The following is a 94,496-nucleotide window of genomic DNA, read 5'->3' on the forward strand; positions in this document are numbered from 1 at the left end:
CAGAATCATTTCCATTTCTATTTGTTCAAGACTATTTTTTAATCCTATTTTATTAAAAAAATCATTTACAGCACTAGACCTTTTGTCAACATTAATAATTGAAAGTTTGTTACCAAATCTTTCTTTCAATTTTACAATTAAGGTAGAGGCTATTCTCTTGTTTCTATAACCTTTTTGTACTGCAATTTGTTGTATTCTATTATTGTTTGGGTTGTAAATAACATAACCAACCAACTGATTTTTAACATAAGCACCTAAAGAAGCATTAGTTGATATTATTTCGTTCACAACAGGTATAGAATTTTGCCACGTTGGAGAAACGTCCCAAAAAGATTCCATAAGTTGCCAGTTATAGTTTTTTAATTCTTTGATTTCTACGTTTGCATTTGTGTTAGATATCTCAATTTTACCCTTGTAGCACGCTAAATGTCTCTTTGTTTTAAAACCAGATTTCTCATAGGATTTTATTGCTTGTATATTTTTATCAATAACCTCAAGTATTATTCTGTCTATTCCATTTACTATTAAAAGCGGTATAATGTATTGATACATCTGCTTGGTTAATCCTGCACCTCTTTTTTCATGGACTACTCCTGTTCCTCCGTTATAGACCATTTTTTGATTATCTATAATATCAAATCCATGTAAAATAAAAGCAACTAAATTTCCCTTTTCAAAAACACCAACAGATAAACTTAAATCTGTTTTATCGGCTACCATTTTTGATTTCAGTTGTTCTTCGGTAAAATTTAAAGGAATAAAATAGTCAGAAAAAGCTTCATTAAAAACCTGAGTGATTTCTTTTGTACTTATACCTTTTAAAGTTTTGAATTCCATCTTGGTCTTATCACTTTCAATTATATAATACCTAAGCTATTTTTTTACATTGGTAAAGTCTCGTAACTCAATGGCTAATCTAATGCACAAACAAATATTTGTTTATCCGAATTGTCATTAAATTGTTCTTCCTCAAAACTGCCAAACTTGTGTATAATGTTAAAACCACATCTTTCTATGTAAGAATTTAATTCTTGAGGGAAAAACATTCTCATATCTAATTTCTGAATAGAATCAAACGCACCATTAATAAAATAATGCCAATCTATACGATTAACCTGAGTTTTACTCTCATAGTGCATTTTCTCCTTTATTACTATTTCTCTACCATCATTAGTTATATAAGACGAAATCTCTTTTAATTCTTTTCCTCCTTCGGCAATAAATTGAATATTGGGATTAAAACAATCTAGTATAAATAACCCGTCTTCTTTGAGGTGTTGCTTAACCGCATTGAAAGCCTTAAACAAATCTTCGTTTTTATATAAATGATGTATTGAATTAAAAGGAATAAAAATTAAGTCAAATTTCTCTGGTAAGTCTAAAGTTCTCATGTCGGCTTGAATAAAAGGAATTTCCAACCCTTCTTCTAAAGCTTTAGCACTTGCTTGCGTTAGCATTGAAGCCGTAAAATCTACACCAGTAATCTTATAACCTTTCTTCCTAATTGGTAGTGTAAGTCTGCCAGTGCCGCAGCAGAGTTCAAGTATCTTGGCATCCTTATCTTTTGGTAACCAACGTTTGTAAAACTGCAAATCGTCTAGGTTGGTGTTCATTCCATCATAGATATTCGCATCATAAATTAATTTGCCGACTCTATACTTACTGTTCATTTTTGATCTTAATACAATTAAAATATGGCTATACATTTTTATAACCGTTGCCTACCGTGATATTAATATGATTTTACAGGTCTTTTCCACAAATATTATCTAACGGTTTAGTCAATCGTCTAAAGCATTTGCACTAAGATAGCAAATAGGAGAGAACCCATTGTTTAGAGCGACTGAAATTCCGATAGAAATTTACGAGCAATGAACTATGCACGTTACTGTGCTTTCGTTATTTCTTTTACTATTTTTTGAGCCCAAAACTTCATTAATATATTTATAAGTAACCAAATTGGCTCGATTCTATAAGGTGATAAATATCATAGTAATCCTACCGCATATCATCTACCTTTAAATGTTTTATTTCACTGATTTAAATAATAAATTAAATAATTAAGAACTTATGAAAAAACGAGTTATAATTATGGGAGCAGCAGGTCGCGATTTTCACAATTTCAACACCTTTTATCGTGATAACGAAGCCTATAATGTTTTAGCTTTTACCGCAGCTCAAATACCTGATATTTCAGACAGAAAGTATCCGGCAGCCTTAGCAGGAAAACTATATCCTGATGGAATACCAATTTATGAGGAAAAAGATCTTGTTAAATTAATTGAAAAATTACAAATTGATGATGTTGCTTTTTCTTATTCTGATGTTTCTTATGAATTCATTATGCATAAAAGCGCAATCGTTAATGCTGCTGGTGCTAATTTTGTATTATTAGGCACAAAGGACACCTCAATTAAAAGTTATAAGCCTCTAATAAGTGTTTGTGCAACAAGAACAGGATGCGGAAAGAGCCAGACCTCTAGACGATTAATAGAAATATTGATGGAGCACGACCTTAAGGTCGTTGCTATAAGACATCCGATGCCTTACGGCGATCTTGAAAAACAAAAAGTACAACGTTTTGCAACTTTAGAAGACCTTAAAAAACATGACTGTACAATTGAGGAAATGGAGGAATATGAACCTCATGTTGTAAGAGGAAATGTTATATATGCAGGTGTTGATTATGAGGCAATATTGCGTGCTGCTGAAAATGATCCTAATGGTTGTGATGTTGTTGTTTGGGATGGTGGAAACAATGATTTCCCATTTTATCAATCAGATTTTCATATCACCATAACTGACCCACATCGTGCTGGCCATGGTATGACATATTATCCTGGTGAAGTAAATTTAAGAATGTCGGATGCGGTAATTATCAATAAAATAGATACAGCAAAACCAAAGGGCATTACTAAGGTTCGAAAAATCTTGTCTGAGGTAGTTCCTAATGCAATAGTTATTGATGCTGCCTCTCCAGTAAGGGTAGAAGATCCTGAAGTGATTAAAAACAAAAAGGTATTGGTTGTTGAAGATGGGCCAACTTTAACCCACGGCGGAATGAAGATTGGAGCGGGAAGTGTTGCAGCTCTGAAATATGGTGTTGCAGAAATTATAGACCCTCGCCCTTATCTCGTTGGTAAATTAAAGGAAACCTTTGAAATATATCCTGAAATTGGGACCATTTTACCAGCGATGGGATATGGAGAAGAACAACTTAGGGATCTAGAATTAACTATAAATGCTTGTGACTGTGATGCGGTAGTTATTGGTACACCTATAGATCTAAGTCGTATTATCAATATCAATAAGCCTAGCACAAGAGTTTTTTATGACCTACAATCCATTGGAGAGCCGAGTCTTGAGAGTGTTATAGAGGAATTTTTGATTAAAAAAGGAATGAATAAAGAATTGGGTGAATTAGTATAAAAGAAGAGATTAATTGATAAAGAAACAGCACCAATTTGGTGCTGTTTCTTATTTGAAGATATTTTCTAACACAATGTGTTATATGCGTTGTTGTAATTCCTAAATTCTTTAAACATCTGTATCAAAAATGAGATAAGCAATAAATAACAAGAAATAAATAGTCAGATAGAAAAGGTAGAAGTTTCTGAACTTTTTATATTTGAGATTTTCAGGGTAGATATTTCCGAAAAGGCCTTTGATTTCTTTCCAAAAAAGAGGTTTAATGTTTATTAACCAACTATCAGTTTGATAAACGATTTTGCGGAATTTACTTCTGTAATAACTTAATGGTAATCCCCATACCACAAAAAGCAAAAGCCAAATATTTTTAGTGATAAAATCCATTGTCATTTACTTTTTTGGTAACCGTGGAAAAAATGAACTTGTTTTTTGAATGTAATCTCTGTATTGCGGTTTTGTCTTTTTTAAAGTTTTTTCAAGTAAGCTTACTCCTGATATTTTTATAATCAACATAGTCATTACAATAGAGCCTATTATTTGCCAGTAACTTCCTGCTGCAATGCTAAAAATTCCATATGCCCACCACACTGCAGAGTCACCAAAATAATTAGGATGCCTAGTATATTTCCAAAACCCTGTATTTAAGACCTTTCCTTTATTATTAGGATTGCTTTTAAAACGCGCTAACTGAAAATCGCCACCAGCTTCAAAAGTAAATCCAATGAGCCATACTAATATTCCAGAATAATCCAGTACAGTAAGTGTTCCATTACTTGTGCTTAAATTAATGCCCAAAAGCGGTAAAGAAATAATCATAATCAAGGCTCCCTGTAATAAAAAAGTTTGGAAAAAACTTATCCACCAATAATTTTTAGGGCCATAATTTTTTCTGAATTCCTTATATCTAAAATCCTCACCTTTCCCTATGTTTCTATATGCTAGATAGATCGCAAGCCTAAGTCCCCAAATACTAACTAAAATTAGAATCAAAAGTTTTCTTGGGTTTAGTTCTCCAGACATAAATACATAGAACGCATTAACAACTACAAACCCAAAACCCCAAAAAATATCAACAATACTTACATTTTTTATAAAAATACTCCATATCCATAACAGCGTTACAAGAATTAAAATGATTAATGCAGCTTGAGAAAATAGAGTTAGCATTGGTTAGTTTTAGTCATAATATAATACAAAGGTCTCGGCTATGATTTTGTTGCGTTGAAATCAGATTATTTAAAGTTAACTAATTTTTGCAATAGGCGAGTAGTAGCAATGACATAAGCGTAGCGAACTAGCGTTAGCGATTATACACGTTGTTAGCCATTCGTTATTTTACAGGTTTTGATAGTTCGATAATTCGATCGATGGTATTTTTAATGAGTTTTAATTCGTTGTCTTCATTTTCCTCCCATCCTAGAATGTTGTTCAAGTCGATTTCTCTTCGAACGAAAACATTCTCGTACTGAATCGTAGATAGATAGTCTTTTTCAGAACGATCATCTGACATTCCATTGACCCATGATATATGCTCTGCGATTTCCGGATACAGAAAATTCTGAAGCACATAAAGTGCTTGATCTTCTTCCTCCTTATAATCCGCCAGTACGTCCTCCCATGAGACGAGCAGGACTCTTAACTCAGGGTTAGAGATCAGCTCGAAGGAGGAAGTGTTCACCAATGAACGAATCACACCTTGGGTTGGATTGAATGTAGACCATTGTCCCCAACTTCCCATTCCTGCAGAGTATGTGTCCAAGTTTATCGTCTCAGGGTCTATAGGGAATTGAGAAATAGCGAATTGCGTGCTCGCCAATGCACGCTCATGTCTAACAATGACACCTTCGAATTGAGCTTTATTCTTAACGAACTCTTTGTTGAGCGCTTCTAGCAGGAGTTCTTCTTTTTGAGTAGCTATACGTTGTTGATTCCAATTGCTCACCTGTAAGGCGAGTAGGATACCGACCATAACCAAGATTATCTCACCAATGGCATATTTTAAATATTTTCCAGTTTTGTTTTTTTCCATTAGGTCGTAGCGTATTTTTCTAAAAAACTTAATCATAAATCTAATTTAAGCATTTAGTTCGACCGCAAGCGGGTATCTCGCCTAAATGTCTACCAGACATTTAATTTACTATGTAAATCTTGGCGCGATAATATCATTGGTTAGTAGTTGGTTAAAATAGAGCACAATGTTGTTGTGTGGAGTTTTTGTAGATATTTATTTCAATACCTATTCTTTAAATCCGTTTTTTGTAATGATATCTGAATACCAACTATAGGAAATTTCTCCTCGTTCGAAGTATTTCTGTACTTCTTCAATACTACCCTTTTCACCATAATCTATCGTAGACTCTAGTTTACCCTTTTGATCATAGTACTTCCATTTCCCAATCTTAATTCTCCAATCTTTATAGTTACCTTCAGCTTTAAGAATTCCGTTTTCGTAATATTTTTTTATTGGTCCTTCAACAAGATTATTGTTGTAGTATCCAACTTCTTTGTAGTTGCCGTTTTTATAGTAATTAATCCATTTTCCTTGCCCTATTCCATCTACATATTCTTGCCATGACGAATAATTCCCATTGGGATATTTTGCAAATAATACACCTGTATAAGGATTGTCATCTCCTTTTGCGTAATACCTGTAAATTCCACTGGTTCTTTTACCTGTTGCATTTGACATTGAAACTTCTCGTTTAGTCACAGTTTGTGACATCGCTATTGTGTTTTGAGCATACCCACTTATTGTTAAAAAGAAAAGCAATAAAAAGGTAAATGTTTTAGCAAAAAGATTAGAAATTGAAATCATAACAATGTTTTTATATTCTAGTAACATTCACTAATGCTGTTGCTAGAAGTTATTTACTTAATATACACTTAAAATATGTTTTTGGATGAGCAGAGAGTTATGTTAGGTAAAATTCTAAAAATTACACACAAGGGTTTTGTGAATGATTTCGTTGCGTGTTTCAGCAACTAATTTAGCAAACAAAAATGAACGCGAGAAAATTCCGAAGGGATTTTCCAAATAAGCACTTGCCAAAGCAATGAATTATAAACGTTGTTGCCCAAAGTTATTTGAATATTTTCTATAGATAACAGTAATAGGCAGAAAGGAATACTTACCTTATCAAAAAGGAAACCAATCAATGATTACTGAGATAGAAGTAAACAAACCAGAGCCTATTGCAATTAACGAAAAACGAAAAATATATAATCAAGGAACTGAGGTTGAACTTACTATAAAGGCGCTAAAGAAAGGTGAATCGATAATAATCAATGATTTTTATAATGATGGAATATCTCTTCTTCAGGATTTACATAAATATCTGAAACTTAAATTACCTAATAAATCTTTTAAGGAGCAGCAAAAGTATCGCTCAGAATATCATAAACTTTCAAATTTAATTTTATTAGAAATTGTCAATCAAAAACTAAGTGTAAAGAAATCACCTAGCATTGGTTGGTTAGAAAAGTTTTATCCAGATAATAATCATTTTTGTCTCACCTTTCCTCAAGTACAGGGATTGAATAGCTCTTGGCAATGGTATCAAAATGGGATTTCTCTACCAGTACTTCGCAACAAAATAAGTCCTTATTACGGAGTATATTTCCCAACGCGTTTTGAACATTTATTACTTTTTGATAATTGGTTGAAGCGTTATACAGGATCAAAAAAAACAGCAATAGAAATTGGAATTGGTTGTGGAGTATTGACAATGCAATTGATACAACATAATTTCCAAAAAGTCTATGCAACTGATATAAATCCGAATGCAATTGTTGGATTGATTGAGTTTATGGGTTCAACTAAGTTATCCAGGAAGATTGAATTGGACTTTGGGCATCTCTTTGGTAAATGGGAAAAACCGACTGAATTGATTGTGTTTAATCCTCCTTGGCTACCTGAAGATCATGATCTTAATAGTATTGATGAAGCTATTTATTACAATAAGACCTTGTTTACGGATTTTTTTATTGCGGCAAAAAAAAGACTTTTGCCTGAGGGTAAACTTGTATTAATCTTCTCAAATTTGGCTCAAATAACTAATGTTACAACATTACATCCAATAGAAACAGAATTAGTTGAAGGCAATAGGTTTCAATTGGAAAGATGCATTAAAAAAAAGGTGAAAGCTGCTTCTATTAAAACTAAACGAGATCAGCATTGGCGTTCTTCAGAAGAAGTAGAGCTTTGGGTACTAGTGAACATTTGAGTTTTCATGTTACCTAAATAGTTATTAAATGTTGAGTAACGGTCTTGTGTATGGTTTAGCTTCGCTGATTATTTTTACTAGTTCTTTTTTGTATCCGATATTTTTTTAAAATGTCGAACAAAAATCTCCTAGTTTTAATAGTTGTCTTCGCCAGTTCGACGCTTTCAGCATCTCGTGTGTTGCGTGTTTCAGCAACTAATTTAGTAAACAAAAACGAACGCGAGAAAATTCCGAAGGAATTTTCTAAATAAGCAACGACCAAAGCAATTAATTATACACGGTGTTAGCCATCTGGCATTTTCACATTTTCTTATATATTCCGTTTGGAATCAATCTCAACAATTTGGCAATAATCCACCATCTTTTAGTTACGTACCCAACCCCTTTTTTCCGTTTTATAATTCCGAAAATCTGTCGAGAAGCTTTTTCCTTTGTTGCTACCCAAAATTGTCCTTCCCCTTTAGCCATATCCGTATCAACAAATCCTGGTCGAATGTCGGTTACATAAATCGGCTTTTTTGTTTTAGTTGCCTTTTGTCTTAATCCTTCTAAATAATTGATTTGATATGCTTTTGAAGCATTGTAAGCTGGTGCAATTCTGCCACCTCGAATTCCTGCAATCGAGCTAATTGCAACTAAATGTCCGTTTTCTTGTTTTTTAAAGTAATTAAAAGTCCAATCGACAATTTCAGTAAATGCATTGACATTTAACAAGTTTGTTTTATGCTCGGTTTCAAAATCCAAATCTTCATTTAAATCTCCAGTCCCTGAACTCAAAATCAAAAGGTCAAGTCCACCAATTTGGTCAGTCAATTCAGATAGTTTTTTAGAATTATTTTCGGATGTACAGTCAAAAGAACTTATGACATAATTATTAGGATGGCTATTTTTTAATTTTAGTAATTCAGTTTTCCGCCTACCTGTAATTCCAACTATATATCCATTTTGGACAAGAATTTTAGCAAGTTCATTTCCAATTCCAGATGTTGCACCAATTATTATTGCTTTGTTCATTCAGTCTTGCTTGTGATGAGAACACATTTACTTTAAGGACGAGAGTGCGAAAGCCCGTAGTAATTAAAGTTCGCCTTTGGCGAATGTGTTCTCATCGTGTTCGTGTATGGCTCGTGCCGTTTTCAGGTTTGAGTGAGTTACACAAAATTTATATAATTTAAAGATATATAAATTTTAGTGTATTCAGAGGCATGAGTTATACGCGTTGTTGGCACTATGTAACGTTACAATAGTCCTCTTCGCAGAACGTCTTCGAACTTTCCTTGAAGTAATTCTATTAATGTTTTATCCATAAAATCATATTCATCAGGGATGTAAAGGCAAACAATCTTTTTAGTTTCATAGAGTTCAGGATATTTTTTTCTTATTGTGTTTCTGTGATGCTTTTCCATAACCACAATTGAATCAGCCCAATCGAGTAAACTCTCATTGATTTCAATTTTCGCCGAAGGATCTGTACCAGCAGATTGAATTTCGAAACGGTCATCATCTTTATAGATTTCGTGGGCTGTTGCACTTCGCATTCTATTTATGGTACAAACAAATAGTATTTTCTTTTTCATTCAATTTAAATGCGCTCAGTTTTAGCGTCAAGATTGGGAATAGTTATTATTCCCACTATGTTTTTATTTGTTTTTAAGGCGTTCAATTTTTTCTTTAAAATAATCCGCTTTGTTGAGCTCATAGGCCATTTGCGCAAATTTTAAAGCCTTTTTGTTGTCATTATTCTTTTCGTAATAATCTGCCATAGAATCATAGGCATTAGCGCTTTTAGGATAAAATTCTGTGGCAAATTCAAAGTACATTTTAGCACGTTCTGCATTCTCCATATCCATACTCATATAGCCTGACATATTTAGCAATTCTTCCGGATAGGGTGGTACAACATAGCCAAAGTGTTTTTCTAGTTTTTCTGCTCTATATCTTATGATCTTAGTCAGCTCTTCATTAGTGGTTTCAAAAGAATTTATTTTATCTGTATTCTCCATTTGAAACCATTGAAAGGTTGAAATGAAACCATCCCTTACTGATGGAAATTGAATAGTGCCATGCAAATCGTTAGGATAGAACTTCCAATGCAAACTCAACCCATTATCTTGGTTTAGCTCAATTGACTTTCTAAAGGCAATATTAGATCGGGCAAATAAGGTAGCATCAGAGTTGTCGTCCATAACATTATTAATAGTTATGTCTGGGTTTTGCCAATGCAACTGACCATTTAAGGACATAAACAATGACTTACCTTCAAAACTATTGGTAGAAAGAATGTCTTTGGCCTCATTAAGTAATTTCTGATTATCCCAATCTATACTTGGATCTATGGCTATATAGTTAGCAAATAACTCTGGATTATAGAGTAGGGTATAAACCGTAAACAAACCACCATAAGAATGCCCAACCAAGGTTCTGTAATTGGTTACAGGATACGTATTTTCTATATACGGAATAAGTTCACTAGCAATAAACTTAGCAAAATTAGCAGCTTCTCCATTCTCAATACTATAGGGCATGCCATAACTCTCCGTTATTTTGGTAGTTGTGAGATCGCGCGTTCTATTATTAAGGTTTGAAATACCAACTAAAATCATCTCTGGTGTGAAACCTCCACTATAATACCCTAGAAAATTATGAACCGTTGGAAGTAGAAATTCACCATCTAAAATATATGCAACCGGATATTTTATAGTGCTGTTAGCATCGTAATCATCTGGATATTGTACATAAAATATACGCTGTTCATTTAAACTCTCAGAATATATACTATCCTGTTGCGCAGGATTTTGTAGAAATTTTTCGTTCTGTGCTTTTACTAAAGGCTGTAATAGAATAAGTGTTATTACTAATGTAAAGCCTCTTAAATAGTTGTTCATAGTGTCGTTAATTCTTTAACCCTTTTGCTGTACGATCTTCTTTTGCTGGAGGCGGTGTAGCGACCTTTGGATTGGTCTTAACTAATTTCATCACTTCATCAACTACTTTTTCCATTTGTGGATCGCGTCCTTGCATTATTAAATTAGGATCGTCTAGAACAATAAAATCTGGCTTAACACCAACACCTTCATCAAACCATTTTCCACTATTGTAATATAGTCGTGCACCAGGTACTGTAATACCACCACCATCAATGAGGCTATGTCCTGTGGCTGGTCCGACAAGTATTCCTAAGGTACGTTCACCAACAATTGGTCCTGCATCTAGTTCTCTAAAAGCCCACGGAAGACCATCACCTCCAGAACCTGCCCAACCATTTATTAGCATTCCCATTGGACCAGTATTGGTTTTAACCGGGAAGGTATGTGATTTTCCATGACGCCAGTATAAATTATAAATCACTGGCCGTGTCATAAGTTCTAAAAAACGATCGGCAAGTTGTCCGCCACCATTAAAACGTTCATCAATGATAAAACCTTCCTTATCTAATTGGCCATAGTACATCTTTACCAGATCGAGTTGACCACGACCACTGGTGTTTGTCATATAAACATAACCTAGTTTACCACCTGATAGTTTTTCTACCATTAGTCTATTATGTTCAATCCAATCCAAGTATCTCAGATTATTTTCCTGACCAGCAGACAAACATGTAATGATTACTTCCTTTGCATCTTTGGCATTACCTGTTTTACTAACTTTTAAAGCTACAGTCTTACCATTAAGACCCTCGAATACTGCAAATGGTTCTTTGTCTAATGACAGTGTCATACCATTTACGGAATGTATATAATCGCCTTTTGAAACATTAACTCCTGGTCTGTCAAAAGGTGATCTGTTTTCTGCATCCCATGGCGCAGGTTTAACGATACGTTTAATTTTGTAACCTTTAGAGTCCATGTCCCAATCAATACCAAGATATCCTGTACTGACATTGTTAACACGTTCATTGTCTCCACCAAAAGTGTAGGTATGCCCAGCACTTAATTCTGCAGCGAGATTAGATTGTAAAAATGTTATATCCCAACGCGAGCGTGCATCTTCGATTAAGTCACCATATTGTTTTCGCAGTTTGTCCCAATCTACTTGTTGCATGTCTTTATCATAAAAGAAATCCCTATGTCTTCTCCAAGTATCATTAAAAATCTGACGCCATTCTTCTTTTGGGTTGAGTTCCATAACTAAACCGCTTGTTGGTATTGCATCCTTAATTTTTTGACCTTTTTCAGGTTTTATAATGCCAAATTTTGGTCCACTACGCACTAATAGCGCTTTACCATCAGCAATTTTTACAACACCATTAATTTTGCCCATTATAGACTCTTCTTTTCGCTCCTTTAAATCATAATACATAAGTTCTGGATCTCCACCAGTAGAACCAGAATTTGGAAAACGACGATATACCACCTTGCCATCAAATGCCATAAGGTTATTTAAATTGCCTGGTTTTACTGGAAGAATTACCAAGCGACTTTCTAATTCTCCCCAATCAATTTTAATTGATTTTTCCTTACTGTCTTTTTTAGATTCTCCGTTTTTATCTTCTTCTTTTTTATCCTCGTTCTTTTCTTCAGCTTTAAGTTCATCATTTTTAGCCTTTAATAAATAGGCACTGTCGTTACTCAGGTTTATAGCAGCCAATTGTGTTGTATTAGGGTAAATCCAAGTTCCATCTTGCATATCACTGTAGAGTGCATTAAAATTTCTACTTGTTAAAAAGAAAAGGTATATACCATCTGAACTGAAAACCGGACTGCTATCACTATAAAATCCACTGGTAACTTGCTGTTTTTTATTGTTTTCAAGGTCATAAATAAATATAGCTTCATTACCGTTATCCATACCAATAGAATAGGTGATGAATTTAGAATCGTGCGACCAATTTATAGGGAAACTAAAACGACCACCATGTCCATAATTCCATCTGTAGTTATCAGCAACCTTAACTTTACCCGATTCTACTTCAATAATACTAATGTCATTTGTCTCATCAATGAAAGCAATTTTTTTACTATCAGGCGACCAGTTTAGTGAATAGCCAAACCCCTTATTTCGTGATGTTAATTTTTTTGCAGGTTTATCTTCTCGCATCGGTTGAACATAAATTTCATATTCACCCGATTTATCACTCCAGTAGGCAACATAATCACCATTAGGAGACCATGAAGGACTTTGATCAAAAGCGCCAGAGTTTGTTGTAATATTTTCAACAAAACCTTCTTTAGCCGGAACATTAAATAGTTCACCACGAGCTTCAAAAACTATTCGTTTTCCACCAGGAGCTGCAGTCATATTGCTAATCTGCTTTTCGACACTAACACGCCTAGCCATTTCTAAACTGAGATCACTCAACACTAAGACATTGACTTCTCTGGTTTGCTCAGTTGCCAGATCCATAAGGTGCAATGTACCGCCTACTTCAAAAACTAATTCTGATGGTCCAGCAGATAAATAAGTGATATCAAAATCTTTAAAATTAGTAACCCTTTTTATAGCCTCAGTGGTAACATCATAACTCCAGATATTAAGGCGCATATCATCCGCACGATCTGAAAGAAAATAGATCTTGTTGTTGGCCCAGGCTGGTTTGCCGTCGTTCGCCATATTATTGGTGATATTCTTGGCTGAATTTTTTTCAAGATCAAATAAATAAATATCTGATGTTAAACCTCCTCTGTATCTCTTAAATGGATATGTTTCGGTAATTTTTGTGATATAAGCTAAGTGCTTACCGTCATTGGAGTATGTTGCAATTTCTCCATAAGGGATTGCCAATTTTTCTGGCATTCCGCCCGATTTAGGGATAAGATACAATTGGTTTATTCTACCAGAAGGTATGCCTGTCTCCCGTCTTGAGGCAAAAAGTATGGTTTTGCCAGAAGGATGCCAATCTACCATACGATCTGAATGTGAACCATAGGTAAGTCGCAGTGGTACACCACCTGTAGTATTCATTACATATACATCTTGATTTCCTCTATAACTTGCAGTAAATGCAATTTCTTTACCATCAGGTGAGAACTTAGGGTAAGATTCTTCACCAGGAGAGTTGGTTAATTGTAATGCAGTTCCGCCAGATTTATTTACAACCCATATATCACCTCCATAAACAAAGGTGATTTGTGTTTCTGAAACATCTACATAACGCATTAATTTTGCGTTGATTTGGGCGGATAAAATTAGACTGGTAAGCGCAAGAAAACTTGCTAAAATGGTTTTCATTTTGATTGATTTAAAAGATTGATTTATGATAAGAGTAATGTATTTAATTAGTGAATTTTGAATGAAATAATTACTTAAGCTCTAAGATAGTAAATAAAGTAGGATGGTTTATTTGGAAGTTTAATAAAATCTGTAAAAGAGGTATTTTATTTGCTTTATTTCAGTTGTTTACAGCAAAAATAACTCTGTAATTATAAATCATTTCCTTAGGAATATTCTCCATTTCATTAACAGTTGTAATGAACTTATCTATACCACATGCTTCACTTGAAAACCCCTTTTTTATTAATGCCTCTAATCCGCCTTGACTCATAGCAATACCAATTAATTTTTCTTTACTGGCTGGTTCAGATTTGTGAAAATAAGACTCCTTTACATAGTTAAAATAATTGGAGTCTTTAATCCTTTGTAGATGTTCCGTTTTATCCCATCTAATCGCAATTTCTTCATTTAAGTTTTTTGTTAGTTTATCTACTGTCTTGAACAATTCTGTATATGCCATCTCATAATCTGTATTTAAAGATAGTGGCCAGATAACATCATACACTAGAAAAACGCCTTTATCCTTTAACAATCTGTTTACCTCTGAAAAAGTGGATTTTGGTTCCATCCAATGAAGCGATTGAGAACTAGAAACTATATCTATTGTATTGGATTTAAGCGGTATTGCGTGCGAAAATGCCTGATTAAAGGAAATAGTTTGATTTGTATTATGCTTTAATGCAAATTCAATCATTTCTTCACTTGCATCGAATCCATGAATTTTTGTTGCGATTCCATCCCATACAAAAGTTGATATACCAGATCCACAACCTAAATCAACTACACTGAGATTGTTAGAATGCCCTAAATAATTGATGGCAAGTTGAATAATTTCTTTTGGAGGGTAGGGTCTAAATTTGTCATAAGTAGAGATATATGCACTACCTGTAAATCTGTCGGCATTTAATTTTAGATCCATTTTTTAATTATTTTCCTTTAACATCATATTTTCTTTGGAGATCTAACCATTGTTCCTTTTGAATTTCTTTCATTAATCCCACATTAATTTCATCAAAATAAGGATGGTTTTTTGGCAACATAAAACTTTGGTAGTTCTCCTTTAAAGTGAAAGGTAATAGCTTTATTTTTTCATCTAAAGAAAGTCTGTTAATGTAATATTGTAAAATAGTTTTATCGAATAAAAGAACATCATTTTCCTTTTTTGCAATTGCTCTAAGAGCAAGAATAGGTGATGCGTAAGTTTGAGCTACAGGAATATTTTCTTGCATCAAATAATATTCACCACTTGATGCACCTACTGTACTAATTTTTTCTACCAGTCTAATATCTTCAATATTCTTTATATCGGTTTGCAATCCAGAAATAGTTAGAGTAGAAGCGATACCAGCCGTAAAACTTGAAATAATAATTACAGCGGTAAACATCCATATAATGGCGATTGCTTTACCAAGATTAGATTTTGGTGCCTTATCTCCATAACCAACGGTTGTCATTGTTACAGCAGACCACCATAAGCCATCAAAAAGTCCCAGTAAACCAGGTCTAAATTGAAATTTATTATGTTTTCGTTCAACTAGCCAAAGAAAAAAACCAAAAATAAAAATGATTAAAATAAGCAGTAAAATAATTTCTAGAAACTCCAGTGAAAAAATATTACTTATAAAAACTGAAAATGTAGATCGATTTAAATAGGGTATAGCCACTCCAATACTGGAAATTGAAAATGGTTGGGTCATATCAAACTTACCAACTCGCAAATCATTAACGTCCATAGGATTTATAGTGAGATCAATCTCATTATATTCTAGTTTTTTCAAAATACTTATAAAGTCAGAATGTAATTCATACTTAAAGTTAAGATCTGAGGACTTGGCAATGTTTTCCCAAAGTTCAATGCTTAAGCCTTCGTAATCGCCTTCACCTGATGTTATTACAAAAGGTGGATTTTGATATATACCAACAGTGAGGGTATCACTTTTGGTATTTGCCAGAGCATTGTTTGAAACAAACAAAAACAATATAATTATGTAAAAATTTGTATACCTCATTGTTACTTTGTTAATGCTTTGTGTATGGACAAATAAATGAATTGTGCTAATATTCTAAACATTATAAGATCGTTCTTATCAAAATGATTTTTATTTATACTATAAGCACATAATACTACAGGTTGATTGTTCTCTAGAGTGAAAGGAATGAATAATAGCGAGTTGAATCTGTAAACATCCTTTTCTTGTATATACATGGCATGTTCTTTAACAAAATCATTAATTAAGACCTCATTATTGTTTTCCATCGCCCAGCATGTCAAACTTGATTTTGGGTTAAATGGTTTTGCTCTAAAAGTAAAACCACTGCGTTCTTGGTCTGAATATCCTTTGTGTACGATTTCATTTTCTTCTTTAAACGCAATTTCGAAGGCATTAACTTCAGCAGTTTGGGTAACAGCTTTTCCCATGGCATTAATAATATCATTCCATGACGCCTTAAGAGGTATTCCTTTTATAAAAAGTTCTAAGGTTTGTATATTGGTAGAAGCACTCACTAATTGGTCTCCTTTTTCTTCTAATTCCTTTATTTTTTGATTCAGAAGCTCTTCCTTTTTTGCTAATTTTTCATTGGAATATTTCAAAACTGCCTGTAATCTTTTAAAGCGACGCTTTGCATAGACTCTAAAATAGAAACTTATAAAGACTATTACCAATGCAGCTATTGCATAATAAAACCCCTTTTTTGCATACCAAGGTGTATAAATAGACAATTGAACTTCCAATGGATTACTCCATTGATAACCTCCAGGCTGTCTAGCCCTCAATTCTAAAGTATAGTCTCCCGACTCAATCTCGTTCAATATAAGCGCACTACTATTTCCAATAGACTGCCAAATACGTTCTTCTAGCAATATGTCTTTGTCTTCATTTGGAAGTAATCTGTATTGATACTGTACGTTTTTTGCTGGGAATGATAAATTAGTAAATTGAAGTTCAAATTGCTGGCTTTTTTTTATCTCTATAACCGTTTTCAAATTTTCATTTAATTCATTTCCGTTGATTATTACTTTTCTAATTCTCGGTTCGTGAGAATATGGTAAGTCTGATGCTGATATCCTCGAATAGACTAAACCTTCAGGTGTTCCGGCCCAAAGACGCCCTTTTTTATCTGTAGTTATACATCTATAGGCGCTAATCACCGCAGGTAAACCTTCAGATTCTCCCAAGACTGTTGATGTATTTCCTTTATGAAATACTAAGCCTTTGGTTGCGGTAGCCACCCATATATTGCCATTAGAATAATGCGTAACACCTCTTACTTCTTCCTGACCCAAAATATCATTCTTAACTAGCCTGATTTTTTCACCATCGTAATGCAGAAGTCCGTCTGTAGTTGCTAACCAAACAACACCACGATCATCTATAGTTAAATCATGCGCTTCAAAATTAAGCATTGCAGTAAACGGAAGTTCTGGACTGAGGTTGATAAAGCGATCTTTATCTGGGTCATAGCGATATAAGTAACTTTTCTCACCAATACCAACTGCATAGATTTCACCTCGACTACTTTCTTTTAAGGACAAAATTCTACTAGAAAACCCTTTGTTTTCATCATAATATTTTACGTTTCCATTATTGCTTATTTGAGCAATACCGATTATTGGTTTATCAGTAGGTGCTTGGCAAAGCCAAATATTTTTTTTGCTATCTGAATACAGATTAAAAATAGACTCACCACGATCATTGAAATCATACCTTCTTACTATTTTATGGTTGACGAATTTGAGTAATTCAACTTTAGATGTACTGGTTGAAACCCATAGCGTTCCATCATTTTGAGTTGCCACATAGTTAACCTGAAGATTATTATAAATTGGTTTGGCTGTAAAACCATCTTGTTCCGGAGAGATTTCATATAGATTATTTATAGGTGCCCAAGCCTTGCCTTCATCACTTATTGAGATTCCAATAGGATTATTCATTGGTAAATTATCAACGGTTTTAAAAAAACGTTGTTGTAATAACCATAATCCTGATGATGAACTAATCCATAGTTTATCTTTATTACTATTAATATTGGTTGTGATATAGATTTCGTTAATGCGCCCAAAGTCTAATTTTTCAACTCTATGAGCTTCATTGGCTCCATAAATAGTTTCTAATGGACTTTTTAAGTCTTTCATTTTATACAGATTCCCTTTTTTAGTACCCACATAATATTGATTCGTTTTGTCTGAATGTAATGTGGTTATTTGATCATTATCTAGTGCTATTGTTTTAATCAATCTTGGAGTCTCTCCTGAAAGCGTATAAATGTTCACTGATTCATTCCCAATAATGATATGGTTGTTCGTTAAAAGTAAGGCAGTCCCATTTTTGATTTCAAGTTTTTTATCAAAAGTATTAGTAGAAGTGTTTAATTTAAATAAACCATCTAAGGGACTTAAAACCCATATACCATCATTTGAATCTGTTTTTATGTTTAATTTTTGTGATGCTGTGCTGCTAGAAAAAGCATAAGACTCAAATTTACCATCTTTCCATTTGCCGATGGCGTGATTAGATTGACTTAGCCAAATACTTTTATCCTTAGAGATAAATAAGTTGTTAGGGTAGAAGGGAAGATCACTAGTTTTTTGGACAGAGCCTTCCAATAAGGCCTCAATTTTTGGTTCATTGATTAGATTCTCAATTTGGTAGAGACCTTTATCATTGACAAATACAATACTACTATCGTTTAGTTGAAGTTGATTGATGGTTTGACTTTCAGTATGTATACTGTAAAAATCATATCCAATACCATCAAATCTGTAGAGTCCGTTATCACTACCAATCCAGACAAATCCTTCGCTATCTTCTACTACTGTATTTACCTGATCAAATGGTGCTCCAGACGCATTATGATATTGGACATAACCATATTGTTGCGCGGTTAAAATGGAACAAATACCACACAAAAAAAAGAAGAAAATCAGTTGGTTTAATCTTTGAGTCATCCTCTACTAAGATAGCAAAAAAAAGCCCTTATTGTTTCAATAAAGGCTTATTAATTGTGAGTTGTAGAGATAAATTTAGTTGTTCTCTAGTGAATTCAAAATTAGAAATACAACTGCCTGTGTTTTCATCAGACAGTTGCGATTGTTGTGGAGTCGGAGAGATTAGCTCTGCTGTTCTCTAGTAAGTCTAAAGTTGCAAATGCAATTTATTGTCTTTTCAAGACAAACGCTTTCAAACAAAAAATCTGATCAAGTAAACTTGTCAGATTTATTCGTTAAAAACCGCAATTAAATTGCGCTTGATGTGGAGCCGGAGAGAATCGAACTCTCGTCCAAACAAGTAACCAAAGAGCTTTCTACACGTTTAGTTTTTTGTTAATTGTTGGCCATAAGCTGACAAAAAACAGCCTACTTATAGCTTAGCTTCTCAATCTCGAAAGGGCATCAAAGCCTTACCCAATCTTAGTTAATATTTACGATGCCTCTAAATAGAACGCCACTAACCAAGGCTTTCTGGAGACATTTAGCTTGCTCACCTTGTGAGCCTAGGCCAATCTTACTATAATTCAGATTATGCAGCTAAAGCGTAGTTATTCTCGCCGTTTAAAATTTGGTCTAGCCTTTTACGTGTTTCAATGCCATTACACGACGTGCTTACCATTTAATTAATCTCGCTGTCAAAACCAGTCGACCCCAAATGATAATCTAAAAAAGGATGCTCAACGTCACAAAGTTATTTTGAGCGCGGACGAAGTTACAAAAAAAGTTGTGCAACCTCTTAAATCCAGTTATTTTCGTGCAAAAATTATTCCATATCTATTTCCTGACAAATTTGTCAGTTTTTAAAAATTTTAAGTATGAAATTTGCCATCATAAAAGAACGTAAAAATCCACCAGATAGACGTGTTGTTTTTTCACCAGAAACACTTGCAGAAGCAAGGAAACGGTTTCCTGAGGCTGAGTTTGTTATTGAGTCATCAGATATTAGGGTGTTTTCAGATGAGGCATATACAAAACTTGGATTTGAAGTAACAGATGATGTGTCTGATGCAGATGTTATGATTGGTGTAAAAGAAGTACCTGTTGATGCTTTGGTAACTAACAAAGACTACTTTTTCTTTTCTCATACCATTAAAAAACAGCCTTATAACAGGGAATTACTAAAAGCTATTTTAGACAAGAACATACGTTTATATGACCATGAGACCATCGTTGATCCTAATGGCTACAGATTAATTGGCTTTGGGCGTTATGCAGGTTTAGTTGGTGCCTATAATGGTATTAGAGCTTTAGGGATAAGAGATGGACTTTTTAAGTTGCCTAAAGTAGAAACCCTTGCTGATTTACATGAGGTTAAGGAGGTGCTAAATAAGATACAACTCCCAAACATTAAAATATTATTATCTGGTACTGGGAAAGTAGCAAATGGTGCTAGTGAAATTCTTGATCATATGGGTGTTAAGGAAGTCAGTGATGCCTTATACTTAACTTCAGAATTTACCGAACCTGTGTATTGTAGGGTTGATGTTATGGAATACGCAAAAAGAACGGATGGCAAGGTAGGAGATAGGTTAGCTTTTTATAAAGATCCTTCAGGATATGAGAGTAACTTCTTGCCTTATGCCAAATTATCAGATTTCTTTATAGCAGGTCATTTTTATGGTAATAACGCACCATATTTGTTTACAAGAGAAGATGTTAGGCATCCAGATTTTAGAATTAATCTTGTTGCTGATATTTCTTGTGATGTTGATGGACCTGTTGCAAGTACTATAAGATCATCTACCATAGCGGATCCGTTTTATGGATACGATCCCATTTCCGAAACTGAGGTTCCATTTGGTACTGAAGGCACTATAACTGTTATGGCAGTAGATAATTTACCTTGTGAGTTGCCAAAAGATGCCAGTGAAGGTTTCGGTGTAACATTTATAGAACATGTACTTCCTGCATTTTTCAATGATGATGAAAAAGGAATATTGCAAAGAGCAAAACTCACAGAGAATGGTAAACTTACGGAGAGATTCAGCTACCTCCAAGACTTCGTTGATGGTAAGGAATAGCCTTCAAATTTTAAGTTGACCAATATCATTTTGTAATTGGTTTTATTTAGTGACCTTCTAAGCTGTTATAAATTAATAGTATCACTAAATAAACCAAATTATGAATCCTCCATTATTATTTACAGTATTTATTGTTGTATTCCTCTTAGCAGGAATTAGAATTATTTTTGAATATAAACGCGCCTTAAAATTTAGATTTGGGAAGTATGTCGGTACGCTTAGACCTGGATTTAGATGGGTGATTCCTCTTATTGAAACCATACAAATCGTTGATATAAGGGTAATTACAGTTAATATTGTTTCCCAAGAGGTAATGACTGAAGATAACGTGCCATGTAGTATTGATGGTGTGGTCTTTTTTAAGGTCATTGACCCTGAAATGGCAGTTCTAGAAGTTGAAGAATACCAGTTTGCTATATCACAATTGTCGCAAGCCGCTTTAAGAGATGTTTGTGGTAAAGTGGAATTGGATACCATTTTATCTAACCGCGAAGAAATGGGTAAAAACATAAAAGCCATAGTAGAATTGGAAACAAAAGAATGGGGAATTGAGATTATCGATGTTAAGATAAAAGATATTCAGTTACCAGAAAATATGAAGCGAATGATGGCTAATCAAGCTGAAGCAGAACGTTCGCGTCGTGCAAGAATTATTTTGGCTCAAGCTGAAGAACAGGCAGCAGGTGCATTATTACAAGCTGGTAAACAAATTGATAAATCACCATCTGCAATTAAGTTAAGGCTATATCAAACGTTATCTAACATAGCAGCAGAAAAGAACTCAACTATTCTGTTCCCATTCCCTGAAGAGGTATTACCAAGGTTAAATAAGGAGGATTAGTTTTCAATTGGTTTTAGGTAGTAAATCACTTTAAAGATCCAAAAACCAACTAATAAGAATCCACCAAAACCTAAAGTAAATAGCCAAGCGTTAAAATGCTGAAATGGGCTCAGTATAATTCCTATAATATCTGATATTAGATATTGTGGCTGGCTTATTATTTCCCATGAGTTATATCGTAAAAATCTACCAAGATAAACTCCAAAACCGCTTAAAAGGATAATAGAATAGGTTATTGTTTTTATTGGTAGTTTAGGATATCTCTTTGTTAATAGTTTTTGCATGTCTAATATGGAGAGGTAGAAGAGGAGCAAACCAGTAAAGGCAAAAGATAGAATTACAATAATATCTAACCACAATAATGAACTATTCCCTAGTCTTAAATGCATTAAATCTGTAACAATATATGGTGCATTGGGTAAAAATAGAATCCATATTATACACCAAAGAACAAGTTTAAATTTGTTTAAATTTTGTTTGGTATTTAGATATATGGTAATGATATAGGGTATAATTGCTAAGAATACATTCCAAACTAAAAATAGATAGAAAAATGATTTATTTAACTTCACTCTTATCATTAAAGCAATGATGCTAAAACTTAGCGCCATTGTTACTAATGAGAACGATTTAAATTTTGAAAGAATAAGTGTTTTTATTGTTTGCATAATAATGTTCAAAAATTAATACGGTTAATATTCCCAGTGTGTAGGCCAAGAGATCGCCCATTTGAAATGTGCTACCCAATATGAGATTAGCAGTTGGGTTATTTTCTAAGTTAAAGTAGGTTAAGAAATGAACTAATTGGAGCATTTCAATGAGATAAGCAATTAAGAGGACAACCAATGCTGAGACCCAAACTTTCAGATTGGTACATCCTCTAATAATTGCATATAATAAAATAACCACCAAATAATCTCCAAACGTATAGCGTATAAAACCAGTTTTTATAATAAAAGCTATTGCTACTTCCATTAAGAAAAGGGAGTGTGCTAATACGAGGTAATATTTGTTGAATTGAAGTTTCATTTATTTTCTTTTAACCGTTATTCCAGTCTATTTTTCGCGACACAAACATTACTATAGCTAGTATGATAAACAAGCCTATACTGCCAACTAGTAGTGCATAGTTTTCCAATTGAATGATGACATATATAAATGCATATAATGCGGTTAAGGATAAACCAATAAATATTGGAAACTTTAAGGTTTTAAGTATAGATTTTGAGTACAGTGTAATTAACAATACTACGGAGACACCTGCGATTAAATAGGCTTTCAAAAAGTTGCTATGTTCTGAAATAGATACCAAAAGAGTATAGAACATGATTAAGGCAATACCAATCATTAAATATTGAAAGGGATGAATATTTATTTTACTTAAGGTTTGAATAAGGAAGAACAAAAGAAAGGTTAGTCCAATCACTAAAAACCCATATTTAGCAGAACGTTCACTTTTTTGATATTCATCTACCAATACCACAAATTTGGTCCCAAAAGCGAACTGATGAAGATTCGGAAGCTTCTTAAGATATTGTTGGGAGAAGGCTCTATTTACGGAAAGTACTTTCCAATCTACCTTAAAGCCATCTTCGGTAATGCTTCTTGTCTCATCATTTGGTGAATAGTTGCCAATAAAACCAGGATCTGCCCAATTTGATTCCATGGTCATTGTTGTAGTTTTACCAACTGGTATTAGTTTAATTTGTTCGCTGCCGTCGTAAGTAACATTCATGTTGAATTTAAAGGTGTTCTGTAAAAGTGATTTACCTATAAAATTGGTTTCAAGTTCGTCTAATTGATGTGGAGAATTTTCATTGAAATTGGTTTCAAAAGGATAATTATTTCCATTGAGTTGAATGGCCATTTCGGTTTTTATACCCTTTAGGTTGGTTGTCTTAAAAAGCATGGTAGCTTTGTCCCAAATAATATCCTTGCTTTTAATGCCTTTAGTGCTTAAATCAACTGTATTGAATCTGCCATTGAGCTGTATATTGGCTGTGAAGACGGCAGATTCAAAATTACCTAGATACAATGATTTAGAATTGACATTGGCATCTGTTGTTAATTCTTCAGGAAAGATATAGGCGTAATTGATATGTGTTTTGGTTTCTTTTATATAGGATTTTGTTTTTTCATTGAGCTTAGAAATTTCAGTGTAGGTCTTATAAGGAACTTTTAAGATTGGACCGTAAATAATAACATCATTTCCCCATTTAGTATTAATTTCCCTTACCACGTCTTGCTGTCTGTAGGAACGCTCTTCAATTAGAATATTGACGTAGGTTAGCGGTATTAATAAAACCATTATTAAAACACCTACAATGATCATTCTGGCGGTAATTGATGTCTTTAACCAATGGCCGAATTTATTAGTTGGTTGTGCTGTGTTTTTGTTCTCGTTGTTTTCCATGATGTTGATTTGAATATTTAAAAGTACTTTGTATTTCAAAGTAAATACGTAAAAAAAAGTGTTTAGGATGTTTTGATTAATTTTTCTAGTGCTTCAATATGTTTTTTAAATTCTGTTTTACCCAATTTAGTTGCACTGTATCGCGTGTTTGGTTTACGACCAATGAATTGTTTTTCTACCAAAATATATTCAGCTTTTTCTAGTGCTTTGGTATGACTTGCCAAATTACCGTCGGTTGCACCAAGCAATTCCTTCAGCGAATTAAAATCGGCATGTTCGTTAACCATTAATATAGACATTATTCCAAGTCGTATCCTATGGTCAAAAAGCTTATTAATATTTGTTATTATACTCATAAATATTAGCTACCAGCGATAGGAGATCCAAATATACCTACTGCCATTTCTATCCAGATTAGCAAAAGTAAAACTATGACTGTTACTATTAGTACTGTCTTGTACTTTTTTGATTTTACCAGAATAAGTTCTAGTAATATGCCTGTGCCAAATAATAATATTCCAGCAATTATAAAATCTCCAATGTCCCAATTTACCTCCGAGGTAAATTGCATTGCTATTAAAGGGATTGCCAATATTAAAATTGCGATACCCAAAATTAAACCAAAACGTTTATTGATTACCATGATAAATTTATTTAGAATCGTATTTAAAGTGCATCCAGGTGCCATAAACAATATGCATAATACCAAAACCAGCTATCCAAAGCCAGAAACCATAACCTGGATAAAGTGTTGCTATTAAACCAAGAATAATCTCAATATACCCAAGGTATTTTATATTGCCAATACTGTATTTTGAGGCATTGACAAGTGCAAGGCCATAAAATATTAGCATTAGGCCACCTGTTTGACCATATCGACCTTGATTCAGAATTATAATGCAATACAAGCCGCCAACTACAAGCGGAATCAAAAAGTTAAGGAGTAATCTTTGTGAAGAACTATCCCAGATTTTTTCTCCATTCTTTTTTGCTTTTCTGGTAGTAAGGAATATACCTGTGACAATACTCAGAAATGCAACGGCAAATAATATAATCATTGAGGTTCTGAAAACCCATCCGTCTAGTGTGAGGGTGCCGTAGCTATATGTCGTTACCAAATGGTAGGTTATAGCAGCACCAATTAATGCATATACACCTGCCAAAATGCCAGATAAACCACTTAAGGAAATAAAACGAGAAGACTTATTCATTAAGTTTTTAATCTCGCTGATGTCTTTTAAATAATCTTCGTTACTCATAATATTAAAGTACTTTGAAATACAAAGTAAAATAAATTATTTCATTACTACAAATAAATTCTAAGTTATTCTTAAATTTATATTGAACTTAAAATTTATTACTATGGTAGGGCTTGTGTTGACAATTGCAAATATTACTGGAGGTATACTTTTAGGACTTGCTACATTAGATAAGTGGGATGGTGAGAGTAACTTTTTTAATAAAATTGCTAACTCATTAGCACCATTTCAAACTGTTATTGGTGGTGTGTTAGTCATATTGCCATTAATCACATTTTGGAATAACTTAATATTTAATATAGTGAGCATATTAGGTGGTATCTTACTGTTAACCCATGTTTTTGGAAAGGTACCAGCACTAGAAACTACCTTAAGAAAACTTTCTGATCAATTAATGCCATTTAAAGCCATAATTGGTATTGCGCTTCTCGTTATAGGGATTTTGCGAATTTTCTAATTGGTCTTAAAAAATTATTTATTCTAAGACTTCATAAATTGTTACTGGAGTTGTTTTATTTTTAAGTTGTACTGTACCTACCTTATTACATTTAAAAGATTCTTTAACTTTTTTGTAGCAGTCTTCTGAAATGATTATTTGATTTGGTTTAGCTGTGTCCTCTAGTCTTGCTGCAGTATTAACATTGTCTCCAATTACGGTATAGTCTAATCTTTTTAAACTTACTGAACCAATATTACCAGACACCATTTCGCCACTTTTAATACCAATAGATACCTTTGGTATAAAGCCAACATCTTCTCCAATTTCGGTCAAATCGTTTAATTTGTCCCTTACAGCAAGTGCTACATCAATAGCTCTGTCAAGGTGGTATTCTCCTCTGAATACTGCCATAATTGCATCACCAATAAATTTATCTATATAACCTTTCTGATCAATGATTTCTTTAACTATTTCATCAAAATAAGCATTGATCATCTTTACTACTTTATCTGCGGCAGTCGTTTCACTAATACTTGTGAAATCACAAATGTCTATAAACATTACAGTCCCCTCAATGGTTTCATTAGTCATCATAGTAGTCTCAAACTCTTTGTTTCCCATAAAGTTCAATACATTCTCATCTACATACATTTTAAGAATGTTGTTTTCTTTTATTGCTTGTAGCGTTTCCTTGAGATGTCTTGCATGTTCTATGGTTTTTTCCATGGTTATGGTTAAATCCTCAAAATTTATTGGCTTTGTAATAAAATCAAAAGCTCCCCTATTCATGGCTGTTCTAATATTATCCATATCACCATAGGCAGATACAATTACCGACTTTATTAATGGACTCAATTCGCTTAGTTCTGCGAGTAGGGTAAGACCATCCATTTCTGGCATATTTATATCACTTAAAACGATATCTACCTCAGGGTTTTGGTTAATCTTAACTAAAGCATCCTTCCCGTTTATTGCAAATAGGAATTCATATTCCTGTGACCTTATTTTTTTTCGGAATTTCTGTTTTATAAGTACTTCTAAATCCGTTTCGTCATCAACTACTAATATCTTAGCCATTATATATTCTGTATTAGTTTTTCTTTTAATAATTTAAAATCTACTGGTTTAGTAAGGAAATCATCAGCTCCAAGTTCTTTGGCAGTATTATAATTCTCATCATCACCATATGCTGTTACCATCATTACAATAGGAGGAGGTGCTATAAAGTCTTTCTTTATAATCTCTAATAGTTGAAGTCCACTCATTCCTGGCATGTTAATATCGGATAGGATAAGAACAGCTTCATGTTCCATATTTCGAAGTGTTTCTAATGCTTCTTCTCCAGAAAATGCAAATACAAAATTGAGTTCACCTTTTCTAATTTCTTTTCTAAACCGCTGCTGAAAAAGAAGTTGAACATCGTGTTCGTCGTCTACTACTAATATCTTCATGATTTTTTGGTTTTAATAGGTAATGTGATTTTAAATTCTGTAAACTCGCCAGTTTTGGTCTTCACATCTAATTGACCATTATGGGCTTTAATAATATCATAACTCATAGATAAGCCCAAACCAGTGCCTTTACCAGTAGGTTTAGTTGTAAAAAAGGGTTCAAAAATTTTATCTACTACGTTTTTAGGGATTCCATTACCGTTATCTTTTATAGCAATAGTGATGCTGTTTTTGAGTCTTTTCGTAGTTACTGATACCGTTGGCTTATAATCGGAAGAGGCGACAGAAGCATGTTTTTCATTAACCGCATAAAAGGCATTGGTGAATAAATTTAAAATTACTCTTCCAATTTCCTGACTTACAACTTCTATCGCTCCTAGTTTAGGATCAAAATTTGTTTCTAGTGTGGCGTTAAAACTTTTGTCTTTGGCACGTAAGCCATGATAAGCTAATCTTAAGAATTCATCGCTAAGTTTATTGAGGTCCACGTTTTCTTTTTCACCTGAGTTATTTCTACTATGTTGCAGCATTCCTTTTACAATAGCATCTGCACGTTTACCATGATGGTTAATCTTCTCAAGATTTTGTTTAATATCTTTTGAAATGGCTTTGGCTTCCTCAAATTCTCCTTTGTTTAGTTCTTCGTTCATCTCATCAATGAGTTCATTACTCACTTCAGAGAAGTTATTTACAAAGTTGAGCGGATTCTGTATTTCGTGTGCAATACCCGCAGTAAGTTCCCCTAGACTCGCCATTTTCTCTGATTGGATTAATTGTGATTGTGTAGCTTTAAGATCGGATAAGGTGGTTTCTAAAGTATTTTTCTGTTCAATAATAAGTTGGTTCTGAGATTGTAAAAGATTATTCTTTTTGCGAGATCGTTTATAATAGAACAACAATAATCCTAAAATGACCACACTAAATGAAAACAGAATGATATAAATGGTATTCTGTATTTGTTTTTTCTCAATATCAAGTTGCTGTGCTTCAAGCTCCAAATCTTTCTTTTCAATTATATAATCGCTTTCTAATTGTGAGAATTGATTTTCTTTTTCGGCAGTGAAGAGACTGTCTTTAAGAGAATAATATTTTTCTAAAAACTCAGCTTGTTTTTTGTAATCTGGTTTTTTGCCGTACATCGTGGCCAAGTCCTTGTAATCTTGTAACAGTATTTGTTGTGACCCAACGATGTTTGCATAATCTATACTTTTATTGAATGCTTCTTCACCAGATTTATAATCTTGTTTTTGAGCATGGGCTGAGGCAATATTGTTATATAATATACCAAGAGAAAAATCGTTTTTTTCTTCCTCGAAGATATTTAATGCTTGCTTATAAAAGTTAAGGGCAGCATCGGTATTTCCAATATGCTTGTAAGTAAGTCCTAGATTTGTGAGCGCCGCCGCAATAGAGTTTTTGTTTTTTATTTGTTGGGCTATTTTAAGACTCTTTTTTAAGTAAACGATTGCAGAATCGTAGGATTTTCTTTGGTCATATATAACCCCTTTGTGGCTATAAAAATTGCCCAATTGAACACTATCGTTTCCTTTTAAAACCAAATCTTCTGCATAATCTAAATATTGAGCTTGTTTGTCTACATCCTCGTCTGAGATATAAAGATTAGATATGCCCATATAGGTATTAACTAAACGCCAATCATCTTTTAATTTTTCATAAATACGTGCAGCATCGAGGTAGTTTTTTATAGCATTTGGTAATTCTTGTTTAACACTATAGGTATAGCCAATACTGTAAAATAAGTTCGCTAATTGCAAACTATCATTAGAGCGTTTGGCAGCAATTACACCATCATTAAAATAATTTATAGCTTTTTCCTGATTGCTATGCTGATAAAAATAGCCCAATTGTTTATTTGCATAAACTCGAGTACTGTCATGTGTGGCAACTTCTAATTGTTGCAGTAAGTCTTTAACACGATCGTTTTGAGCATAAATTAACCCAACTGAAAAAATAAAAAGTAGGCAAGCAATACCTGTATTTAACTTTCTTTTTATCATAGTTTCTCTTTATTATATTGGCAGTTCAATTTTAAATATTGTGCCTTTTCCTTGATCTGACTTTACCTTTAATTTTCCGCCATGACCCTTGGTAATTATATCATAACTTAAGGATAAGCCCAAACCTGTGCCCTCACCTGTAGGTTTGGTAGTAAAGAAAGGCTGAAATATTTTTTCCTTTACAGACTCTGGCATACCGTTACCATTGTCTTCTACACTAATTTCTACAAAATCTTTTATGCGTTTTGTACTAATAGATACTGTTGGCTTATAACCTTCAATACCTGTTTTTTTCTTTTCATTAACCACATAAAAGGCGTTAGTTAACAGGTTAAGAATAACGCGCCCAACGTCTTGTGGTATTATGTTAATGTTTTGTATAGAATCGTCAAAATCTGTCACCAATTCTGCATTAAAGGATTTGTCCTTAGCACGTAAACCATGATAAGCTAACCGAAGATATTCATCTGCCAATGCATTAATATCGGTAGGTTCTTTTTTATCGCCACTGGCACGACTGTGTTGCAACATACCCTTTACAATACTATCTGCGCGTTGACCATGATGGTTTATTTTATCTAGATTCTGTACCACATCATCCATGATGGCTTTGACTTCTTCCATATCACCTTTCTCCAATTCCTCTATCATTTCTTCTAATAGCTCTTTGCTTACATCAGAGAAATTATTGACAAAGTTTAATGGATTTTGAATTTCGTGGGCAATTCCGGCCGTAAGCTCACCCAAGCTAGCCATTTTCTCAGATTGAATCAATTGTTTTTGAGTAGTACGCAAATTATCTAGTGTATGTTCTAGTCTTTCTTTTTCTTCCGCAAGTTTTGTTGCTTGGGTCTCTTTAGTCTGAAGATCCAAAAACCTAGTATAAGTTTGTTCAAACACTTTACCAAAGCGGGTAAAAATATCATGAGCATCTGGTACTGCCTCATAAGTAATAAACATTACAAAGCCATATTCAAAATAAACAATATGAAAGATTTGGAAGGTTGGCAGATCAATACCCTTTTTTGCAAAATCATCAAATATTTCACCTACAATGGGTAATGTTCTCATAAAGTCGTAATGCTTTACAAGTGCATTACCACCCAACTCAGCGACATAAAATGGTTCTCCTTTGATCATCGGGTCATAAAAATTATATCCCTCACCAATAGTTGGTAAGGAAAACCCTTTTTGAATTTCACCTTCACTACTCATATTGCACCAAGAGCTCTTTTTGGTTTTATCTTCCCAAATACAGTAGCCTGCACTCCATGCTGGTATACCTAATTCTTGTACTTGCAGAAATAGATTATTAGCAGCTTCGGGCAATTCATCACTATGTTGCATTGCCATCGTTCTAGATCTTACTTTTTCAAGTGCAGTTTCAATCTGTGCTTCTCTAGTTTGGGCTTCGGCTTTTTCAAGGTCCATAAAACGGATATAAGCTTGTTCAAAAACTTTAGCAAATCGTTTTAGTATATCTGCATCGCTTTCTGAGGGTACAACTCCAGATAGCGAAGGAATAATAATTGCAGAATTTTTTGACCAGGCAGCCGATAAAGCATGCGTATCAGCTTTAAGTACATACTCTTTATAGTCTTCAGGCATGTTTTTATAATCGCTATTCTCAAAGGCATGTTTAAAAAACTCATTTTTCGCTTCTACGGGAAATTCTTTTGAGAAATAGGCATCGCCTTTTATTTTGGAGTCCCAGGCATCGTTAAAAATAGGATTATCAAAATAAGGCATAAAATAGCGTCCCGAAGTTGAAAAATCATCTACAGCAATCCAATGCACAACATCTTTATTGTATGGGAAGTAGGTGCAAAGAATTACACCTCCTGCATCATATATAACTCCTAATTCTTTTAGTTTTTCTGCTACAACCGCAACCACTTCCTGCAATTCATCTGGCTTGTGCATGGCCAAAGATTGTGAACGAACCTTTTCTAAAGCAGTTTCAATCTGTGCTTCTCTAGCTTGTGCTTCAGCTTTTTGTAAATCTAAGAATCGTGTATAGGTTTGTTCAAAGACTTTTGCAAAACGTGGTAATAAATCAGTGTTTTCTAGATGTTTAAGCGATGAAACAAGGATGTAACCATTTTTAAATGAAGCACCATAATCTATTTCCCAAGGTGGTGGTTCAGGCATAGGTGCGTTTCGTGATTCTAAATCTTTTAGTGTTATTTGTGCCGATGGGAGCTTAAAGATATCCTCAAAATGTTGTTTTATAAAATCACTTGGAATTTCAATTGAAAACAACTCTTTCTTAGCTTTCCACTGATCGTAACGGTATTGATGAATATAATCCAAGCCCACCGGAACTATCATTGGGCTGAGCATACCTCCACCTGGTATACTATGCCATTGTTCAACATGACCTTCATGTTTATCGCAAAAGACAATCCCTGTAGCAAAAAGTTCTTCTCCAAAACTTCTCAATTGATTGAACATTTCTGTGGTTACCTTACCAAAATCTCCACTACTTTGCATACCCATGGATTGTGATCGTATACGTTCTAGAGCCGTTTCAATTTGAGCTTCTCTAGCTTGTGCTTCGGCTTTTTGTAAATCTTCAAAACGTTTATAGGCCAGATCAAAAGCCGCTCCCATTTTGGTTAAAATGGCTTCCATTTCATCTGATGGTGGATTCAATAAATCAATAACTAATTTGCCATTGTTTAGTTTTTTGGCAACATGATAGAGTTGTTTTAATTGAGTGGTTTCGATAAATGCTTCAGTTTCATTGGCAACATCATGTTCACCATGTTCACGAAGCCATGCTAAAATTCTTTTAAATCCATTTGCATCTTGAATTTCTACAAAGTAGTTATCAGGGTTTTCCCAAACACGTTTTGGATATAAATGCGGATCTGTTTTTTTAAGCTTAAAAGTGATATCTAAAGGCGATTGATAGACACCATCTATTTTTTCAAGAGACGATAAATCCCACATTCTAACTTTATCATCACCTTCACTTAAAAAAATAGTTGCTGCAATGACATCTGGAATGTCTAAAGCCATAACTTCTTCTTTAAGTTTGGCAACTACTTCCATAATCTCTTCAGATTTATGCATGGCCAAGGCTTTAGCCCTTACACGCTCTACAGCAAGATTTATCTGTGCTTCTCTTGTTTGTGTTTCGGCTTTCTGTAGGTCCAGAAAACGTGTATAAGTTTGATCAAAAACTCTAGCAAAACGCTTTAAAATAGTTTTTTCTTCTTCAGTGGCTTTATGGGTGCTTGATTTACTGATGCAACCGTATTTGTGATTAGCATCTAGCATTTCGAATTGTTCTAACTGCAATTTTTTCTGAGTATCACCAAAATAAGTACTTGATGTTACATCATCACAGACTTGAAAAAATTGGTTGACTTGTTCTTTTGTCTCAAAAGAAATGCTAGAAAAAGAATTGCCTTCTTTCCAAGATTTTATGCTAGTTTCCTCAAATAGTGCACTTGGCATCTTAAAATGTGTGGGTGTGTCATATAACCCTTCAAGTGGTGAGAACCATACATCAACATAGCCTTCGTCTAAATGGAATATAGTAATCCAAGACTGTACAAATTCAATATTTAATTGCTTAAGTTGTTGAAAATAAACCAATACAACTTCAGAAAGGTCTTCCGTTTTATGCATAGCCATAGAAGCCGATCGCACGCGTTCTAATGCGGCTTCAACTTGAGCTTCTCTAGCTTGTGCTTCGGCTTTTTTAAGATCAAGGAAACGTGTATATGTTTGCTCGAAAACTTTAGTGAAACGTCTGAAAATATCATGGGCATCTGGTACTTGCTCTTTAGTAATGAATAATAAATACCCATATTTAAAATAGACAACATGATCTATTTGATAGGTTGGAAATCCGTTATTAGTTTCTTTTAATTTTAAAAGAACATCTCCAATTACAGGAAGCGTACTCATATATTCGTAATGAGCTACGCATACTTTACCTGAAAATTCTTGTACAAAAAGTGTCTCTCCTTTTTTACCTTTTTCGAAATACTTTTTAAATATTCCAGTTCTAGGAACGGTATAGGTAGGTAAAACACCTTTTTCATTACCGAACCATTCTGTAGATTCATTTTCGCCATAAATATGAAATGCACAGCCCCATGTTTCAATCCCTAAAGCTCTTACCTGCTGATCTAATAAGAATGAAGTCTCTTGTAATTCATCACTATGTTGCATCGCCATAGTACGACTTCGCACTTTTTCTATGGCGAGTTCTATTTGTGTTTCGCGAGCTTGTGCTTCCGTTTTTTGAAGATCTAAAAATCGTTTATGGGCGAGGTCAAAAGCTCCTGCGAAGCGAACCAGTATGTCTAAATCCTCTTTTGGTGGATTTTTTACAATTCCTGGTAGACTATAACCTATTTCACCATGTGTTGTGCGTGCCATGATAAATGTTAATCCTCCTATATGCTTAAGATCATCATGACTTGGTGCTTGTGGATCTATACTTTTAAAATCACCAAGTGCTACCATTTTATCTACATAGTCTATGGATTCTTCTGTAGTAAAAGTATAAACAACAGTTGGTTTATTGCTTTTTTCCCATTTAGCCAATAACGGAATGTCGCCATGTATGTGCCTTGGCAGTGTCATTACAAATCCAATTTTACTTCCATCACCAGAGGTCATTGCTTTTTCATATGTTTCTGGTAACCACATCATATGCCAGAAATAATGTGCCTCGTGACCAAGTTTGATGAACTCATTTCGCATGGTAACGACTATATCGAGTAAGTCCGAGGATGCTTTCATAGCTACAGCTTCTGCTCTAATGCGCTGCAATGATGCCTCAATTTGTAATTCTCTATTGTTATGTTCTAGTTGAAGCGTGCGTTCAGAAACTGCTTTTTGTAACCTTTCATTTTCTGCCTTCAAAGCATCCAGACCAAATGCTTCACCTTCTGCTGCTTTCATATCTGGAAATGAGCCATGTTGATGAAGGACTAACCAGCTATCATCAGTTTTTTCTATAAATGATGATAATCTAAAATGACCATAAAATTCCCAGTCCTTGTTATTTTTTATATACATGTCCAGGAACTCATTAACCATAACATGTTTTTCAAATGTTATAACATCAATATTGCGATTGCGAAGTTCTACTTTGCCTAACAATTGATCTAGAATTGTGTAAGTGTAGTCTAATATTTCTTGTTTATTGCGCCAAATTTCTTCTTTGGTTCCTCCTATGTTGTAATAATCGTCACTAAGATATTGAGACCAAGTTTTAAGGTCTCCTTTGAGATAAATTTTCCAGTAGTTGTCTAACCATTGGTCTAATTCATTAATTAATTTTGTGGTTAACTTCATTGCAATCCTTTAATTTGAACTAGGTTTAATAAAATAAATATCTGCTTCAGATTTATCATTAGGGTTATTGTTCTTTTCAAATAAAGAGGTGAGGTAAGTCTGATTTGATTGGTTATTGCTAAATTTAAGGAAAATACTGATGCTTATAAAAATATATCAGTCAATTTTAAATCAAGTTTTATATAGTTATATCACATGAATCCGGCTGAAGCATATATTCTTAAACAAGAAGAGCCCTATAAATCTATTTTACTACAGCTACAGAGTGTTATTGAGGCTATTGTTCCTAATGCCCAATTGCTTTTTAAATGGCGTATACCTTTTTATTACAATAATGGTATTCCGTTATGCTATCTTAATAAGTCTAAAGACTATGTGGATTTGGCCTTTTGGCATGGTGAAAAACTCGATGAATATAGAGAGTATTTTGTTACAGCAAATCGAAAATCCGTAACATCACTACGCTATAAATCTGTTAAAGACATTGAAGATGAGGTAATTATATATGTTATTACAAAACAGCTTGAAATAAATACCAACCCTTTTAAATTGATATTGGGTTCAAAAAAACCTAAAAAGAATTAATCAATTTTCTTATAGCCACAAGATTTGTTAATAATCCTTCGAGATTATCAAGATGCAACATATTTGCACCATCACTTTTAGCATTAGAAGGGTCAAAGTGGGTTTCGATAAATAAGCCATCAACATTATTTACAACACCTGCTCTTGCAATTGTTTCTATCATTTCTGGACGGCCTCCTGTGACTCCTATTGTTTGATTAGGTTGTTGTAATGAGTGTGTGACATCTAAAACGGTTGGAGCAAACTGACGCATTGTTGGAATTCCTCTAAAATCTACAATCATATCTTGGTAACCAAACATAGTACCTCTATCCGTAATCCATGCATTTTCATTACCGGCATCCTTTACTTTTTGAACCGCATGTTTCATAGCTTCAGGACTCATAAACTGGCCCTTCTTAAGATTAACGACTTTACCTGTTTTCGCGGCAGCAACTACTAAATCAGTTTGTCTGACCAAAAAAGCAGGAATTTGCAACACATCAACATATTCAGCGGCCATTGATGCATCAGATATTTCATGGATGTCGGTTACAGTAGGAATATCAAAAGTTTCAGAGACTTTTCTTAATATTTTAAGTGCCTTTTCGTCACCTATGCCTGTAAAACTATCTATTCGGCTACGATTGGCTTTTTTGAAACTTCCTTTAAAAACATAAGGTATTTCTAATTTGTCAGTTATAGAAACGACTTTTTCGGCTATACGTAAAGCCATGTCTTCTCCTTCAATTGCGCAAGGACCACATAAAAGAAAGAAATTGTTTGAATCTGAATGTTTTATTTTAGGAATTGTTATCAAAGCTATTGACTTAACATATTAAGTCGCAAAGATAATATTTTAATGCCTAAAAAGAGGTTCAATTAAAATTGCTTCTGAATACTATTGCGTATCATCCATAATGCCATAACAAAATTACCTAAGATGATTAGTCCTATACTCGTTAGTACGGATGAAGAAGCTCCAAACCAATTGACTACATTTAAAATATCAAGAATATACGCTAATATCATGTATGAAGACACACATACAAATATGATACCTAAAGAAAAGTTGAGGTTTCGGTTTGGTCTAATAAGTTGCCATAAAAATGGTATACTAAATAATAAAATTGGATAGGCAGAAATCCCCTCAGTTCTGTTAGAATAAGTAAACCAATACAATATAACTGAGATAAAGTATAAATAAGGGATAAAACGAGTGTATTTACTAATTGCTTTCATCTGTTATTAATTATTAGGGTTCAGATGTAAATAGCCAGAAATTAGCGGTTGGTTGTGAAAAGGCTTTTTACTATTAATCAAATGAAGAACGTAAGATACGAACTCAAATTGTTTGAAAATGAAATAATAACATATAATTAACGATTTACACGTATTAAGACGTACCTTTGCACGCTTAAAATCAGCATCAGTTATGACTAAGATTAAAAACATCGCAATTATTGCTCACGTAGACCATGGTAAAACAACCTTGGTAGATAAGATTATGTACCATTGCCAATTGTTTCGTGAGAATGAAAACACAGGTGATTTAATTCTTGATAATAATGATTTAGAACGTGAACGAGGTATTACTATTACATCTAAAAACGTATCAGTTATTTACAAGGATACAAAGATTAATATAATCGATACGCCTGGTCACGCCGATTTTGGTGGTGAAGTAGAGCGTGTTTTAAATATGGCTGATGGTGTTTTACTATTGGTTGATGCTTTTGAAGGACCAATGCCACAAACAAGATTTGTTTTACAAAAGGCTATTGATTTGGGATTAAAACCGTGCGTTGTGATCAATAAGGTTGATAAGGAAAACTGCACGCCAGATGAAGTCCATGAAAAAGTGTTTGATTTAATGTTTGAACTTGGAGCAGAGGAGTGGCAATTGGATTTCCCAACTGTTTATGGGTCTGCTAAGCATAACTGGATGAGTGAAGATTGGCAACAACCAACTGATAATATTGAACCATTGTTAGATATGGTAATTGAGCATATACCAGAACCTAAAATTTCCGAAGGCTCAACACAAATGCTTATTACCTCTTTAGACTTCTCATCTTTTACAGGACGAATAGCTATTGGTAGATTGACTAGAGGTGGCTTAAAAGCAAATCAGCCCATATCATTGGTGAAAAGAGATGGTAGCATTATGAAAAGTAAGATTAAAGAACTACATACGTTTGAAGGATTAGGACGTAAAAAAGTTGACTCAGTTCAGGCAGGAGATATTTGTGCTATTGTTGGTTTAGAAGGCTTTGAGATAGGTGATACAGTTGCAGATTTTGAAAATCCAGAAGGATTAAAAACTATTGCAATTGATGAGCCCACTATGAGTATGCTATTTACTATTAATGATTCTCCATTTTTTGGTAAAGACGGAAAATTTGTAACCTCAAGACATATAAAAGAACGCCTAACTAAAGAACTAGAGAAGAACTTGGCACTAAGAGTTGAAGAAACTGACAGTGCAGATAAGTTTATGGTTTTTGGCCGTGGTGTATTACACTTATCGGTTTTAATCGAAACTATGCGTCGTGAAGGCTATGAGCTTCAAATAGGACAACCGCAGGTTATCATTAAAGAAATTGATGGTGTTAAGTGCGAACCATTTGAGGAAATGACTATAGATTTACCAGAAACAGTTTCAGGAAAAGCCATTGAAATGGTAACCATGCGTAAAGGTGAAATGCTTACCATGGAAGCCAAAGGTGATAGAATGGTGTGTGAATTTATTGTACCATCTCGTGGAATCATAGGTTTAAGAAATCAGCTTTTAACCGCAACTGCTGGTGAAGCTATAATGGCGCATAGATTTACGGAATATAGACCTTTAAAAGGTGGGATTCCAGAACGTCAAAATGGTTCTTTGGTATCCATGGAAAATGGTCAAGCAATTCCATACTCTATTGATAAATTACAAGATCGCGGTAAGTTTTTTATTAATCCAGGAGAAGATATTTATGAAGGTCAAGTCATAGGTGAAAACTCACGTGGAGATGATATGGTAGTTAACGTTACTAAAACTAAAAAATTAAGTAATGTGAGATCTGCTGGTGCAGACGACAAGGCAAAGATTGTACCTGCGATTAAGTTTTCATTAGAAGAGGCCTTAGAATATATTCAGAAAGATGAGTATGTTGAGGTAACACCAAATCATTTAAGACTTCGCAAAGTATTATTGAAAGAAGTAGATCGTAAACGATCAAAGAGTATTTAAGCAACTTATGGAGCTATTTGGCATCACTGGTACTGAATTTGTAGGCTATTTAGCCTCTTTTATGGTATTAATATCATTTACTATGAAAGATGTTAAGAAGTTAAGGCTTGTAAATATGACCGGTTGTGTTTTGTTTATTCTGTATGGGTTTTTAATGCCAAGTATACGAATAGGTCTACCTATTATTATAGCCAATGCGGCAATTTTAACCGTTAATATTTATTATTTGACTATTAATAAAAATTAGAAGTTTTATATTTACAAAAACTAGTTAAATGTATTTTCTTTATTTCGATCCAGGTTTAGGGGCAATGATAATTCAAGCTATTGTGGCTGCGGTTGCAGGAGTGGTTTTGTTTTCAAAAAATTTGATGTATAAAATCAAGGTGTTTTTAGGTATAGCTAAGCCGATGGAAGATGATGTGTTTGATGATATTGATGTTAAAGATTCTGATGTAGACAATACAAAATAAAGTGGATTCTAAAGCACTTCATTCTTCCTCATTTAGAGATCCTTCTGGATATGTTTTTATAGATAATGGCGAAATTAAGAGGGTGATAAACCCTATTTACTTTAAACAATATCGCGCACTTACAGATTCAGGATTTTTTAATAGTTTGATGGAAAATTCTCTATTGATTCCACATAAAGAGTTGTCACATTCAGAGAAGGAAATTATAGTTCAACCAGAACCTATTCCATTTATAACATATCCGTACGAGTGGAGTTTTAATATGTTTAAGGAGGCTGCACTTCTTACACTTAAGATTCAGAAATATGCTTTAGAAAAAGGATTTTCACTCAAAGATGCTTCAGCTTTCAATATTACATTTCATAAAGGAAGTGCAATTTTTATTGACACTCTGAGCTTCGATTTTTATCAAGAAAATGAACCTTGGCGAGCTTATAAGCAATTTATAACTCATTTTTTTGGGCCTCTTGTTTTAGCGCATTATCACGGAGCAGATCAATTAAAGTTAATGAGTAATTTTATTGATGGCATACCTGTTACTTTACTTAGTTCGCTTATTCCCAATAGGACAAAAATAAATCCCACGCTGTACAGTAATATCCATTTATTGGCCAAGCTTGAAGGTAAGCACAGTAAAGATTACAAAGGAGAAACCCAAGTTAAAGGTTTATCAAAAAAAGGATTGCTCAATATTATTGAGAGCTTATATAGCTACATCAAAAATTTAAAGCTTAAGGGACAAACAGAGTGGGCAGATTACTATGACAAGATTAATTATTCTGATGAGGCATTTAAGCACAAATCTGCAATAATTAATAGCTGGATAAATAATTTGAAACCGAAAACACTTATCGATGTTGGTGGAAATGATGGAACCTTTGTTAGATTTATTGATTTTGAAATTGAAGAAAATCTCGTCTGTGATATTGATAATAACGCGGTCGATGTTAACTATCTTAAGTTAAAGAAAAACAAGGAGAAGGATGTATTACCATTTGTGTTAAATGTTTTAAATCCATCACCTGCCATTGGTTTGAATAATAAAGAACGAAGTTCGTTTTTAGAGCGTATTGAACAGTATTCACCTGATGTTACAATGGCTTTAGCTGTGATTCACCATATGTCTTTGTCAGGTAATGTACCGTTTAAAGATTCAGCTAAATTTTTTAGTACATTTTCTAAAACTTTAATTATTGAATTTCCCAAACGAAATGATTCGTGGGTACAGCGCTTATTAAAGGCCAAGGGAGATTTTGAGTCGTATTTTGACTTTTACAACATTGATAATTTTGAAAAATCCTATTCAGAATTCTATGATATTATTGAAAAGCTTGAGGTAAAAAATTCTGAAAGAGTTATGTATTTAATGAAGAATAATGTTGACTAAAATTCAATTAAAAAGAAAAACAAAGCTTAATGCGAATAGAAAATTAATTGTTTTATGTGGTTTAGCATCAGGATTGTACCCTTTAATTTATCTTTATTCATCTAATTTTGCATTAATTTCATCATTGCATCAGTTTGTTGCTTTTTCAGTCATATTTTTAGTTTTACCCACCATCCTATTAGTAAGTCTGTATTATGGAAGTCAGTTTTTTAAAACTGGAAATAACAAAACACTTTTAGTGTTTACTTTCTTGAATTTAAGTATTTGTTGTTGCCTAATGCTTTATGCTACCTACGGATTTAATAAAAAGGTAATTGTCATTTTAATCTTTGTTTCATTCTTATTGGCACTGATTTTTAGTAATTACCTTGATAAAATAGTGAGATTTCAATTTTTGTTAGCTTTTGTTGGTTTATTGTTTCTTATGCCAACATTAATTGGCTGTATGGAATATAAAAATGATTGGTACGCTGACACCACCAAAGCTATTCAACCAGAATTTAAAAAGAAGCCTAACATTTATCTTATTCAACCTGATGGTTATGTGGGTTTTTCTCAAGTAAACCGAGGTTTTTACAACTATAATAATGAAGGGTTTAGAAATTTTTTAGAATCTCAAGATTTTACACTATATCCAAATTTTAGAAGCAACTACTATTCTACATTAAGCTCAAATAGCTCATTATTTACAATGAATCATCATTTTTATGGCTACACTAATTCAGACAAGGAATTATTATTTGCGCGAAATGTCATCGTAGGAGAAAATCCAGTATTGTCTATTCTTAAAAATAATGGTTATACAACCAATTTGATATTAGAAAACGGCTTTTTGCTCGTCAATAGGCCAAGAATAGCTTATGATACTTATAATATCTCACTTGATGAAATTCCAATATTGTCCAACGGTTTTGATATCAATAAGTCTGTTAATGTTAGCTTGCAAGAGTCCATTTCAAAATCGTCGGAACAACCAGAATTTTATTTTATAGAGCGCATATTACCTGGACATATAAGTACTTACAAACCGCATTCTAAAGGTAAAGAGATAGAACGATTAAAATATCTAGAAGAATTGGCAGAAGCTAATAAATGGTTAACTGAAATTGTAAATCTAATAACTAAACAAGATCCTAATAGTTTAGTAATTATTGCGGCAGACCATGGTGGGTTTGTAGGGTACGATTACTCTGCGCAATCTATTGAAACTCCTAATTCAGATGACCATATTCATTCTATGTTTTCTTCATTACTTGCCATAAAATGGCCGGCTGAAAAACCAGATTATAAAGATGAGCTATTAAGTTCAGTTAATTTGTTCAGGTTTTTATTTTCATATTTAAGCGAAGATTCAACAATTTTAAAGACCTTGCAAGACGACAAAAGTTATTTAAAACTTAATGATGATATTAATGATGGTTTGTTTGAAGTATTAAATAAATCAGGGACGGCATTAAAGAAGATAGACCATTAAAACATGTCTAATATGTTATTGAAATGATAAGTAAGCTAAGAAATAAGATAGACGTATTTATCAATAGTAAAAAGGACTACCCTTTGATAACCTTTTTAATTGTAGGACTTACGCCAGTGTTGTTTTATGGTTCAAACAATTATTGGGCAGTAAATTCTTGGTCGCATTTGTTGTTTTTTGTTTCAATCCTTTGTGCAATGGTTTTGATTCCTTTTTTGATATGGATATTTATTTGCAAGAAGACGAATTTTATAAAGAACAACGGTCATAAGGTATTGTTTTGGTTTGTTCTTTTAGCAGTACTCTTTTTTTTAACACATACGTATTTTTTATCCACGCTAAAACGTATATTTCTCTTTGGCTTTGTTGTTGCTTTAGGTTTTTTATTGCCTTTTGATGCCCGAAAACACTACAAAAAAATAATCGTTTTATTAGGAATATTTTCTTGTTTGTCAGTTTTAAGAGTTGCTATAAATACTTATGAGGACCTTAAGGGTGATGCTTGGTTACAACAACCAGACGATATTATAAACTTAAAATTAAAAGCAACACCAAATATTTATTTAATTCAACCTGATGGCTATGTTGCTGAGTCAGTTTTAAAACATTCACCATACGATTCCATTAGTAATTTATATCAATGGTTAAAGGACGCTAAATTTAAGATCTACGATGAATTTAGAAGTAATTATCCAGCGAGTTTAACTTCTAATGCATCCTTATTTGGTATGAAACACCATCGTTTTGGTGATATGCTGTTTCCTGCTATTGAAATGGCAAATGGTAGGGAGGCAATTACTACATCAAATCCATCCATATCTGTTTTAAACAATAATGGTTACACAACTTTTTTTATCGCACAAGACGAATATTTTCAACAAAACAGGAAGCAAGAAAATTATGATTATTTCAATATTTCCAAAGAAGATTTTCCATACATAACCAAGGGCGATAGTGAGGTGAGAAATGTTTTTGATGATTTAAAAAAAGCAATGAGTATAAAATCAGAAAACCCTAAATTTTTCTTTGTAGAGAAGTTATTACCACATCACGTAGGGTTTTATAAAACTGAAGAGTCTATCAAAAAAGAGCGAGATAAATATTTACAACGTATATCTGAAGTCAATCTATGGTTAAAGGAGGTCGTTGATTATATTACAGAAGAAGATGAAAATAGTATTATTATTATTTTAGCAGACCATGGAGGTTGGGTAGGGTTAAAAAGTTTTAACGATTTGTTTTCAAATGAAAGTCCAGCACTAATACACTCTATTTTTTCAAATATTGCTGCCATCAAATGGAATGGCCATTTAAAAGATGGATTTGACAAAGACCTAAAAACTAATGTAAATATGTTCAGAGTTTTGTTTTCGGTATTAAGTGAAGATTCAAAGTATCTAGATTATCTCGAAGATGATTCTAGTTATAATTTAAAATTAAATACCTTAGGACTCAAAAATGTTGTCAAAGCTATTGACGATAACGGTAATGTCGTAATTGTAAAAGAGAGTAACTAATAATAGAAACTAAAATTTTCACACATAATTACTGTAAAAAAATATACCAAAGAAGATGCTACTATCTGGAATAAATTTGTTGAAGAAAGCAATCAGCAAACATTTTTATTTCAAAGGGAGTTTATGGACTATCATAACGATAGGTTCACGGATTATTCATTATTGATTTATAAAGATGAAAAACTGTTAGCTGTCTTACCAGCAAATATTAATAATGATTCTGTTTATTCTCACCAAGGTTTAAGTTACGGTGGTTTAATACATTCAAAAAAAATAAAGACCAAAGATTATATTATAACAATCAAAGCCATATTAAACTTTTTGCAAGACAAAAGGATAAATGATTTAATCATTAAAGAATTACCTTTTATTTATCTAAATAACCAAATAAACAATCCTTTATCTTACATCTGTTTTAAATCTAATGCCAAGCTCGTCAGAACCGATTTGCATTCGGTGATAGATGTTGGTAATGTGTATTTTTCTAGTAGCAGAAAAGAAGGTTATAAACGTGGGATTAAATACAATCTAAAAGTTAAGGAAACGGAAAGTTTTGATTTATTTTGGAAGGAAATATTACAACCGAATCTTCAAACAAAGCACGGTGTAAAACCTGTACATAGCCTCGAAGAAATAACAGCATTGAAACTCGATTTTCCTAAAAATATAAGACAATTCAATGTTTACCATAATAACAAAATTGTTGGCGGTACTACTATATTTGAAAACGAAAATGTTGTCCATTGTCAATATATTTCGGGTAATGCCCAAAAGAATAAATTGGGAAGCTTAGATTATTTACATATTGAGTTGATCAAAACCATTTTTCCTCATAAAAAGTATTTTAGTTTTGGTACGTCAAATACTAATAATGGAAATAATATTAATGAAGGTCTGCAGTTTTGGAAAGAAGGCTTTGGGGCAAAATCTACAACTCAAAGTTTTTACAATATAAAAACAAAGAATCATCAACTCCTTGAAGATATATTTGTATGATTAAGTTTTTAGACCTACATAAAATAAATGACAGATTCAGAGATCAGTTTCATGAAGCATTAAATGAGGATCTTAATGACTCACATTTTATATTAGGAAAAAGCGTCACGAAATTTGAAAATGAGTTTAGTGATTATTGTGGTACGAGGTATTGTATTGGCACAGGTAATGGTTTAGATGCTCTTACTTTAATATTAAAAGGTTACATAGCTTTGGGTCAGTTGAAAGAAGGTGATAAAGTAATTGTGCCTGCGAATACTTTTATAGCGACCATTTTATCAGTAATTCATGCTGGTCTTACACCTGTCTTTGCTGAACCTGATAAGGCTACTTATAATATTTCAGCCGAATCTATTAAATCGGTTTTCAATGATGATATAAAGGCAATAATAGTTGTGCATTTGTATGGTCAACTGGCGGATGTCGATGCTATTAGCAAAGTAATTAAAGACAAGAATGTATTGCTCATTGAGGATGCAGCACAAGCTCATGGAGCTTCTTGTGAAAATGGTAGGGCAGGTAACTTAACTAATGCAGGTGCATTTAGTTTTTATCCAAGTAAAAACCTTGGTGCACTTGGTGATGGTGGAGCGATTGTTACGAATGATCCTGACCTAAATTCGGTAGTAAGGAAATTGTCAAACTATGGAAGTGATATTAAATACGAAAACCAAATTATTGGTTATAACAGTAGATTAGATGGGTTACAAGCCTCTTTTTTATCAATAAAATTACAATCACTCAATAAGGATAACGAGAGGCGACAAGAAATTGCCAGAATGTATTTAAGTGAAATTAAAAATCCAAAAATTCAACTTCCATTTTATAATAATAGTAATAATCATGTGTTTTATGCCTTTGTTGTAGAAGTTGAGGATAGAAACCAACTTATCAAATATTTGGAATCAAATGAAATAGGTTGGTTAATTCATTATCCGAAACCACCGCATAAACAAGAAGCTTTAAAGGTGTATTCAAAATTAAAACTACCAATTACTGAGAAGATCCATCAAAGAGTGATAAGTTTGCCTATAAGTCCCGTAATGACAAATGATGAAGTAAATCGTGTCATTGAAGTTTTAAACACCTATTAATTGAAGAAGTTTTTTGACTATATAAACACAGAGGTCTTAAATAAGGCGGCTAGTCTTAATACGGCAAATATTAGTGTTAAGATTATAGCTGGCATATTAATCTCAAAATTTATTGCTGTTTTTATTGGAGCAGAGGGAATGGCTCTCATAGGAAACTTGAGAAACTTCCTAAGTGCCGTTCAATCCGTCGCCATAGCAGGTTTATATAAAGGTGTTGTTAAGTTTATTGATAAGTTTAAAAATAATTCTATTGAATTAGGCAGAACTTTATCAACTGTTTTTTACTTAGGGTTTTTCTCTTCAATGCTACTGGCATTTCTTATTTATTATAATGCTGAATTCATTAATAGTTTAATATTTCAAGGTAATTATAAATACACTTATGTCATTGAGATTCTTGCAATAGTATTACCATTTTATGCCCTAAACATGTTCGTGTTTGCTATAATGAACGGTTTTTCAAAGTATAAAATACTTTTCATCATTAATATTATTGGTCAGGTGTTAGGCCTATTAGTAACCATTTTATTGATTTGGCAGGATAACATTGATGGTGCATTGGTTGCGGTTGTCATTACACCAGCTTTAAACCTTTTAATTTCAATTGTCGGCGTACTCTATAGAAAGAATTTAATGCATTATATTAAAATAACAGACTTTAGTTTTTCAATACTAAATAATTTAAGTCCATATATGATAATGGCACTAGTTTCATCTATTGCCATACCAATTGTTCTAATTATAATTAGAAATTATTTAATAACTGAAATTGGGTTAAAAGAAGCAGGCTATTGGCAAGCCATGAATCGTGTTTCTGATTATTATTTGATGTTCATCAATTCACTAATGGCGTTATATATTCTACCAAGATTCGCTGAAATAAATTCAAAGAAAGAATTTAGAAAAGAAGTATTTAGTTTTTATAAAACCATAATGCCCATTTTTGGGCTAATGCTTTTAGTTATATACTTAAGCAGGACTTTATTAGTGAGTATGTTATTCACTGAAGACTTTAAACCAGTTGAAGATCTGTTCGGATATCAAATACTGGGTGATTTTATGAGGGTATTATCCATGGTAATTGCTTATCAATTCCTTGCAAAGAAGATGTTTGCTCATTTCCTAATTCTAGAAATATTCCTTTTTATAATTATTTATTTTTCTAGTATATACTTCATAGATATATATGGCTTAAAAGGAGCTGTAATGGGCCATTGTCTCAGTTATTTTATGCATTTTGGAATAATATTACTAATTTTTGGTAGTTCTTTGTTCGGTGTGCTATCGGATGAAGGAATAGAGGATAATTAAATTAGAAATATTGAAACTTCCTGGCTTTATTAAGAATAATATTGTTTTAAAGATAACATCTTTGAATGCAGTTGTGATCTTTATAAGGCTTATTGTCTCCGTTTTTATTCAAAGACTACTAGCTGTTACTGTAGGTGAAGCAGGTATAGCAAATATTGGTCAAATTCGAAACATTATTGCTATGCTTTCAAGTACATCGACGCTTGGAACTTTTAGTGGGTTGGTAAAGTATGTTTCCGAATTAAAGGATAATCGCCCCGAACTCACAAAAGTTTTCTCTACTGCAACAGTTTTTCTTATAATTGGATCGATAATTTCTGCATTAGTGCTATTTATTGGTGCAAATTATTTTACGACCTATGTTTTTGGTACGGTTGAATTTGCATATGTTTTTCAGCTATTAGCAATTATAGTTCCATTTATTGCTCTTAGTAGGATCATAAATGGCGTTGTTAGTGGTTTATCGGATTACAAAAAATATGCTAAGATTGAGCTAATGAGTTATTTATTGGCTTCTGTAGTTTTAGTTTTTGGTCTTTACACTTATAATCTAAATGGTGTCATAATTGCTATTGCAATTGCTCCAATTATTCAATTAATAACACTTCTGATAATTTTTGGTAAAACCTTGAGTCGATATGTGAAATTTAAAAATTTCAAACTCAATTTAGATTATAGAAATAGTCTTTTAGCCTTCACATTAATGTCATTTATTTCGGCATTTCTTATTAATTTCATTGAATTAGAAATAAGGACCATTGTTACAGAGGATATAAATATTAATGAAGCTGGTTATTGGACAGCAATTAACTTTATTTCAAAAAATTATATGGTTTTTGCCACGGGTTTATTTACGCTTTATGTTTTGCCAAGATTTGCCAGTATCTACAATCGATCTGAATTTAATAAGGAGGTATTTAATATTTATAAGACTATACTGCCAATTTTCTTTGCTGGTATGGTGCTGGTATATCTATTGCGTAATTATATAATAGAATTGATCTATCCCAATTTCTTAGGGATGGAACCATTATTTAAGTGGCAACTATTAGGTGATTTTATAAGGTTATGTGCCTTGGTACTTGCATACCAGTTTTTAGCTAAAAAGTTGGTAAAAAGTTTTGTGATAACAGAGTTAATTTCTCTTGTTTTGTTTTACGTACTCACTAAAGTATTTATTGTTACATATGGAACTGAAGGTGTTGTAATTGCTCATTTTATGAGGTATGTAATCTATCTTATTGTAGTAATTATATTCATCCAGATATACTATAAGAAACAATCTAAGATTGATCCTCTATAGCATTAGACCATAATTCAAGATATTGCTTGGCACAATCAATATAATTGTGATGCTCTTCTACAAATTTTCGTCCATTTTTTGAAATCTTTTCAAGTTCATCAGGATTTTCAATTAACCATTTTAATTTAGAAGCTATACTTGATGCATCTGGTAAGGCATTAAGGGCAATGGTATCTGCTTCTACATTATAGTATTCTCTCCATTCTTTTTCGGCCCCTGTAAAGACTACTTTACCTTTTGCCATAGCCTCTAGTGCATTAAATCCTTGGTCATAGGCATAAACTTGATCTAATAATATATGAGCTCTATCAAAGCTTTTTATGTATTCCTTGTATGGAAGATTTCTAGTAACAATAATTTCAGCTTTGTCTTTGAATTTATCTCTGATCAAGTCTAAGGCATCATCAAAAATGTCATTCCCCTTTTTATAATAGTTGTAGGTATTTATTCCATGAAATATAACAACTTTGTCTTTGATTACAGGTTCTGAATATTTCAGTTCAGATGTGTCAATCGCGTGAGGAATCATGCCTAAATATTTATCATAACCAATTAAGGGTAAATGATAGTCTAAATCATTGGAGATAACACCTTTTATATTTTTAAAAATATGTTTGTGTAACTCAATATGCTCATCTGTAATGTAGCTTAAAGCGGGTGAAAAGTCTTTTTTTGCACCTTTGTTTTCAAAGTACGGTGTAAGAATAGAATACCTAAATTTTTTATTATAGGCATATGCTACACTAGGGTAATCAAGGCCACACGAAAGAAGAAAAAGACTTTTGTTCCAATTCTTTAGCCAATCAAATATTTTTTTTTGATCCTCGCGAGTAAAATCAAATGGAGCTTCATTAATAAACTGAACAATATCAAAACCTGAAAGGTCTTGTTTTTTAGATTTAATTTGATGTTTTATGCTCTTTGCAGAAATGTCATATCCAAATAATTTAATGATTAAAGCTCTAAGCTTTTTAAAAGTAAAATTAGTGTAAGGATCTTTGATTTCAATATCTACGTCAACTTTTTTAAAGCCATCTCTCATACTCACAACTATGGCTTCATGGCCGAGTTTTTCAAGCCCTTTTTTAATATTCCATTGAGCTCTATTATATTCTCCAAAAAGTAAAACTTTCATTTAATATCTTTACCATCCAATTAATATGCAAAGTAATCATAAAAAAAGAATATGTATTGTCACTCGTTCATTAAGTGAAGGTGGTGCAGATAGAGTAGCTTCATTGCAATCTATTCTATTAAATAACTTAGGTTATCAAGTATTCATAGTTACTATTTTAAATAGTGTCTCATATCCCTACAAAGGTGAATTATTCAATCTTGGCGCCATTAAAGAGAAGAATGATACCATTTTAGGTAGATTTAATAGGTTACTGTTATTGAGGAAGTTTTTAAAAAGTAAAAAAATAGACATAGTTGTTGATCATAGGGTTAGAAAAAAACCTTTTTCAGAATATATTATATCTGCTCTTGTTTATCCAAAAAAGACCATTTATGTAGTGCACAACCATGCTATAGATTTATATTTCCCACCTTTTAAATGGTTGACAAAACTTGTGTATAAGAAGTCAAAAGCCATAGTATCAGTGTCAGGGAAAATACAAAATTTAATTTTTAAAAAATATGGCTTTAGACATCTAGAAACGATTTATAATCCGGTTGATTTAGACTATATAGACAAACAGAAGATAGAATCGGTTACTATAGAATCACCATATGTTTTTTGGTATGGAAGATTTGAGGATGAACAAAAGAATTTATCACTCTTAGTGGACTCATATAATGATTCAAAATTAAAATCTCAAGGTGTTAAGTTAGTACTTATGGGCAATGGAAAGGATAAAGACAAAATTTTATCTAAAGTAGGGGAATTAGGATTAACAGATACTATAGTTGTTTTACCCTTTTCAAGCAATCCATTTCCGTACATTTTTAACTCAAAATTTACTGTTTTAAGCAGTCGATTTGAAGGATTTCCCATGACGGTTTTAGAGTCATTGGCATGTGGTATACCTGTTGTAAGTGTAAGATATGATAATTATGAGGATGGTGTTTTAAAGCATAAACATAATGGGGTATTAGTTGAGAATCATAATTCAGGAGCATTGGCTAAAGGACTAAATTTACTTGTAGGTGATGAAAAGTTATATCTTAGCTGTTGTGAAAATGCCAGAAAAAGTATTGAATCATTTTCAATGGAAGCTATAGCATTGCAATGGAAAAATTTAATTGAAAAATAAATATGAACTCAACAATAAAAGACATACAAATTATTGAAATACCTAGGGTTCACGATGAAAGAGGTCTTTTAGCTGTTATTGAAGGTGCTACAATCCCTTTTGATATAAAACGTGTTTATTACTTGTATGATGTTCCTTCCGACGCCTTTCGTGGTGGTCATGCACACAAAGAATTGAATCAGCTTATAATACCTCTTTCTGGAAGTTTTGATGTACACTTAAAGGATGGTAGAGATACGGAAATTGTCAATTTAAATAAGCCACATAAAGGGTTGTTAATAGTACCAGGTATTTGGAGGGAAATCGATAATTTTTCTTCTGGCTGTGTCTGTTTAGTTTTGGCATCTGCAAAATATAATGAAGACGATTATATTAGAGATTTTAACGAATTCTTAGCCTTTAAAAAGGCTTAAATACAAGCTGTTTTTAACTAAATAAAGTCTAATTTTATTTAGTAACTTAAGAATAAAAGTTGGTGTCTTTAAAAACAATTTTTGTTTCATATTTAGATTTTTGAAATCAATTATTTTTAAGGTGTCCTTGTAGATTTTTATTTCACCATTAATTTTTGTTCTTAAGGCTAGTCCATATCGTTTTAAATCTAGATAATGACTTAAGCTAGAATTTCCTTTTTCATAGTCTTTGAAAGAACTAAGAAGAATAAATCTTGCGTCATTATCTTCAATTTTACCTAAGCTATTGTCAATAGACTTGTTATATATCATGGTTTGTTTCGGATTAAAAATTATGGGTTCCTTTAATGCAATTCTAATCCACAAGTCTAAATCTTGACTACTCAAATATATTGGATTAAACATGCCATAAGATTCAAACTTTGATTTTGCTATTGAAGAAGCGGAAGTCCAAACAATAGTGTCTTTGAGACTTGCTTCAAAAAAGTCCTTGAGGATAAAAGGAACATTACTTGTTAATTGGATATTTAATTCTGCAGGAGCTATGTAGGTCTGACTATGTTTTATCAGGTAATTATTTGCATAAAGTCCACTTTTAGGGAATGCTTTTATACTTTCGTGTAAACACTCAAGATGATTTGATTTCCAAATATCGTCTGCATCTAAAAATGCAAGGTATTGTCCTTTTGAAAAGGTTGCAGCATTATTTCTAGCTTTGCTTGCACCTTGGTTTTCTTGATGGAATAATCTGATTTTATCAGACTTAAATCCTTCAGCTATTTTCGAACTTTTATCCGTTGAACCATCATTAACAATTACAATTTCATAATCATTAAAATTTTGCTTCAAAGCACTTTCTAAGCAGTCAGCGATGTAGTCTTGTTTGTTATAAAGCGGTATAATTACTGAAAAAAACGGCATTCTACGAATTTGATATTAAATGATTTGCAATAGTTTTGGAAGACACTAAATTTTTATCTGTTATACCACCTTTGAGCATTACTGAATTATAAAGTGAATTTTTAAACCTATCAATTTCTAATTTGTTAGGTGTCTTTGTTAGCGCTATTTGTAATAATTCGCCAACCTCTTCTTTATAATTAATTTTAGTACATACTTTATCATTGTCATAAAATGCATTGCCAAGAACAACTACGGGTTTATATTTAAATATAGCTTCAATACCAACAGTTGAATTGTTAACGACAACAATCGTGGCATTTTCAAGTGCATCGTCCAAGGATGAGAAATTGTCAATTATGATATTATGGTCTTCAATATAGCTATATACTTCTTCATCATATTTTCCAATATAGAGCGGGTGTTCTCTAACTACTAATTTGAGAGAAGTTGGTAGATTCTCTGATAAGTCCTTAATTATTTCCAGATGCGAATTATAAATAGGACTATGATAGATCATGTTAACATCTAGTGGTATTTGCAAGGCAAAAAGAACATAGTCTAATTTGTAAATGTCAATAAGCGATTTATGCCTCGATATTTTCTTTTTATATGTATTGATGTCCGTATGTTTGAGATCCGGAGGGTATAATTTTGACTTTTCAAATAGCTTCATAAATAAAATATCAAAGCCACGATAAAATGGGGATCTTGAATATTTCACCGGTTTTGAATTATCATTAGATTTAGACGGAATCGTATTTTCTACTGAAGAGTTCTTTCTAATACTTAGGTTGGCATTAACACCTTGGTCATCAAAGAATGTTGTATTAAAAGGGCCCTGCTCTATATAAAACACCTTCACCCCTTTTTGCCTAGCCAAGGCAACTGCTATTTCTACACACATTCTTGAATCGCTAATGGATATCAAAAAATCAGGTTTTTGACTTTCAAAAAAGTTGTTGAAAAAATCTATATATGCCAGTGATTGATATTGTAAATCTGTTTTAGAGATATTTTTGTTTAGACCTAAATGAAACTGAATAAATTCGTTATAATTTATACCTTGATAAGTATTACCATCCTTGATTATACTTTGGTAGTATTTCTTTTTAAAGTTTACTTTGATCCATACACTGAAAGAAATAAAACAACTGTATTTAAGTCTTAGTAACGTATATAAAAACCCACTGAAATGAATACTAATGATCTTTAATGAAGAGTTAGTTTTAGATTTTAACTCCTGATTTATATCCAGATAAAATCTAGAAAATTTATCTAAAGTACTTATGCAGATAATCTTCATTATTTAATACAAAAACCTATTATTATTAGATGTACAATGTAACTAAATTATAAATGATTCTCAAAGAGAAGTCTTTTAATGAATTTAACTTAAATTGCATTTTTTATATATGAATGGAAAATTATAGTATACAAGACATTGCTAATCATATTTATAGTAGAATCAATGCTCAAAAAGCTGAGATAAAATTAGCTTATGAAAGTTCAAAAGATGGAATAGGGTTTTTCTACATAGATGACCTTTTACCATTAGAATTGGCCTATAGGTGTTATGAGGTATTTCCAAAAAAGGAAGAAATGCGTTGCTTAAATAGTATAAGAGAGTATAAATATGTTTCTGCACAAATGGATAAGCACAATCCACTATTAGAAAAAGTTATTTATGCTTTTCAATCGGATAAAATAGTAAGTCTTATTGGTGAGATTTGTGGAATAAAAAAGCTCTTTGCGGATAAGAGTTTATATGCTGGTGGTTTATCATTAATGGCTAACAATAATTTTTTAAATCCACATTTAGACAATTCCCATGACGCAGATAGAGAAAGATGGAGAGTACTCAACTTACTTTATTATGTGACGCCAAATTGGAATTTAGAAAATGGAGGTCATTTAGAAGTTTGGCCAAATGGTCCTAAAAATGATCCAGTACTTATTGAAAGTAAATTTAATCGTTTAGCTGTTATGGCCACACACGATACTTCGTGGCATTCGGTAAACAAGGTTGTTTCAGAAGAAGCTGCCAGATGTTGTATTTCAAATTATTATTTTAGTTCAGATCCCTTGAAGAAGACAGATAAATTTCATGTAACTAAATTTCGAGGTAGACCAGAAGAAACTTTAAAGAACATTCTTTTAGATGCAGATGCACAAGTTAGAATGTTAATTAGAAAAATCTTTAAAAAAGGTATACGTAAAAACCCACATGTTTATAATGATAGAAAAGATAATTAACTTTTTCTCTGCACCACTTCAAAGACTTTGTTTTCATCGCATTTAAGCGTTTTACTTGGATATTTTAAAAGTAATGCATAATCATGGGTAGCCATTAAGATAGTATTACCATTTTTATTGATATCCTGTAATACTTCCATAACTTCAATACTGGTTTGAGGATCTAAATTACCAGTAGGTTCATCTGCTAATATCAGTTCTGGGTCATTTAATAATGCTCTTGCAATGGCTATTCGTTGTTGTTCACCACCTGAGAGTTCATGAGGAAACTTAAATCCTTTTGTCTTCATGCCTACTTTGTCCAAAACACTCTCAATGCGGTCTTTTATTTTTTCCTTTTGTTTCCAACCAGTCGCTTTTAAAACAAATTCAAGATTTCCGTTAATCGTTCTATCAGGTAGTAGCTTAAAATCCTGAAAAACAATGCCTAGTTTTCGTCTCAGAAAAGGAATATCCTTTTCTTTCATCGATCTTAAATTAAAGTCAACAACAAAACCATCACCTTCTGTAAGTTCTAAATCTCCATAGAGAGTTTTCATAAAGCTACTTTTTCCACTTCCAGTTTTACCAATAAGATATACAAAATCACCTTTTTGCATTTCAAAATTAACATTGGAAAGGACCATGCTTTCACCTTGGTAAATTGTAGCATCTTTAAGTTGTAAGACCGTGTCGGACATAAATGGCTTGAAATTTGTTTAGTGTAAAAGTATTATTAATAAAATCAATTATCAAGTAAGTTAAAATACATTAACGGCAATTTGATTTTTTTAATATGTCAGTTTAATATTTAATAAGTCAGTTTATAATTATAACAGAATTCTACCGTTATAGGTTTTGTATTAAATTATATTTGATTCATCACAAATTATTAATCAAAAAACGAAATCAATGCTATTATCAATAAGACGACTCTTTATTGTTTTTTTTGCGTTTTCAATATTTGGTTTTGCTCAAAAGTCAGCAATATACACCAGTGATTTACAAGACTATCAAAAGGCATTAACGCTATTTAATAACCAACAATATAAAGCGGCTCAATCATTATTTGACGATATTAAATATACTACAGATGATGCCGTTTTAAAATCGGACTGCACATATTATATAGCCAATTGCGCGGTTAGATTAAATCAACCAAATGCAGATGATTTAATTACTGAATTTGTTGAAGAATATCCAACAAGTACTAAGAAGAATACAGCATTCTTAGATGTAGCAGATTATTATTTTGAAAACTCCAAATTTGCATATGCGCGCAAATGGTACGAGAAAGTAGATGAGTTGAGTATTGCAAGGTCTGAGCGCAATAGATATTATTTTAATTATGGCTATTGCCTTTATTCAACTGGTAGTAGAAAGCAGGCGACAAAATATTTGAATAGAGTTGTAAATTCAAAAGAATATGGTTCACAAGCCAAATACTATATTGGATATATGGCTTATGAAGGTGATGATTACGATACCGCCAATGAATATTTTGATCAGGTAAGTGATAATGAAAAGTACAAGGAGAAACTTTCTTACTATCAAGCCGACTTAAATTTTAAACTAGGGAAGTTCGAAAAAGCCATAGAACTAGCTGAGGTACAATTACCAAATAGCGATGCCAATGAGAAATCAGAATTGTCAAAAATTATTGGTGAGAGTTATTTTAATCTTGAAAAATATACTGAGGCCATACCTTTTCTAAAAGCATATGAAGGTAAAAGAGGAAGATGGACTAATACTGACTATTACCAATTAGGATATGCTTATTACAAGCAAAATGATTTTGAAAGTGCAATTTCAGAATTCAACAAAATTATAGATGGTAATAATTCTGTAGCTCAAAATGCCTATTACCATTTAGGAGAAAGTTATATCAATCAAGACAAAAAACAGGAGGCATTGAATGCTTTTAGAAATGCCTCACAAATGGATTTTGATTTAAAAATACAAGAAGATGCTTGGTTGAATTATGCAAAAATCAGTTATGAAATTGGTAACCCGTACCAATCTGTTCCTCAGGTACTATTTGGTTACTTAGAGAAATATCCAAAGACTGTGTTCAAGGAAGAAATAGAAACGTTACTGATTGATTCTTATATCACCTCAAAAAATTATAAGGAAGCTTTAATACTACTAAAGGGGAAAAACAGTTTTGAAAATAAAGTAGCTTATCAGAAAGTGGCATTTTTTCGTGGAATAGAGTTATATAATGAAACTAAATACAACGAGGCATTAGATATGTTCAACAGTTCATTAAAAGAACCAAGAGATCCTAAATATGTTGCAAAGGCTACATTTTGGAGGGCAGAAACTGAATACAATCTTGCAAATTTTAACGATGCATTAATTGGATTTAAACAATTTGCTGGTATGGATGAGGCATCTTCTTTGCCTGAGAGCGATAATTTGAATTATAATCTGGCATATACTTATTTCAAATTAAAAGACTATAACAAAGCTTCGGAATTTTTCAATGAATATATCAATGGCGGTTTAGAAGATAGATTGAGAAGAAATGATGCCTACTTAAGATTAGGTGACGGTCATTTTGTCTCTAGCAAATATCGAAAGGCCATTAACGCATATGATAAGGCGATTCAAATCAATGAAATTGAAACCGATTATGCCTCCTTTCAAAAGGCGATGAGTCATGGTTATTTAGGAAAAAGCAGTACCAAAATTAATGAGTTGAAGACTTTCATTAATGGCTATCCAAAATCTGCATTGAGAGATGATGCTATGTATGAGTTGGCTAATACCTACGTGAAATCTGGTAATGCAGATGAAGCAATGGCCATGTATGATCAATTGAATTCAGAGTATAAAAGAAGTGCCTTTGCATCTAAGTCACTTTTAAGACAAGGTTTGGTGTACTACAATGCCAGTGATAATGAACGTGCGTTAAATAAATTCAAAAAGGTTGCTAAGGATTTTCCTGGATCTGGTGAAGCAGTACAAGCGGTTTCTACTGCACGTTTAATTTATATTGATTTAGGCAGAGTAGATGAATACGCAAATTGGGTTCGCACTTTAGACTATGTTGAGGTAACAGATGTAGAGTTAGATAATACGATGTATTTGGCTGCTGAGAAACCTTACCTAGAAAATGATACTGATAATGCCATTCGTCAGTTTAATAAGTATTTAAATCAGTTTCCTAATGGAATTCATGCTTTAAAATCTCATTTCTACTTGGCTCAAATGTATTACCAAAAAGACCTATTTGAAAATGCACAACCACATTACGAATATGTCGTGGAAGCCTCAAAAAGTGAATATACGGAGCAGGCTACAGTAAAATTATGTGAGATTTATTTAATCGATTCTAATTGGAGTAGAGCAATACCTGTTTTAGAAACATTAGAAAACGAAGCGGATTATCCTCAGAACAAATTATATGCACAGTCTAATTTAATGAATGCATATTATCAGTTAGATGATTACAATAAAGCTGAAACATATGCCGACAAGGTCTTGACAAATGCTCGATTGGATAATAAAATAAAAAGTGATGCACAACTTATCATCGCCAGATCGGCCATAAAAACAGGAAATGAATCTAAAGCAAAGGATGCTTATGCTCAAGTTCAGAAAAATGCTACTGGTAATGTGGCTGCGGAAGCACTTTATTACAATGCCTATTTTAAACATAAGGAGGGAAGGTTTGAAGCCTCCAACGCAACCATTCAAAAATTAGCTAAGGATTATAGTAGTTATAAATATTACAGCGCAAAAGGTTTGGTTATAATGGCAAAGAACTTTTATGCTCTTGACGATGCTTTTCAAGCTACCTATATTTTGGAAAGTGTAATCTCTAACTTTTCAGAATTTGACGATGTTGTCAATGAGGCAACAATCGAACTCAATAAAATTAAAGCTGAAGAAGCAAAAACAAATTCATCAATCGAGACAGAAGGAAATTAGGAATGTAATTTCTGTTGTAGTCAAATCAAAATTTCAAAAATGAAGATCAAGTTAATAATATTCATATTTTCTCTATCATTTAGTTTTTCAAGTCTCTGTGCCCAAGAGCGTAAAAAAGACACTATTGATGATCAGGTAGTAAATGTGGTTAGACCCTATCAACCAACAATTTCAGATGCGTTTAAAATTAAGGATACACCTAAGCTGAGTGATTCTAACTCAGTTAAGAAAAAAGAGGTTAAGTACAATATATTTTCAATACCTGTTGCGTCTACTTTTACACCTGCTAAAGGAAAGGCCGCTAATGTAGATAAAGCTAAAGCTATTAAGTTGTATGATAATTATGCATCATTAGGTGTTGGCACATATACTACCGTACTTGGTGAAGTATATTTAAATCATGAAATAAATAGTAGCGAAAATGTAGGTGGATATTTCAGTCACCATTCATCACAAGGTGGTATTGAAGATTTGTTATTGGATGATGATTTTGCAAAGACAAGTCTAAATGCTCATTACTCACAAAAGTTACGTGATTTCTCGTGGAAGATAGATGCAGGTTTTGATGTGCAATCTTATAATTGGTATGGGCTACCTCAAAACTTTTTCGGTACGGCTGAAGCAAATACTATTGATCCAGGCCATTCGTTTAGTGGATTTAATATTGGTGGTAAATTAAAATTTGAGGATGCTATCGTTAATGATGGTAGTGTAAGATTCCGTCGATTTACCGATAATCAAGATTCTGGAGAAAATAGATTTATTGCAAAGACCAGTTTTGATGTACCAATCCAAGATGAGCATATTGCCACTGAATTTTACATTGATTATTTAGGTGGTAGTTTTGACAATACCTATACTACTGAAGATGAATTAAGATATGGTAATACAACCTTTGGGTTATCACCTTCATATCAGTTAAACCAAGACGACCTTACGGTTAATCTTGGTGTGAGTTTAGTTTATTTAAATGCTAATGAATTTGATGATAATAAGTTCTTTATCTACCCAAATATTGAAGCATCTTATAGATTAGTAGATGAGATATTAATATCATATGGAGGGATTAAGGGATCTCTGATTCAGAATTCATATTATGATTTTGCCAATGAGAATCCATTTGTATCACCTACATTGTTCGTAGCACCGACAGATCAACGCTATAATGCATTTATTGGTTTAAAGGGAAAATTGTCTAATAATGTAAGTTACAATATTAAGGGTAATTATTTTGCAGAAGAAAATAAGGCTTTGTTCAAAGCCAATGATGCGCAAACATTAGCAACAAGAGATTATCAGTATGGTAATTCTTTTGGTGTAGTTTATGATGATGTCACGACATTTTCGGTTGCTGGTGAATTAAATATTGATGTGAATAGAAACTTCACTTTGGGTGTTAAAGGTGAGTATTTTAATTATAGCACTGATACACAAGCTGAAGCATGGAACTTACCGGATATTACGGGTTCAATTTTTATGGATGTTCAAATTTCAGAAAAGTGGTACGCTGGTGCGAGTGCTTTTTACGTTGGTGAACGTAAAGATCAATTACTATTGGTTGGCACTCTAATTTTCCCAGACCCAACTCCAATAAAATTAGATAGTTATTTTGATGCTAATGCCCATTTAGGTTATAAAATCAATGATCAATTATCAGTTTTTGCAAAGGTGAATAATATTGCAAATCAAGATTATCAGAGGTATTTAAATTTCCCGGTTCAAGGAATTCAGGCATTGGCTGGTGCTACTTATCAATTTGACTTCTAAAGATCAATTAGAAAGTAATACTTTTTGGATTGTCCGCCTTTAAAATCAAAATTGAACAATAAAGAATTTAAAAAACAGGACTTACAAGCAATTGTAAAGTTTTATAATTTTAATTGTGCTAAATAATCAAAATGTTCACCGTCCATTACTTTTGTGCATTTTAGACCAACTTCTGTAGTGGCCAATTTAAGTGTATTAAAGTCTAAATAAAGCCATTTCATTGGTACTTCTTCTTCACCTTTATAGCTGAGGTAATAATGTAGTTCGCCAGGATAACTAGCATTTAAATCAATCCAAGTTCCACCATTTTCATCTTCATACATATAAGAAATATCAGAAGAGTCAATTAGAATTTGTCCATTGGGTTTTAAAAGGGTTTTTAAATGCTTCAAATATTTTGTCAATTGAGATAATTCTTGAAAAATTCCAGTACCATTCATCAATATTAGAATAGTATCAAAGATTTGCGATTCTTCTAGTAGTGGTATTAGTTGAGCATTTTTAACGCCTCGTGTTAAAGCAACTTCAATAGCACCTTTAGAATTGTCAATGGCTTTTACATCAAAGCCTTTTTGTTGTAAATACAAACTATGACTACCAGCACCACAGCCAACATCAAGGATATTTCCCTTACTTAATTGCAGAGCTTTTTGTTCTATTTTTGGCATTTCAACAAATTCTCTAAATAAATAGCGAAGCGGTAGCACATCTTTATCTGAAATATTGGTCCAGGTAATAATATCTTCAGTATACTTCTTATTGAAGTAATCTAACAAAGCTTTTCCGAAAATATCTTTATTTATTTTCATTTCTTAGTTATAGTAATTTAATGGTATAAATTGTATTTTAACATTCAATTTTAATTGTTACATGCAAGACCAAATCGATAAACTTCCAAAACTTGCCAAAGATAAGCATAACGAGAACAAAGCATTTTTTAAGAAGTTAAAGAAGAAACCACCTAAGCAGTTAGACTATTTAATGCAAGAGTTGCACGAAGCAGAATTTGAACATACGGATTGTTTAGAATGTGCTAACTGTTGTAAAACTACAGGACCTTTGTTTACTGATAAGGACATTCAACGAATTGCTGGCCACTTTAAAATGAAGGCGCAAAAGTTTATCGAAGCTTATTTAAGAATTGATGAGGAAAATGACTATGTCTTACAATCGGTTCCATGTGCGTTTTTAGGCGCAGATAATTACTGTTCTATTTATGAGGTTAGACCAAAGGCTTGTAAAGAATTTCCTCATACAGACAGAAAAAAGTTTCAGCAAATTTCTAATCTTACGTTAAAGAACGTGGCTATTTGTCCTGCAGCCTTTAATATTGTTGAAGAAATGAAAAAACGTATTCAAAATTAGTACATTATTATTGGAATAATTTTTGATTTAATGAATGCAAAAAAAGCTATGAAAAAACACTTTACTTTATCCTTGATTTTCATTCTAAGCATATCATATGTATCAGCTCAACAATGGATGAAATCTTTAGATATTGCTCAGAAGTTAGCTCTTGTTCAAAACAAAATGGTTTTAATGGTTTGGGAAGAGTCTACATACTATCAATATCCTGTTGTTGTTAAAAGTGATAGAGGTAGATACCTTGTTATACCAAACCTTTTTTCTGATGAAGAAATTAGTCCATTAATATGGAAGAATTTTGTACCTGTAATCGTAAGTGAAGATGAGTATGCCGATTTATATATGAAAATTAAGGGGAAACGAAAACAAAGCTATATCGATAAGTTTAATGATGACTCTATTAAAATAATGGACATTAATGGCAACATATTAAATGTCAATAGTTTCACAGAAGAGCTTCAAAATATTACCAAAATTATAGAAAGGTATGCACTCAACACTAAGTTTATATCTAATGAACTCACTAACTATTATAAAGAAAAATCTTTTTATTCAGCATATTTTTTAGCATCTAAGTATTTAGATTTAACGCTATATGTGAGGGAAGATACCAGATCTAAAATTATTGATTTGTCTAATATCTATTTAGAAGAAGCAAAACGATTTGTGCAATCTGGGAATTTGGATGGAAGAGAGTCACTTTTATTAAGATGTGAGTTATTGAAGATACAAGAATACTTGCTTTTAAAACGTCCTAAGAAAGTATTGAGGTTACTTAAAAAGCTTGATGAGGGACAAAACGCTGAAAATAATGAAGCCTTTTTAGCCTTTCTTTATTATACAGCACATAAGAGTTTGGGAGATGATGAAGAAGCCGAAATGTGGAAAAGTAAAGTTTCTTCAGTAAATTTGAAAAAAGCAGAAAAAATCATAAATCTAAATATATAAATTATTGGAAACGATAATCAATTATTTTGAAACTATTCCGTCCTCACATAGAAGTATAATTTTAGTTGGAGGGCTAGCATTCTTTTGGATTTTAGAAAGTGGTGTGCCCTTGTTTAAGTTTAAATATAAGAAATGGCAACATGCCGTACCAAATTTATTTTTCACCCTAACCACTATTATTATAAACTTTAGTTTGGCATGGTTACTCTTGGGTACTTCAGATTGGGTGGTTGCAAATAACTATGGTATCCTAAATTTGTTGCCAGAAATGCCATTATGGTCGTATGCATTATTGGGGGTTTTATTACTTGATTTTTTTGGTGCATACTTAGCGCATTATGTTGAGCATAAAGTAAAACCATTGTGGATGGTTCATTTAGTCCATCATACAGATCATAAAGTAGATACAACAACGGCAAATAGACACCATCCTATAGAAAGTGTGATTCGGTTTGCATTTACTTTACTAGGTGTGTTTTTAGTAGGTACTCCTATAGCATTAGTGTTTTTATACCAATCGATGTCTTTGGTATTTACGCAATTTACTCACGCTAATATCAAAATGTCTAAAGAGTTTGACAAATTTTTAAGCTATGTAATAGTATCACCAGATATGCACAAAACGCATCATCATTATAGATTGCCATATACAGATTCTAATTATGGAAATATTTTTAGTATTTGGGATAGGTTGTTCGGTACTTATCTTTATTTAGATAGAGAAAAGTTGGTTTATGGTGTAGATGTTTTTCCAGATGAGGTTAAAAACGGAAACATTAAAGATTTATTAAAACAGCCTTTTCAGAAGTATGAGAAACCTACATTTTCAGCTGATGTTGAGAAGTAATTTTTTTATCATTATTCTCTTTTTGTTTATGAGCTGCACAGCACCACCGAAAATAGATATACAAGGACACAGGGGATGTCGTGGCTTATATCCTGAAAATTCACTGCCAGCATTTAAAAAAGCTATTGATTTGGGTGTAAATACTTTAGAAATGGATATTTCAATTTCTAAGGATAATAGGGTTGTGGTTTCTCACGAACCTTTTATGAATCCTATAATTTGCTTCAACTCTAATGGAGATGAAATACCTGAAGAAGATGCCATGAGTTATAACTTATATGCCATGGATTATGAAGAGATTAAGAAGTATGATTGTGGTACAAAAGTTCATCCTACTTTTCCAGATCAAAAAAATCAAAAGACTTTTAAACCTCTTTTGGGTGATATTTTTGAGCTTGTTGACTCCATGAATGCTGCTGTGAGGTTCAATATCGAGTTAAAATCATTACCAAAACATTATGGCGAGTATACACCCTATCCGAAAGAGTATGTTTCGATTGTTTTGTATGAAATAGAAAAATCAGGTTTTATGTTTGAGGTTAATTTACAATCTTTCGACCTTAATATACTAGAGGAAATAAAAATACAAAGTCCTAAAATGCCGGTTGCCTTGCTCGTAGATGAAGGTGAGAACATAGATGATAAACTCTTGTCATTGACTTATAAACCTGAAATTATTAGCCCACACTATAAACTTTTGACATCTGATATTGTAGCAGAATTCCAATCCGTAGGATATAGGATTATACCATGGACAATTAATGATGCAAAAGACTTGAGAGAAATGATTAGTTTTCAAGTGGACGGTATCATTACTGACTATCCTGATCGATTAATTAAACTGCTCAAAATTTAAAGTTATTAACAGGTTTATTAACAAAATAGACCGTTCTTCTATTTTTTTTGTATTTCGTAGGATTTCTTGTACAATTTGCTGGAATAAAACTATGTTTGGATAGGATTGATTAATTACTGTTGAGTGAACGATAATGTTTAACTTAATAGTTTACTTTGAAAAATTTAATACGGATTTGCATCGTAGTTGTACTCGTTTTTTTATTGAGTTTTACACTTCAGGCTCAAGAACACTACGCTAAACTCGAGAAAAATAGAAATATACAAGCTAAGGATTTAGTTCATGAACTCAATGAAACTAAAGATACCTTAATTCTTAAAAGTGAAAAGAAGATTAACTATTTGTATACCATTAATAAGGATTATACTAGAGAGTTAGAATTTAAGATAAACGATACATCATTTCAACTTCCCTTAAATAAATTATCAGTTGGTAAACATGTTTTGGTGGCTGTTCAATCGCCAAAGCGCATTGTGTTTGTTGTAAGAGTATTAAAGGAAATTCCAAAAACTAAAACAGTACACACTACCGAAAAAAAGATAAGTACTTCTGTACCTGTTAAAGTAGTTGCAGTAGGCAATAATTAATCATGCAAAGGATACAATAGATAAGCTTTTCTAGTTTTATTAAATTGTTCTATACCTTCTTGCCAAGTCACTTTAATTTGAGATTCGCTTAATCCTGCTTCAATTTGTTGCTGTAATTTTGCAGTGCCAGCATGTGTTGTAAAGCTAGCGGTATTAAAGACCTTAGACTTATCTATAGCATTATTATAGGCATCAATAATATACTTAAGGGTAAATTGTCTTTTTGCATGTACTTTAGATAAATCTGTACCATAGCAAAATTCATCTTTGTGCTTAGGGTATTTAGAACCAAAATTTGGTTTTGGAGTATAACTAAACATATAATTTGTCTTGTCTAAAAATGGTGCGCCATAACGTTGAAACTGAAACTCAGTTCCACGACCCGCATTTATATTGGTCCCTTCAAACAAACCTAAACTTGGGTATAAGATTATAGATTGATCGTTTGGTAAATTTGGTGAAGGTCTAATGGGTAAACTATAGCTCCTGTCGTGCGTATAGTTTTCAATTTCTATAATAGTAATATTACATTTCACTCCATTATTTAGCCAACCTTCGCCATTAATCATTTGAGCATATTCTCCAATAGTCATACCATGAACTATAGGAACAGGATGCATACCTAAAAAACTACTGTGTTCTTTTTCTAAAACAGGTCCATCAATGTAATTGCCATTTGGATTAGGACGGTCTAAAATTAATAGGGGAATATTTTGTTCAGCACAAGCTTCCATAACATAGTGTAAGGTAGATATATATGTATAGAACCGTACACCCACATCTTGTATGTCAAAAACCATTATGTCTAAGTCTTCTACCTTTTGTTTTGTAGGTTTTTTATGTTTTCCATGAAGTGAAAAAATAGGTAATTGTGTTTTGGTATCAATGCCATCTTTTACAGCTTCGCCAGCATCAGCAGTACCTCTAAATCCATGCTCTGGTGAGAATACTTTTTTAACATTAATGTTTAATTCTATTAGAGAATCAACAATGTGTTTATAGTTTAAGACATTAAACTTCCGTATCTTTTTTCTAAATATAACCGAAGTCTGATTGGCCACAATACCAACACGTTTTCCTTTGAGTAAAGGTAAGTATTGTTCGGTTTGGTTAGCACCAACAATAATCGGTTTATCAATTAGTTTTATAGTTTTATCATCCTGAACTTGTTTCAGGACTTTATCATTAGAAGAGACATTATTTTTAGTTTCAGAACCGCAAGAAATTGCTACTAAAACAAATAATAAAACTGTATTTTTGATAACCTTAAAACGCATATATAGGTTTGAATTTCGAGTTGTTTATAGCTAAACGTATTATTGGTAATAAAACGTATAAAAGTAGTGTTTCAGCACCAATAATTAAAATTGGTATTGCGGCCATTGCTATCGGCATAATTGTCATGTTAATAGCGATTGCGACTGGTTTTGGCCTGCAACAGAAAATCAGAGATAAGGTTGTTGCCTTTAATGGTCATATTGAAATTACAAATTATGACACTAATGCTTCAGATGAATCTCAGGTACCAATTTCACTTAAACAAGATTTTTATCCTAAGTTTAAAAGTATCGATGGCATTAGTCATGTACAAGGTGTGGCGACAAAATTTGCTGTAATAAGAACTGAAACAGACTTTGAAGGTGTTGTTGTAAAAGGTGTTGGTTCAGATTATAATTGGGAACACTTTAAGGAATTCTTGGTAGGAGGAAGGCTTCCGGATTTTTCTGGTAAGCGTAACGAAGAAATTTTAATATCAGAATACCTTGCAAATCGATTAGGGTTTAAAGTCGGTGATAAGTTTCAAACATTGTTTGGTGATAATCTAAATAAGTTACCCAATATAATGAACTATGAGGTTGTTGGCATATATAATTCGGGTTTTCAAGAATTGGATGAGAAATTTTGCATTGCAGACATTAGACATATACAAAGACTTAATAAATGGGAGACCAATCAAGTGGGTAATTTTGAAGTATTCATAGAAGATTTCAGATTATTGGAGGAGAAAACAAAAGCTGTTTACCAAGAAATTCCGTCTCTACTAAATGCAACAGCTGTGAATCAAAAGTATTATACAGTTTTTGAATGGATTAAGATTTTTGATAATAACACCTATGGTATTATTGTAATTATGATCATCGTGGCAGGGATCAATATGATTACAGCCTTATTAGTTTTAATATTAGAGCGCACAACAATGATTGGTATTTTAAAAGCATTAGGGTCATCTAACTGGAGTATTAGAAAAGTTTTTCTTTATAATGCCTCTTATCTGATTGGACTTGGCTTATTATGGGGAAATCTAATAGGGTTGGGGCTATTATTGGCTCAGAAGTATTTTAAACTTTTCCCTTTAGATCCAGACACCTATTATGTATCTGAAGCTCCTGTTTATTTAAGTTTAGATTATATATTATACCTCAACTTAGGTACGTTTATTGCTTGTTTGCTTATGCTAATGATACCATCAATAATCGTAGCTAAAATATCTCCAATAAAAGCTATTAGATTTGACTAATTGGTAAAATAAAAACATAAGCAAGTTTTAACTTATAACTTCTTACAATTAGCTTAAATTTGCACCGCAAAAGAAAATTATGGATTACGCTGAAAATATATTAGAAACAATTGGTAACACACCTTTAGTGAAGATGAACAAGTTGGTAGAGGATTTGCCATGTATGGTTTTAGCAAAATATGAAACATTTAATCCTGGTAATTCTGTTAAAGATAGAATGGCGTTGCAGATGATAGAAGATGCTGAAGCAGATGGAAGATTAAAACCAGGAGGAACAATAATTGAAGGGACTTCAGGAAATACTGGGATGGGACTCGCCTTAGTAGCCATAGTAAAAGGGTACAAATGTATTTTTGTTATTAGCGATAAGCAGTCTAAAGAAAAAATGGATGTCTTAAGAGCTGTAGGTGCTGAAGTTATCGTTTGCCCAACTGATGTAGAACCAGACGATCCGAGAAGTTATTATTCTGTTTCAGAGCGATTAGGTAGAGAAACACCTAACTCATGGTATGTAAACCAGTATGACAATCCAAGTAACTGCAAAGCGCACTTTAAAACAACTGGTCCAGAAATTTGGGAACAGACTGATGGAAAGGTGACACACTTTGTGGTTGGCGTAGGCACTGGAGGTACAATTTCTGGTGTAGGTAGTTATTTAAAAATGAAGAATCCAAATGTAAAAGTTTGGGGTGTTGACACTTACGGTTCAGTATTTAAGAAATATCATGAAACCGGAATTTTTGATGAAAAGGAAATTTATCCATACGTCACTGAAGGAATAGGTGAAGATATATTACCGGCAAATGTAAATTTTGATATCATAGATGGTTTTACCAAAGTGACTGATAAAGATGCTGCCGTTTATACTCAAAAACTAGCCAAAGAAGAGGGCATGTTTTTAGGTAACTCTGCAGGTGCTGCTATTAAAGGTGTATTGCAGTTAAAAGAACATTTTAAACCAGAGGATGTAGTGGTGGTTCTCTTTCACGACCATGGAAGCCGTTATGTTGGTAAAATGTTTAACGACGACTGGATGCGCAAAATGGGATACATTGAATAACAAATAATTATTCAGTATCGTGAGAATAATCCTTTCTCCAAACCTCCCTTACAATATTGTTCTCACTATTTATATATTCAAGGGTAAGAATTCCATTGTAAATGTTAAACTCAGAGGTTAGTAATTCACCAGTTGAGTTTTCAAAATTCAATTCGTAACTAGGGGTGCTAATAAAGAAATGACCATTTGATTCTGTAACATTGCTCAGAGTATAAAGTCCCATTAAATCTTCAAAATTATTATCTTCTGAAAAAACCAATGACTCTTCTCCAACTTCAAGGGGCAAACCATCATTCAATACACGACCTTCTAATTCCCATTCTCCAATAAAATCGGCAATGGCAGAATATTGAGATCCTTCGTCATCCTTACAACTTGAAAGAACGATTAGAGCTAGAATGAATAAATATATACGATTCATAAGTAAATTTTATTTTAAAGGTATGAATTTCAATAAAAATTGTCAAGAATTTAATTTAATATATTAATTAACAGAGTGTTGCATTAATTATGTTGTAAGAAAAAGTATATAAATGCTTTTTTGTAGAATGTTGAAGGTGAAGTAGTTGTTATAAAAAACACTTAAAAAATTTGGATTTTAGTCAAATTATGGCATATATTCGCTAAAATGCATATTTTATCGATAAAGTGCATTACCCTAAATCTAAAATAATAAACAATGAAAGTAGAGCAACTGTCCCTAACAGATGCGACCTGGCATGATGTGGTACCTACTATAGGTTTAAAAGCAAGTATCTTATTGCTTTTTATTTCACCAACATTCAAAGGAAAAAGAGAATTAATTAAGAACTTAAAAGAGTTACATCCTGATGCTGCAATCATGGGATGTTCAACAGCAGGAGAAATTTCTGGTGTTAACGTAAATGACAGCAGTGTTTCACTAACGGCAATAGAGCTGGAAAAAACGGCACATACACTTGAAACTGTAAAGGTAAAATCTATGGATGACAGTTTCAATGCTGGTGCTGAATTAGCTAACAAACTAAAGTCTAATGGACTAAAGCATGTTTTGGTACTCAGTGATGGACTTAATGTTAACGGTGCGGATTTAGTGGAAGGTTTAAAAAGCATTCTTCCTGAAACAAGTATAACTGGTGGTTTAGCGGGAGATTCTGGAAATTTTAAAGAAACATTCGTTGTAGCCAATGATACTATCGCCAACAAGACTATTGTTGGTATAGGTTTTTATGGAAATAAATTAGAGGTGGGTTTTAACTCCAAAGGCGGATGGGATAGTTTTGGTATTGACAGACTCGTTACCAAGTCAGATAAGAACGTTCTTTATGAACTAGATGGATTACCTGCTTTAGAATTGTACAAGTCATTTTTAGGAGATAATGCAAAAAATTTACCAAGTTCTGGTTTATTGTTCCCTCTAAGTATGAGAGTTAATGATTATGATATACCTGTTGTGCGAACAATTTTGGCTGTTAACGAAGAAGATCAAAGCTTAACCTTTGCAGGCAATATACCCGAAGGATCATATGTACGATTAATGAAAGCCAATATCGATAGACTTATCATTGGAGCAGAAGATTCGGCTAAAGGAGCGAATAAAATATCAAATGAGAATACACAATTGGCAATTTTAATTAGTTGTGTTGGTAGGCGATTTGTCCTAAAGCAACTTGTAGAAGAAGAAGTTGAGGTAGTCCAAGATATTGTTGGATCTAATTCCAAAATTACAGGATTTTATTCCTATGGTGAAATTGCGCCATTTGGCAAATTTTCACCATGTGAATTGCATAACCAAACCATGACTATTACTACATTGTCAGAATGCTAGAAAAAGGCCAACATAGACTTCTAAAACGGCAAATCCGTAAAGCCAACTTCAACGAAGATGAAAAGGAAAAATTCAAGGAATTCTTCGATGCGGTCAATGATGCCTATAATAGTTTTGATGCCGATGTAAAACACATTGAAATTATTCTAGAGCGAAGTTCTAATGAGCTATTTAAATTAAATCAAACATTAAGGTCTAGGGTTGATAATGTAGAGAATGAGTTAGATACCATTGTCAATACAATAGAGGATGTCATATTTAAAACAGATATGCAAGGGAATTTCAAATATTTGAATAAGGCTTGGGAAGATTTGACTGGCATACCGATAAAAGAGGCACTTAATAAAAAGTGCAGAAATAAATTATTTGGTAAAAATGATACAGAAAAAGAACGGATAAAAGGGTTTCTATCAGAGGGAATGAATGACTATTCTGCCCTTTTTGAATATCATAAACCGAATGGAGAAAAATTGTGGATAGATCTAAAGTTAGAACTTATACAAGATTCTGAAGGTAATAATGTAGGTACAATAGGTACAATGATAGATGTTACACAATTAAAGGAAACTGAGATTCAATTAAACGAGGCCAATAAAACTAAAGATGCATTCTTATCGACTATGTCTCATGAGATTAGGACGCCATTAAATGCCGTAATAGGAATGTCAGAGATTCTGTTAATGGAAAAGTTTCTGCCAGAGCAATTTGAAAATTTGCAAGTTCTAAAATATTCAAGTGAACATTTATTAGCCTTAATTAATGATTTGTTGGATTTAAACAGATATAAATCCAATGAAATTAAAATAGTTGAGAAAGATTTCAATTTAACAGAATTTGTTCAAAACATACATCTGCATTTTAAACAGACTGCCATTAAAGAAGAACTTGGATTTGAAATTATAATGGATAGTAACTTGCCAAATGTAATTAAAGGGGATAGCCTTAAACTCTCTCAGGTGCTTAAAAACCTGTTAAGTAATGCCTTTAAATTTACACATGAAGGAGGTATTTCATTTTTTGTTGAGCTCATTGAGAAATTTGAAGAGGAATGCAAAATTCGCTTTATTGTTGAGGATACAGGAATAGGAGTTTCGTACAATAAGCAAAAGGATATTTTTAAAAGTTTTGTGCAAGCCAATGATAATACTTCGATTTTATATGGTGGATCTGGTTTAGGTTTATACATATGTAAGGAAATTCTTAATATTCAAGGGAGTGAATTACATTTACAAAGTCAAAAGGGAGCTGGCTCAGCATTTTGGTTTGATATTTTATTTAAATACTCTGATGAAAAGTCAGTTTCAAAAAAGAGTAACATTGCAAAGACTGATAAAATAGATTTAAAGGTATTGATTGCCGAGGACAACAATCTCAATATTCTATTACTCAAAAAACTGTTATCCAGATGGTCGGTAGATTATGTAATTACTAACGATGGTCAAGAATTATTAGATGTCTACAGTCAAAATGATTTTGATTTAATATTAATGGATCTGCAAATGCCTGTTTTAGATGGTTACGAGACCACAAGAGAAATAAGAAACATCAGTGATGAAACTAAAGCTTCAATTCCAATTATTGCATTAACTGCATTTGCTGAGTCCGAGGTCAGCGCCAAGATTGAACGCTATAAGATGAATGGCTACCTAAGTAAACCATTTGATGTAAACGAACTACATAGGCTACTGAGTTTTTATAGTAAAGAAAAACAAGAAGCTGTTTAGTTTTAGAGCATTTCTTTTACTATTTTCGGGTAATGCAAGAAGAATTCCTTCATTACATTTGGAAGCATAAGGCCTTTACTTCAACTCATTGCAATACTGCGCAAGGAGAGTCTATTTATATAAAGAAATTAGGGCAGCACAATTATAATTCGGGTCCAGATTTTTTTAATGCTCAAATTACAATTGCAGACCAGTTATGGGCAGGTAATGTAGAAATACATATCAAATCCTCAGATTGGTATGTTCATAATCATGAACGCGATAAGGCCTATGATAATGTGATACTTCACGTTGTTTGGGATCATGATGCAGAAATCTTTAGAAAAGATAATTCCGTAATTCCAACTTTGGAATTAAGGCATTATGTTGATGAAACTCTATTAAACAACTATAAGGATTTGATAAAATCAAAATCCTGGATCAATTGTGAGAAAGATTTTAATGAGGTTAACGATTTCATTTTAGATAATTGGTTGGAAAGACTTTATTTTGAAAGGCTTCAAGGAAAATCTAGTACAATACAAGAACTTTTAAAACAATCACATAACGATTGGGAATCCGTACTTTTTAAATTACTGCTAAAAAATTTCGGACTTAAGGTAAACGGCGAACCCATGTTAAGTTTGGCTAACTCTATCGATTATTCAGTAATTAGAAAGGTAAGGTATAATTGTTTGGATATAGAGGCTTTGTTATTCGGTCAAGCAGGATTGTTAGATGTTGATTCTGAAGATTCATATCTTCATGACTTAAAACAGCGCTATATATTTTTAAGACAAAAGTTTCAATTATCAAATAAAGGAGTATTGCCATTGCAATTTTTTAGACTGAGACCATTAAATTTCCCCACAATAAGAATATCTCAAGCTGTTAATCTGTATTTTAAGGAGGATAGCTTGTTTTCAAAATTAATAGCCTTAAGGACAAAAGAAGAAATCTATGACTTATTTGATGTTAGTACGACAGAGTATTGGAAAAGCCATTATACGTTTTTTAAAAAGTCTAAACCAACTAAAAAAACATTGACAAAATCATTTATCGACCTTTTAATTATCAATACGATTATCCCTTTAAAATTTGCATATGCAAATTCTAATGGAAAATTCATTGAAGAAGAATTACTAGAATTGATTAAATCCATAAAATTAGAGCGTAATAGTATTGTAGATAAATTTTTTACTTTAAAAAAGTTTGATAAAGACGCATGTAATTCTCAAGCTTTATTGCAATTAAAACAAGAATATTGTGATAAAAATAAATGCTTAGAGTGCGCTATTGGAAACAGTCTAATCATTAAAAATTAAGTAACTTGCATCTATGAATTTATTTTATGCATTATTGCTTTATTTTCAAAAACGCGGATACTATGTTTGCCAACGTATAGCAGATCGTTTAGGTATAAGAGCAAAGATTGTGAGGACATCATTTATGTACCTAACATTTGTTACCGTAGGATTTGGTTTTGCCTTATATTTGTTTTTGGCTTTTTGGATAAGAATAAAAGATATTATTTACACAAAACGGTCTTCAGTATTTGATTTATAAATATGCATAATCCATTACTTAAACTTTTTAGGTCAAAAATATATACGGCATTACTGCTGTTATTGATATTAATGTTTATAGGTGTAGTCGGCTACAAGTATATCTCAGGATATGAATGGGTTGATGCAGCTTATATGACTGTGATTACTATAACTACCGTAGGCTTTGCCGAAGTAAACCCTTTAGACACAGCATCAAAAATATTTACTATATTTTTAATATTAGCCAGTGTTGTAATAGTGGGTTATGCAATTTCAATTATAACAGAATACATTCTTAGTAAAAATAATCTTGAAGATATAAAACATAGAAAAATGCAAAAGGAAATTGAAGCAATGAAAAACCACATTATTATCTGTGGTTTCGGTCGCAATGGAAAACAAGCTGCCCGTAAGTTGAAAACTTATAATAAGCCTTTTGTGATTATTGAAAAGGATAAAGAAATCATAGAACGTTTGCAAGAAGAAGATATGCCGTACGTTTTTGGTAATGCTAATGAAGATGAAACACTTATAGAAGCTGGTATAGAACGAGCTAGTACATTAATATCTGCATTACCTAGCGATGCCGACAACCTTTTTGTGGTACTTTCTGCGCGCCAAATAAATGGTAAAATGACAATTATTAGTAGAGCTTCCCAAGAGACATCTTACAATAAATTAAAGTTAGCGGGTGCGAACAATGTGATTCTGCCTGATAAAATAGGTGGAGATCATATGGCATCTTTAGTTGTAATACCAGATTTAGTGGAGTTTATTGATAACTTAGGTATTGTTGGAGAAAGAAACATAAATGTTGAAGAAGTAAAAGTGGAGCAACTATATAATGCTGAGAATGTAAAAACTATAAGGCAATTAGATTTGCGTAAAATGACAGGTTGTACTGTAATAGGCTTTAAAGACCCCAATGGTGAATATATAGTTAACCCAGGTGCAGACACCAAGTTAGTCCCTGGTTCTAAAATTGTTGTATTAGGTAGGCCTGAACAAATACAAAGTCTAAATTCTCAATATAATATAGCTTAGAATTTAAGCCCTTTTTAACGTGTGTGGTTTTAAAAATTCGTTTTTTTTTAGCATCTTGTCAGCTTAAAATTACAATAACTAACTAATAACCCTATTTATGAAGAAGTATCTTCTATTAATTTCTGCATTTATATTACCCTTATTAAATTATGCTCAAGAAGCTGAAAAAGGCCTCGACGAAAAAGTAAATGATGCATTTATGCCAATTGCAACTTGGTGGGAAGGATTTATACTTACACCTGTTCCTGTAGCAGGCTATGATATTCCTTTTGTTGTAATTCTGTTGGTATTAGGAGCAACATTTTTCACAATTTATTTTAAGGTACCGAGTATAACCAAATTTCCGCTTGCAGTTAATACGGTAAGAGGTAAATATGATGAAATCGAACAGCATGGAGTTGAAGAAAAAGTCTCAGTAAATATTGTTGATGGTGATTTACCAGATACAATTAGAGATGAAAGTCAAGAAGGTGAAGTAAGTCACTTTCAGGCATTAGCAACTGCTGTTTCAGGCACTGTAGGTTTGGGGAATATTGCTGGTGTTGCCGTTGCAATAGCATTAGGTGGGCCAGGAGCTACATTCTGGATGATAGTTTGTGGACTTATTGGAATGTCTACAAAATTTGTAGAATGTACATTAGGTGTAAAATATAGAGATATAGGCGATGATGGTACAGTTTATGGAGGCCCAATGTATTATTTGTCTAAAGGATTAAAGGAAAGAGGTTTCACTGGTATAGGGAAAGTATTAGGTGCCTTATTCGCAATTTTATGTGTAGGTGCGTCATTTGGAGGCGGTAATGCTTTTCAATCTAATCAAGCTGCTGTTCAGTTAAGTTCGCTTTTTGGATTTGAAGGTGGAAGTACTGGTGTTATTATAGGTATAATTCTCGCAATTTTAGTTGGTATTGTAATTATAGGAGGGATAAAAAGAATTGCCAAGATTACTGAAAAGATTGTTCCATTTATGGCAGGTATATATGTACTTGCATCACTGATAATTATATTCGCAAACTTCTCATACATTGATGAAGCCTTTGGACTTATTCTTGAAGGTGCTTTTACACCAATGGCAGGTCTTGGAGGTTTTCTCGGTGTTTTAATTGTTGGTTTTCAAAGGGCTGCCTTTTCTAATGAAGCAGGAGCAGGATCGGCTGCAATTGCGCACTCAGCTGTAAAGACAAAGTATCCTGCATCGGAAGGTGTAGTTGCCTTGTTAGAACCGTTTATTGATACAGTAGTGATATGTACAATGACGGCATTGGTAATTATCTTTTTTAATATAGATGGTACTAACCTTCAGAGTGTATTCGAGTATGGTGCAGTAAACGGAAGTAATGTTATTTTAAATGGAACCGGAGAGCAATTAGGAGGTGTTGATTTAACGTCTAGAGCATTTGATTCTGTAATTCCAGGATTTTCATATGTACTGACCATAGCGATCGTTTTATTTGCATTTAGTACTATGATATCATGGTCTTATTATGGTCTTCAATCATGGAAATACCTTTTTGGAAAAGGAAAAACTGCAGATATGTTATATAAGGTTTTGTTTTTATTATTCGTTGTAATCGGTGCGGCAGCAACATTAGATGCGGTAATTAAGTTTTCTGATGCAATGATCTTAGCATTGGTTTTTCCTAATATGATTGGTTTATTCTTCTTGTTCCCAAGAGTTCGTGAAGAGATATCCAAATATGTAAAGGCAATTAAAGCAGGTACAGAAGAATAATATTCTTCTTCATAAAATATGATGTCCCATTTCCAGTTTTCAAATCAACAACGAAATGGGATTTTTTTGTTGTTACTCATCATTATAGTACTACAATGTACATATCTGTTTATCGATTTTACCGATAATAGTGAACCTTCACAAAGAGAAAATATAGACGAATTCAGAAAGGAATTAGATTCCTTGCGTACAGTAGAATTAGAAAAAAATAAACCTAAAACTTACCCTTTCAATCCTAATTACATTACAGATTATAAAGGATATACTCTAGGTATGAGTAATGAAGAGATTGATAGATTGCATCAATTTAGATCAAATAATCAATGGATTAATAATGCAGAAGACTTTCAAAAGGTAACTAAGGTTTCAGATTCACTTTTAGCGTTAATTTCACCATTTTTTAAATTTCCAGAATGGGTTACTAATCCAAAATCAAAACCAAGTTACTATAATTCTAATGTGATTAAAACGTATGATCAAAAACAAGATCTTAATGTAGCTACTAGATTACAATTGCAGAAAATATATGGTGTAGGAGAAAAATTATCTGAGCGCATAATTCAATATCGTGATAAATTCAATGGAGGGTTTTATTCTATGATTGAGCTTTCTGAAGTATATGGCTTATCACCAGAGGTTATTGAAAATATCAATAAAGAGTATGCGGTTAAGTCACCAAGAAAGATCATTACATTTAATCTAAACACTGCAAATAGAGATGAGTTGGTTTTAATCAAGTATATAGATTACGAAGTTGCCAATAATATTATTGAAGAAAGAACTTTAAGAGATGGCTTTAAATCTTTAGAAGAATTAACAAAAGTTGAAGATTTTCCAATTAACAAATATGAGATAATTAAGTTATATTTGCACCTTTAAAAAATTGCATATGATGTCTAGCTTATATTTCACGGAAGAGCATAATTTATTTAGAGAAAGTTTAAGAGATTTTTTACAAAAAGAGGTTGTTCCTCATGTTGAAAAATGGGAAGAACAAGGGTTTTTAGATAGATTTATTTGGAAGAAATTTGCTGATATGGGTTACTTTGGTTTAGCTTACCCTGAGGCATATGGAGGATTAGATTTAGACTTGTTCTACACAGTTATTTTACTTGAAGAATTACAAAAAATAAATTCTGGTGGATTTGCAGCAGCAATTTGGGCTCATGTTTATTTGGCGATGACTCATATTAACAAGGAAGGTGACGAGGCAATTAAAGCAAAGTATCTTACAGCTAGTATAACGGGAGATAAAATAGGTTGTCTTTGTATTACAGAACCTTTTGGTGGTAGTGATGTTGCAGGTATGCGTTCAACAGCGGTAAAAAAAGGTGATACGTATATTATTAACGGTTCTAAAACTTTTATTACAAATGGAGTTTACAGTGATTATCTTGTTGTTGCAGCTAAGACAAGTCCAGAACTCGGAAATAAGGGTATAAGTATATTTGTTGTTGATAGAGAGACACCTGGTATTTCAGCTACAAAGTTAGATAAACTTGGCTGGCGAGCATCTGATACTGGAGAGATCGCATTTGATAATGTTGAAATTCCAGCATCTAACTTAATGGGAGAAGAAAATCAAGGATTTGGTTACATTATGCAACACTTTTCGTTAGAACGACTAATAATGGGTGTCAATGCACATGCTAGGGCAGAATATGCTTTGGAGTATGCTAAACAATATATGAGTGAGCGCACTGCATTTGGTAAAACAATTGATAAATTTCAGGCTCTTAGACATACTTATGCAGATTGTGAGACCCAAATGGAAATATGTAAGCAATTCAATTATTATGTGGCCAAAAGATTAGATATGGGAGATTATGTTGTTAAGGAAGCAACCATGTCTAAATTACAATCTACCAAAATGTCGGATGAGGTGATTTATCAATGTCTTCAGTTTTTAGGAGGATATGGTTATATGGAAGAATATCCAATGGCAAGATTAGCTAGGGATAGTAGATTAGGGCCAATTGGTGGTGGTACTTCAGAGATTTTAAAGGAAATCATCGCTAAGATGGTGATTGATAATAAGGATTATAAGCCTGCCACATAGTTTATAATTATTACATTTGAGAAGTTTAATACTCAAGTGAATTATGAATTTATACAACCTACGATATCTTTTTTTTACCATTATCACTTTTTTCTTTTTTCTATCAGGCAGTGCTCAGATAGAATTAAAAAATAAGGTGGTGGATTTCACTTCACTTTTTCCTCTCGAAAACGCAAGTATCTACATTCAAAACACAACTATAGGAACCGTCAGTAACTCAGATGGTAGATTTATATTACTCGTACCTAATGAATTTAAAAAAGATACATTAGTAATCTCCTCTATTGGATTTAAAACCTATAAGGTACAAGTTGATGAATTCGATAATACCCTAGATGTTTTTTTAGAGGAAGATATAGCAACCTTGGATGAGGTTATAGTTTTGGCTGAGCCAAGACCAACTACTGGAAATGGGATTGTTTTAAAGGCTCTTGAAAAACTCGAAATTAATCTCCCAGACTCATCATATATTCAAAAAGGTTTTCTTAGGCATAAGGAGCGTAATAAGGTTGAGTTTAAATGGCTAATTGAAAGTGCAATTACATTATACGATTCAGGATATACCGTATCCACGGACAATCATTTAAAAATAAATGTAGATCAGGTGCGCAAAAGTTATGACTTGCGAGATATAGATAGTATTTTTTCATATGTGTCTTATAGCAATCAAAAAAACAAAGGCCAAAGATTAAAGGTAAATGATGTAAATAGGAATGATCTCAGTACAGATCAATTGGTACAAGCCATAAAATGGAACGATACTAGGGTTAATGGATTACAAAATTTATTTAAGGGTAAATTGAATTTATTCAGAAATTCAAAAAATGAAAATGCGCTCTTTGGAGAAGAGGTTCTACAAAAGCATCAGTTTAAACTCGATACTATTTTAGTCGATAATGATCGTAAGATATACAAAATTAGGATTGATAAAAGTTTTGATTTTGTTGGTTTACAAACTGAAGGAATCTACAATGAGGGGTATATCGCTAGTGGCTGGCTTTATATTTACTATGATAATTATGCTATAAAAAGAGTTGAGTATGAATTAATTGCAGCTTCAGATGCTCAAAAAATCAGAAGTAAAAGACTTTTTGATACACAAGTCAATCATAAATTGATAATTAATTACATGGAGTATGAGGATAAGATGTATCCTAATTATGTGTATTATGAAACGCCAAAATTAGTTACCGTTGGTCTTAAGTCAGATGCAGATATGACGGAAAGCCAGAAAAAACGATATAATAAGAATGAAAGATTTTATTATACGGTGCAAGAAGTTTTATTTTCTGAAATTATCCTAGAAAAGGAAATCGTGAAAATTGAATTACAAAAAGAATGGGACGCTGATATTTTCTCTTCTAAACCATACAATAAGGAGTTTTGGCAAAATTATAATGTCCTTCTAGAAAGTGAAGAGGATGAAAAACTGATACAAGACTTAACTAAAAAAGCATCATTATTTAAAGAATAATTTTGCTTCAGAATTTAAATTTCGTTTTATATTTGCGGCGCAAATTTTAAAAGAGAGGAGGTTAAGACTTATGCTAAAAATACAGGTAAACGAAGGAGAAAATATAGAAAGAGCATTGAAGCGATATAAGCGCAAGTTTGATAAAACGGGTACTAAACGTCAGTTGCAATCTCGTAAACAGTATACAAAACCTTCTGAAGCTCTTAGGAGACAAGTTCAAAAGGCAGAATATATACAAACGTTAAAAGACCAAGAACTGGTATAGTCTATATATATTTTAAGTTAAATCCTGTGTTGCCACAGGATTTTTTGTTTTTATAAAATTAATTGTGTGTAATTGGTTATATTTAATCACCTACTATTTGGTATGAGTTTAAAGGCTTTTTCAGATTATGTGTCACTTGAGAAAAATTATTCTCAACATACGGTATTGGCTTATATAAGAGATATTGAATCACTTCAAGAATTTTTGAAAGAACAATATGAAATTGATGATATCAATGTAGTGCAGTATGGCCTGATAAGACAATGGATTGTTCAATTAGTAAATAATGGAATTAGCAATCGCAGTATTAACAGAAAAGTATCCTCTTTAAATGCATACTACAAGTTTTTGCAAAAAACGCAAGTTATTGATAACAATCCTTTGAAAAAACATAAGGCCCTAAAAGTTGGCAAGAAATTGAATTTACCTTTTTCTCAGCAAGAATTAAAAGAGGTCCTAGATAATTCTATTGTAGTAAATGATTTTGAAAGCGCTAGGGATAAATTAATTGTTGAACTGTTTTATTCTACAGGCATAAGAAGAATAGAACTTGTGAATATTAAGATGTCAGACATCAATTTTTCTCAAAAACAATTAAAAGTATTGGGCAAGCGAAATAAAGAACGCTACATACCAATAATCGATTCCTTGATTCAATCAATTAATGTTTATTTAAAGTACCGTAATCAACTTCCTACGATAGTAAATAGTGAAGCCCTTTTTTTAACAATAAAAGGTACTAAAATTTATGAAATGCTTGTTTACAGAATAATTAATAAGTATTTTAGTATAGCATCTTCAAAAGCAAAATGTAGCCCACATGTACTAAGACATTCTTTCGCTACTCACTTATTAAATGAAGGCGCAGACTTAAATGCGGTTAAAGAACTTCTTGGACATACTAGTTTGGCAGCTACACAAGTATATACACATAATAGTATTGCAGAATTAAAAAAGGTCTATGCCAAATCTCATCCAAGAAATAAAACTTAATTACGCATTTATTGTAAGGTGATTAAAAATATTACCAATAATTAATTTAAAACTAGGCTTATGAAAGTAAACACTCAATCCGTAAATTTTACTGCAGATAGTACACTAATAGATTTCATTCAAAGACGAATGGATAAATTAGATATGTTTTATGACAAAATAATACAATCAGATGTGTATTTAAAAGTAGAAAATACTAGTAATAAAGTGAACAAAGTGTTTGAAGTTAAGGTAAGTGTTCCAGGTGATAGCTTTATAGTAAAAAAGCAATGTAAGACATTTGAAGAAGGTGCCGATATAGCTATTGCATCATTAGAGCGACAACTAAAAAAGAGAAAGGAAAAATTGAGACCTCATAGTTGAGTAAAATTTTTTTAAAAATGTTTTGAATAAAAAAAATAAACACTACATTTGCAGTCCGTTAGAAATAGCGGACTTTTTTATGGTCTTAAAAGGGCATTTTGAAGTAAAATAAGCCGATATAGCTCAGCTGGCTAGAGCAGCTGATTTGTAATCAGCAGGTCGTGGGTTCGAGTCCCTCTATCGGCTCTTAAAAATTTAAGAATCAGTTCTTTAAAATATTGAAATTACAAAGGGAAGATACTCAAGCGGCCAACGAGGACAGACTGTAAATCTGTTGGTTTTCACCTTCGCAGGTTCGAATCCTGCTCTTCCCACAAATAATTTGAAATTGTTAATTTTGAATTATTTGGATTGATTTCCATTCAGAATCTTCGAGAAACCCTAGAAAATTCTGATAAAATCAAACAAGTTTGGTCTTGTAAAAAGCGGGAGTAGCTCAGTTGGTAGAGCGTCAGCCTTCCAAGCTGAATGTCGCCGGTTCGAACCCGGTCTCCCGCTCAAAAAATTCCTGCGAAGGCAGGGTTCTCATTATGCTAATGAGGAAATAAACACTTTACGCCGGTGTAGCTCAGGGGTAGAGCGTTTCCTTGGTAAGGAAGAGGTCACGAGTTCAAATCTCGTCATTGGCTCTTTTTTCTAAGATTGATTTAGAATTAAAATTGAACACTAATATTAAATAAGATTAAAATAAATTAAACATGGCAAAGGCAACTTTCGATCGTTCAAAACCACACTTAAACATTGGTACAATTGGACACGTAGATCACGGTAAAACAACTTTAACTGCTGCTATTACTAAAGTATTAGCTGATGCAGGTTTATCAAGCGCAATGTCGTTTGATCAGATTGATAATGCTCCAGAGGAGAAAGAAAGAGGTATTACAATTAATACGTCTCACGTAGAATATCAAACAGCAAATCGTCACTATGCCCACGTTGACTGTCCAGGTCACGCGGATTACGTTAAGAATATGGTAACGGGTGCTGCTCAAATGGATGGTGCTATCTTAGTTGTTGCTGCAACAGATGGTCCTATGCCACAAACACGTGAGCACATCTTATTAGGACGTCAAGTAGGAATTCCTCGTATCGTTGTATTTATGAATAAAGTAGATATGGTAGATGATGAAGAATTAATTGAGTTAGTAGATATGGAAATAAGAGATTTATTATCATTCTACGAATATGATGGTGATAATGGACCTGTAATTGCTGGTTCTGCATTAGGAGCGCTTAATGGAGAGCAAAAATGGGTAGATACAGTTATGGAGTTAATGGAAGCTGTTGATACTTGGATCGAAGAGCCGGTACGTGATATGGATAAGCCATTCTTAATGCCAATTGAAGATGTATTTTCAATTACTGGTCGTGGAACTGTTGCTACAGGTCGTATCGAAACTGGTGTTGCTAATACAGGTGATCCTGTTGAGATCATCGGTATGGGTGCTGAGAAATTAACTTCTACTATTACTGGTATCGAAATGTTCCGTCAAATCCTTGATAGAGGTGAGGCTGGAGATAACGCTGGTATATTATTAAGGGGAATTGAGAAAACACAGATTTCTAGAGGTATGGTAATTACTAAGCCTGGATCTGTAACTCCACACGCTAAATTTAAGGCTGAGGTTTATATCCTTAAGAAAGAAGAAGGTGGTCGTCACACGCCATTCCACAACAACTATCGTCCACAGTTCTACGTTCGTACAACTGACGTGACAGGAAACATTGCGCTTCCAAGTGGTGTTGAAATGGTAATGCCTGGTGATAACCTAACAATTACTGTTGACTTAATCCAACCAATTGCAATGAACGTTGGTTTACGTTTCGCTATCCGTGAAGGTGGTAGAACAGTTGGTGCTGGTCAAGTAACTGAAATTTTAGACTAAACACTAAAAAGTTAAATAGTTAATTAAGGTGTCCTGTAATACAGGATGCCTTGATTATTATTTACGGGTTTAGCTCAGTTGGTAGAGCACTGGTCTCCAAAACCAGGTGTCGTGAGTTCGAGTCTCGCAACCCGTGCTAAGCAGAATTAGGTCATAAAAATGACCATTAAATAAATAACAAATGGCAGGAATAATAACTTACATAAAAGAATCATTTGAGGAATTAAAGAATAATGTGTCTTGGACACCTTGGCCTGAAGCTCAAAGGTTAACAGTGCTTGTAGCTGTGTTTTCTATTATTTTTTCATTAGCTATTTGGGGTGTAGATACTGTTTTTAGTAGAGCGGTAAAAGCATATTTTCAATTTATAAACTAACAATTATACGTTAAGAGAATGTCAGAGAAAAAATGGTATGTTGTTAGAGCTGTAAGCGGTCAAGAAAACAAAATCAAGACCTATATAGAAAATGAGATTTCTAGATTAGGTTTAGAGGATTATGTTGATCAGGTTTTAGTACCAACAGAAAAAGTTGTTCAGATCCGTAACGGAAAAAAAATAAACAAAGAAAAAGTTTATTTCCCAGGTTACATAATGATACAGGCAAACCTTAGTGGTGAAATACCACATATTATTAAGTCAATTACAAATGTGATTGGGTTTTTAGGTGAAACAAAGGGAGGTGATCCTGTGCCATTAAGACAATCTGAAGTAAATAGAATGTTAGGTAAAGTAGATGAGTTAGCAATTGAAGCAGATGCTCTTGTTGCAATTCCATTTACAAAAGGAGAAACAGTAAAAGTTATAGATGGTCCATTCAATGGTTTTGATGGTACTATCGAAAAGATAAATGAGGAAAAGCGTAAGCTAGAAGTAATGGTAAAGATATTCGGTAGAAAAACACCATTAGAGTTAAGCTATATGCAAGTAGAGAAGTTATAATAATTGTTACAATAAAGATAGCGTTAGATCTAGCTTCCAATTTAGATAAGACGCACTAAACATTTAAAAATGGCAAAAGAATTAGACAAAGTAGTTAAGCTACAAGTTCGGGGAGGTGCTGCGAATCCATCGCCACCGGTTGGACCCGCTTTAGGTGCTGCTGGAGTTAATATCATGGAGTTTTGTAAGCAATTTAATGCAAGAACCCAAGATAAACCAGGTAAAGTATTACCTGTGGTCATATCTGTTTACAAAGACAAATCATTTGAATTTGTAATCAAAACACCACCAGCTGCAGTACAATTATTAGAAGCGGCCAAAGTAAAGAAAGGATCAGGAGAACCTAACCGACGTAAAGTAGCAAAAGTAACTTGGGATCAAGTTAGAGCAATTGCTGAAGATAAGATGGTAGATTTAAATGCCTTTGAAATCGGATCTGCTATGAAAATGGTAGCAGGTACAGCAAGATCAATGGGTATCACTGTTAAAGGAGGTGAAGCTCCAAACTAAATTTTTTGAAATGGCAAGATTAACAAAAAAGCAAAAAGAAGCAAGAGCAAAGGTTGACAAGAACAAGCTTTACTCAATAGAAGAAGCTTCAGCTTTACTAAAAGAAATTACATATACAAAGTTTGATGCTTCAGTAGATTTAGCAATTAGATTAGGTGTAGATCCACGTAAGGCCAATCAGATGGTTCGTGGTGTTGTTTCTTTACCGCATGGTACAGGTAAAGATATGAAGGTTCTTGCATTAGTAACTCCAGATAAAGAAGCAGAGGCTAAAGAAGCAGGTGCTGACTATGTTGGGTTAGATGAATACTTACAGAAAATTAAAGATGGTTGGACAGATGTTGACGTAATTGTTACCATGCCAAGCATTATGGGTAAGTTAGGACCATTAGGTAGAGTATTAGGACCAAGAGGGCTAATGCCAAATCCAAAAACAGGTACGGTTACAATGGATGTAGCCAAAGCAGTAAGTGAAGTTAAAGCTGGTAAGATTGATTTCAAAGTAGATAAAACGGGTATTGTACATGCTCCAATTGGTAAGGCATCTTTTAGTGCTGAAAAATTGGTAGGCAATGCAAACGAGCTATTGACAACTTTGATGAAGTTGAAACCAACATCTTCAAAAGGTACTTACATGAAAAGTATTTACATGTCTAGTACTATGAGTCCAAGTATAGCAATTGATACAAAAATAGGATAGTAGTTAAACTTAGAATATTATGACAAGAGAAGAAAAATCCGTAGTAATTGAAGAGTTGACTGCTCAGTTAGCAGATAATACAAATATCTATTTAACAGATATTTCTGGGTTAGATGCAGCAGCAACTTCAAAATTAAGAAGAGCATGTTTTAAGTCTAACATTAAGTTAGCTGTGGTTAAGAATACACTTTTAGAGAAAGCAATGGAAGCCTCTGATAAAGATTTTGGTGAATTGCCAACTACTTTAAAAGGAAATACATCTGTAATGTATTCTGAAACAGGTAATGCTCCAGCTAAAGTTATTAAAGAGTTTCGTAAGAAATCCGAGAAACCTTTATTAAAAGGTGCTTTCATTGAGGAAGCAATTTATGTTGGAGATGAGTTGTTAGATACTTTAGTAGATATTAAGTCGCGTGAAGAATTACTTGGTGAGATTATTACATTATTACAATCTCCTGCTAAGAATGTTATTTCGGCACTTAAGTCTAGTGGAGGAACAATAGCTGGTATAGTTAAGACCCTTTCTGAAAGAGAAGGTTAAAAAAGAACACACAAAAATTATATAAAAAACACACACATTAAACAATAGAAAAATGGCAGATTTAAAAGATTTCGCAGAACAACTAGTTAATTTAACTGTAAAAGAAGTTAACGAATTAGCTACAATATTAAAAGAAGAGTACGGTATCGAGCCTGCTGCTGCTGCAGTTGCAGTTGCTGCTGGTGGAGGTGCTGTAGGTGGTGGTGACGCTGCTGAAGAGCAAACTGAATTTGACGTAATATTAAAAGCAGCTGGTGGTTCTAAATTAGCAGTTGTAAAATTAGTTAAGGAATTAACTGGTTTAGGTTTAAAAGACGCTAAAGGATTAGTTGACGACGCACCAAGTACAATAAAAGAAGCTGTTTCTAAAGACGAAGCAGAAGGCTTAAAATCTTCTTTAGAAGAAGCAGGAGCTGAGGTTGAGCTTAAGTAAGCTCACCTTAACCTACAACATATGGTTTAGGTCTGGAGATAAGCTCTGAGACCTAAACCCTTTTGTGTATATAACGGATATGCGCATATTTAGTTTTTATTTAATAAAAATCTCGTTCATCAATGTTAGCAAAAAAGGCTGAAAGAATTAATTTCTCTTCTATTGTAAATAGAACAGATTACCCCGACTTTTTGGATATCCAAATAAAATCTTTCCAAGATTTTTTCCAATTAGAAACAAAGTCAGAAGAAAGAGGAACAGAAGGTTTGTACAACACCTTCATGGAAAACTTCCCAATTACAGACACGCGTAATCAATTTGTACTAGAATTTTTAGATTACTTCATTGATCCGCCAAGATATTCTATAGAAGAATGTATTGAAAGAGGATTAACGTACAGTGTGCCTTTAAAAGCAAGATTGAAATTGTATTGTACAGATCCTGAACATGAGGATTTTGAAACAATAGTTCAGGATGTATATTTAGGAACTATACCGTACATGACTCCAAGTGGTACATTTTGTATCAATGGTGCTGAGCGTGTAGTTGTATCTCAATTACATAGGTCACCTGGTGTTTTCTTTAGTCAATCATTCCACGCTAATGGTACTAAGTTATATTCTGCAAGAGTTATACCTTTTAAAGGGTCTTGGATAGAATTTGCTACAGATATCAATAGTGTGATGTATGCATACATTGATAGAAAGAAAAAATTACCTGTAACAACACTATTCCGTGCAATTGGTTTTGAGCGTGATAAAGACATACTAGAGATTTTTGACTTAGCAGAAGAAGTAAAAGTATCTAAGTCTGGTTTAAAGAAAGTAATAGGACGTAAACTTGCAGCGCGTGTACTTAACACTTGGCATGAAGATTTCGTTGACGAGGATACAGGTGAAGTAGTTTCTATTGAGCGTAACGAAATTGTATTAGACCGTGATACAATTATAGATAAAGAAAATATTGAAGAAATCCTTGAGGCTCAGGTAAAGACAATTCTTTTACACAAAGAGAGTGCTCAACAAGGAGATTATGCAATAATCCATAATACGTTACAAAAAGATCCAACAAACTCTGAAAAAGAGGCTGTTGAACATATTTACCGTCAACTACGTAATGCCGAACCGCCAGATGAGGAAACTGCACGTGGAATAATTGACAAGTTATTCTTCTCAGACCAACGTTACTCTTTAGGTGAAGTAGGTCGTTACAGAATGAACAAAAAATTAGGTTTAGATATCGGAATGGATAAGCAGGTGCTTACCAAAGAAGATATTATAACTATCATAAAGTATTTAATTGAGTTAATTAACTCTAAGGCAGAGATTGATGATATCGATCACTTATCAAATCGTCGTGTACGTACTGTAGGTGAACAATTATCATCCCAGTTTGGGGTTGGTTTGGCAAGAATGGCACGTACAATTCGTGAAAGAATGAATGTTCGTGACAACGAAGTATTTACTCCAATAGATTTGATTAATGCTAAGACGTTATCGTCAGTTATTAATTCATTCTTTGGGACAAATCAGTTATCTCAGTTTATGGATCAAACAAATCCATTAGCAGAGATTACACACAAACGTCGTTTATCAGCTTTAGGACCTGGTGGTCTTTCTAGAGAAAGAGCAGGTTTCGAGGTTCGTGATGTTCACTATACGCATTACGGACGTTTATGTCCAATTGAAACGCCAGAGGGTCCAAACATTGGTTTAATTTCTTCACTTTCAGTATTTGCTAAGGTAAATTCAATGGGATTCATTGAAACACCATATAGATCAGTTGAAAAGGGTGTTGTAGATATTAAAAATGCACCGACATATTTAAGTGCAGAGGAAGAGGAAGAGAAAATGATAGCTCAGGCAACTGTTGAAGTTGATGGCAAAGGTAAAATTCAACATGATAAAGTAATTGCACGTCAAGAAGGTGATTTCCCAGTGATTGATCCAATAAACGTTAATTATACGGATGTTGCACCTAATCAAATTGCTTCAATTTCAGCTTCATTAATTCCATTCTTAGAGCACGATGATGCAAACCGTGCATTGATGGGATCTAACATGATGCGTCAGGCAGTTCCATTATTACGTCCTGAATCACCAATTGTTGGTACAGGATTAGAACGTCAAGTTGCGTCAGACTCGAGAGTATTAATTAATGCTGAAGGAGATGGTGTGGTTGAGTATGTTGATGCTGATAAGATTGTAATCAAATACAAGCGTACGGATGAAGAAGCAATGGTAAGCTTTGACAGCGATGTTAAAGAATATCCTTTAGTTAAATTTAGAAAAACAAACCAAGGAACTTCTATTAACTTAAAACCAATCGTTCAGAAAGGTGATAAGGTAGCGAAGGGTCAAGTACTTTGTGAGGGTTATGCAACTCAAAATGGAGAACTTGCGCTTGGTAGAAATATGAAGGTGGCCTTCATGCCTTGGAAGGGTTATAACTTTGAGGATGCGATTGTAATTTCAGAAAAAGTTGTACGTGATGATATCTTTACATCTATACATATTGATGAATATTCATTAGAAGTAAGAGATACTAAATTAGGTAACGAAGAGCTTACTAACGATATACCAAATGTTTCAGAAGAGGCAACAAAAGATCTTGATGAAAATGGTATGATTCGTATTGGAGCTGAGATCAAGCCAGGTGATATCTTAATTGGTAAGATTACACCAAAAGGAGAATCAGATCCAACACCAGAAGAAAAATTATTGAGAGCAATTTTTGGTGATAAAGCAGGTGACGTTAAAGATGCTTCTTTAAAGGCTTCACCATCTTTGAACGGTGTTGTAATAGATAAGAAATTATTTGCAAGAGCTGTAAAAGATAAACGTAAGAGAGCTCAGGATAAAGAAGATATCGAGAAGCTGGAGGATGTATATGACAATAGATTTGATGATCTCAAAAATATCTTAGTTGAAAAACTATTTGCAATAGTTAATGGTAAAACTGCTCAAGGTATTTATAATGATCTCGGTGAAGAAATCATTCCGAAGGGTAAGAAGTATACTTTAAAAATGTTAAATGCTGTTGATGATTATACGCATTTAACTTCTGGTAAGTGGACAACTGATGATCACACAAATGAATTGGTTGCAGATTTAATACACAATTATAAGATTAAAGAAAATGATCTTCAAGGCTCATTGAGACGTGAGAAGTTTACAATATCTGTTGGTGATGAGTTACCATCTGGTATCATTAAACTAGCTAAGGTTTATATCGCTAAGAAACGTAAACTAAAAGTTGGTGATAAGATGGCAGGTCGTCACGGTAACAAAGGTATTGTTGCACGTATTGTACGTCAAGAAGATATGCCATTCCTTGAGGATGGAACGCCTGTTGATATTGTGTTAAATCCACTTGGGGTACCATCACGTATGAATATCGGACAGATATACGAAACGGTATTAGGATGGGCAGGCCAAAACTTAGGTCGTAAATATGCGACTCCAATTTTTGATGGTGCTACTTTAGATCAAATAAATGAATATACTGATGAAGCAGGTGTTCCAAGATTTGGACATACCCATTTATATGATGGTGGTACTGGAGAAAGATTCGACCAAGCCGCAACAGTTGGTGTGATTTACATGATTAAGTTAGGTCACATGATTGATGATAAAATGCACGCACGTTCAATCGGACCATACTCATTAATTACGCAACAGCCTTTAGGTGGTAAAGCACAATTTGGTGGTCAGCGTTTCGGTGAGATGGAAGTTTGGGCACTTGAAGCTTATGGAGCATCAAGTACATTACGCGAAATCTTAACTGTAAAATCAGATGATGTTATTGGTAGAGCAAAAACTTACGAAGCAATCGTTAAGGGTGAGCCAATGCCAGAGCCAGGACTACCAGAATCTTTCAACGTACTTATGCACGAATTGAAAGGATTAGGATTAGATATTAGATTAGAAGAGTAAAACTTAGGTGTATAACTTCAGTCTTATAAGGACTGATGTTATGTGCTGAATACCATAAATAAAATGGCAAGAAAACAAGATAAGAATACAATACAGAAGTTTAACAAAATTTCTATTGGTTTAGCATCGCCTGAGTCAGTTTTAGCAGCATCTCGAGGTGAGGTATTAAAGCCAGAAACTATTAATTATCGAACTCACAAACCAGAACGTGATGGTTTGTTCTGTGAGCGTATTTTTGGTCCTGTTAAGGATTATGAGTGTGCTTGTGGTAAGTATAAAAGAATACGTTACAAAGGTATTGTTTGTGACCGTTGTGGTGTAGAGGTAACTGAAAAGAAAGTACGTAGAGATAGAGTGGGACACATAAACCTTGTTGTACCAGTGGCTCATATCTGGTATTTCCGATCTTTACCAAATAAAATAGGTTACCTATTAGGATTACCGTCTAAGAAATTAGATATGATAATCTATTACGAAAGATACGTGGTAATACAACCAGGTACTGCCGTAAATGTAGAAGGTGAGCCAGTACAAAAAATGGATTTCTTAACAGAAGAGGAGTATTTAAATATTTTAGAAACACTACCTCAAGAAAACCAATATTTAGAAGATTCAGATCCTAATAAATTTATTGCTAAGATGGGTGCAGAGTGCCTTATCGATTTATTAGCAAGAATTGATTTAGATCAATTATCATACGATTTAAGACATAAAGCAAACAACGAAACTTCTAAACAACGTAAAACTGAAGCTTTAAAGCGTTTACAAGTTGTAGAGGCATTTAGAGATTCTAATAAAAACAGAGAGAACAGACCTGAGTGGATGATCATGAAGGCGGTTCCTGTAATTCCACCAGAATTAAGACCTTTGGTTCCTCTAGATGGTGGTCGTTTTGCTACGTCTGATTTAAATGATTTATATCGTCGTGTAATTATACGTAATAATCGTCTTAAGCGATTAGTTGAGATAAAAGCACCAGAGGTTATTTTACGTAATGAAAAGCGTATGTTACAAGAATCGGTAGATTCATTATTTGATAACACACGTAAGTCATCTGCAGTAAAAACAGACTCTAACAGACCGTTAAAATCATTATCAGATTCACTTAAAGGTAAGCAAGGACGTTTCCGTCAAAACTTACTTGGTAAGCGTGTTGATTATTCTGCACGTTCTGTAATTGTTGTTGGACCAGAATTAAAATTATTCGAATGTGGATTGCCAAAGAATATGGCAGCAGAGCTTTACAAGCCATTCATTATTAGAAAATTAATAGAAAGAGGAATTGTAAAAACTGTAAAATCTGCAAAGAAAATTATAGATAGAAAAGAGCCTGTAGTTTGGGATATCTTAGAAAATGTTCTTAAAGGACATCCTGTATTACTAAACCGTGCTCCTACTTTACACAGACTTGGTATCCAGGCATTCCAGCCTAAGCTTATTGAAGGTAAAGCAATTCAGTTACACCCATTAGTGTGTACTGCATTTAATGCCGATTTCGATGGTGACCAAATGGCTGTTCATTTACCATTAGGACCAGAAGCAATATTAGAAGCGCAACTATTAATGTTAGCGTCTCATAACATATTGAATCCTGCTAATGGATCACCTGTAACAGTGCCTTCTCAGGATATGGTTCTTGGTCTATATTATATGACTAAGCTTAGAAAGACTGACAAGGATTACACGGTAAAAGGTGAAGGTTTAACATTCTACTCACCAGAAGAAGTAACAATTGCTTACAACGAGAAGAAAGTAGACTTAAATGCAGGAATCAAAGTAAGAACGAAAGACTTTAATGAAGAAGGTGAGTTAACTACTCAAATTATTGAGACCACAGTAGGTAGAGTACTTTTTAATGAAAAAGTACCTGAGGCTGCAGGTTATATAAATGAGGTATTAACCAAGAAATCCTTAAGAGATATTATTCACGGCATATTAAAGGTAACGTCAGTGCCAGAAACAGCAGAATTCCTTGATGAAATTAAAACATTAGGATATCTGTTTGCATTCCAAGGCGGACTATCATTTAGTTTAGGTGATATTATTATACCTCAAGAAAAGCATACAATGATTGACGCTGCTAATAAGCAAGTTGATGGTATTATGGGCAACTATAATATGGGTCTTATTACCAACAATGAGCGTTATAATCAGGTAATTGATATTTGGACATCTACTAATGCCGAATTAACGGAACTTTCTATGAAGCGTATCCGTGAAGATCAGCAAGGATTTAACTCAGTATTTATGATGTTAGATTCTGGTGCTCGTGGATCTAAAGAGCAGATTCGTCAGTTAACAGGTATGCGTGGATTAATGGCAAAACCTAAAAAATCTAACGCAGGTGGTGGTGAAATTATTGAGAATCCAATTCTTTCTAACTTTAAAGAAGGATTATCAATTTTAGAATACTTTATCTCTACTCACGGTGCACGTAAGGGACTTGCAGATACCGCTCTTAAAACAGCTGATGCTGGTTACTTAACACGTCGTTTGGTTGATGTATCTCAAGATGTAATTGTTTATCAAGAAGATTGTGGTACGTTAAGAGGTATTGAAGTTTCTCCGTTGAAGAAGAACGAAGAAGTTGTTGAAAAACTTGAAGAAAGAATCGTTGGTAGAACGTCATTAAACGATGTATTCGATCCAATGACAGAAGAACTTCTTGTTGAAGCTGGTGGTCACATCGGTGATGCTATCGCAAAACGTATTGAAGACTCAGCTATAGAATCAATTGAGGTACGTTCACCATTAACATGTGAAGCTAAGAAAGGTATTTGTGTTAAATGTTACGGACGTAATCTTGCAACAGGTAAGATGGTACAGCGAGGTGAAGCGGTTGGTGTTGTTGCGGCACAATCAATTGGTGAGCCTGGTACACAGCTTACGTTACGTACATTCCACGTAGGTGGTATTGCAGGTAACATTTCTGAAGAGAACAAATTAACTGTTAAGTTTGATGGTGTTGCAGAGATCGAAGATTTAAAAACAGTTAAGTCTAAAGATAATGACGGTAACGATGTTGATGTTGTAATTTCAAGAACTTCAGAATTAAAATTAGTAGACGCTAAAACAGGTATTGTTTTAAGTACTAATAATATTCCTTACGGTTCACACATTTTTGTGAAACCAGGTAAGAAAGTTAAGAAAGGCGATGTAATTTGTCAATGGGATCCATACAACGGTGTAATTATTTCAGAATTTGCTGGTAAAGTAAAGTATGACAACATTGAGCAAGGTGTTACTTATCAGGTAGAGATTGATGAACAAACTGGTTTCCAAGAGAAAGTAATTTCAGAATCTAGAAACAAGAAGTTGATCCCAACTTTATTAATTGAAGATAAGAAAGGTGAAACTATACGTTCGTACAACTTACCAGTTGGAGCGCACATAATGATCGATGATGGTGATAAAATTGATATTGGTAAAATCTTGGTTAAGATTCCTCGTAAATCAGCTAAAGCTGGTGATATTACTGGTGGTCTTCCACGTGTAACGGAATTATTCGAAGCACGTAACCCTTCAAATCCAGCTGTAGTAAGTGAGATTGATGGTGTTGTCTCATTCGGCAAAATTAAGCGTGGTAACCGTGAAATCATTATAGAATCTAAATTAGGTGAAATTAAGAAATACCTAGTTAAATTATCTAATCAAATTCTTGTTCAGGAGAATGATTATGTAAAAGCAGGTATGCCATTATCAGATGGTTCTGTCACACCAAACGATATCTTAAATATCAAAGGCCCTTCTGCTGTGCAACAGTATTTGGTAAATGAAGTACAAGAAGTATATCGTTTACAAGGGGTTAAGATTAACGATAAGCATTTTGAAGTTGTTGTAAGACAAATGATGCGTAAGGTTAAGATAATTGATTCTGGTGATACAATTTTCTTAGAAAACCAACTGGTTCATAAATCAGATTTTATTGAAGAAAATGATAAGATTTTCGGAATGAAAGTGGTTGAAGAAGCAGGTGATTCTGAGAATTTAAAATCAGGACAGATTGTAACTTTAAGACAATTGCGAGATGAAAATTCAATCTTAAGAAGAGAGGATAAAAATGTCGCAACGGCTAGAGATGCACAACCTGCCACTGCTACACCAATCTTACAAGGTATTACAAGAGCATCCTTACAGACTAAGTCGTTTATCTCGGCAGCATCGTTCCAGGAAACCACCAAGGTACTTAATGAAGCAGCTGTAAACGGTAAGGTTGATACATTAGAAGGACTCAAAGAAAATGTAATTGTAGGTCATAGAATACCAGCTGGTACCGGTGTTAGGGAATACGAACACATCATAGTAGGTTCTAAAGAAGAGTTTGATGAAATGATGAAGGCTAAAGAAGAAATGAACTTTAATTAGTAAAAAAAGACTCCTGCGAAGGCAGGGATTTAATATACAAAAGCCTTCATTCTATTAAAGTTTGAAGGCTTTTTTAATAAATAAAATATAATTATAGATATAAGTAAGATGGCAGACGAAAAAAAGAATCCAAAAAAAGGACAGATCAATATTGAACTAGATGAAAAAGTGGCAGAAGGGATATATTCTAACTTAGCCATAATTAACCACTCAGTCTCCGAGTTTGTGGTAGATTTTGTGAGCATAATGCCAGGTACTCCAAAAAGTAAAGTTAAGTCTCGTATTATCTTAACACCTCAACATGCAAAACGATTATTAAAAGCATTGGGTGATAACGTGTCAAGATTTGAAAAAGCTCATGGTGAAATCAAAGATTACGAGCAACCGCCAATTCCACTGAATTTTGGACCAACAGGTCAAGCCTAATTTAAAAAGTTTGAAGGTTGCTCGACATGTTTACACTGAGCAACCGCCAATTCCACTGAATTTTGGACCAACAGGTCAAGCCTAATTTAAAAAGTTTGAAGGTTGCTCGACATGTT

At 33.1% G+C, this 94,496-nt stretch carries 81 protein-coding genes, 5 tRNA genes and 1 other RNA gene (1 of these 87 running past the window's edge); 55 read left to right on the plus strand and 32 right to left on the minus strand.

The genetic code is table 11. The features are described 5' to 3' along the window. Together ACFWV9_RS02730 and ACFWV9_RS02735 are read right to left on the minus strand one after the other, a co-directional pair. Positions 1-837, minus strand: partial view of a GNAT family N-acetyltransferase gene (locus ACFWV9_RS02730; protein WP_411893700.1) — the 5' portion only. The gene continues 18 nt to the left of window position 1, outside the view; only the first 837 of its 855 coding nucleotides appear in the window; it begins with the start codon at positions 835-837; the stop codon falls past the left edge of the window. A 74-nt stretch (positions 838-911) separates the two neighbouring features. Further along, positions 912-1,670 (minus strand): class I SAM-dependent methyltransferase, encoded by a 759-nt coding sequence (locus ACFWV9_RS02735; RefSeq protein ID WP_411893701.1) that lies wholly within the window; start codon positions 1,668-1,670, stop codon positions 912-914. 400 nt (positions 1,671-2,070) lie between these two features. On the opposite strand from ACFWV9_RS02735, the gene ACFWV9_RS02740 reads away from it, so the two are divergent. Then, the gene (locus ACFWV9_RS02740; RefSeq protein ID WP_411893702.1) at positions 2,071-3,429 is read left to right on the plus strand and encodes a cyclic 2,3-diphosphoglycerate synthase; all 1,359 of its coding nucleotides are present in this window, start codon (positions 2,071-2,073) and stop codon (positions 3,427-3,429) included. Positions 3,430-3,819: 390 nt separating this feature from the next. Here ACFWV9_RS02740 and ACFWV9_RS02745 read toward each other — a convergent pair whose 3' ends face one another. From ACFWV9_RS02745 to ACFWV9_RS02755, 3 genes are all read right to left on the minus strand, one after another. Further along, positions 3,820-4,596 carry a DUF1295 domain-containing protein gene (locus ACFWV9_RS02745; RefSeq protein WP_411893703.1) on the minus strand — a complete coding sequence of 259 codons (777 nt, stop codon included), beginning with the start codon at positions 4,594-4,596 and terminating at the stop codon, positions 3,820-3,822. A gap of 163 nt (positions 4,597-4,759) precedes the next feature. Continuing rightward, positions 4,760-5,494, minus strand: a complete 735-nt coding sequence (locus ACFWV9_RS02750) for a hypothetical protein (protein ID WP_411893704.1) — start codon at positions 5,492-5,494, stop codon at positions 4,760-4,762. A 171-nt stretch (positions 5,495-5,665) separates the two neighbouring features. After that, the gene (locus ACFWV9_RS02755; RefSeq protein ID WP_411893705.1) at positions 5,666-6,244 is read right to left on the minus strand and encodes a toxin-antitoxin system YwqK family antitoxin; all 579 of its coding nucleotides are present in this window, start codon (positions 6,242-6,244) and stop codon (positions 5,666-5,668) included. Positions 6,245-6,584: 340 nt separating this feature from the next. On the opposite strand from ACFWV9_RS02755, the gene ACFWV9_RS02760 reads away from it, so the two are divergent. Further along, complete coding sequence (locus ACFWV9_RS02760) at positions 6,585-7,652, plus strand: methyltransferase (protein ID WP_411893706.1); 1,068 nt, start codon at positions 6,585-6,587, stop codon at positions 7,650-7,652. Between the two features lie 300 nt (positions 7,653-7,952). Here the strand turns inward: ACFWV9_RS02760 and ACFWV9_RS02765 are convergent, their stop codons facing one another. The 8 genes from ACFWV9_RS02765 to ssrA all read right to left on the minus strand — a co-directional run bounded on the left by ACFWV9_RS02765 (position 7,953) and on the right by ssrA (position 19,505). After that, a complete protein-coding gene (locus ACFWV9_RS02765) occupies positions 7,953-8,666 on the minus strand; it encodes an SDR family NAD(P)-dependent oxidoreductase (protein WP_411893707.1) in 714 nt (237 codons plus the stop codon). A gap of 224 nt (positions 8,667-8,890) precedes the next feature. Continuing rightward, positions 8,891-9,229 carry a low molecular weight protein tyrosine phosphatase family protein gene (locus ACFWV9_RS02770; RefSeq protein WP_411893708.1) on the minus strand — a complete coding sequence of 113 codons (339 nt, stop codon included), beginning with the start codon at positions 9,227-9,229 and terminating at the stop codon, positions 8,891-8,893. Between the two features lie 63 nt (positions 9,230-9,292). Further along, positions 9,293-10,537: an alpha/beta hydrolase-fold protein gene (locus ACFWV9_RS02775; protein WP_411893709.1), complete on the minus strand. Its 1,245-nt coding sequence runs from the start codon at positions 10,535-10,537 to the stop codon at positions 9,293-9,295. 7 nt (positions 10,538-10,544) lie between these two features. Further along, positions 10,545-13,820 (minus strand): PDZ domain-containing protein, encoded by a 3,276-nt coding sequence (locus ACFWV9_RS02780; RefSeq protein ID WP_411893710.1) that lies wholly within the window; start codon positions 13,818-13,820, stop codon positions 10,545-10,547. Positions 13,821-13,980: 160 nt separating this feature from the next. Beyond that, complete coding sequence (locus ACFWV9_RS02785; protein ID WP_411893711.1) at positions 13,981-14,781, minus strand: class I SAM-dependent methyltransferase; 801 nt, start codon at positions 14,779-14,781, stop codon at positions 13,981-13,983. Positions 14,782-14,788: 7 nt separating this feature from the next. Further along, positions 14,789-15,871: a transporter substrate-binding domain-containing protein gene (locus ACFWV9_RS02790; protein ID WP_411893712.1), complete on the minus strand. Its 1,083-nt coding sequence runs from the start codon at positions 15,869-15,871 to the stop codon at positions 14,789-14,791. A gap of 2 nt (positions 15,872-15,873) precedes the next feature. Next, on the minus strand, positions 15,874-18,810 hold the full coding sequence (locus ACFWV9_RS02795; protein ID WP_411893713.1) for a two-component regulator propeller domain-containing protein: 2,937 nt from the start codon (positions 18,808-18,810) through the stop codon (positions 15,874-15,876). Between the two features lie 302 nt (positions 18,811-19,112). Then, positions 19,113-19,505: a transfer-messenger RNA gene (gene ssrA / locus ACFWV9_RS02800) on the minus strand. Positions 19,506-19,667: 162 nt separating this feature from the next. On the opposite strand from ssrA, the gene ACFWV9_RS02805 reads away from it, so the two are divergent. Both ACFWV9_RS02805 and ACFWV9_RS02810 read left to right on the plus strand, forming a co-directional pair. Then, positions 19,668-20,873: an NAD(P)-dependent oxidoreductase gene (locus ACFWV9_RS02805; protein WP_411893714.1), complete on the plus strand. Its 1,206-nt coding sequence runs from the start codon at positions 19,668-19,670 to the stop codon at positions 20,871-20,873. Positions 20,874-20,973: 100 nt separating this feature from the next. Next, complete coding sequence (locus ACFWV9_RS02810) at positions 20,974-21,714, plus strand: slipin family protein (protein WP_411893715.1); 741 nt, start codon at positions 20,974-20,976, stop codon at positions 21,712-21,714. Here the strand turns inward: ACFWV9_RS02810 and ACFWV9_RS02815 are convergent. From ACFWV9_RS02815 to ACFWV9_RS02840, 6 genes are all read right to left on the minus strand, one after another. Continuing rightward, entirely contained in the window at positions 21,711-22,382 is a 672-nt protein-coding gene (locus ACFWV9_RS02815; RefSeq protein ID WP_411893716.1) for a DUF1361 domain-containing protein, read from the minus strand. The two genes, ACFWV9_RS02810 and ACFWV9_RS02815, sit on opposite strands and share 4 nt — an antisense overlap. Beyond that, on the minus strand, positions 22,345-22,743 hold the full coding sequence (locus ACFWV9_RS02820; protein WP_411893717.1) for a DUF2809 domain-containing protein: 399 nt from the start codon (positions 22,741-22,743) through the stop codon (positions 22,345-22,347). The genes ACFWV9_RS02815 and ACFWV9_RS02820 overlap by 38 nt, the downstream gene beginning before the upstream one ends. Before the next feature lie 10 nt (positions 22,744-22,753). Beyond that, entirely contained in the window at positions 22,754-24,127 is a 1,374-nt protein-coding gene (creD, locus tag ACFWV9_RS02825; RefSeq protein ID WP_411893718.1) for a cell envelope integrity protein CreD, read from the minus strand. A 62-nt stretch (positions 24,128-24,189) separates the two neighbouring features. Then, on the minus strand, positions 24,190-24,483 hold the full coding sequence (locus ACFWV9_RS02830) for a winged helix-turn-helix domain-containing protein (RefSeq protein WP_411893719.1): 294 nt from the start codon (positions 24,481-24,483) through the stop codon (positions 24,190-24,192). A gap of 5 nt (positions 24,484-24,488) precedes the next feature. Then, positions 24,489-24,770: a hypothetical protein gene (locus ACFWV9_RS02835; RefSeq protein WP_411893720.1), complete on the minus strand. Its 282-nt coding sequence runs from the start codon at positions 24,768-24,770 to the stop codon at positions 24,489-24,491. A 7-nt stretch (positions 24,771-24,777) separates the two neighbouring features. Then, entirely contained in the window at positions 24,778-25,386 is a 609-nt protein-coding gene (locus ACFWV9_RS02840) for a hypothetical protein (protein WP_411893721.1), read from the minus strand. Positions 25,387-25,489: 103 nt separating this feature from the next. Here ACFWV9_RS02840 and ACFWV9_RS02845 point away from each other — a divergent pair, with 103 nt between their 5' ends. Beyond that, positions 25,490-25,843, plus strand: coding sequence for a hypothetical protein (locus ACFWV9_RS02845; RefSeq protein ID WP_411893722.1), 354 nt, complete (start codon positions 25,490-25,492; stop codon positions 25,841-25,843). Between the two features lie 18 nt (positions 25,844-25,861). Here the strand turns inward: ACFWV9_RS02845 and ACFWV9_RS02850 are convergent, their stop codons facing one another. From ACFWV9_RS02850 to ACFWV9_RS02865, 4 genes are read right to left on the minus strand one after another with little or no spacing between them, the layout of a single operon-like run. Further along, positions 25,862-26,902 carry an adenylate/guanylate cyclase domain-containing protein gene (locus tag ACFWV9_RS02850; RefSeq protein WP_411893723.1) on the minus strand — a complete coding sequence of 347 codons (1,041 nt, stop codon included), beginning with the start codon at positions 26,900-26,902 and terminating at the stop codon, positions 25,862-25,864. Beyond that, positions 26,902-27,276 carry a response regulator gene (locus ACFWV9_RS02855; RefSeq protein ID WP_411893724.1) on the minus strand — a complete coding sequence of 125 codons (375 nt, stop codon included), beginning with the start codon at positions 27,274-27,276 and terminating at the stop codon, positions 26,902-26,904. Before ACFWV9_RS02855 ends, ACFWV9_RS02850 begins: the two co-directional genes overlap by 1 nt. Then, positions 27,273-29,294 carry a tetratricopeptide repeat protein gene (locus ACFWV9_RS02860; protein ID WP_411893725.1) on the minus strand — a complete coding sequence of 674 codons (2,022 nt, stop codon included), beginning with the start codon at positions 29,292-29,294 and terminating at the stop codon, positions 27,273-27,275. Before ACFWV9_RS02860 ends, ACFWV9_RS02855 begins: the two co-directional genes overlap by 4 nt. A gap of 12 nt (positions 29,295-29,306) precedes the next feature. Then, the gene (locus ACFWV9_RS02865) at positions 29,307-34,616 is read right to left on the minus strand and encodes an ATP-binding protein (protein WP_411893726.1); all 5,310 of its coding nucleotides are present in this window, start codon (positions 34,614-34,616) and stop codon (positions 29,307-29,309) included. 195 nt (positions 34,617-34,811) lie between these two features. Here ACFWV9_RS02865 and ACFWV9_RS02870 point away from each other — a divergent pair, with 195 nt between their 5' ends. Continuing rightward, a complete protein-coding gene (locus ACFWV9_RS02870) occupies positions 34,812-35,201 on the plus strand; it encodes a DUF1801 domain-containing protein (protein WP_411893727.1) in 390 nt (129 codons plus the stop codon). Here ACFWV9_RS02870 and kdsA read toward each other — a convergent pair. Beyond that, complete coding sequence (gene kdsA / locus ACFWV9_RS02875) at positions 35,188-36,006, minus strand: 3-deoxy-8-phosphooctulonate synthase (RefSeq protein ID WP_411893788.1); 819 nt, start codon at positions 36,004-36,006, stop codon at positions 35,188-35,190. The two genes, ACFWV9_RS02870 and kdsA, sit on opposite strands and share 14 nt — an antisense overlap. A gap of 56 nt (positions 36,007-36,062) precedes the next feature. Continuing rightward, the gene (locus ACFWV9_RS02880; protein ID WP_411893728.1) at positions 36,063-36,422 is read right to left on the minus strand and encodes a hypothetical protein; all 360 of its coding nucleotides are present in this window, start codon (positions 36,420-36,422) and stop codon (positions 36,063-36,065) included. A gap of 193 nt (positions 36,423-36,615) precedes the next feature. Here ACFWV9_RS02880 and typA point away from each other — a divergent pair, with 193 nt between their 5' ends. From typA to ACFWV9_RS02930, 10 genes are all read left to right on the plus strand, one after another. Beyond that, positions 36,616-38,415, plus strand: a complete 1,800-nt coding sequence (typA, locus tag ACFWV9_RS02885; protein ID WP_411893729.1) for a translational GTPase TypA — start codon at positions 36,616-36,618, stop codon at positions 38,413-38,415. A gap of 7 nt (positions 38,416-38,422) precedes the next feature. Then, positions 38,423-38,662, plus strand: a complete 240-nt coding sequence (locus ACFWV9_RS02890) for a uroporphyrinogen decarboxylase (protein WP_411893730.1) — start codon at positions 38,423-38,425, stop codon at positions 38,660-38,662. Between the two features lie 28 nt (positions 38,663-38,690). After that, positions 38,691-38,888, plus strand: a complete 198-nt coding sequence (locus tag ACFWV9_RS02895; RefSeq protein ID WP_411893731.1) for a hypothetical protein — start codon at positions 38,691-38,693, stop codon at positions 38,886-38,888. A gap of 1 nt (position 38,889) precedes the next feature. Further along, positions 38,890-40,275, plus strand: a complete 1,386-nt coding sequence (locus ACFWV9_RS02900; RefSeq protein WP_411893732.1) for a class I SAM-dependent methyltransferase — start codon at positions 38,890-38,892, stop codon at positions 40,273-40,275. Then, positions 40,265-41,749 (plus strand): hypothetical protein, encoded by a 1,485-nt coding sequence (locus ACFWV9_RS02905; protein WP_411893733.1) that lies wholly within the window; start codon positions 40,265-40,267, stop codon positions 41,747-41,749. Before ACFWV9_RS02900 ends, ACFWV9_RS02905 begins: the two co-directional genes overlap by 11 nt. 23 nt (positions 41,750-41,772) lie before the next feature. Next, positions 41,773-43,266, plus strand: coding sequence for a sulfatase-like hydrolase/transferase (locus ACFWV9_RS02910; protein WP_411893734.1), 1,494 nt, complete (start codon positions 41,773-41,775; stop codon positions 43,264-43,266). Positions 43,267-43,389: 123 nt separating this feature from the next. After that, a complete protein-coding gene (locus ACFWV9_RS02915) occupies positions 43,390-44,262 on the plus strand; it encodes a GNAT family N-acetyltransferase (RefSeq protein ID WP_411893735.1) in 873 nt (290 codons plus the stop codon). After that, positions 44,259-45,356: a DegT/DnrJ/EryC1/StrS family aminotransferase gene (locus tag ACFWV9_RS02920; protein WP_411893736.1), complete on the plus strand. Its 1,098-nt coding sequence runs from the start codon at positions 44,259-44,261 to the stop codon at positions 45,354-45,356. The genes ACFWV9_RS02915 and ACFWV9_RS02920 overlap by 4 nt, the downstream gene beginning before the upstream one ends. Then, entirely contained in the window at positions 45,357-46,667 is a 1,311-nt protein-coding gene (locus tag ACFWV9_RS02925) for an O-antigen translocase (RefSeq protein ID WP_411893737.1), read from the plus strand. A gap of 10 nt (positions 46,668-46,677) precedes the next feature. Next, positions 46,678-47,970 carry an O-antigen translocase gene (locus ACFWV9_RS02930; RefSeq protein WP_411893738.1) on the plus strand — a complete coding sequence of 431 codons (1,293 nt, stop codon included), beginning with the start codon at positions 46,678-46,680 and terminating at the stop codon, positions 47,968-47,970. Here the strand turns inward: ACFWV9_RS02930 and ACFWV9_RS02935 are convergent. Next, complete coding sequence (locus tag ACFWV9_RS02935; protein ID WP_411893739.1) at positions 47,951-49,105, minus strand: glycosyltransferase; 1,155 nt, start codon at positions 49,103-49,105, stop codon at positions 47,951-47,953. The two genes, ACFWV9_RS02930 and ACFWV9_RS02935, sit on opposite strands and share 20 nt — an antisense overlap. Positions 49,106-49,130: 25 nt before the next feature. On the opposite strand from ACFWV9_RS02935, the gene ACFWV9_RS02940 reads away from it, so the two are divergent. Both ACFWV9_RS02940 and ACFWV9_RS02945 read left to right on the plus strand, forming a co-directional pair. Beyond that, positions 49,131-50,225, plus strand: coding sequence for a glycosyltransferase (locus ACFWV9_RS02940; RefSeq protein WP_411893740.1), 1,095 nt, complete (start codon positions 49,131-49,133; stop codon positions 50,223-50,225). A 2-nt stretch (positions 50,226-50,227) separates the two neighbouring features. Further along, positions 50,228-50,638: a sugar 3,4-ketoisomerase gene (locus tag ACFWV9_RS02945; RefSeq protein WP_411893741.1), complete on the plus strand. Its 411-nt coding sequence runs from the start codon at positions 50,228-50,230 to the stop codon at positions 50,636-50,638. On the opposite strand, the gene ACFWV9_RS02950 is transcribed toward ACFWV9_RS02945, so the two are convergent. Together ACFWV9_RS02950 and ACFWV9_RS02955 are read right to left on the minus strand one after the other, a co-directional pair. Next, the gene (locus ACFWV9_RS02950) at positions 50,618-51,559 is read right to left on the minus strand and encodes a glycosyltransferase family 2 protein (RefSeq protein ID WP_411893742.1); all 942 of its coding nucleotides are present in this window, start codon (positions 51,557-51,559) and stop codon (positions 50,618-50,620) included. The two genes, ACFWV9_RS02945 and ACFWV9_RS02950, sit on opposite strands and share 21 nt — an antisense overlap. Before the next feature lies 1 nt (position 51,560). After that, the gene (locus ACFWV9_RS02955; protein ID WP_411893743.1) at positions 51,561-52,844 is read right to left on the minus strand and encodes a hypothetical protein; all 1,284 of its coding nucleotides are present in this window, start codon (positions 52,842-52,844) and stop codon (positions 51,561-51,563) included. A gap of 113 nt (positions 52,845-52,957) precedes the next feature. On the opposite strand from ACFWV9_RS02955, the gene ACFWV9_RS02960 reads away from it, so the two are divergent. Continuing rightward, positions 52,958-53,794 carry a 2OG-Fe(II) oxygenase gene (locus ACFWV9_RS02960; RefSeq protein ID WP_411893744.1) on the plus strand — a complete coding sequence of 279 codons (837 nt, stop codon included), beginning with the start codon at positions 52,958-52,960 and terminating at the stop codon, positions 53,792-53,794. On the opposite strand, the gene ACFWV9_RS02965 is transcribed toward ACFWV9_RS02960, so the two are convergent. Next, positions 53,791-54,474: a cell division ATP-binding protein FtsE gene (locus ACFWV9_RS02965; protein WP_411893745.1), complete on the minus strand. Its 684-nt coding sequence runs from the start codon at positions 54,472-54,474 to the stop codon at positions 53,791-53,793. The two genes, ACFWV9_RS02960 and ACFWV9_RS02965, sit on opposite strands and share 4 nt — an antisense overlap. 211 nt (positions 54,475-54,685) lie before the next feature. Here ACFWV9_RS02965 and ACFWV9_RS02970 point away from each other — a divergent pair, with 211 nt between their 5' ends. Then, complete coding sequence (locus tag ACFWV9_RS02970; RefSeq protein WP_411893746.1) at positions 54,686-57,709, plus strand: tetratricopeptide repeat protein; 3,024 nt, start codon at positions 54,686-54,688, stop codon at positions 57,707-57,709. Positions 57,710-57,748: 39 nt separating this feature from the next. Continuing rightward, positions 57,749-59,476 (plus strand): TonB-dependent receptor, encoded by a 1,728-nt coding sequence (locus ACFWV9_RS02975; protein ID WP_411893747.1) that lies wholly within the window; start codon positions 57,749-57,751, stop codon positions 59,474-59,476. Positions 59,477-59,577: 101 nt separating this feature from the next. Here ACFWV9_RS02975 and ACFWV9_RS02980 read toward each other — a convergent pair whose 3' ends face one another. After that, positions 59,578-60,285: a class I SAM-dependent methyltransferase gene (locus ACFWV9_RS02980; protein WP_411893748.1), complete on the minus strand. Its 708-nt coding sequence runs from the start codon at positions 60,283-60,285 to the stop codon at positions 59,578-59,580. A gap of 61 nt (positions 60,286-60,346) precedes the next feature. Here ACFWV9_RS02980 and ACFWV9_RS02985 point away from each other — a divergent pair, with 61 nt between their 5' ends. The 5 genes from ACFWV9_RS02985 (at position 60,347) to ACFWV9_RS03005 (ending at position 64,079) form a co-directional block, all read left to right on the plus strand. Further along, positions 60,347-60,841, plus strand: a complete 495-nt coding sequence (locus ACFWV9_RS02985; protein ID WP_411893749.1) for a YkgJ family cysteine cluster protein — start codon at positions 60,347-60,349, stop codon at positions 60,839-60,841. A gap of 30 nt (positions 60,842-60,871) precedes the next feature. Then, the gene (locus ACFWV9_RS02990; RefSeq protein WP_411893750.1) at positions 60,872-61,789 is read left to right on the plus strand and encodes a hypothetical protein; all 918 of its coding nucleotides are present in this window, start codon (positions 60,872-60,874) and stop codon (positions 61,787-61,789) included. A gap of 4 nt (positions 61,790-61,793) precedes the next feature. Next, positions 61,794-62,636 (plus strand): sterol desaturase family protein, encoded by an 843-nt coding sequence (locus tag ACFWV9_RS02995; RefSeq protein WP_411893751.1) that lies wholly within the window; start codon positions 61,794-61,796, stop codon positions 62,634-62,636. A gap of 28 nt (positions 62,637-62,664) precedes the next feature. Then, positions 62,665-63,492: a glycerophosphodiester phosphodiesterase family protein gene (locus tag ACFWV9_RS03000; RefSeq protein WP_411893752.1), complete on the plus strand. Its 828-nt coding sequence runs from the start codon at positions 62,665-62,667 to the stop codon at positions 63,490-63,492. A 155-nt stretch (positions 63,493-63,647) separates the two neighbouring features. After that, positions 63,648-64,079 (plus strand): hypothetical protein, encoded by a 432-nt coding sequence (locus tag ACFWV9_RS03005; protein ID WP_411893753.1) that lies wholly within the window; start codon positions 63,648-63,650, stop codon positions 64,077-64,079. On the opposite strand, the gene ACFWV9_RS03010 is transcribed toward ACFWV9_RS03005, so the two are convergent. Continuing rightward, complete coding sequence (locus ACFWV9_RS03010; protein ID WP_411893754.1) at positions 64,076-65,356, minus strand: exo-beta-N-acetylmuramidase NamZ domain-containing protein; 1,281 nt, start codon at positions 65,354-65,356, stop codon at positions 64,076-64,078. The two genes, ACFWV9_RS03005 and ACFWV9_RS03010, sit on opposite strands and share 4 nt — an antisense overlap. A gap of 8 nt (positions 65,357-65,364) precedes the next feature. Between ACFWV9_RS03010 and ACFWV9_RS03015 the strand changes: the two genes are divergently transcribed. Continuing rightward, positions 65,365-66,597 carry an ABC transporter permease gene (locus ACFWV9_RS03015; protein ID WP_411893755.1) on the plus strand — a complete coding sequence of 411 codons (1,233 nt, stop codon included), beginning with the start codon at positions 65,365-65,367 and terminating at the stop codon, positions 66,595-66,597. A gap of 79 nt (positions 66,598-66,676) precedes the next feature. Then, positions 66,677-67,657: a PLP-dependent cysteine synthase family protein gene (locus tag ACFWV9_RS03020; RefSeq protein WP_411893756.1), complete on the plus strand. Its 981-nt coding sequence runs from the start codon at positions 66,677-66,679 to the stop codon at positions 67,655-67,657. A gap of 7 nt (positions 67,658-67,664) precedes the next feature. Here ACFWV9_RS03020 and ACFWV9_RS03025 read toward each other — a convergent pair whose 3' ends face one another. Next, the gene (locus ACFWV9_RS03025) at positions 67,665-68,078 is read right to left on the minus strand and encodes a hypothetical protein (protein ID WP_411893757.1); all 414 of its coding nucleotides are present in this window, start codon (positions 68,076-68,078) and stop codon (positions 67,665-67,667) included. 258 nt (positions 68,079-68,336) lie between these two features. On the opposite strand from ACFWV9_RS03025, the gene ACFWV9_RS03030 reads away from it, so the two are divergent. The 27 genes from ACFWV9_RS03030 to ACFWV9_RS03160 all read left to right on the plus strand — a co-directional run bounded on the left by ACFWV9_RS03030 (position 68,337) and on the right by ACFWV9_RS03160 (position 94,380). Next, positions 68,337-69,464 (plus strand): FIST signal transduction protein, encoded by a 1,128-nt coding sequence (locus ACFWV9_RS03030; protein ID WP_411893758.1) that lies wholly within the window; start codon positions 68,337-68,339, stop codon positions 69,462-69,464. After that, positions 69,458-71,188, plus strand: coding sequence for a response regulator (locus ACFWV9_RS03035; RefSeq protein WP_411893759.1), 1,731 nt, complete (start codon positions 69,458-69,460; stop codon positions 71,186-71,188). Before ACFWV9_RS03030 ends, ACFWV9_RS03035 begins: the two co-directional genes overlap by 7 nt. 32 nt (positions 71,189-71,220) lie before the next feature. Beyond that, positions 71,221-72,492 carry a DUF2851 family protein gene (locus ACFWV9_RS03040; RefSeq protein WP_411893760.1) on the plus strand — a complete coding sequence of 424 codons (1,272 nt, stop codon included), beginning with the start codon at positions 71,221-71,223 and terminating at the stop codon, positions 72,490-72,492. Positions 72,493-72,505: 13 nt separating this feature from the next. Then, complete coding sequence (locus tag ACFWV9_RS03045) at positions 72,506-72,733, plus strand: PspC domain-containing protein (protein WP_411893761.1); 228 nt, start codon at positions 72,506-72,508, stop codon at positions 72,731-72,733. A 2-nt stretch (positions 72,734-72,735) separates the two neighbouring features. Further along, complete coding sequence (locus ACFWV9_RS03050; protein ID WP_411893762.1) at positions 72,736-73,758, plus strand: potassium channel family protein; 1,023 nt, start codon at positions 72,736-72,738, stop codon at positions 73,756-73,758. A 97-nt stretch (positions 73,759-73,855) separates the two neighbouring features. Beyond that, the gene (locus ACFWV9_RS03055; RefSeq protein ID WP_411893763.1) at positions 73,856-75,490 is read left to right on the plus strand and encodes an alanine/glycine:cation symporter family protein; all 1,635 of its coding nucleotides are present in this window, start codon (positions 73,856-73,858) and stop codon (positions 75,488-75,490) included. 18 nt (positions 75,491-75,508) lie between these two features. Beyond that, on the plus strand, positions 75,509-76,369 hold the full coding sequence (locus ACFWV9_RS03060) for a ComEA family DNA-binding protein (protein ID WP_411893764.1): 861 nt from the start codon (positions 75,509-75,511) through the stop codon (positions 76,367-76,369). Between the two features lie 13 nt (positions 76,370-76,382). Next, entirely contained in the window at positions 76,383-77,549 is a 1,167-nt protein-coding gene (locus ACFWV9_RS03065) for an acyl-CoA dehydrogenase family protein (protein WP_411893789.1), read from the plus strand. Positions 77,550-77,688: 139 nt separating this feature from the next. After that, positions 77,689-79,023 carry a carboxypeptidase-like regulatory domain-containing protein gene (locus tag ACFWV9_RS03070; protein WP_411893765.1) on the plus strand — a complete coding sequence of 445 codons (1,335 nt, stop codon included), beginning with the start codon at positions 77,689-77,691 and terminating at the stop codon, positions 79,021-79,023. Between the two features lie 70 nt (positions 79,024-79,093). Continuing rightward, positions 79,094-79,288, plus strand: a complete 195-nt coding sequence (gene rpsU / locus ACFWV9_RS03075; protein ID WP_411893766.1) for a 30S ribosomal protein S21 — start codon at positions 79,094-79,096, stop codon at positions 79,286-79,288. Between the two features lie 102 nt (positions 79,289-79,390). Continuing rightward, positions 79,391-80,281: a tyrosine-type recombinase/integrase gene (locus ACFWV9_RS03080; protein WP_411893767.1), complete on the plus strand. Its 891-nt coding sequence runs from the start codon at positions 79,391-79,393 to the stop codon at positions 80,279-80,281. A gap of 60 nt (positions 80,282-80,341) precedes the next feature. Further along, positions 80,342-80,644 (plus strand): ribosome hibernation-promoting factor, HPF/YfiA family, encoded by a 303-nt coding sequence (hpf, locus tag ACFWV9_RS03085; protein ID WP_411893768.1) that lies wholly within the window; start codon positions 80,342-80,344, stop codon positions 80,642-80,644. Positions 80,645-80,756: 112 nt separating this feature from the next. Beyond that, positions 80,757-80,830, plus strand: a tRNA-Thr gene (locus tag ACFWV9_RS03090). 45 nt (positions 80,831-80,875) lie between these two features. Continuing rightward, positions 80,876-80,958 (plus strand) — tRNA-Tyr (locus ACFWV9_RS03095). Positions 80,959-81,069: 111 nt separating this feature from the next. Continuing rightward, positions 81,070-81,142: transfer RNA gene (locus ACFWV9_RS03100), tRNA-Gly, on the plus strand. 59 nt (positions 81,143-81,201) lie between these two features. Then, positions 81,202-81,273 (plus strand) — tRNA-Thr (locus ACFWV9_RS03105). A 69-nt stretch (positions 81,274-81,342) separates the two neighbouring features. Next, entirely contained in the window at positions 81,343-82,530 is a 1,188-nt protein-coding gene (gene tuf / locus ACFWV9_RS03110; protein WP_411893769.1) for an elongation factor Tu, read from the plus strand. Between the two features lie 63 nt (positions 82,531-82,593). Continuing rightward, positions 82,594-82,666 (plus strand) — tRNA-Trp (locus ACFWV9_RS03115). 45 nt (positions 82,667-82,711) lie between these two features. Then, a complete protein-coding gene (gene secE / locus ACFWV9_RS03120) occupies positions 82,712-82,906 on the plus strand; it encodes a preprotein translocase subunit SecE (protein WP_224528737.1) in 195 nt (64 codons plus the stop codon). Between the two features lie 18 nt (positions 82,907-82,924). Continuing rightward, on the plus strand, positions 82,925-83,470 hold the full coding sequence (gene nusG, locus ACFWV9_RS03125) for a transcription termination/antitermination protein NusG (protein WP_411893770.1): 546 nt from the start codon (positions 82,925-82,927) through the stop codon (positions 83,468-83,470). A gap of 69 nt (positions 83,471-83,539) precedes the next feature. Further along, positions 83,540-83,980, plus strand: coding sequence for a 50S ribosomal protein L11 (gene rplK, locus ACFWV9_RS03130; RefSeq protein WP_114299321.1), 441 nt, complete (start codon positions 83,540-83,542; stop codon positions 83,978-83,980). 10 nt (positions 83,981-83,990) lie between these two features. Continuing rightward, positions 83,991-84,680, plus strand: coding sequence for a 50S ribosomal protein L1 (rplA, locus tag ACFWV9_RS03135; RefSeq protein ID WP_411893771.1), 690 nt, complete (start codon positions 83,991-83,993; stop codon positions 84,678-84,680). A 19-nt stretch (positions 84,681-84,699) separates the two neighbouring features. Beyond that, positions 84,700-85,221, plus strand: coding sequence for a 50S ribosomal protein L10 (gene rplJ, locus ACFWV9_RS03140; RefSeq protein ID WP_411893772.1), 522 nt, complete (start codon positions 84,700-84,702; stop codon positions 85,219-85,221). A gap of 52 nt (positions 85,222-85,273) precedes the next feature. Beyond that, positions 85,274-85,654 (plus strand): 50S ribosomal protein L7/L12, encoded by a 381-nt coding sequence (gene rplL / locus ACFWV9_RS03145; protein WP_411893773.1) that lies wholly within the window; start codon positions 85,274-85,276, stop codon positions 85,652-85,654. A gap of 122 nt (positions 85,655-85,776) precedes the next feature. After that, entirely contained in the window at positions 85,777-89,589 is a 3,813-nt protein-coding gene (gene rpoB, locus ACFWV9_RS03150) for a DNA-directed RNA polymerase subunit beta (protein ID WP_411893774.1), read from the plus strand. A 63-nt stretch (positions 89,590-89,652) separates the two neighbouring features. Then, the gene (rpoC, locus tag ACFWV9_RS03155; RefSeq protein WP_411893775.1) at positions 89,653-93,954 is read left to right on the plus strand and encodes a DNA-directed RNA polymerase subunit beta'; all 4,302 of its coding nucleotides are present in this window, start codon (positions 89,653-89,655) and stop codon (positions 93,952-93,954) included. Positions 93,955-94,062: 108 nt separating this feature from the next. Beyond that, positions 94,063-94,380 carry a DUF3467 domain-containing protein gene (locus ACFWV9_RS03160; RefSeq protein WP_411893776.1) on the plus strand — a complete coding sequence of 106 codons (318 nt, stop codon included), beginning with the start codon at positions 94,063-94,065 and terminating at the stop codon, positions 94,378-94,380. The last annotated feature ends 116 nt before the right edge of the window (positions 94,381-94,496 follow it).

The organism is Winogradskyella sp. A2, from assembly GCF_046762865.1.
Classification (GTDB): domain Bacteria; phylum Bacteroidota; class Bacteroidia; order Flavobacteriales; family Flavobacteriaceae; genus Winogradskyella.

Bases quoted from the DNA above. Each gene is read 5' to 3' on its own strand.
- ACFWV9_RS02735 (WP_411893701.1), bottom strand. From the start codon at position 1,670: ATGAACAGTAAGTATAGAGTCGGCAAATTAATTTATGATGCGAATATC.
- ACFWV9_RS02740 (WP_411893702.1), top strand. From the start codon at position 2,071: ATGAAAAAACGAGTTATAATTATGGGAGCAGCAGGTCGCGATTTTCAC.
- ACFWV9_RS02745 (WP_411893703.1), bottom strand. From the start codon at position 4,596: ATGCTAACTCTATTTTCTCAAGCTGCATTAATCATTTTAATTCTTGTA.
- ACFWV9_RS02750 (WP_411893704.1), bottom strand. From the start codon at position 5,494: ATGATTAAGTTTTTTAGAAAAATACGCTACGACCTAATGGAAAAAAAC.
- ACFWV9_RS02755 (WP_411893705.1), bottom strand. From the start codon at position 6,244: ATGATTTCAATTTCTAATCTTTTTGCTAAAACATTTACCTTTTTATTG.
- ACFWV9_RS02760 (WP_411893706.1), top strand. From the start codon at position 6,585: ATGATTACTGAGATAGAAGTAAACAAACCAGAGCCTATTGCAATTAAC.
- ACFWV9_RS02765 (WP_411893707.1), bottom strand. From the start codon at position 8,666: ATGAACAAAGCAATAATAATTGGTGCAACATCTGGAATTGGAAATGAA.
- ACFWV9_RS02770 (WP_411893708.1), bottom strand. From the start codon at position 9,229: ATGAAAAAGAAAATACTATTTGTTTGTACCATAAATAGAATGCGAAGT.
- ACFWV9_RS02775 (WP_411893709.1), bottom strand. From the start codon at position 10,537: ATGAACAACTATTTAAGAGGCTTTACATTAGTAATAACACTTATTCTA.
- ACFWV9_RS02780 (WP_411893710.1), bottom strand. From the start codon at position 13,820: ATGAAAACCATTTTAGCAAGTTTTCTTGCGCTTACCAGTCTAATTTTA.
- ACFWV9_RS02785 (WP_411893711.1), bottom strand. From the start codon at position 14,781: ATGGATCTAAAATTAAATGCCGACAGATTTACAGGTAGTGCATATATC.
- ACFWV9_RS02790 (WP_411893712.1), bottom strand. From the start codon at position 15,871: ATGAGGTATACAAATTTTTACATAATTATATTGTTTTTGTTTGTTTCA.
- ACFWV9_RS02795 (WP_411893713.1), bottom strand. From the start codon at position 18,810: ATGACTCAAAGATTAAACCAACTGATTTTCTTCTTTTTTTTGTGTGGT.
- ACFWV9_RS02805 (WP_411893714.1), top strand. From the start codon at position 19,668: ATGAAATTTGCCATCATAAAAGAACGTAAAAATCCACCAGATAGACGT.
- ACFWV9_RS02810 (WP_411893715.1), top strand. From the start codon at position 20,974: ATGAATCCTCCATTATTATTTACAGTATTTATTGTTGTATTCCTCTTA.
- ACFWV9_RS02815 (WP_411893716.1), bottom strand. From the start codon at position 22,382: ATGCAAACAATAAAAACACTTATTCTTTCAAAATTTAAATCGTTCTCA.
- ACFWV9_RS02820 (WP_411893717.1), bottom strand. From the start codon at position 22,743: ATGAAACTTCAATTCAACAAATATTACCTCGTATTAGCACACTCCCTT.
- creD (WP_411893718.1), bottom strand. From the start codon at position 24,127: ATGGAAAACAACGAGAACAAAAACACAGCACAACCAACTAATAAATTC.
- ACFWV9_RS02830 (WP_411893719.1), bottom strand. From the start codon at position 24,483: ATGAGTATAATAACAAATATTAATAAGCTTTTTGACCATAGGATACGA.
- ACFWV9_RS02835 (WP_411893720.1), bottom strand. From the start codon at position 24,770: ATGGTAATCAATAAACGTTTTGGTTTAATTTTGGGTATCGCAATTTTA.
- ACFWV9_RS02840 (WP_411893721.1), bottom strand. From the start codon at position 25,386: ATGAGTAACGAAGATTATTTAAAAGACATCAGCGAGATTAAAAACTTA.
- ACFWV9_RS02845 (WP_411893722.1), top strand. From the start codon at position 25,490: ATGGTAGGGCTTGTGTTGACAATTGCAAATATTACTGGAGGTATACTT.
- ACFWV9_RS02850 (WP_411893723.1), bottom strand. From the start codon at position 26,902: ATGGCTAAGATATTAGTAGTTGATGACGAAACGGATTTAGAAGTACTT.
- ACFWV9_RS02855 (WP_411893724.1), bottom strand. From the start codon at position 27,276: ATGAAGATATTAGTAGTAGACGACGAACACGATGTTCAACTTCTTTTT.
- ACFWV9_RS02860 (WP_411893725.1), bottom strand. From the start codon at position 29,294: ATGATAAAAAGAAAGTTAAATACAGGTATTGCTTGCCTACTTTTTATT.
- ACFWV9_RS02865 (WP_411893726.1), bottom strand. From the start codon at position 34,616: ATGAAGTTAACCACAAAATTAATTAATGAATTAGACCAATGGTTAGAC.
- ACFWV9_RS02870 (WP_411893727.1), top strand. From the start codon at position 34,812: ATGAATCCGGCTGAAGCATATATTCTTAAACAAGAAGAGCCCTATAAA.
- ACFWV9_RS02880 (WP_411893728.1), bottom strand. From the start codon at position 36,422: ATGAAAGCAATTAGTAAATACACTCGTTTTATCCCTTATTTATACTTT.
- typA (WP_411893729.1), top strand. From the start codon at position 36,616: ATGACTAAGATTAAAAACATCGCAATTATTGCTCACGTAGACCATGGT.
- ACFWV9_RS02890 (WP_411893730.1), top strand. From the start codon at position 38,423: ATGGAGCTATTTGGCATCACTGGTACTGAATTTGTAGGCTATTTAGCC.
- ACFWV9_RS02895 (WP_411893731.1), top strand. From the start codon at position 38,691: ATGTATTTTCTTTATTTCGATCCAGGTTTAGGGGCAATGATAATTCAA.
- ACFWV9_RS02905 (WP_411893733.1), top strand. From the start codon at position 40,265: ATGTTGACTAAAATTCAATTAAAAAGAAAAACAAAGCTTAATGCGAAT.
- ACFWV9_RS02910 (WP_411893734.1), top strand. From the start codon at position 41,773: ATGATAAGTAAGCTAAGAAATAAGATAGACGTATTTATCAATAGTAAA.
- ACFWV9_RS02915 (WP_411893735.1), top strand. From the start codon at position 43,390: ATGGACTATCATAACGATAGGTTCACGGATTATTCATTATTGATTTAT.
- ACFWV9_RS02920 (WP_411893736.1), top strand. From the start codon at position 44,259: ATGATTAAGTTTTTAGACCTACATAAAATAAATGACAGATTCAGAGAT.
- ACFWV9_RS02935 (WP_411893739.1), bottom strand. From the start codon at position 49,105: ATGAAAGTTTTACTTTTTGGAGAATATAATAGAGCTCAATGGAATATT.
- ACFWV9_RS02940 (WP_411893740.1), top strand. From the start codon at position 49,131: ATGCAAAGTAATCATAAAAAAAGAATATGTATTGTCACTCGTTCATTA.
- ACFWV9_RS02945 (WP_411893741.1), top strand. From the start codon at position 50,228: ATGAACTCAACAATAAAAGACATACAAATTATTGAAATACCTAGGGTT.
- ACFWV9_RS02950 (WP_411893742.1), bottom strand. From the start codon at position 51,559: ATGCCGTTTTTTTCAGTAATTATACCGCTTTATAACAAACAAGACTAC.
- ACFWV9_RS02955 (WP_411893743.1), bottom strand. From the start codon at position 52,844: ATGAAGATTATCTGCATAAGTACTTTAGATAAATTTTCTAGATTTTAT.
- ACFWV9_RS02960 (WP_411893744.1), top strand. From the start codon at position 52,958: ATGGAAAATTATAGTATACAAGACATTGCTAATCATATTTATAGTAGA.
- ACFWV9_RS02965 (WP_411893745.1), bottom strand. From the start codon at position 54,474: ATGTCCGACACGGTCTTACAACTTAAAGATGCTACAATTTACCAAGGT.
- ACFWV9_RS02970 (WP_411893746.1), top strand. From the start codon at position 54,686: ATGCTATTATCAATAAGACGACTCTTTATTGTTTTTTTTGCGTTTTCA.
- ACFWV9_RS02975 (WP_411893747.1), top strand. From the start codon at position 57,749: ATGAAGATCAAGTTAATAATATTCATATTTTCTCTATCATTTAGTTTT.
- ACFWV9_RS02980 (WP_411893748.1), bottom strand. From the start codon at position 60,285: ATGAAAATAAATAAAGATATTTTCGGAAAAGCTTTGTTAGATTACTTC.
- ACFWV9_RS02985 (WP_411893749.1), top strand. From the start codon at position 60,347: ATGCAAGACCAAATCGATAAACTTCCAAAACTTGCCAAAGATAAGCAT.
- ACFWV9_RS02990 (WP_411893750.1), top strand. From the start codon at position 60,872: ATGAATGCAAAAAAAGCTATGAAAAAACACTTTACTTTATCCTTGATT.
- ACFWV9_RS03000 (WP_411893752.1), top strand. From the start codon at position 62,665: ATGAGCTGCACAGCACCACCGAAAATAGATATACAAGGACACAGGGGA.
- ACFWV9_RS03010 (WP_411893754.1), bottom strand. From the start codon at position 65,356: ATGCGTTTTAAGGTTATCAAAAATACAGTTTTATTATTTGTTTTAGTA.
- ACFWV9_RS03020 (WP_411893756.1), top strand. From the start codon at position 66,677: ATGGATTACGCTGAAAATATATTAGAAACAATTGGTAACACACCTTTA.
- ACFWV9_RS03025 (WP_411893757.1), bottom strand. From the start codon at position 68,078: ATGAATCGTATATATTTATTCATTCTAGCTCTAATCGTTCTTTCAAGT.
- ACFWV9_RS03030 (WP_411893758.1), top strand. From the start codon at position 68,337: ATGAAAGTAGAGCAACTGTCCCTAACAGATGCGACCTGGCATGATGTG.
- ACFWV9_RS03035 (WP_411893759.1), top strand. From the start codon at position 69,458: ATGCTAGAAAAAGGCCAACATAGACTTCTAAAACGGCAAATCCGTAAA.
- ACFWV9_RS03040 (WP_411893760.1), top strand. From the start codon at position 71,221: ATGCAAGAAGAATTCCTTCATTACATTTGGAAGCATAAGGCCTTTACT.
- ACFWV9_RS03045 (WP_411893761.1), top strand. From the start codon at position 72,506: ATGAATTTATTTTATGCATTATTGCTTTATTTTCAAAAACGCGGATAC.
- ACFWV9_RS03050 (WP_411893762.1), top strand. From the start codon at position 72,736: ATGCATAATCCATTACTTAAACTTTTTAGGTCAAAAATATATACGGCA.
- ACFWV9_RS03055 (WP_411893763.1), top strand. From the start codon at position 73,856: ATGAAGAAGTATCTTCTATTAATTTCTGCATTTATATTACCCTTATTA.
- ACFWV9_RS03060 (WP_411893764.1), top strand. From the start codon at position 75,509: ATGATGTCCCATTTCCAGTTTTCAAATCAACAACGAAATGGGATTTTT.
- ACFWV9_RS03065 (WP_411893789.1), top strand. From the start codon at position 76,383: ATGTCTAGCTTATATTTCACGGAAGAGCATAATTTATTTAGAGAAAGT.
- rpsU (WP_411893766.1), top strand. From the start codon at position 79,094: ATGCTAAAAATACAGGTAAACGAAGGAGAAAATATAGAAAGAGCATTG.
- ACFWV9_RS03080 (WP_411893767.1), top strand. From the start codon at position 79,391: ATGAGTTTAAAGGCTTTTTCAGATTATGTGTCACTTGAGAAAAATTAT.
- hpf (WP_411893768.1), top strand. From the start codon at position 80,342: ATGAAAGTAAACACTCAATCCGTAAATTTTACTGCAGATAGTACACTA.
- tuf (WP_411893769.1), top strand. From the start codon at position 81,343: ATGGCAAAGGCAACTTTCGATCGTTCAAAACCACACTTAAACATTGGT.
- secE (WP_224528737.1), top strand. From the start codon at position 82,712: ATGGCAGGAATAATAACTTACATAAAAGAATCATTTGAGGAATTAAAG.
- nusG (WP_411893770.1), top strand. From the start codon at position 82,925: ATGTCAGAGAAAAAATGGTATGTTGTTAGAGCTGTAAGCGGTCAAGAA.
- rplK (WP_114299321.1), top strand. From the start codon at position 83,540: ATGGCAAAAGAATTAGACAAAGTAGTTAAGCTACAAGTTCGGGGAGGT.
- rplA (WP_411893771.1), top strand. From the start codon at position 83,991: ATGGCAAGATTAACAAAAAAGCAAAAAGAAGCAAGAGCAAAGGTTGAC.
- rplJ (WP_411893772.1), top strand. From the start codon at position 84,700: ATGACAAGAGAAGAAAAATCCGTAGTAATTGAAGAGTTGACTGCTCAG.
- rplL (WP_411893773.1), top strand. From the start codon at position 85,274: ATGGCAGATTTAAAAGATTTCGCAGAACAACTAGTTAATTTAACTGTA.
- rpoB (WP_411893774.1), top strand. From the start codon at position 85,777: ATGTTAGCAAAAAAGGCTGAAAGAATTAATTTCTCTTCTATTGTAAAT.
- rpoC (WP_411893775.1), top strand. From the start codon at position 89,653: ATGGCAAGAAAACAAGATAAGAATACAATACAGAAGTTTAACAAAATT.
- ACFWV9_RS03160 (WP_411893776.1), top strand. From the start codon at position 94,063: ATGGCAGACGAAAAAAAGAATCCAAAAAAAGGACAGATCAATATTGAA.